Raw genomic sequence first — 96,258 nt, forward strand, 5'->3', positions numbered from 1 at the left:
TATATTTTCTTGATAAGGATATTGGGCGTTGATCTCCGTTTAGGAGCAGGAAGTTTAACCGAATCATTGATTCTTTCCTGCACCTTTTGAAAATCTTCCTCTGATACGATTGGTGGAACTTCCATCTTCTTCTCAGCACCGGACAGCTTCAATGTGAGCTTTCCGATATAGAGTGGATTCACCAGAATAGAGCGAATTGTCGTGACAGGCCATTTTGTTTTCCTCGTCACCTTTTTATTTCGAGTCATCTGAATTTGCGGCGATGGGACATTTTGTGCGTCCAATGCCGCTCCGATTTCTTGAAGCGTCATTCCTTCCAGATACATCTGAAAAATCAGTTTCACAATGTATGCGCTTTCCGAATCAAGCACAAAGCTCCTACGATCTTCTGATATGTCATATCCATACTTTGCCTGCCGATGTGTCAGCACTCCTTTTTCAAAGCTGTCCTGTCTGTTCGCTATAAATTCAAATCGGATTTTCTCAATGGCCTTTTCCTTAAAATACTGTTCCACTTCGTCCGCTGTTCGGTCTGTACTGCAAAAATCATCCTCAACAACAGCAAACTGAATACCAACCGGATAAAAAGTTTTCTGTAATACCTCAATGGCAAATGGCAATGTCTTGCCAAAACGGAAGATGGAATCAACGGCAACCGCATCGAATTTTTGTGTCATGCCGTCTTGCACCATTCGATCAAAACCATCGGCTGCTTCTGCCGATCTCTTGCGGTCACTGTACTTTTCTGATATTCTGTACCCTTTATTTTTCAAGTATTGTTCAATATTTGCATTCTGTTCTGCAATCGTATTGGCAGGATTTTCTTCTCCGATCCTGCTGGAGATTGAACGTGTGTAACTTACCCACCTCATTCTTCTGCCACCTCTTTCCCGTTATGCGCCTGATATTCCATGAATTTTTCTGTAATGTTGTGTAGTTCGTCCTCAAAGCAGAAGTGAATTTCAATTTCTTCCTTACTATGAATGTCGATGTGGTCGATTAGTTCTACCACCACCCGCCGTTCCAGCGTTTTAATGTGCTGGTACTGTTTCAGTTCTTCCAACCAACCGGGAAGCATTGTGTCATGCTTGACCGCCTCCTGCTTTTTATCCTGAATCGCCTGAATTTTGTCTTGCGCCTCTTTTATCTTCTGCGCAAACCGGGCATTCATCTCACTGTACTCTTCCTTGCTGACAACATCATCGCAGAAATCCTGATACAGCCGAACTTTCAAATTACGGTATCGTTCCAATTCCGCTTCCAGTGCATTGATTTGTCCATCCAAAATTTTTACGCCAATCTGTTCACCGCTTGCCAGGTCTGCATGAGATAACACCTGTTCTGCTTCAACAAGAAGTGCAACCTGATGCCGGATTGCCGCCAAAACACTTCCTTCCAGCTTCTCGCCGTTTATCATGTGCGGAGTGCAATCTCCGCCATTCTTATAGGTGGAACAGTGATAGTATTGATATTTCTTTCCTTTCTTTGTCACCGTGCGCCGAATCATATTCTGTCCGCAGTCAGCGCAGCGCAGAAAGCCTGATAATGGATATACTGTTTTCTGACTAGGTGAAGTGCGTGTATCCAATTCCATCAACTGCTGCACCTGTTGGAACTCACCTCTACTGATAATCGCGTCATGTGTTCCCTCGACACGAATCCAGTTATCAGTCCCAACATCCTGACTCTTTTTTATTTTGTAGTTAATTTTCCGACGTTTGCCTTGAATCAAGGTTCCCGTATAGGATTCATTTTTCAGAATCCGATTGACCGATACCACCGTCCATTTCTGGTTCAGTCCCGCTCGAAATCCGCAAGTATAATTGAATCCGCTGGCTCGTTTGTACTCATTTGGCGGCAAAACTCCCAATTCATTCAGATGGTTTGCAATGTGCTGTGCGCTCATCCCGTTGAGCTTCAGCTTGAAGATTTCCTGCACGATGCCCGCCGCGTATTCATCTATAATCAGATGATTTTTGTCTTTCGGGTCTTTCTGATACCCGTATCCTGCAAAGCTGCCGATGAATTGTCCTTCTTTCCGTTTTACATCCAAGTGGCTTCGGACACGCATGGAAATGTCCCGGCAATAGGTGTCGTTGATAAGATTGTTGAACGGAATCAGGATACGTCCCTTATCATCGTTTTCTTCCGCACTGTCATAATGATCGTTGATGGCGATGAAGCGAATTCCCATAAATGGAAAGATTCTTTCCAGATAACGACCCGTTTCAATGTAGTTTCTGCCGAAGCGAGATAAATCCTTGACGATGATACAGTTGACGTTCCTTTTCTCAATGTCCTGCATCATCCGCTTAAAATCCGGGCGTTCAAAATTTGTGCCGCTGTAACCATCGTCCACATACTCATCGACCTTATACAGTTCCGGGTGCTTTCCCAGATAATCGTTCAGTAAAGCTCTTTGATTTTTGATGCTGTTGCTTTCCTGCTGATCGCCGTCTGAACGTGACAATCGAAGATACACAGCGCAGCGATATTGTCCATTTTCCTTAAAAAACATAAAAAGCCGATAACCTCCTTAATCTATTTGTCGTTCTGACAATAAACCAAGAAAATTATCGGCTTTAGTTAACATATTCTGTTTTGACCCAAAGCCATTATCTCATATTTCGCGGTCTATGTCAATGCTTTAATGCGCTAAAGTGCAAATTTGCTTCTGCTTTCTTCTTTTTTATCTCCTATGCGTCCGTGCGCATTTTTTCAGTGTGTCCTCTAATCGGTTCTCTCCTGCAAAGCTAATCTTCACAACCATGCCCTTGTCAAGATAGCAATAAGGGTTCTTGATCTGCGAAATGAAATCGACCATCCGCTCCCGCTGCGACAAGTCTTTTCTAATTTCCACTTCGTTGATGTCTACCAGTTCCTCGCGGTTCACATTACGGAGATCGGTCTGTGCCATCTGGCGCAGGCTTTCCATGGTGTGATAGGTTCGTGCAGTTGTTTCGGTCATTCACTCATTCCTTTCTGTTTTTGGGTGGTGTGTCAGCTTCTTTCACTTATAGAATTGGAGAAAGGCCATTTCGCAAGGTATTTCAAAAAATTTTTTAATTTTTTTCAAAAACACCTTGCGAAACACACTCTGCCCGATTCTAAAGATAGAAGAACCTGAAAATGCGTAAGGCTACGGCTTCCACCGTAAGTAGCGCAAGATTCGCCTGCGTAGACCAAAAACTCCCTTTCGGGATTTTTGTTCTCTGGCAATCTTGATGGGGATTCCGTTCCCCATTCCCACGGCACGCGCAAAATCACAGATTTTGGCTATCTGGCTTCCACTAAAGTGGTCGCAGCCGACCGCCTACGGCTTGTCGGGATAAATCTTTTCTCAAAAAATCAGGAGGATACCACTATGGCAAGACCAAAGAACAAGCAGCCCATTCAGAGAACCCACGATATTCATATCCGTTGCAGCGAGATGGAATATGAAATCGTATCCGGCTACGCTGAAAGTGCAGGACTACCCACCAGCACATATATCCGAAAGTGTTTTCTCAAGGAAGCACCATCAAGCACTCATTACATCGTTGCGGACACGTCAGAAATCCATCAGCTAGTTACAATCGCTGCTGGCATCGGAAACAATCTGAATCAGATTACCTGCTATTTGCACAGCGGTGGAAAAATCACCGTCAGTATCGTAGACGAAATTAAAAAGTGCATCACAGAGGTTCGGGAACTTCGTCGAGAAATTGTTCACTTGGGAGGAATCTATGGCAATCCTAAAACACTTCGCAGTAAAAAACGCTGACTATGGTGCTGTTATTGATTACTTGAAATACCAGCATGATGAATTTCACCTCGTTCCCATCCTTGATGGAAACGGCAATTCCATGCTCCGGGATGAGTTTTATTTTGATGGATTGAACTGCAATCCTGAAGCATTCGATCTTGAGTGTGAATTGCTCAACCAGCAATACCATAAAAATCAAAGATACGATGAAATCAAATGCCACCATTACATTATCAGCCACGATCCCATGGATGTTGCCGATCATGGTTTGACCGGGGAGCAAGCACAAGCTATTGGCATGGAATACGCAGAAGCAAATTTTCCGGGGCATCAGGCACTTGTCTGCACTCATACAGACGGCAGCAACAACTCCGGTAATATCCATACCCATATCATTATCAACAGTTTACGAAAAGAAGATATAGCCCCTCAGCCTTATACTGAACGTGCCATCGACCGCAAGGCAGGATATAAGCACCATCTAACAAAAGAGTATCTCCGTCATTTACAAGGTTCTCTTATGGACATCTGCCAACGCGAGGGATTGTATCAGGTCGATCTGCTCTCTCCTGCCGCAGAAAAAATCACACAGCAGGAATATCATGCCCAGCGCAGAGGACAGCTCAATCTTGATATGGCCAACATGGAGATAATGGCAGAAGGCATCGCACCCATGAAAACCAAATTTGAAACCAACAAAGAAAAAATCCGCAATGCCATCAACGACATTGCGGAACGTGCGAAATCTTTTGAAGAATTTCAGCGGCTGCTCAAAGCAGAATACGGAATACAGGTCAAAGACCATCGGGAGCGATTCAGCTATCTTACATCGGATCGGCAGAAGTACATATCTGCCCGGAAACTGGGAAGCCACTATGACCGAGAATACCTTTTGCAGCTCTTTGAAGAAAATGCACTCGCCGCTGAACAGAATCAGGCACAATGGGTGCCGGACGATCCTATCACCATTCTGTTCATAAAATCCGACCTGCGTCTTGTGGTTGATTTGCAGAACTGCATTAAGGCCCAGCAAAGCCGAGCCTATGCCCAGAAAGTAAAAATCAGCAACTTGCAGCAAATGGCTAAAACTGTTGCCTACATTCAGGAGCATGGGTATGATACTCAGGAAAAATTGCAAGATACCACAGATACGATTCAGTCCAAAATGGCAAAAGCCCGCAGCGATGCCAAACTCACTGAAGCCAAACTGAAAAAAGTGAACGAACAGATTCATTATCTGGGACAGTATCTTTCTACAAAATCGGTCTACGCTGATTTTCTGAAATCCACCAATAAAAAGGATTTCCGGCAGAACCATGCAGATGAGATTGCCAAATATGAAGAAGCGTTGCAATTTCTAAAGCAAAATTCACCAGACGGGAAACTTCCAACTATGAAAGACCTGCGTTCTGAAAAAGAACTTCTGGTACAGCAGAAGGACACACAATATGAAACCTATCAGTATTTCAAAGACTACCATCGTGAATTGCAAACCGTCTGCTCTAATGTTGCGAGCATCTTAAATCAGCCTTCTACACAGAAACGAACCAAAGACGAACACACACTTTAATAGAAATGCCGCAGACAAGAATGTATAACTTGTTCTGCGGCATTTTTCTCCGCAAAGAAAAAAGAGGTGGTTCAAATTGAACCACCCCCTTATAGTGTTACGGATATATCAGAAGAGTCTCAGCAACTGGATGTACTTCATCTGGTCTTTGTCCGAATAGCGTTCACCAAATACTCGGAATCTGTTTTTCTCATTTTCATAAAATGATAATAGCTGCGGTCTTTCTTCACACTCCAGATAAACAACACCGCCACCAATTTCTCTCTGAACTGCCACCAGAATATTCATGGTCATGTCCATCAGTTCATTGCCAGTGACTTTTTCTTTATACCGATCATTCTTTCCGAATTGCGCAATCAAGAATGCTGACAGCATATATGTATTAGATTGTTCATCCAATTTTGCGTGTCGCTCTATCTTCTTCCGCATTGAGCCGGATAAGCCCTCATTTGTAAGTTGCACCGCTTTATGTGTCAAAGCGAAAAATGCCACCAAGTTACCTTCTTCGTCAACCACCAAATAGGTAATTGACATTTTCCGTTTTGCAAATTCTAAAGCATTCTTTTTTACATAATTTTCAATTTCAAAATTCTTATGGCACGAAAAATCGGAAAGGATGTTTTTGACGGCATCCTCTCCGATTGCATCTACCATATCCAAAATGTTTACTGCGTTATACTGACTCACTTTGCTGAAACCCTCTTTGCCATCAGTTTACGGATTGCCTCTATATCAGTCAACGGCGGTTTAACTGGCGAAGTCGGCTTCCATGCAGGATCATGGCTGGATGTTTCAAGTGCATCAATAAACTTTTCCGCTTTTTTCGGGTCATTGATTACAATGTTTGTAAAAATACTCGACGTAGCCATTCATAACACCTCCTATTCGTATTGTTTGGCTCTTTCTTCGTATTCTTCTACTTTCTCATTTATATTATATCCTCTATGCGTTAAAAAATCAACTCCGCTATTCCGTGTTTGAAAAATTTAACTCTTATGACACACTTTTGCAATTTCAAGTTTTTCGTGTTCGTTCCTGCTGCTGAACCTGCGCATTGTCCTTTCGCGCTCTTTCCGCCTGTTTGATATGCAGGCGATCCAGAACAGATACCCTGCCGCCGATCACTCTGGGCTTCTTAGGCACATTGTTCACACAGCCGTCTATCATGTTGTAGTTCTGCTCTGTGCCAGACTCCCTTGCTCTTTCTGCTGTGCCATTCTCCAAAAATTTTTCATGGTGGAGCAGCTCCCGGATTTTTCGGACAGTCGCATTGTCAAATCCACTGGCAGTCGATGTTATGAATTTTCCATCCGACTGTACTACAATGCTGGGCAGCAAATCCGGTTTCTGATCACTCACCATCAGCACAAAGCGTTGCTCGTCTATGGTTTTCTCATCCGTTACCGTCCACGTTCCTTTCTGCCCCTCCACCTGATAGCCTTCCTCGTTCAGAAGCAGGTACTCGCCATTCGGCAACTTCGTGAAAAATCCATTGAACTTGATAAGCTCCTTTGGATTCACATAGTAGGACTGCGTTTTGCCGCCAATGGACGTTACAATCACATCACTGACACCGAATTTTCGGACTCTGAATCTATCAGGATTCAGCTTTTCCATTCGTTCCCGAATCTGCCCCGGTGTAACGCCTTGAATCAGAGATGCCTTATAACCCAGAACATAGTTCTCACTTGTCACCATGAAGCTGTTTTCAATCTGGTACTCATACGGGCGACAGCGATAGTCCCGGCTCTTTTCCAAATCATTGATCTGGTAAATCATAAAAAGATTAGCACTCATCACGCTTTCTCCTCTTCCGGGGCATCTGGTCTGTACAAATCCAGTTCCAGATTCTTGAACTGCTTATCCGGCAGATTTTCCATTTTAGAAATCACCTGCTCCACCAGCAGCCTTACTGCCATATCATCAGCAACATAGGGAAGAACTTCTTCCAGTTCCTTCTTCGTATTTTCAGCCATGTCCTGCTCGAACATTGCCATAATCATCAGTTCGTTCTCATCAAAATGCACCTTGCTCACAGTTCCATTTCTCCTTTCTTCTTTGCCTTCTTCGGTTTTGCCTGTTCCTGATTGGACTGCTGCTCCTGCGCCTTTTTGCGATTCTTCAACGCTTCACGAACAGACTGCCGGGTGTTGGGGCGTTCCTCCAACTCCTTGCTTGCCTGCCGCTTTTCCAAAAGCGTTTTCATATCCGAAATTGCTTTCTGCACCAGCGGGCTTTCCCGGTAATGTTGGATATGGTTGACGACCTCTGCCTGCACTTCTCCACCTACCATCAGATCAAACATTCCCGAATAGATGCTTCCATCCTCAAGAGAAAAGCCAATGCTCTTGATTCCGTTCATCCGCTCTGCCGGAATCTTATCGTAGACTTCCAATGCCTGCTCCAAGGTCAGATTGTCATGGAACTCACCCATCACTGGGAACTCTGCACACTCTGCCACATAAAAGCTGATGCTTGCTTCTGGCGCAGGCTTCTCTGCCGCCAGCTTTTCTTTCATCGCTTCTGCCCGCTGTGTTTCTGCACGGTAGGACTGTTCCTGAAGATATTCAGTGCTAATCACACCGCACTCAGAAACGCTGTGTCCGTGTTCTGCCAGAACTTCTTCCATCACTTCCTGCACGGGTCTATATCCATCCACTTCGATGATACCGCCGTCCATTACCGTGAAGTCCTTATTATATAAGGCATAGTCGTAGCCATCCTCACTGGTCTGGATGTAAAAATAGCCATCGTTGATTTCATAGGCTACCGCCACATCCTGCACTTTCAACGCTCCTGCCACCAGTGCGACCACATGGTTCTGGATGTATGGATTATCCCAGCCCGGAACTTTCTTGTAGTCCTCTACGATCGTGTCAATACCGTTCTTACACTGCACAATGTCCAGAATGCCCGGAAGTGGGTCAGGCGTTTTCTCTACGCCAAGGGCTTTCAGATGAAAATTCGGAACCTGCTGATAGCAGGACATTGCATCATCGAGATTCCCGAACTTCTCAATTTTCATCGGTTTGGTCTGCAAATCTGTCACAACATAGAACTGCTGGACAAACGGTTTTTCTGGCTCCCGCTGCTGTTCAGCCGCAAGTTCTTTACGGTACATATCCACAAACCCGTTCAGCACAGCCGGGTGACTGCGCACGATCCAGTCGGTGCGGATATTGCTGCCCCGTTCTCCCTTGCAGGTGGTGTCTGCCCATTCCTTATTACTGTGTGAATAGCGTCCGTCATGGTTGTTATAATTCAGCGTGTACGCCAGAATATAGCCCATGCGCTCCATGCCAAACTGTTCAACGACGGACTTCGTAGCATCATCTGCAAGGTTCATTCCGTCGAAGTTGTCTGCAATCGCTTCTTCAATGGCATTTCTGCACTCTTCATTGAGCTGTCTGGAAATGCGGTACAAATCCACTTCGCCATTCTCTGCTGCATAGCCGAAAGATTCGTAATAGACCGGAACATCTGAATTATCCATGCGACTTTCCTCCGCCACAGGAACAGCCTGTTCTTCTTTTTGGGATGCCGGATTCTTTTCTGCAAAATACTCCTTTACGGCATCCTGAAATTCCTCATCAAAGCCGTTCCACAAATCTTCCGCCACCAGTTTTCCCTGCTCATTGACCGCAACGCAGGCAGCTTCATCCCCGTATTCCTCATGCTCCAGCAGGAAGAACTTCTCGCCGTTGACCTCCGTTTCGTCAATCGCATACCATGTACCAACATGACCCTCAACTGCAATCTGGTCGGAGTCACCGTGTATTAAGCCATCCTTTTTATGCTCTTGTTCTTCCATAAACTCCCGCACAGTCAGCAATCCACCCGTGAAATTCAGCCCTTCCTCGCCCAGTTCCAGCCGACCGCCTGCGCCAAGGTCAAGTTCTTCTGCCATCAGAACAGATGCCGCATGGTTTACGATCACTGTTTTCTCCACCAGAATCGGCTGCCCCGGATCATAGTCCGACCCGCGCAGGTCATAGCGGTACAATCCATCCGGCACATCCTCATCCCGCAGTCTGCTGTTGCTGAAAAGACCGGGCTTATCAAAGATTTCAATTTCCTGCAACTGTTCATCCAGAATCGTTTCTTTCTTCAAATCCATCTTTCTTTCCTTGAAAAAATCCGGCAACTCTGCAAAGCCGATGCTGTCCACATAGCAGGCTTTGATCGACTTGCCATCGTTCAGCACCACAACATCACTGACGGAAAGCGAATGCCCGGTAAAATCCGTTGGACGCTGGATATTGAAACGTTCGTAAATAGCTTCAAGTGTATCTTTTTCCGTAAGAGGCTCGGTATAGACCAGCTCATAGTCTGCATGGTTCACTTCCATCCCATGCCGTTTTACAAAGTCCAGATTCATAAAGCGATAGTCGTGTTCCGGGTCACGGGCAGTGATCTGGTAGATGCCAAACTGCTTTTCACTGCCGGAAAGCAGCTTCTGCTCCTTAACCAACGCATCCAGCCGGGTTATCAGCTCCGCCGCCTTTTCTGCGGACTCTCCCTCTGATTCCTCCACTGCGGCTTGCAGCCATTCCCGGATCGGCTGAACATCCCCAGCCTGAATCTGTTCTTTCAGTGCTTCAACTGCCTGTTCCCGATCCTCCACGCTATCTTTATAGTGGTAGAAATCGAAGTCAAAGGCGAAATTATCAAGGTCTGCCGCCAGCTTTTCAACGGGTGTTTTTTCTCTGTTTTCCATTACTTTCTGCTTGTCCTTTTCCAAATCCTCCTTGGCAATCTGGAAATAGTCACTTCCACGCTCGATTTCTTCACGCCCTGTAACAAGAACCGGCCACGGGCTGATACGGATAAGATAAATCTGCTTGCCCTCATCAAACAGCCGCAGAGCCTGCTCCCGACTTATCACCGTCAGCGCGGCATCCGGGCGGGAATACTCATCTTCCAGATACTCTTCGTTCTTTTCCAGCAAAATTGCACTCCATGCGTCAGCCTTGATTCCGAAAATGCCATCATGCTGTTCGATCTCTTCCTGACTGGCGAAATCTCCTGCCGTGCCATCCTGAAACAGCGGGTAAATCCGTTCGCCCAGCCGATGCCACTCCCGTGCGCCTTCCTTTGTCAGCGGCAGAACATCATCTTTCAAATACCCGTATTCGTGCATTTCCGAAAGCCCGATCATGCCATCCGGCAGATTTTCGATCTTCTCCTCTGCTTCCCACATCAGGCGATTGACTTCTTCCGTGTTTTCAGCCGCAACCGCAGCCGCCAGATTGCTCGCCAGTTCTTCCGTTGCCGCCCGATCATCCAGCTTGTAAGCAAAGTTCACAATGAGATTTCGCTGGCTGTTGTCAAAAATGGTTTTATCCTGTTCCTTGTCCGCAATCAGCTTTTCTGCGTATTCCATCGCCGTCATGCGCTCCACACTCCTTTCTGCCACCGCCGTTTCCAGCTTTTCAAGAAAATCAGCAGCAGTCAATCGAATCGTATCCATCGAATCCTTCAATTCTTTCAGTTCCTTGCCGCTTGCCCAGCTTGCCACATACGGAAATGAGTAGTCCGAAGTATCAATGCCAAGTGCCGAGCAAACTGTAAATGCAATGCTTTCCGCTTCTGTTTCTTTGGTAAGCTGGTCTTTTTCCTCGCCGCGCTGTTTCATCTGGTCGCTGTCATGCAGCATGGCATGAGCAACCTCATGGATCATCGTCTTGATGGTCTGGCTTTCGCCCATATCAGCACGAACACAGATTTCTTTGTCCATGTGGCTGTAATAGCCTTTCGCGCTGCCCTCGATCTCTCCAAAACGAATTGGCACAGGAGATACCTGTTCGATTGCCTCTTTCAGCAGGGTATAATCCTTGACACGGGCGGTAAGTTCATTTACTTCCAGCGTAGGGAGAGGTTCTCCGTCTGTCTGGGCATAATCGAAAACCGTTGTTACCCGGAACCGGGGAATCACCCTCTCCACCACTTCGATTTCCGGCTCTCCGTTCTCATTCAGCACCGCAAGCCCGGTGTCCTTGTCGATTTTCTCCCGTTCTTCTCGTTCCTTTACTGGAGCAGGCGCGATGATCTGGATGCCCTTTTCGCCCTTTTTTACATAGCGGTTAAACTTATTTTTCCAGGCATTGTACCCAGCCACCAACGTAGCATCTGGACGCTGCATTGCGATCAACAGCGTATTATTGAAGCTGTAATTGTGGAATTTCGACATTGTAAGCAGGTACTTCGTATACATTTCCGAAGTAAAAATGTCCTTTACGCCCTGCTCCAACCGTTCCGTGATTTCTTTGAGCTGGTCTGCCCGCTTATCTGCCATTCATGCCCTCCTTTACAAAATCTGCCCCATCAGATTCCCTTTCGGAGATCTGACGGGGCATTCTCAGTTACAGTTCCATATCGTGACTTTTCTTTTTCTGCGGTTTCGGCTCTGCCATGCGTTCCGCCTGTTTTTCGTGAAGCTGTGCAAGAATCGACGGACGTCTTACGCTGTCTGCACTCCGCTCAATCTCACGCTTCGGCGCAGGGATTTCACTCTCCGTCACTTCCTCATCCATGCCAAGAGCCGCATCATCCCCCTTTTCATCCATGTCCAGCAGGGCGTTCAGTTCTGCAAGCCGTGCAGATTTTTCGTTTAATTCCGCCTCCTGCGGGAACGGACGCTGCACTTCTTCCTTTGCCTCTGCCAACTGCTGCTGTAAAGTTTCCAACCGGCGCTCCACCTGCGGCAGCGTCTTTTCGATGGATACCAGCGCATTGAGAATACGCTGGATATTGCCAGCTGGGTCACTGCCAAGTTCAATCGTATAACTGCTCTGCCGCTTGATGGTCAGCTTGAATGTCTGAGCGAACGCATCAAACCGGGAACTGATTGCAAACCCTCCCAAATCTGCGATTTGCCCCTCTGTCTTAGCGATCTTCATTGCGGCGCAGGCTGCAAGAATCGCCGATCCTGCTTCCTTGCGGTCGGTATAAACCCTGTCCTCCACCGTGATGGAGAACTTTTCCTTATCCTGTTCCAGCAACGGCTTTGCCACTGCAAGGTCAGCTTTCAGACCTGCTATGCGCTCTTTCGCTGCCGTGATCTCTGCCGGATACCGCCGTGCAATATCCGATTCCAGACTATAAATCTGGCTGATGTGGTTGGCCCGCATCAGCTTCAGCTTGCTGACCTGAATATCCAAATCCATCTTTTCCTTGATGTAGGGATTTCCCGTTGCCAATGCTTTGATTTCTGCATAGGTCAGCGCGGTATCGTCCACATCATCACAGGCACGGACAGGAGATTTCGAGGTCATGATCTGCGAGATAAACTTTTGCTTATTTTCCAGAATCTGCCACATATACGAATCGAACGTATTTTCTGTGACGTAACGGAAAATCTTCACTTTCTGGTTGCGGTTTCCCTGACGAAGAATCCGTCCTTCCTGCTGTTCCAGGTCAGAGGGCTTCCACGGGCAATCCAGATGATGCAGGGCAATCAGCCTGTCCTGAATGTTCGTACCAGCACCAAGTTTCGGGGTCGAACCGAGCAGGATACGCACCTGACCAGAACGTACCTTTGCAAACAGTTCTGCCTTTTTGGTTTCGGTATTTGCCTCATGGATAAAAGCAATCTCCTCACGGGGGATTCCCTTTGCCACCAGTTTTTCCCGGACATCATCGTACACATTGAATGTTCCGTCTGTTTTCGGGGTCGATAAATCACAGAAAATTAACTGGGTGGATTTATCGGGCGTGGATTCTTCCCATACCTGATAGGCATTCTCCACGCAGAGGTTGACCTTGCTTTCTGGCTCATCCGGGAGCAGATCATTGATAAGCCGCTGATCCAGTGCAAGCTTTCTACCGTCATTCGTGATCTTGAGCATATTATCAATTTTGGGATTGACATTGCCGTTTCGCACCTGCTCTGCACGGTCAGCAAAGCTGCTCACCATTTCCTGCTGCGTTTCGCTGGGTTTCAGCACCTCATTGATGTACTCTGCTTCTGGCACAGGCAGATTCAGCATATCCGCCGTCTGTACGTCTGCGGACTCCTTGAACAGTGAGATCAATTCAGGGAGATTGAAAAAACGGGCGAACCGCGTCTTTGCACGGTAGCCCGTTCCTTCTGGGGACAATTCGATTGCCGTTACGGTTTCGCCAAACGAAGCCGCCCAGCTATCAAAATGTCCAAGATGAAGTTTCTGCAAGGTGTCATACTGCAAGTAACGCATGATGGTATACAGCTCTACCATGCTGTTCGATACGGGCGTACCTGTTGCAAAAGTCACACCCTTGCCGCCAGTGATTTCATCGAGATACTGGCATTTTGCAAACATATCCGAGGATTTCTGCGCATCGGTCTGAGCAATACCAGCGATGTTCCGCATTTTTGTATAGAGGAACATATTTTTATAGAAGTGGCTCTCATCCACAAACAGGCGGTCAACACCAAGCTGCTCAAATGTAACCACATCGTCCTTGCGGCTCTGGTCGTTCAGTTTCTGGAGCTTTGCCTGTAAGGTTTTCTTTGTTTTCTCCATCTGCTTGACCGTGAAACTCTTACCATCGTCCTCTGCCTTTGCTTCTGCAATCGCAAAGGTAATGTCCTGAATCTGCCGTTCGATCATGGATTTCTGCCGTTCCGGGGAAAGCGGAATCCGCTCAAACTGCGAATGTCCGATAATGATTGCATCATAATCGCCCGTAGCAATCCGGGAACAGAACTTTTTCCGGTTGGATGGCTCAAAATCCTTTTTCGTTGCCACCAGCACATTGGCATTCGGATACAGCCGCAGGAAATCCGCGCCCCACTGCTCTGTCAGATGGTTCGGCACAACGTAGAGATTCTTCTGTGCCAGACCCAGACGGCGGCTTTCCATGCCGGCAGCGATCATCTGGAAGGTCTTGCCCGCACCAACACAATGCGCCAACAGCGTATTATTGCCATACAGGATATGCGCCACTGCATTTTTCTGGTGCGGCATCAGGCTGATCTCCGGGGTCATGCCCACAAACTTGATATGACTGCCATCGTATTCACGGGGACGAATCGCATTGAACCGCTCATTGTAGACCTTGCAAAGTTCCTCTCTGCGGTCTAAATCCTTGAAAATCCACTGCTTGAACGCATCCCGAATTGCTTCCTGTGCCTGCTGCGCCAGCATGGTTTCTTTTTTATTCAGCACTCTCCTTTCTTTTCCATCCTCATAGACGGTATCGTAAATTTTGGTATCCCGGAGATTCAGCGCATCTTCCAGCAGTCGATAGCCGTTGACACGCATTGTGCCGTAGGTGTTCGTCACGCGGGGATTACTCCGGTCAAGTGACTTGCCGCTGATGTTCCATGCGCCGCTGATTTCCGAATAGGTAGCCTTGATGGAACTTCCGATGTAGTAACTCGGCGTTTTGAATACCTGCTCCATGAAGTCCGTAATGTACTCCGCCTTAATCCAGTTTGCACCCAGCCGCACTTCAATCTCCGAAGCATTCAAATCTTTCGGCTGTACCCGCTTGAGATACTCGACATTGACATGATACTCCGGGTGGTTTGCAGCAAAGTTTTCTGCCGTTGCCAGCTTTTCCCGGACATTGCCGGACAGATATTCGTCTGCCGTCACCCATGCCTGTGTGATAGGATTGCGGAAGATAACACCTGCCAGTTCTTCGGTCACTTCCTGCTCTGTCTTTCCGCAAAGTTCTGCCATAAACGGCACATCGACCTTTGCTTTTTCTCCGATGGAGAGTGCCAGGGCTTCACTGGGAGTATCCACAGAGGTGACAGGTTCCGGCTTGCGAATAGTACGCTTGGTGAAAATATCTGCCAGCCGCTTGAGGTTTTTATCCTCGTCCAGAATCTCAAGGGATGCCAGCAGGCAATAGCTGCTGTCCTGCCGGAATGCCCGTTTGTTGGCGGTGCTGTTGATAAGACCGTACTGCGCTGTGAACCGCTTATACTGGTCTTTCAGCTTTCCTTGCAGCAGTTCCACTTCGGCATCTGTACCATCGTGCAACTGGCAGTCCAGCAATTTCTGTGTAGTTTCCCGCAGGGCAATCATTCCCAGCACACGCTCTGCCGTGACCGCAGGCAGGTCAACCTTGTTCATGTAGGAGTTTTCACGGTAATAAACCTGTCCGTCCACATTGGTGTAACTGAAATTCTTCACGTTCAGGTCTGCCGGGAGCGGTTCTGTGTTCTGGTCAAGTTCATCGTCCGTGATTTCTGGCTCTGTGATTTCCGCATGGATGTTCTCAACGGCTGCTTTCAACTGCTGTGCAAGGTCTGCGCCCTCGATGGGTTTGACCGTAGTTTCCTGCTTACCGTACTGTGTACTTTCGGTCGTGATCTCGCCCAGCACCATTTCAGGATGCTGCGCAAAATACTGGTTGATGGGGTATCCCTCCGGCGTTGTGCCAAGGTCTACCCACTCTGCCCGCTCCACTGCCGCCCGGTCACGCTTCTGCAAAAACAGAATGTCGGCTACTACGCTTGTATTCGCATTGCGCTGGAACGCATTGTTTGGCAAGCGAATTGCACCGACCAGATCGGCACGGTTGGCAAGATACTCTCGGACAGAGGAATCCTTTTTATCCATCGTACCGCTGGAAGTGACTACCGCCACCACGCCGCCCGGACGAACAAGGTCAAGACTTTTTGCAATAAAGTAATCATGGATGAGAAAGTTGTGGCGGTCATACCGCTTATCCGGCACTTTGTAATTGCCGAACGGCACATTACCCACCACACAATCAAAGAAACTGTCCGGGAACTGCATTGTTTCAAAGCCCTGCACTGCAATTTTGTTCTTCTGATAAAGCTGCTGTGCAATGCGTCCTGATACGTTGTCCAGCTCCACACCATACATCTTGATGTTCTCCATGCTTTCAGGCACAAGACCCATGAAGTTACCGACACCGCAGGACGGTTCCAGTACATTGCCTTTGCTCAGACCCATGTTGGAAAGGGTTTCATACATTGCCTTGATAACCGTAGGCGAAGTGTAGAAAGCATTCAGCGTGGATGCCCGCGCTTCGCTGTACTCATCTGCCGGGAGCTGAGATTTCAGTTCCGCATACTCCTTTGCCCAGTCCGCATTCTTCTCGTCGAACGCCTGCGGAATGCCGCCCCAGCCGACATACCGGGAGAGAACTTCCTGTTCTTCTGCGGTTGCCTGCCGTTGTTCTGCATCCAGCGTTTGCAGCAGCCGGATGACTTCGATGTTTGCTTTGAATTTTGTCTTGGCTCCTCCTGCGCCGAGATCATCGTCCGTAATACGGAAGTTCATAGGCTCCTGTTTGGGCTGTACAGGCTGTTCCGTTTCGGCTCCACTGTCCAGCGGAAGGTTGTGCTGCCGCCGTGCATGGTTGACCTCTTCCGGGGTCATAGGCTTACTGGTAAGAGGATTCAAAACATCGTCCACTGCCGAACGATGGATGGCATCTGTCCGGGTCTGCACATCCGCGATCAGCTGCATCTGTTCCGGCGAGAAGTCGGGATTCAGCAGTTCTTCTAACTCGCCGCCCGATTCTGCCACCGAATAGATCACATCCATCTGCTCCGGGGAAAAATCCTCGTAAGCCACACCAGCATTGTGTAGAGCAGTAAAGACTGTGGTTTCTATCGCTTCTTTCATCGGCACGTCGGCCTGTTCGTACAGATGCCGAATGTACTCCAGCGGTTCCGTTCGGAAGATCGGATACCGGGCTTCTTTCGCAAGGGTCATGTCCTGCAAGCTGACCGTCCCCTGCTCAAAGTTGACCGAATCCACACGGAACTCTCTATCGTCCAGTTCAATGATGGTATTGACTGGCAGATATTCCTCTCTGCGGAAATACTTTGTCTGCGCATGGGTTCCATCTTCCTGCTGGCCGGACAGATAGACGCTCTCCCCCTGCTTCCAGAGCTTCATTGCCTGAGAAGCCCACTGTTCACGTGGAAAACCAGACACCTCAACCTTGCCGAGTGCGGTTTCCTTTTCCAACAGCTTGCTGCCAAGAAGTTCTGAAACGCGCTTTGCATCCTCGCCGTAGAACTCAAAGTTGCCGTACTGCTCATAACCGACCAGAGCATCCGGGTAACGCTCTTTCAGCGCGTTATATTCGTTTACGGCATCCAGCGGCAGGGGCTGCAAGGTCGGCTCAACGGCCTTTTCTTCCGCTGCATACAGAACCATAATGCCGCGCACCCACTGCGGTGCGTCCTTGCTATCCTGATACAGTGCAACGGCATCCCGTCTGTCCGTAATAACGTCCTGATAGGTGCGCTGGAAAATATCTTCTACCAACCAGTCTTTGAAGTTTTCCCAGTTCTGGCTTGCTTCCAGATACAGCGGAGCAGTTTTCGCATTCTGCTCTAACAGCTCGTCGATCTTGTTCCGAAGTTCCTTTTCCGCTTCGTCTGCATCCACATCGCGGTCGCGGAGATACGGATAGATTTCACTCTGCTGCACCGCATCCAGCATGGAATACAGACATTCTTTGTAAACACAGCGACTATCTTTCAATGCAGATTTCTGCCCTGCCAGAAGATAATCATTCAGCGGATTCTTTGCCAGTTCTGCATCATACTGGTTCGGTCGAAGCACCCGCGCCGCCCATGCAGGACGCTCCATATCTTTCAGATAGATCAGAGAATCCGTAACACGTTCGATTTTATAAAGGCGGTCATCTTCCAGATAGAGATAATCCCCGACATTTCTGCTGTACTTTGCCGCCTGCTTCTGGGGTTCTTCAACCACTGCGGTGGTTGAATGCTCTTTCGATTCCTGTTCCTGCGCCCAAATATCGAAAAGCGATATTTGTCCTGTCTCAGAAACAGAAATCTCAACAGCCTTTTTCTTTTCCGGGAAGATCGTGTACGTTCCCTCAACATACTGGTGCAATTCAGCAAGCGTCTTTGATTTTTCCGCATATTCCGGGGAATCCAGCGGCACGGAAAGAAGTGCTACATCCATCTTTTCCAGAAGCTCTACCGTCTGTTCCGGGTCAGCCAGCATGGTGGGCAGTTTCTTTCTGGCATCCTCATTCAGCAATTCCCGCTTAAATGGACGCTCTACTTCATCGGGCAGACGATGGTAGAAACCGATTACCCGATTTGCCATCTGCTCACGCTCGTAACTCGGCATCCGGCTGTAATCCGCAGGCTTCAGATACAAACTCTGGTCAATGAGCCTTGCAATTCGTTCAGCCGCCTGATTCCAGTTCAGCTTTACCAGCGCATCCGGCTTTCCATAGATGCCCCGTGCCAGTTCAAGACCTCTGCCGTCATAGCTGGCATGGGAATTATCTGCACGGGAAAGTGCATGACTGCTGCCGCCCACACCGTATCGGTCTTTCAGAAATGCCGCGCGTTCTGCTTTCTCTGTATGGGTAAGGAAGAAACTGTACGTTGCCAGCCTGCCATCCGAATACGGCCCGCCGCCTGCAAGGAAAGCATTGATCTCATCTTCCGTGATAAAGACTTCCTGCTCATTCCACTGAAAGCCCTCTCTTGCCTGATACGGCTGGAACGGGAGGGCAAACTTCTGAAACTGTTCGGATACTTTATCCGGGCGATAAAACTGCATCCGCATCACGCTTTTATCTTCGGCGTAAGCTTCTGCCAGTCCCAAAAGACGTTCGTTCAGGTCAGCCAGAAATTCCGGCTGGTCAAGCAGCTTTGCAAGGCGTTCTGTAAGTTCCGGGTATCCACCGGAGAAGATAGACGTATCGGAAAAGACCATCTCTGCCACGCCCTCTGCCATATCGCGTTCCATATAGCTCAGGACTTCTGCGTGTTCATGCAGAGCATTGCCACGGGCTGCATCCAGGACAGACTTTGGTGCGTACTCTCCCTGCTGTAAAAGCTGATGGATTCTGCCGCTGACATCTTCCCATGACAGAAATGCTTTGTTTTTGGGGTCGTTCCGAACCGTATCGCCAACGGCGATCTGCATACCCAGTTCATCGAACCAGACCGCATATTTTGTGCCGCCGATTTCAAAGCCCTTGCCGCCCTCGCCATATTCCTTTTTGACAAAAGCGGTATACTCTTCCGGGGTTTGTTCGGTCATAAAGTTATAGATAAGGCGAAGCTGGCTTTTGTTTCGATTGCTGCCTGTCCGCAGGATTTCATCCACAACTTCTACCGGAATGGTGATCTCATCGGCATACCGTGCCTGCATCGGTGCTTCGATTGCCCGAATCTGCTGTTCCACGGTCGGCAGACTGGGCAGAGAAAAAGCAGAGGCAATTTCTTCCTCTGCTTCGCTCAAATCCTGTTCGGTTGTATCAGCGGTTAGTTGTACACCAATTCCTTCAGCACGATCTCTTCCGCCATCGCGGTCAGATTGTTCTGGTGTGCCACCCATGCCATCTGTTCGGTTTCCTTGTTCGGAGCCGGATACTTCTCGTTCAGGCTCTCGATCAGTTCCTCCATCCGGTTCTCTGCCTGCTCGTCGATCTGCGCCAGATGCTGATTCAGCCTGCCGCTCATCAGCATACTCTGATACCAGTTCTTCTTGTTCTCCCTCAGATAAGTCCTGCGCAGCATCCCGTACTTCCCAATGCTCATCGGCTTGTCCTGTACGGTCAGGTTCGGAAACAGGTAGTCCCCCTTGCGGTGATAAGTCAGTTCCATACGGTTTTCCTCCTTCGGTGATGTTTGTTTCGATTTCGTGCTTTAATGTGCTAAAGTCCGTACTGGTATTATACAAGCTGTCGGCAGTTTTTGCAAGATGTTCTGTAACTTCTTTTCGGTAAATTTTCTGCATTTCCCGTCCGATGTCACGGAGAGCCGCTTCACACTGTTCCGAAACAGCATTGCCCAAGAAAGTCAAGACCGGAAGTTGGTTAAAATCCACGATACGGATAAAATCCTCATCGTCCAGCACTTCCAGCGGTTCCTGTCCGCAGCGTCTGGAAAGGGTATAGAAAATACTGTTGGTCATTAACTCCCGGAAACGGACACGGAGATTATCTTCGTCCAGTCCTTCCAGAAATGTGTCTGTCACCTCATATTCCAGACCATCCATCGCTTCTTCCAGATTCTCAGCGGTCAACTGCTGTGCCAGTTCCATCAGCGCAGCATTCATGCTGTCCGTCTGCGTCAGTGCATAGGTATCTGCCAGATGGTCGAGGATCATCCGCTGGTGTTCCGAATAATCAATGCGCCAGAGGATCGGCGTTTTGCCTCCCTGCACCAGATGCGTGTCCGCAATGTCGAACACATAGCGCAGCTTTGCCCGTGGGCTGGCATCGTCCAGAAGTGCAATGCCTTTTGCGCCACGGTTTACCCAGCGGTTCATTTTCTTGTTCCAGACTTCCAGCTCTGCACAGGCAGTCGCGTCAGGACGCTGGGCATGGATCAGCAGAGTGTCCTTGAACGAATAACGGTACAGCCGTGCCGCCACATCCAGATAGTTCATCCAGTCTTTCGGAGAATTGCTTACCCACCGCGCGTTCTGCTGGGCAAGTTCCCGAATATCGTTAAATTTTGCCAACCGTTCCCTCCTTACTTCTTAGCTGGTGTTTTCGGAAATTCAAGACTGTACTGCGCCCTGCCGTTTTCTATTGCCATAACAAGGTCTGCGGCAAAGGTCTTATCCTTTTTGGCAGAGTAGAAGTCTTTTACATGGGTGCGTCCTTTCTTCAAAAGGTCAGTTGCCATTTTCTTCGTGAGCGTCTTTTTCATGCCGGAAAGGTATTTACTTTCTTTCCAGAGGGCAAATTTGCAGTCGCGGTCAGAACAGTAAAAGTTCTGTCTGCCCTCACAGACGGTTTTGCCGCATACCGGGCAGTCCCCGATAGATACCTTATTATAAGTAGTCGATTCCTGTACGGTCGGAATCTGCCGGAGGTCTGCCAACATCTTATCCAAAAGTCCGTTGATTCCCTGCATGAAGTTGGCGGGCTTTGTTTCGCCCTGTTCCATCCGCAGCAGTTCATTTTCCCACTCAGCGGTCATGCTTGCCGATTTCAGGTAATCCGGGATATTTGCGATTGCCGTGACCCCCTCTGCACTGGGAAGAATCTGCTTGCCTTTGCGTTCCACATAGCCGGAAGACACCAGCTTTTCCAGAATCGCTGCACGGGTCGCAGGCGTTCCCAGTCCTTTCTTTTCCGTGTCTTTTTCAAACTCCTTGTTGCCTGCGGTTTCCATTGCAGAAAGCAGGGTATCTTCGGTAAATGCCTTCGGCGGAGATGTAAAGCCCTGCTTTTTCTCCGCACTCACCACAGGAATCACCGCGCCCTGTTCCAGTTTCTTAGGGAATGCCACATCCTTGCTTTTTTCCTGTTCTGCAAACGGAACAGGCATTGCGGTATGTCCCGCCTGCAAAATATTTTTGTATTTTGCAGTGAACTTCCTGTCCTGACAGCATACTGTTACCAGAACATCCTCATAGATGTATGGCGGCTGTACTGCCTGCTGCATCTTCCAGACGATGAGGGCAAAGATTTTTTCTTTGTCCCCGGACAGGCTGTTTAGCTCACGCTTGCAGCTTTCCAGCGTCGGCAGAATCGCATGGTGGTCAGTGACTTTCTTGTTATTGACTACCTGTTCCACTTTGCCAACCTCGCCGCTATAATGGTTGAGCAAATCTGTCATGGTCTGCTGCATATCTTCCGTGATGTACTGGCTGTCCGTTCGCGGGTATGTCACCAGCTTTTCTTCGTACAATTCCTGTACGATCTTCAATGTCTGGCTGGCGGTAAAACCATAATAGCGGTTGGCCTCTCGCTGCAAAGTCGTTAAGTCGTACAGCTTCGGGGCTGACTGTTCTTTCCGCTTGCGCTCGATGCTGCCGACCACGGCACACTGTCCATCACAAGCTGCCTGCACGGTATCCGCATTCTGCTCCTGCACCATCCGTTCCGATTCTGCCACGATGCCATTTCCCGTGATTTCCACCTTGTAGTACGGTTCTTTCACAAAGTTCTGGATTTTGTTCTGCCGTTCCGTCAGCATTGCCAGTGTTGGAGTCTGCACCCGTCCAATGGTCTGCCGCCTGCCGTATTTCTTGGTAAAGGCCCGTGTGCCGTTCATGCCGATCAGCCAGTCTGCCTTTGCCCTGCACTCCGAAGCGGCAAACAGGTTGTCATATTCTGTGCCATCCTTTAAGGAATCAAAGCCCTGCTGGATAGCGGTATCTTCCATGCTGCTAATCCACAACCGTTTGACCGGGAGTTTGCTTCCTGCCAGACCATACACACGGCGAAAGATCGCTTCGCCCTCACGCCCTGCGTCACAGGCATTTACCACATAATCGAAATCTTTGCTTCGGAGGAGCTTCCGCAGAATATTGAAATGTGCTTTCTTATCTTCCGAAACCAGCAGCTTCCACTCTTCCGGGAGAATCGGAAGATCATCGAACCGCCAGCTTTTATAGCGTTCATCATAATACTCCGGGGCTGCATACTCTGCCAGATGCCCCAGACACCAGCTCACCACGCAATCCCCACCCTCCAGATACCCGTCCTCATGTTTGTATGCACCGATCACTTTCGAGATGGAACGTGCTACACTCGGCTTTTCTGCTATCACAAGATATTTCATGTATCCTCCTGCTTGTTTGAAAAAAGCAGGGACAGTCCGAATCAGACCATCCCTGCACCACTAGATTATACGGGTTTTCTATTATTCTTCGGTTTCTGCGTCCTGCTCATCCTCGTTCTTTGTCGGCAGAGCTTCATATTCCAGATTTTCTTTCGATACTTCCGGCTCACTCTGCTTCGGCTTATAGATGTAGAAATAGAAGAATGCGCCTGCACCGCCCACACCCAGAACAAATACGATTGCCAGAATCTTGGTCAGCTTTCCATCGTCCTGTTCCGGCTCTTCGATCTCGACATCCGGTTCCGGCTCAGGTTTGGTTTCCGGCAACACGACTGCCGGCTCCTCTTCTTCCTTGCCGTTGCGTTCCTCATCGGTCAGAAACTCCTGCAAATCGTACTCGTCGATCATGGAGAGCATATACACATTCTCGCTGTTCCTTGCCCGGTCGATCACCAGAAAAAAGGTGTTGCCGCCCTTGGTCTTGACCGTGAAGAACTCTTTACTGGAATCGTCCGTGATGTTATCTTCCACCTCGCCGTTGCCCGCAATGGTGAACGGAATCTTCTCTTCCTCGGTGGGTTCCTCTTCCTCAATGACCTGCACAGGCTCTTCCTTGACTTCCGGCTCTACATAGGCAAATGCCGGAGTGGAAAAGCCGACTGCCATCAGCAGGGTCAGCACTACACTGGGAATCACAACACCCAGCTTTTTAAGCATCTTTCGCAATCACATCCTCCATTTCTGCTTCTTCCGAAGTCTTGTTCTCGTGGTTTACGGTTGTCTGGAACGTCACATTCCCCGCCTGGATATTTTCCAGCAGTGCCAGCAGGTCACGCCCACCCAGCTTTGTGCTGCGGATAGCCCGAACGATCTCATTGTCCTCTTCTTTTTTCTGTGCCGCCCGGACATTTCTCAGATACTCTTCCAGTTCCGCGATCTTGCTTTCGGTTTTCTCTGCATCATTCAAAAACTTCTTCAGCTTTTTGCTCATCTAGCTTCTCTCCTTTCCTTTACTTGATTCTGCCAAAACCAAAGAAGTGGTTCTGCCAGTAGGTCGAATTGATGCTGGTATAAGAAATCGGATCACCGCAGTGGATCATCATTCCGTTGCCGACATAGATGCCAACGTGCGACGCACCGACAGTATTATAGGTTTTTTCAAAGAAGATCAAATCACCCGGCTGTGCATTTGCAGGAGAAACGTAGCTGCACTTGCCACGCAGTCCGTTTGCCGTCGTGCGTCCGACATTCCAGCCATTGCCACAGTTATTGATGACCCAGCAGACAAAGCCGGAGCAGTCAAAACTGGTGCTTGGAGAACTGCCGCCCCACACATACGGCATACCCAGATACTTTTCGGCTTCTGCAATCATCCTTGCAAACTTTTCATCCGACAGGGCTTCTTCTGGAATATCATATCGGAAACCACCGCCGGAACTGCCGCCTGTTCCACCCGAACCGCCAGAGCCAATGCTTCCTGTTGTGCCGCCACTGTATGTAGGTGAGCCTGCGCCAAACAGTTCCGGGCGATTGCCATAGGTCAGATTGTAGGCATCATACCGCCCAGTCTGCTTCCGATCCATGTTCTTTCTGGCAATGGTATCAAAGCCTTTATTTTTCAGCAGGACATTGAGGATTTTGTACTCATACTCCACTTCTTCCTGATAGGTATAGGTTTCCATGCTGACGTTTCCAAAAGCGTCAATCGTTGGCCGAATCCCTACTCTGGTTTCCATGCGTGTGCGAATCTCTATCGTTTCCCAGACTTTCAGGAGATACTGTTGCTCAAACAGCGACTTGATGACGGGTTTCACCTGTCCTCTGGTGAACTGCTCATATACGGCAGTCAGATGAGAGATCAGCTGATAGGGGTCATGCCCAATTTCATCCAACTGGTAACGGTATTCGTCATAGCCGGGATGTGTGGACTCCATCTGCCGTATCTGCTCATCCAGCTTCTTTTCCAGTTCCAGATAATCTTTTTCTGCACCTTTCATGTCAGCGTCCTTACTGGGATACGTCGTTCCGATAAAGGTACTGCCCGTTCCATGGATCGCTGCTGAACAGCTTGAGAATGCGCCCATAATCAGCATGAGCATCAGTGCTGCAATGCCAAGTCCCGCCCAGAGGGTCTTGTTCTGCACAACGACCTCCTGCACCGCTGCCTTTGCTTTTTCTGCAAGCGTGTTTGCTGCCGTTGCCGCCTGCTTGCTGGCAGCGTTTCCGGCTTTCTGGCCCCGCTTGGCTGCTGCATAGGCATCCTTATACTGCTTTTTCTGGTAAAACTTTGAACCGACTGTCTTTGTTGCTTCACCTCCTGCGGCAATCGGTGGCGGCTGGGGCGGTTTCTTTTTCAATGGCATTTCTGCCGCTTCTTCGGTTATGCCGCCCTCATTCTCCGAAAATTTCAGACGGCTGGATTTTTTCTCAGCCTCGACTTTTTTCTCAGCTCTGGCGGATTTTTCTCTGGTCTTTTTCCGGCCTTTGGAGAAGCGGTACAGTCCTTCCAGCGTTTCTTCGCTCTTATGCGCCGACTCCACGCCGGAGTTTTCCTTTTCGACCTGATGTACCTTGTTGTGGGCAAAACCAGTGGCGGTATCCACTCCTTTCTTCGCCACTTTCTTAATGCCCAGCCCCGCGCCCCGGACGATGCCGCCCTGCTGCTCATCATCAAAGGATAAGCGGCCATTTTTCTTAGGTGCAGGCTCTGCATCTTCGTCCACAGGCGGAGCATCTTTTTCTTTCGGTTTGCCATCCTCCTGATGGGCTTTATAATACTCTGTACTCTGCTTGGCGATGCTGCGCCGGGGCTTTTCCTCCTCTCCATCCTCGGCATCCATGCACACATCTTCTTCTACAACAGGGGTTTCTTCTGCACTTTCCGCAGCGTCTTTTTCCGAATCTTCCTGCTTCGGTGGTTCTTCTGCAACTGCGGACTTGGTTTCCCCGGTGCGGAGATTCTCTTCCACCAGACCGTCTTTGGTCATTTTCTGGACGATTTTATCTCTGCCCCGGAATCGCTTGTCTGCCATCGGATTCACCTCCCGTCCGGCAGGAAACTTATGCAATCAGCGTTGCATGGGTTTCCCACTTATCGAGAATCCGCTCCAGCTCCCTGGCAAAAGCGATCAGCCGGGAATTGACCTCCGTGCGGTCGATGTAGCCCCGCTCTTCCATGTGGAATCCGTGGGTCAGTTCATCTGCCAGTGCGCCGACTGCGTAAAAGTCCTCCAGCACCGTATGCACCACCGATTCCTCATCGTGAAAGTTCAGCATTTCCACTTCTTGATAAGGCGGGCTGAAATCGCCATCGTATTTTGCCGCCTCAGCACGGTCATGCAGCTTCAGGATCATCTGGCTCAGTTTTTTCTCTTTCATCATGCGTCTTTCTTCTCCCTGTATTTTGCAATTTCATTCGGTTTCGTGGTCATAAGACCATAGAGTTTCAGCGAAGTATCAAACTTGTCCTTGAACGGGATAATGGTGTTGCCGTAGAACAGCAGTCCCTCGCCCTCGTTGCTGTTCGTCACATAGGAAAGCTGGAACGGCGAAATGTTGAGCTGCTTTGCAAGAATCTGCCTATCGCCGGATGCCTGATTCAGCATATAAATGAAATCGCTATTCTCAAAGATATTCTCGATTTCCCGGCTTGCCAGCAGGTCTTTGATGTTCTGCGTGATACCCGTGGGGATGCCGCCCCATTTTCGGAAACGCTTCCAGATTTCAACACTGTATGCGGCAGTCTGCTCTTCCTTTAAGAGCAAGTGGAACTCATCAATGTAGTATCGTGTGTTTTTCTTTGCATTGCGGTTGATGGTAACGCGATTCCACACCTGATCCTGCACGATGAGCATACCCAGCTTTTTGAGCTGCTTTCCCAACTCTTTAATGTCAAAGCAGATAAGGCGGTTATCCAGTTCCACATTCGTCTGATGGTTGAACACCCGCAGCGAACCATTGACATAGATTTCCAGTGCCGTGGCGATGCGCTGCGCCTGCCGTTCTTTCTGCTCCCGCAGGCAGTCGTACAGATCACCGAGAATCGGCATATTTTCCGGTTTCGGGTCATTCAGATATTTCTGATAGACCAGCGGCAGGCATCGGTCAATGACGGATTTTTCTTCCGGCTCCATGCCGTCCCGTGCACCCATGATAAGTTCACACAGGGAAAGGATGAAGTCCGACTTCATGCCCAGCGGGTTATCATCGTCCGCATAGTTCAGGTTAATGTCCATCGGGTTGATGTAGTCCCGGCTGGTGGATGAGATATGAATGACCTGCCCGCCCAGTGCTTCGACCAGCGGATAATACTCGCCTTCCGGGTCTGCGATGATAATATCGTCCGTTGTCGTGAAGAACACGTTTGTCATTTCACGCTTTGCGCTGAACGATTTACCAGAACCAGGCGTACCCAAAATTAGACCGTTCGGATTTTTGAGCTGTTTGCGGTCTGCCATAATCATGTTGTTAGACACTGCATTCAGACCGTAATAGAGGGAATCGCCCTCCATGAAAAGTTCCTGCGTGGTGAACGGCACGAAAATGGCGGTGGAAGTTGTAGTCAATGCCCGCTTGATGGGGACAAGGTTATTGGCCAGCGGCAGGCTGCTCATAAGTCCCTGCTCCTGCATATAGTCCAGTCGATTCAGGGTACAGTTGAACTTCTGAGCGATACCAGCCGTCTGAAATACCGCACTGTCCAAATCCTGTTTGGTTTTCGCAGCATTGAGGAACAACACCGTAATAAGGAACATACGCTCATTGCGGCTCTGCAGATCATCCAGAATCTTCTTGGCTTCGCCGCCATAAGTTGCAAGGTCACTCGGAATAATTTCCATATCATAACCAGAACGCACCGCCTTTTTCTGTTCCTCGATCTTCATGCGATCGAGGTCAGTGATCTTGCCCTTGATGAGTTTGATTGCCTTGAGCTGGTCTACCGACTGCACATGGATGCTGACTACCAGATTCTTGTCCATGTCCAGAAACTCTGCCAGCACCTTATCCGTCAGTTCCGGGGCAAGGATGTTCAGATAGGATACTGCGCCAATGGTATCTCCCATCTGGAAGTCCTTTCCGCTCTTGAACAGGAAACTGGTCGGAGCAATGAAATCCTTTGTGGTCATGCCGCTTTGCAGGATGCGGTCATAGCTGAACTCAAACTTCCGTTCTTCCTCCTGATGGAACATCTCATACATGATCTGTAAGCGTTCCACACCATTCAGCGGATATGCTTTCACGCCCAGCACCTTGAAATTGTTGAGAATATCGGTTTCGATGCGTTCCAGCCGGGGCTTTGCTTCTTTCACGCTTTGGGCTTCAATGCTGAACGTGATGTACTTTGTCCGAACCAGACCGTTGTTGCCTTTGGCAAGCTGCTGTTTCAGCATCTGCGCATATTCCATGCGCACATCATCGAACTGGTCATGCTGTGGCTCGATCTGAATGACCTTGTTGTATTCGCTCATATCGCTTTTGTGGTTGATGAACGAAAGCTGAAAACGGATGCTGGAATCGAAGTAGTTGAGGAAATCACACCAGCTTTCAAAAATGGTGTTCTTATCTTCGTTTTGTGCGAGCTGATAATTGATGTCATAGAAGCGGACGGTTTTGGAATACAGATGTTCCTCCACCCGGCAGATGCCGTCCCGCCCCATTTCCAGATACGGAATCGACCGTTGCACCGTCAGGTGATGCTCTTTCTTCTTTTTCGCTTCTGCCTTTGCAGACGGCTTGAAGAATTTCTGGAAGATGCTGCCGAATAGCGGCTTCTTATCCTTTTCTTTTCCCAATAATGCCTCCTTTCTTCACTTTTGGTGTTACAGGTTTTTCCGGCTCATATTCGTACAGATTTTCAATCTCGTAGCGGCGAACTGCCGGACGCTTGAAACGGACGTTGATGAAATTCGTCAGGATGGTTTCAAGGTGCATCCCGTTTTTCTCGAACAGTGCAAAGAAAAACTCCGGCAGCATCAGCAGCACCATGCCAGCCGCCGCGTTGCTTGTACCAAGCGTTCCCCGCGTAAGAAAGTAGAACGGAACACCGATGGATGCCGCAAAGCCCATACAGATGAGCTGCCGCTTTGTCAGGTTGAGAAAGACCTTGTTTTTGACTTTGGACAGGTCTTTCGGGATCGTCACATAAGCCATTCTTCACCATGACAGCCAGACACGCCGCCGGGATACGGCTTTCGTCTGCTGTCTTTCCTTTCCTCGGATTTTCCCGGTTTTAGTGACTGCCGAAGATCTGTTTGGACAGACTTCCCGTTTTCATCAGGCTGAAACACAGAATCACGGTATACGCTGCAACGCCGATCAACGCGGAGTGCATATTACTGGAAATCCGCACCGAAGAAATCAGTGCTGCGTAAATCGCCACACAGACCATCATCAGGAATGCCTGAAATGCAAGGGCGAACAGTCCTCTGAAATAATTGGTTCCTACATGACCCCATTCGCGGTTGCTCATCGTTGCGAACGGGATCGGGGCAAGCGATGTATAGAGATAAATCTCTATCATACGCCCATAAACAATGACAGTTATCACCACCGACATAATTTTCATGCAGAAGCTGACAAGGAAGGTTTCAAGAGCCAGCACCACCAGTTCACCGATCTCCATGGTTGCCATCGCCGCCTGCATCTGCATGGACAGCGAACTAACATCAATGGCAGTCTCGCCGTTGATGATACCGGAAGCCGAATTGACTACCGATTGTCCAACGTCAAAGACTGCCATTGTAATTGTGAACGTATTGCTGACCAGATAGATTGCGACCCATGCCTTGACAAAATACTTGAAGAACATCCATGTATCTACATCATGCAGGTTGTTTCGCTCGGTCAGCATCGAGATCAGCTCATAGCAGAGTACCAGAGTGATGATGATTCCGGCAATCGGAACCACCACCGACTCTGATAAGTTCTGAATCATACTGAAAACGCTGCTGTTCCAGTTTTGTGGAGTGCGTCCAACCTGAGCCGCGATCTCACTTGTCTTTTCATTGACATCCGTGAACATCGTACTCATGTTGGACTCCACCATTCCTGTCAGAAGTTCCCGCATCCATTTTTCGATGGCTGCAAAGATATTATCGAACAATGGCGGGAGTACCTCCTATCGCGGGTGCTTAGCCGAACAGACCAGAGAGCAGAGGAATTAGCTGCGTACCGATGAGGATCACGCCGCCACCGCTCATGAGCTGCTTCATGCCCTGGGACTTCGCACCCGGATTGTCGTTGCCATATCCTTCCATCAGATTGACAACGCCCCAAACGCCAAGACCTGCGCCAATAGCCACAACGAGAGTCTGCAGAACGGTAATAGACTGATTAAAGAATTCCATATGTTATTTTCGCCAGACCGCAGATTTGATGAATGTTTGCGATTCCAAAAGGAAAGCGGGCTGGCACATCTCCGGTGCTGCCCGCTTCCTGCGATTCTGGCTTCTCCTTTCATTTTCAATAAAGTCAGCCTTTTGGAATCACATGATAGATGGTGGTTATTTCGTGTCGGTCATACGGATCACCTGTCCGGGGTCTGCCCGAACGAGTGGACGAGTGTATCGCTTACTGCTGATGAAAGCCTCCTTCCTTATCCTTGTGCCTGTTCGGTCACATCCACTTCATAAAGGTCAAATTCTTCCGTGGTGAGCAGTCGCAGTTCGTGTTTCAGATAGCATTCTACGTCAAACTCGTTTTTCTTGTCGAAATCCGAAAGTTCCTTGTACCGCTTATGTTTGGTAATATCAAACTTATCGCTCAGGAACGGTCTGACACCTCTTAACTGTAAGATGCACTTGCTACCGTCCATGACTGCAAGCTCATCCCGGCTCATCAGCTCTTTTCCAGTCTTTTGGTAGTTCGTTCCAAAAGAGGGACTGTTGCCACGGGTATCCGATGTGTTGTAAAGGTCGATGGTTTCCTTGCCCAGCGTTTCGGAAATCTCCTTGAGGGTGGAGCTTTCCTTGCCGCCCAGGAACAGCATCGTGTCGCAGTTGCCAATGATGGTTTCTGCGGCATCCTTGTAAATGGTCTTTAGCTGGCTTTGCGATTGGAGAATAATCGAAGCAGAAATCTCACGGCTGCGGATGGTAGCGATCAGTTTATCGAACTTTGGAATCTGGCCGATGTTTGCAAACTCGTCCAGGAGCAGCCGCACATGGTACGGAAGTCTGCCACCGTGTTCATCGTCCGCCTTATCACAAAGCAAATTGAATAGCTGTGTGTACAGGATCGACACCACAAAATTGAAGGTATCATCTGTATCGGAGATAATAACGAACATTGCCGTGCGCTGATCTCCCAGCATATCCAGCTCCATCTCGTCGTATGCCATCAGGTCACGCAGTTCCTTAATGTCAAATGGAGCCAGTCTCGCACCGCAGGAAATCAGAATGGACTTCGCCGTTTTACCTGCCGCCAGCTTGTACTTTTTGTACTGCCGCACGGCAAAGTGTTCTGGTTTAGCCTTTTCCAAATCCTCAAATAGTTCATCGACCGGATTCTTGAACTCTTCATCATCCTCGCGGGCTTCGCTGGCATTGATAAATTCCAGCAGCGTGGAGAAGTTCTGTTCTTCTTCCGGGGCTTCATAGTAGATATAGCCGATGAGTGCGCAGTAGAGCAGGCGTTCTGCCTTGACCCAGAAATCTTCGCCGGACTTCTCGCCGTCTCCTTTCGTGTTGGCGATGATCGTATTGACCAGTTTCAGAATATCTTTCTCACTGCGGATATAGTGGAACGGGTTATAGTGCATCGACTTCTTGAAATTGATCGTGTTCAGGACTTTGATTTTGTACCCGGCATCCGAGAGCATCTTTCCGCATTCAATGATGATCGTACCTTTCGGGTCAGTACAGACATAGCTGACCTTTTCGGGCATCTGCATCAGATTGGGCTTTACGAAAAACCGTGTCTTGCCGCTGCCAGAGCCGCCGATCACAATGACATTCTTGTTTCTGGCATACTTCGGATGCTTTGGTCTGCCGCTCATCATCAACCGTTCCGTCTGGGTGAGCAGCACATTATTCTCGAATACCGGGTCAATAAAAGGTTCCATGTCCTTGGCATTGCCCCACCGGGCAGAACCGTATTCCTCTCCCTGCCGATATTTCTTCGCGTTCTTGCCCTTGAAGTAGATCACGGCTTTCAGTGCTGCTGCACCGATCAGACCCACCAGCAAGTCGAACGGATGGAAACTTGGCAGATAACTTTTGTAGGCCAGACCGAAGTTCATAAAAAGAACCATCAGCCTGTCCACGATGGTATCGCCATTACAGTAGCGGTACAGCCATGCGGCTTTCTCCACCATGTAAAAGGCGATGATGTACGGAAAATTCAGCAAAATCAGCTTTTTTACATCTGCTGACTGCATCTTTCCGCTGATTGCCGCCGCTGCTTTCTTGCCCCATGCCGTTCCACCTGTCTGGTTGGAGGGGGCTTTGCGCGGACGCTTGCTTTGTGCGGTCGTTTTCTTTTTCTGGCTCATCGCACCTGCCCTCTGTCTTTCGTCTTTTCCTTGGTGATCTCACGATGCTTGGCAACACGCTCCTTTGCCTGCTCCAGCTTCTTGCGGATGGACTGCCGCTGCTCCTTTTTCAGCGAAACTCCGGTATATTCCTTGAATGCCGCCGTCATAACATCCACATCTTTTGCCTTGAAAAAGACCAGATATTCGGTCTTTCCTTCCTTTTCTGCCTTTTTCAGACTATAATCAATGCCATACTTCCGGGCTACCCGGTCAAACGACTTGATGTTATTGTCCGTGACAACGATATTGGTAAGCTGTGCGCCGCTCTGTTGCAGGCTCTTGATACTCTGCTTTCCTCTCTTACATCGGTTCTGCCCTCCCATCTTCTTTGACTGCTGTTTTTTCTTCTCGATTTCTGCCAACAGCTTTGTCAATGCTGCTTTCAGAATCTGTGCCGAGATTTTTCCGCCTTTGATGCACAATGCCATCGTTTTTTCGTTTACTTCATCCTGCACCTGCTCCCTCCTTTCCGGTTTGTGGTTTTATCCAAACGGTATTAGACACTGACCGTGCCTGATACCGGAGGAGCCGTATCGCCAAAGACCGAACGGAATTTCTTTCTGCACTGGTGCATCATATAGCCGCACTCCCTGCGGTGCCGGCAGGAAATGCAGGGATGGTCGCTGTCCGTCCCCGGACGCTGGCGCATCATACGTTCAAACGGGCTATTTGTAAAGTTCATAAGCTCAACCCTCCTGTTCTGCCATCGGAAGAATACCACGCCGTTTCAGTTCATGGTACAGGAACTTCCTGCCTTTGTGCGTCCATGCCGTATGCAGCTTTTCCACTGCACTGCCATCACTCCGATAGAGCCGGAAAACAAGGTTTGCGGTATATCCTTTATCCTGATGCTTTGCATACAGCACCCACTGATTATTGGCCCGGTACTGGATACCGTGCAGATGGAGCAGACGATTGAACACCTTTGCACCACAGCCGTATTCTTTTGCGATCTGTGTCGTTGTCACAAACGAATCGGGCGGCTGTGATTCGTAAAAACGCTTCGGCGGCGCGTGGCTTTTGCACTTGTGCTGATGCAGCAGTTCAATGACTGCCTGCATCCAGTGATCCGCTCCCATGCAGTGCTGTCCTTCGCAGCTGCGGAAACAGTCATTTTTGTGGAAGTGATGGAGCTTATACAACTGCTTTGCCATCTCCAGCGTGATCCGGTAGTCTTTCACATACCGCTGCACCGTGCGCCCGCCCTCATCCTGCGGGCGGACACGGGGAACGAACTCATAGTCCCGGCCCTCCACAAATCCGTACTGGCACATCCGGGGGAACCACTTGCGGAAGTCACTCTGAATCTGCATCTGGTCGTACAGGTCTCTCGCCCAGATTACCGAGGGAGCCATATCGAAATCCATAAAAAACACGCTCATTGCATTGTCCTCCTTAATTGCTTCTGCCGCCCCATCCGAAATCATGCCTGACCTGTGCAGCGTAATAGCTGTCAATCGTGGTCGGCGCATTATACAGTGTGGCGAGCAGATATTGTTTGATGTTTCGTATCTGTGTGGTATTGCTTTTCAGGCATTCCATCACATACTGAATGTGCATGGAATCCAGCTTCATCAGGCGGCTTTTGACCACCTCTTTCGGCTTTTCTTCCCCGCAAATGCGCAGGAATTTCTTTCTGCTGGTCACGGTTTCTACAAGCAGTTCCAGAATCTCCATCAGGATTTCCCGGTCATGCGGGAAGTTCTTCTCTAAGATCGGGATTTCCAGCTTGTCTTGAAAATAGAAGCGATACCTTTCATCTTCCCGCATCTCTTTCGCTGTGTTTTCCACATACGGTGCGGAATAGATTAGATCAGTCTCACTACTATCAGTATTATTTATATCAGTCTTACTTCCGTTTGATTTCCATACTCCCGGAAGTTCGCTTTTCAAACCACCAAAAGTTTGATTTTCATACTTCCAGTAGTTCGATTGTGAAAGTCCCGCATAGAGGTCTTTCACATACAGCAGGTTTGGCTTTCCCAAGCCCTGCCTGCGCCGCTCAACAAGCTGATATTCGTGTTCCAGCTCATCCAGCAGTTTGACCGCCTTTTGTCTGGCACATCGAATCGAATCCATGATCTCATCTATCGTACAGATGATGTAGGCATTTCCATTCTCGTCCTGCCAGCCATTTTTAAGCGAAAGATTCATCCGATCCAGCAAGACAGCATACAGTAGCTTTGCATCGCCGGACATCTTTTCAAACAGGTCTACCTTGATGAGTGCTTTCGGCACACGGTAGAAACTGTATCGGTCTGCTTCCAGACCTCTGAAATACGGGTACTTCATGTAGATTCATCACCTCCCCTCTTGCTGGATTTGCACTATTATAAATAACAGTACATTCCTACGACGGAGCATCTTTCGACACTCCGCCGCATTGTATCTGCTGTTATTTGAGCTTTGCCATTCTGCCCCAGCCCGTTCCTGCCCCATATTTCAGCGGCGTTTTCTCTGACAAGACACGCAGGATGCACATTCAGTATCAGAAGTATCTCTCTGAGATGGCTTATTCAATTTTCAAGGTTCATGTGAGAGGTTTTGTATTGTCCTCTCATCCTTAGAATCGGAGAAAGGTCATTTCGCAAGGTGTTTTTAAAAAAGTTTTTGAACTTTTTATGAACTTTCCGATTTGGATGGAGATTTTTTGTGTCCTCTCACTCCTAGAATCGGAGAAGGTCTATTTCGCAAGGTGTTTTAAAAAAATTCAAAAAAATTTTTGAGCCGCCCAATTCAGAGTGTTTTCTGTGATTGGACGGCTCATCTTTTGATTATGTATAGGTTATCAGCTGCACAATGCCCGGAAGTGCTTTTTCTGTATCTTGTAAATTGCTGCGTTATAAATTCCGGTAAGATTCTGGCGGGTCATGCCAAGGTGTTTCGCTGCCTCTGTGAAAGACAGACCATGAAACAGATGAGTGTGGACGACCTTTCTCTGCAAATCAGTCAAAGTAGAGAGCAGCTCTTCCACTCTTTCCTCACTTATCATTCTTTCCAGTGTACTCACTGCTTCATCGACTCCCTCTAGGATTTCTTCCCTATACTCCCTGTCCTCACGGGATGGCATCCATTTTCCCTGAATGATTTCGTAATTCATGAAAATACGATCCTCTCCTTCCAGAACCAGCCGGATGTGCCACTCGTATTCATCAAATTCCTCTTCCTCAATGTGATGCCCCGCACCTTCCAATGCATCATATTTATAATGTACGCAGTTACGAAGCGAGAAAACGGTCACTCTTTTATGCGCCCTGTAAATCACATAACCATTTTGGTAGACACTGATGCTTCCATGATTTTCCAGAATCTTCTCGGCTACCACCGACACGCCAGATTCCTCAAGAGCCTTCACGGTGGGAACACGCTGTTCCTTGTACAAAGGAAGTTTAACAAGCTTTTTCAGTTCCTTGAATGTCATCATAATGTCCACCTTTCTGCCTTTTGGCTGCGGGCGGTCTGAAACAAAAAATGCAGCAAAAGTTGTCCCAGACTTACCCGTTTTTTTTTGAACGGGAAGTCTAAGACTTCTCCTACTGCATCGCTATTTCATGATTCACTTTTAAGGTGTGATGTTTAGTCTCTCATATATAGAATTGCTGGAAGGGCATTTCGCAAGGTGTTTTTGAAAAAAAATTAAAAAAAACCGGAACAGGATGAGTTACTCACAGGCGCACTACTGCGCTGCATTCGCTCATTCTGTTCCGGCCTATATCACATATTGCTACGGTATCGCTCTAACAAACAGATATTATATTGTAGACCCAAAAGAACGTCTGGTGGAGCTGGTCGGCTAACCAGGTGCCGCCTAAGATTCCGCCTCTGCGCTTTCAGTGTCGATGAAGCACTCTGCTTCAGGCTTCTTTCCGTTGGTTCTCTGCTGTGAAAAATTCGATACTCTTCACGGGAAGGCCGTGAATGCACTCCACCAGAGATTCAGCAGAAATATAATCTTCACAGCCACCACGCTTGATCTGAAGCATATTCTTTCCATCAACGACACTGCGATTCCCGATCCGCAGCCCCTTTGGGGTGCGGATTTCATGTTCTCCGTTGCTCATCTTCTCACGGCCTCCTTTGTATTGGTTTAGGTTTCTTTTTTCTTCTATTCAATTTCACCTTTTGAACTTCCGCTCTTTTTTCACCTTTTTCGGCTTGCATATTTACGATTTTTACGGTATAATAATCCAAAAGATGATAGAATATAGCATATATTATAAGCAAGTCGTGCCGCCGTGTCAAGAGGAAAATGTGAAAATTCGTTGCATCTTTCAGATTGAATATTTACAAATCCCGTTACACATTGTTACAGCACGATAACTACGCCATAGAAAGGTTGCAAACATGAAATTTGGAGAGAAAGTTCGCGATCTACGAAAGAAACATTCTTTAACACAGGACGAATTGGCACAATGTCTGGGTATCAACAAACGAACGATCATCGGATGGGAGCGTGATGGCCGCTATCCTCGCAGCATTGAAATGCTTGAAAAAATGGCCGATATATTCCATGTACCTCTGACCTATTTACAGCCGGATCAGTCTTTATTTATCGAACGTGCCGCCGAAGCCTACGGAAAAAAGGGCAAAATAGAAGCCCAGCATCTCGCATTTGAGCTTACTGAGCTATTTGCCAGCGGAGAGTTGACCCCGCAGGATATGGACGGCATCATGTATGAAATGCACAAAGCCTATTTTAAGTACCGAGAACAAAAACGAGAAAAGGAACGAATAATGAACCTGTGAACCACTGTTCTATTCACTATGCTATCCCCGGAAGGAGATCACATTATGGATTCTGCATTTATTCACCAAGCCGCCAACGAACTTGTCCAAAATGCCGGAACTCGCAACATCAAACAGATTGCGCGCAGTTGCAGTCTGGACATCAGTGAAACATCCCGCATTAAAGATATGTTGGGTTTACTTTCGCTCTATTTTGATAAGCCATTGATCCTTATCAATCGCCAACTGGACAAACAGACGAAGCAGATGGTGTGCGGCTATGCGCTGGGGCATTATCTGGAGCATCAGCTGCTTATGGACTTGCATACCCTGGACAAGTTTCTGACCATTAAGGACAAGCACATCCTTCTTTACGAGCATAACGCTTTCACATCCCACCTGATGCTGGACAGTGATGAAGTCTATCAAATGACGAAGCGCGGGTTAGACGCTGCGCAAATCTCTGTAGCCAAACGGATTCACCTCAATCTGGTGATGGTAAAACTTCTTGAGCTGCATCATCTGGGGTACGATCTGCGTCACTATCACGCCCAGCACCATGCGTTTATTAAACAGTTCAACCTTCCGACACATTTTCAGTTTTGATGTGGCCGCGCCGGATGAGCTTATGTTCTTATAACCCTAAAACCCTAAAACCCGTAATGGACGGTGCGTTATGCCTGTCCATCACGGGTTTTTCGTGTTATTTCAGTTTTTCGAGAATTTCATCAGCACTCATGCCTTCGGCAAGCAGCTTCTTCAGGACGGATTCCGCTTCTGCCTTTTTCGCTTCCTCTGCAGCCTTAGCATCTGCCTTTGCCTTCTTCGCTTCCAGCGTTACCACTTCTTTTTCGGCCTTCTTCAGAGCAGTCTTCTTCTCTTTCAAGTCAGCCTTTAAAGTGTCAATGTTGGCGGTGATGGATGCGATTTCCGCTGTGAGTGCTTCCTTCGCGGACTGCTTTTCCGCAATCTGCGTTGCAAAATCAGCAGTCACAGTTTTGGGCTTATTCTTGCTACCTTTTGTTCTGGGCATAGGACACAAACCTCTTTCCTGTTATAATAGTTCAAGTATATCACAGATCTGAAAATAAATCAGCCTTGTATACACCATTCTCCAGCATCTTCTTGAAGCTATCCTTTACTGCTGCGACATCCTCATGATAGGTCATGCCGTACCAGGTATCATTGGTTTTCAAAACCTTTACAGACATCTTGCCCTGCTCCAGCAGTTCCCCGATAAAGATAGGAATTAGATACTCTGCCTTTAGCGGATTACCAGGCACTTCTTTCTCGAAGAACTCCTTGAAACCATTTTCCAGCACATCCAAAAAATCAGGAGTCAAGCCCCACATATTCATGGATACCAGAGAATTCACATCAACAACCACACCGTCTGCCTCTGCTCCATCTGCAGTCTTTACGATGTTCTTGGTTTCCACAACCTCAGTCAAGTTTCCGTTCTCATCCATCTTGCAGATACCACGAGTCACACCGCCGTTATCAGACAGCGTGTTCTTCAGCACAAAGCCAGCCATGCAGGACTTGCCGCCATTCACCAGATACTCATGGACGGCCTTGAAGCCTTCCTTGCCATAGTAATCGTCTGCGTTAATGACGATGAACGGAGTTTTAATTACGTCCTTCGCTGCAAGCACAGCCTGACCGGTTCCCCACGGCTTTGTACGGCCTGCCGGAAGTTCTCCCGGAATATCGTTGATATCCTGGAAAGCATAGTCCACAGTTACATTGTGAGCAGAACAAATAGAGGCAATGCGATCACCGATGACCTCTTTGAACTCCTTCTCAATATCCTTACGGATGATAAATACCACATGATTGAAACCAGCTCCAATCGCATCATGTATCGAGTAGTCCATAATGATATGACCAGCATCATCCACCGGCTCCAACTGTTTTATTCCTGTTCCAAATCGGCTGCCGATACCGGCTGCCATGATAAGTAATGTTGTGTTCATATCTCTCCTTATTGTGTTCATATTGCTTTAACTGAGCATCCTTAACACATACAGATTCGTAATTTCTTTATGTTATACTTTCTTTAGAAAACTTTTAGAACATATTCACTCATTATTAGTATTTCATAGAATTTGACCCCGATATGTAATATTTGTGGGCGACATAATTATACAGCAAAAGGTGTGCTTTTTGATTGTTTACGCATAAAAACCGCAACTTTTTATTCCGTATTAATATCCCCTGTTTTATTTTATAAGCGCTGGTAAAAGGAATATTTTTTAAGCTAAATCTCTGCAAATACGTAAGGTTACCGATGAGTAATATTTACGTTATGGCGTTTTTCTCTGATCTTTAGCATGAACGGTATAATAGCCGGACATACCCTCATTAAAATAGCTCTAATCTTATTCGATTTTGTTGTTGGGACTTTTAATGCCACCAAAGCTCTCTGTTTTGTGACATTCAAACATTTTCGATAGAATTCCGGATACTCATTCTTAACTTTCGCTAATACCATTGCATCATAGAAATCTGAGTGGGTGCGCCAATCTGCAAATTCCCATGCAGTCTGAACTCTATCTGTATGTATTTGTAAATTCTCTTTTATAATGTCTAACGCTTTCAGTCCACACTCACATTTTTTTATTGAAAACTTAGTCATTGCACTTGTAGGATTATCTCGACGATAAAAATACGTTTTCAACTTTCCTGCAAGGATTCGATTTGATTTTTGAAAAGCTGCAACATTAAAATTGAATCCTTCTCCAATAAACACTTCGGGTATGAATCTTGTTGTTTTCAATACTTCCCGTTTGAACATTTTACAGTAGCATCCTATCGGCACCTTATAACATAAAATCGCTTCTACTGCATCTTCACCAGTCCATATTCTTACATCATCTGCATCCATCTGCTTATTGTCAAAGCTTCCAAACATATGTGTTGTCAATGCAATATCTGCATCGTAAGCAACCCCTAATGCCAGCATATAGCTTACATATTCTGGCATTATGTAATCGTCCCCATCCACAAAACATATCCACCGCCCCGTTGCTACATCAAGTCCTGTATTTCTTGCTGAACTCACTCCTTGATTTTGTTTGTGGATAACTTTAATCCGCGCATCTTTCTCCGCATAAGAATCACATATTTTTCCAGATTCATCCGTTGACCCATCATCGACAAGAATGATTTCCAAAAATGGATATTCCTGTTCACATATTGACTCAATACACTTACTCAAAAAAGACGATACATTATATACAGGCACAATAACAGTTACTTTGTCTGTAACATTTATCAACTTCTGTTCTATAAATTCACTTGTTTCTTTTGGCAACATAGTCTCATTCCCCTTTACATTTCTGGATATTATCCTCTGAATTCTCAAGTCTTCAATTTTATGAGATCAAAAGATTATATCTAGGAATTCGCCCTATGTTGCGATCTACATCTTTAACCCAAAATAGCATTGGGCTATCGAGGTTTATAACACTTACGTTTACTTCATAACATAACTTATTCCATAATTTGTCATACCCCCCCCATTATTTTTGCTTTAATCAAAAGCATCTTTACTAATTGCTTTGCGCTTTGCTTTGGATACAGCTTTCTTACAATAGCATTAAAATTCTTTCCGTTTTTTATTTCACCAAAAAAGATTTCTCTTGTGTTTGGTTTAATAGATGGATGCCTGAGCTGATGATTATGTTCTATTGCTCGATTCAATTCAACATCCATAAGTTCTAACTCAGACTGTTCTAATAGTTCTTTCCCCTTTTGGGTCTGATTTAGAATCAGAGAAATTCCTTTCCTTTGTTCTTGGATATCAAGATTACTCCCCCAAGAATCGCCAAGCGTAATATCAGAGACACGCATGATATTAGCATACTGGCAATGATAACAATTCTCTGTGTAAGATATTGAATTCAAAAAAGATATAGAGTATTTATCTAATACACCTTTCTGCACAATATAACTTGTACCTTCTCTTACAGCAAAGTTGTTTTTGTTACGGAATTGAATATCCGACAATTTTGGGGTATCAATATCATACTGTGCCAAAAACATATCCAAGACTTTAGGTGATGGCGAACCATGACAAATCAAATCAACCGTATATAAACTATTGTCAAGTTTTTCTCCAACATAGCATTTAACTGCTTCTACTTGGCAAGGCAAACCTACAAATAGAACCTTTCTTCCAGCAATCAAGTATTCCTTTATCTTCTTATAAATTCCACTCGGATTACTCTTAACATACTTTGAGCCTTTGAATTTTTCAACTTCTTTTTCTGATTCGGCAAACATAAAGCCAAATGTTCCCTTTTCAAAAGCACAACTACACACAATACCGCCTGTTCTGACAAAGGCACGTTCTATCGCTTGCGCTACTCCTCCAGAAGATGAACTCGACCGAACTAAAGTATCTCTTGCCCATCCCTGTTTCCACATGATCGGTTGAGTAAACTTTACATTTCTATTGTTCTGACACACTTTTCTGCATAGGTCACAATTCACACATTGTTCCTCATTTATTATCGCATTGTATGAATCCAATTCATCAACAATCTTAATTGCATTTTTGGGGCAACTTTCCACACAGGCCATGCAACCAGTACAATTATCTTTGGTGCATACTGTTTTCACTTTGTATTCACCCCTTTCTTGCTTTGTTTCAAGACATCCTCTATTACGGTATCAATAAAGTTATTCGCCTTATTTCTTTCTCCATTCAATATTTCATCGACTTGCTTAAAATCCACTGCTCGATTCACAACATCAAAATCCTCATAATTATCAATATGTCTTTGTGTTGTGTTTGTCTGCCTCAAAATGCTCTCAAGCCGTCCGCCGAATTCTTTGGGATAAACACAAATAGGTTCCGTATGCAAATTCAAAGAAAAAGCCGTTGCATGAAAAGAATCAGTTAATACAAATTTTGCATTATCAATCAAACTGATAAAATCAAATACTTCTGGCACGAGCATACTTTTTCCAGGACGATAGAACTGATCATACCGTGTGCAAAAACGTACCAATTTTAATCCTGTCCGTTTGGAAAGTTCAACTGCATATCGGTCAAACTCTTTGCTCCGATTCAAATTATAGATAAGTATATAATCATCTTTTATTTTTCTAGGTGTCTCATATTTACGCCAAAAATCTCCAGAGACACACAATGTCGGATCAACAAGATGTATACTGTTTTTAATGTTGTATTGTTCATCTAAAATGACTTTCGCTTCGCTTTCTCGAACCGAAATCCTATTATATTGTTCAAGATAAGGCTTGGTTTTATTGATTTCCTCTGTTGATAATTTACTTTGCCCAAAGCTTGCTGAAAAGGCAAACTTATACTTATCATTCGGCACAAAGCTTAAATATAGACATGGCAAAATCCCATTATTCCATTTTGAATTCCATACTTGGTCGCTTCCAGTACAATACGCATCTGCATCCAAGGGATAACTTTCAAAGTCATCCTCCGTTGTATATGTGTTTTCACTTAAATCAAGATACTTTTTCGCAAAAGACTGAAATACGTTTTTCCATCTGAGAATCGTCGGGATAATCGCAAGTGCTTTAATTGGATTCCCACCACTCCATTTTTTTACTAGATTTTCATACCGAACATCTTCTCTTACATAGTCTATGATCGTAACGTCACAGCCATGCTGCTTTAATATTTCCTGAGTTGCCAAAGCTTGTAATACTGAACCATAGTTCTGCACCGCATGAAGCGTTATGACATCAATTTTTATTTTCTTTTCCATATACCAAATACCAATCTCCCAAATACTGTTTTACTCTATCATAACAATTTATATATTTAAGTAACTTCACTCCATCACATGGATTCTTGCTCAAATAAAACGCTTTCCTGCACTCAATCCATTTTTTTGACATATCAAGTACATCAATCTTTTCCTGTGAGCAATCATTATCTTCTACAAAGTCATGCAAATCGTCTACTACTCGCCTTGCATAATCCATAGATTCCAGCTTTTTCTTATATGTGCGGTTTCGATTACTTTCTTTAGTAAAGGTACTGTCTGTATGCTTCCGCCACTGGATCAGGCTCATATTATATGAATATAACGAATCCGAGAACATTCCCATCCGCCAAAACAGTGCGTCATGCGGAAAATCTACCTGCCAATGTTTTTTACTTATTTCGGCAAACTCTCTTCTTATACAATATGTGCAGCCAGGATAACGAATATTAAACACCTTATTCGACAACGGCTGTTTTATAAGTTTTCCATCATCCTTTTCTGGCCCACATACCCGTTTTCCAGAATCATAAAAGGATTCATAATTCGATGTAAGCACCATGATCTGAGGATTTTCAGCCATGATTTTTTCCATCTGTTCAAGCTTTTGCGGCATCCAAATATCGTCCTGATCGCATGGAAATACAAGGTCTCCCGATGTACTCCAGATTCCTTCCATAAAGTTCCGTTTCCAGCCTTTATTTTCATGATTTACAGCGAACTTCCATGTGGTCAGATTATGTCCTGAAATAAATTGTTTTATTATCTGTGGTGTATTATCGGTAGAGCAATCATCAAAAATCAAAACCTCATCTGCTTTTCTGGTTTGGTTAAGAATTGAATCAAGCTGCTCTGTAATATACGCTTCCCCATTATATGTAGAAAGCACAATCGAAAGCTTCATTTTATTTCCTCCGCTTATTTATCATTTTAATTCCAATCCCCATTAAATCACGCAATGTCTCATTCATTAGTATTCCTAACGATGCAATCGTTGCAACCATATAAGCTATGCAGCCGATAACCGATGGCAATGTGAATCCGAAAGTCAGCAACAGGATAAGCTGTACAAACAAGTACAATTCCGTCTTTTTAGAACATCTCAGATACTTAAAATCTGTTTTGGAGATAAAGAACCATACGATTGCCGACAACAATGTTCCAACCGCAAATGCTTCTTTTGCATGAACAACCGCATAACACACACAGTTAAGTGCAAAGCCAATAGCCAGAATAATTACCAGTTTGACAAAGTAGACTTTTTGTTTTCGCTGCACTTTATACAGGTTCACATAAATGCTTCTTATCACGGTATAGAATATCTGAGCGGAAAAGAGCAAAAATACAACCGCAGCCGAATCAATGTATTTGGTCAAAAAGACTTCCAGAATGAATTTTACTGGAAATGCCGCTGCCGGAATAATGGTTGCAAACACCGCCACATAATTGAACACTTTTCTATGTTCTTCTTCATCACTGACGCGGCAGAAATAATTATATAATGTCGTTGTAACCGGGGTTATCGCAAGATTCAAAAAGTTCTCAACACTAACTGCAAAGGAATATTGTGCAAATGCCAGCGTATCCATCAATGCTTTTACAAACCAGCGATCCATGCTGGTGAGAAAAATTGATGATAGATTTCCTAACGTCAGCAAAAATCCTGCTTTGATATTTGAAAGAAAGCTTTTGAATGAAAACAAAGCTCCTTTTTGAAGCGTATGATTCTTTCTGAAATAGACATCCAGTACAATCCAAATCAAGAAATAAAGAACCACATATCCTGCAATGTACCAGAAAACGCTATCTGTCCGAAAAACAAAAAGCAGCACCATATTCAACGCAAATGTTGAAATGGTGGTCAGATTCATTGCCTTACCATAGAGATTAAATTCTCCTGTTGCCTGATACAAGAACTTGAAATAATTGCTCATATTCTGTGGCAGAATAGAAATTGCAAAAAAGGCCAGAATACGATCTCTGAGTATTATCGCAACTATCAAGACTGCGATGGTAGTAACTGTTTGAAAAATGCACATCGTTGACAAATCCGTAGAAAACTCTTTGTCAACATCTTTTCCCAAAGTCTTACCGCCATATTTCAAATATATACCATCAACAAACCCCAAATGAAAAAGTCCAACATACGACACATACAGTTGAAACTCTTTTATTCCGGCATAGCTTTCGATTGACAAATATTTAGGTAATAAAAAGTTTGTTGCCAAGCTAAAGGCAACATTTACCAAATTGGCAATTAAAACTGCCACGATTCCTTTTTGCAACTTTTTGTCCATTTATTTCACCACTGAATATCTTTTCTCCTGTTTCCCTTTCAATTTTTTCCACATCACGCTTAAAAGCACCGGAACAATAATCCCCGCAAACATATACGCAATCCACCAAGCTCCCTGCTCGTACAATACAGGAAATGCTGCAATCCCTTCTCTGGGCTGATTATAGACTACTACACCAACAAGGCTGATAATCTTAAAACACAGGAAATGCAATACAACTATCGCCATCGAATTTTGTCCACAGCAAACGATTGCATACGCCAGCAGCTTTTTCTTCTTCAGTTCCTGTGCAACTTCGTACAACAGTACCCATCCACAGATGGACACTACTAACAGAAAACCCGGATTTTCGTATCTATTCTCATCCAATGCAATACTTCCGATTTGATTGCAAAGAACCAAAATCAGAAATGCAACTACCATTTTCCAATAATGATATTTTTCGGTGCATACGGTCTTTTGAAGTTCTCTCACTACCGCCCCCAAATAAAACAAGCAGTAATAAGATAACACCCTGTTTACCCCCCCCCCAGATAGAATCTGTCAGAGCGCATCTATATCCGACCGCCAGAAATACTATTGAAACAGCTCCTTGCAGTAAGAAGTTTGCCTTTTTACTGACCGTCACTTTCTTTATTACATAATCTATGCAACAATATAATACCGCTATCTGCATCAATGTTGAAATAAACCAGAGTGCAGAGCCAAGCTGTGTATGTCCATGCAGAAAAAAGCTTTTTATAATGTTTTTCCCAATCTCACTAATCGACCAAGGATCTGGAGAATAAATTCCCGTTTTAATAAATACATTATGCAGCAACGAAAACACTGCCGTCCACAATACATATGGAAACCACAATCCCTTAAATTTCCGCTTAACAAAGCTTAAAACATCCTGCATGGTCTCGGAATTGGATGCATTGAAGCAGTACCCAGATGCCATAAAGAAAATAGCCATGTGAAACAGATAAATAAAATGCGTGAAAGGCATCCCGCAATGCCCTCCAACCATAAGGATTATTCCGATTCCCTTTATAATATCAATGCTTATATTTCTATTTTTCATTTAGTATTCCTATCTCAGTCTTATTTTTTTGAAAATAAACAACACACACACATAGAGAATAGCCAACTCCATTACATAGCCAATGGTCACCTTGTTAATATAGAACGAATCTTCCATTGCTTGAAAAGGAACCACATACAAAAGACTTGCATAAACAACAGTATTGTACACATGTTTTATTGTATTATCTTTGTACAAACGTACTTTTCTATAAAACGCATTCATAATTAGAGACAGTATTGCCGGAAATGCCACAACGCCTATCCATCCTGCATCATTGTAGTATCTCCGTAATGCAGTATAAACATTTCCAAGATAAATGCCTGTTGGAGTATATCTGAATTCCAACTGCTTTCTTAATGAAGCTGTTGTCAATCCCAGTTTTCTCAATCCTGTTATTAGACCCGTTAATGTTTCGCCAAACGGAACATCTGTAACATGACTAGATTCCCGAACATATTGATCAAGTAATTGAATGGAGCCTCCAATATACTGAGTTATATACTCAAGAAAATTAAGCGAACTCACTCTTCCTACTAACTCTTTCATATAATAGAAAAGTACCATTCCTATCGCAAAAACCATAATAGCTTTTTTCAGCATTTTTCCACTTATATGTTTGTTCCATCCCACTTTGCGATGCAAAAACATATAGTACAGAAAAACAGCCATCACAACAAGCTGCATAATGTCAACGCGATTTCCTTTAATAATTGACATTGCCACAAAAAGAAATGCTGGAATCAAATACTCCACGTTTCTTCTAATCCGATGATTTTCTTTTGATGCAAAGACATTATTCATAAATATAAACATATAGACATATCCAAATGAATACACCATCTTTGTCATCTGATTGACAACCGGATTCAACGACATATCACCATACGAAATAACACGTTTATACGCTACCATTACGCCAAACGACTTCCAGTATGAATCCGCATATGCTGACAACCGAACAGCTTCTTTGTAATATAAAACCATCGTAAGAATTCCAAATGCTATCACAAGTACATTTTTCCATCTTGCGACTTGAATACGCTCTATTTCTGTACATCCTTGGAATGCATATTTTTTATGAGAAAGTCTATAAAGCATTCCAACACTTACAAAGCTTAAAGCACCTATCAGAATAATCATTATAGTTTTTGCGGACAAATCAATTCCCCACGCAGATACATTCATCGACGCGGCAATCACCGCCAATACAAAACCAGCAATATATAAAACATCTGGGGCCATCATATCTCTATCACAAAGGACATAACTGACCATCAGCAAAAAAATCAATATAATAAGTAAAAAAGCAAGACTTTCCATCTATACTATCCTCATAATCCTTTCAGTTATCCTCTCCATTGGGTCTTTTTATAAGCAAATGCCAACGTCTTATATCCCATATAAGAGATCGCTGCTGCTATTCTCGCCTTTTTTCTTGCTTCGGCATTAAACAAAACATCTTTCCTATATTTGAGCACTTCATTCCATAGTGCCTGTCTCATGGATTCATGCTTGTCGTCTTTGATTTGGAAGAGAATATTGCAGACCGTGCTGAAGTATCGACACTCCGCAGCATTTTTCAACACAGGAAAATCTGTTTCAACAGCTTTCATCATATTGTAGCAGTGCTCAATTCCATCCATCTTTCTCACATTAAATGCAATGTTCTGAATGCTGTCTGTTCTTTGAAAATAATAGTAATCTACATTTCCTATTACAGCTATTTTTTTGCTCCGTTTTACAGCTTCGTATGTAACAGGAATATCTTCATACAGTTTTCCAACAGGATACCTTAAATGCTTGATAAGTGATGTCTTATACAGTTTTCCCCATGCGCAAACTTCAACACCATTTTGGTATAGCAGTTTTTTCAGACATTCTTCTGCCGTTAAACATTCATAGTTCGATAGCGGTTCTTCAGGTTTTGATTGCAGAGCTTTTTCCTCAAATACATTTTCAAACCAGCTTATCCCAATATCCGCATCACATTTGGCAACTGCCTCGTATAAATGCTCCACATAATAGGATGAAATCCAATCATCACTATCAATAAAGCTAATGTACTCACCCTTGGCCAACGGAATTGCCGCATTTCTGGCATCGGATAAGCCGCCATTTTTCTTATGAATAACCACAACACGATTGTCAGTCTCTTTATACCTGTCGCAGATAGCACCACAGTTATCCGGCGATCCATCATCCACCAATATAACTTCCATATTCTGATATGTTTGTGTCAGGATGCTATCCACACATCTTTTCAAATACTTTTCAACCTTGTAAACCGGCACAATTATGCTGATTAACGGCTGTTCGAGTTCTTTCATCTACCTCACCAATTCCTCAAATAATTTTTCATGTTCCTTTGCAACTCTCTGTGCGTCAAATTTGCTATGAACATCTTTTATTCCCTGGATTACAAGGTTCTGTTTGAACTTTGCATTCCTATATAATCGAATCACAGCTTCACTTGCTTCTGCCGCATTATCTACTTCAACCAGCAGTCCGTTTTCCTCGTTCCGAACAATATTGGGAATTGCATCCACGCTGGTGGCTACAATCGGTTTTTCTGCCATCATATATTCCGGCAACACAAGACCAAATCCCTCCCAACGACTTAGCAGACACGCAACATCAAAAAGTTCTACATAACTCATCGGATCATTGACCCAGCCTGTAATATGCAAACTGTCCTCAAATCCGTTATCTTCTGCGTATTTTCTGACCTCTGCTTCTTGATTTCCACTGCCGACAATAACGAAATGTGCATTCGGGACTTCATCCTCGACAAGCTTTGCCATTCTTACAAATACATCAGGTGCCTTTTGAGGGCTAATACGACCAACCATACCAACCACAAAAGCATCTTCTGGTATGTTTAAGTCTGCTCTCTTTACTTTTCCATGTGTGCCATTTTCATACGCTTTGATATCCACACCATTAAAAATGACCTGCAACTTCTCTTCTTTGCAAATCTTCTTATCTAAAGCAGATTGTTTTTCTGCATCTGAAATACAAATAATTTTATCGCAGAATGGTGCAGCCATTTTTTCAATCCCTGCGTACATCATTTTTTTCTTTTCAGAACAGCGCATATTAAATGCCCATCCATGTGGGTTATACACACAGCGATTTTTCAATCCAATATCCGCCATACGAGCAATCGCGCCAGCCTTACTGGAATGCGCATAAATAATATCGGGATTATATTTTTTTATCTGCTTCCGAACTTCTCTGATGGACTTCAGATCACTCATCCCGATTGCTCTGTTCATTTCGATTTGCTCAAAGCCATCGGCCAATCTCTCATAGTCTCCTTTATGAAAGTCCTGTGAGCAGACCATGATATTTTCAAATTCTTCTTTATCCAAATACTTGAGAAGCATTCGGATGTAACGATCTACGCCACCAGCAGCCTGGACTACATGCAATATTCTGATTTTCCGCATTATGCCACCGCCTTTGCAGTGGCATAATCATTCGTTAGGACGTACAGTATTAGCTCATGCTGTACCCCCCCCCGGAGTATTTATTGCCTTATCATATTTCTCGCTATATTGTTTTGCCATAGCTTTGGTATTGTACATATTCAAGACATCTTGATATGCCCGTTCCGTAAATCCGTCTGCTCCGTTCTGGGCTTCTTTAATAGCCTTTACAAATTCCTCCGTATTGGAACACACAAAACCATTTTCGCCATTATGAATCACATCTCTATTGCCAATTACGTTGCTGACAACACAAACTTTTCTCATATACATAGACTCCAACAACGAAATTGGAAGTCCCTCCCATCTGCTTGGGAGAAGAAATACGTCTGCATTGACTGCATACTTAATCGCAGTTGTCCTATCCACCCATCCTGAAATTTCGATATTTTTACTTTTCAGTTTCTCCCGCAGCTCACCATCTCCAATCCAGACGAACCTAACATCTGGTAGCGATTCTGCAATCGTATTGAATAATGTTGGATTTTTCTGGTAGCAAATTCTTCCGAGGGTAAACACAGTGAACGGATGCGTTACTTTTTCTGTCTGGTCAACAATCTCTTGAAGTTCTTCCATATTGATGCCATTATTTACATAAGCAGCATTCTTGGTAAGCTTTAAGGTTTCCTGATGTTCTCCCACACTGCAGCTAATTGTAGTACAGTTTCTTTTTGCACAAACTAACTCAATCAACTTAAAAACTCTGCGTTTGGTAGGATTACAATTTTCCATTAAAAAGCTATATCCATGCGGCGTATAGAACATCGGAATTTTTCCATCAAATGCAACTCGACCAATCGCCCCTGCTTTGCTGCTGTGTAGATGAATCACATCTGGTTTTACCTCTGCCGCAATTTTCTTTACCTCAAAGAACGCAGCAATATCCTTTGTTGGATTGATTGCTCTTCCAAAATTCTTTACTTCAATCAGATGAATTCTTTTGTCAAAATAGTCCTTATAATTTTTCGGTGTCTGCTTTCTTACTGCATACGCAATGTACATATCATATTTATTTACCAGTTCATTTGCTAAATCTACAATGTAAGTAAATACGCCTCCGCCCATAGCTTCGACTATGTACAGTATTTTCTTTTTCTCCGCCATAGGTTTGCTTCCTCCCAGTACCCCTTTATCTACTCATCTAACTTTAGAACGTTTTTTCCAATTTTCTTTTAACAGCAAACAAGCCCACGGCGGATCACTCAATGGCAATCCACCGTAGGCTCGATTCGTTCTCCTTGATTTTTTACTTGCTGCTCATTTTGTGGGTCAAAACAGAGCTGCGCCAAAACCTCCCACCTATAACTTCTGGATTTTAGCATCTCCGCAGCCTGTCAGCAAATAAATACTTTTGTTGAACGAGTCGAGCCGTCAAAACCCTTTAGTTATCGTGGTATTTCTTGGTTGACCCTATTATATCTCTAGCCCCACCGTGGGTAATCACAATACGAGCATCGGCCACATTCTTTACCATCTGCTGATATGGAATCAGCTTGCTCCACTGGCAGTATTTCGGCTCATATGTACTAAAGCCCGTTTGGATAATCACATCATCTTTGATAATGCCATCGCATTTCAGCTCATCTACTTTTTGAATTAGTCGATTAAATGGCTGTTCGTGTGTTCCTACCGTCACAAAAATCATTACTTCCTACCCCTACTTAGAAAATGCTGCCAAGGTTAACCGCTTTCGGATAGACCTTTTTCTGCTCTTCCCACTGCACAACAAACTTGTCTACAATGGGATAAACCATCTTTCCCGTCATTGTCGGCTTATCAATCCGATCAAAGACCTCAATATAAACCAGCTTTGCGCCCACCATCTTTCCAATGTAAAAGAACGGAACCGCAACTGCTGCACCGCAAGAAATGATTAAATCCGGCTTTTCCTTATGCAGCACGTCCCACGCGATTTTAGTATTCTTAATGAGCGCCTTGATGCTACGGTTTGTCGGAAAGTAGCACGAGTAGACTTTTTCTCCCTCCAAAAGACTTCTCGCATCTTCTTTGTCAAAGGTCACCCAAAAACGATTTTTGTCCTTCCAAAAAGGCTTTAACATATAAAGGTGGGTCAAATGACCGCCAGATGAACCCACCAAGCACACTTTTATTTCACCATTTTTCTTCATCTGACTCTCTCCTCTAAAAAATTTCATTCGTATCGTAATAATGGTTTAGGAACTGCTTTATATCTTTCGGGAAACAGTCCTCCCCTTTAGCTGTAACAACATTCAATTCTCATACATTTGATTTTGGGGTTATTCCAACTAATACAAATAGCGGATAGGCTCGTGCACCTGTCCGCTGGCTGTCACCCCACCCTCATGGTCGAGATTTCTTTCTGGATGGCATTGCTGCCACCCAAAAAGATCAGTCGTTCATTCTCCGGGTAAGAAAATATGAACTTCGGGTCGCGGAGCCTTTCATTCTCTGCCGTACCCTTGTCCCTATTATGACAGCCGCGTATTATTACCGCAGCACCAAATACCGCAATTCTAAGATTTCTCTCCATCTCGTCTCTCCAACCGCTTCTCTCCGTATACTGTTATTTTTACTCCCCATGTCCCAGCAGGCACACCTTAAACGTCTTAAAAATAATTTTCCAATCCACCCAGAAGCTGCGCTCCTTGACATATTTCACGTCCAAATCCATCCACTCCTCAAAGGAGAGGTCGTTGCGGTGCGGAGCAATCTGCCAATAGCAGCTCAGGCCGGGGGTCACATACAGACGCTGCTTTTCGTAGTCGCCGTACTGTTCCACCTCGCGGGGAAGTGCAGGGCGGGGGCCAACAATGCTCATATCGCCTTTCAGGATGTTCCACAGCTGCGGCAGTTCATCAATGCTGGTCTTGCGGATAAATTTACCCACACGAGTAATGCGCGGATCATCCTTGATTTTGAAAACCGGGCCATCCATCTCGTTCTGATCCAGCAGATCATCCAACTTTGCCTCTGCGTTGGGGCACATAGATCGGAACTTATAGAACTTGAAGGGTTTTCCGTTGCGGCCAATACGCTCCTGCGAGAAGATCGGACCCGCGGATGGGTCATCCACCACAATAGCAATTGCTGTAATCAACATAACAGGTGACAGCACTACCAGCGCCACCGACGACAGAACAATATCCTGCGCACGGCGGACAAACCAGTACAGCCGATGGGCGTGCAGATTCTCTTTTCGGTCAATTTCAACTTTCTTCTCAATTCCAGTCGTATTCGTAGCCATTTTTCCTCACATAAATCCTTGTCTACACGTTTCTTATCGTTATTCGTTTTAAAGTAATCCCTTTAGCTCACACCGTTCCCGCAAGCACCTTCCTTTTAGATAGCAGTTCCTCTTTTCCCAAGACGTACAGACCGTTTACCTCCTGATTTCCAGGTAAACAAAAGCCCTCGGACGACGGTTTCGCCAAAGGTCATTTCAAATGCAATGTGACCGCAACAAGAACCAGAATATCACACTGCAGCTCAAGCTCCACACGCACAGTACTATCGGAGTGCAAATTTTTACACTTTTGCAAAACCCTAACAAGCCCACTTCATTTTCACCTTTGCGCATCACGCCAGCAAGGTAAACAGCAGTGAGCTTTTCATTGTGGTCTATCATTTGGTTTTCCGCATGATTTATCATATTATTGTTCGCAAACAGACACAAGACCACATGATTCACCTCCTTACCCGCAATCAAGGCGTATCTCCCATCCCAAAACGGAGGATAGCAGTTCTTCCACGTGGCCGTCTGAATTCTCTTATTATTCTATCATGGTTATATCTGGGAATCAATAGAAATCCGAGGAATTGCATCCATCTATGTTTTAGAAAAAATTTCGACTCAACCTAATCTTTTCCACACATTGCCCAGTTTCGCCTGAAAATCCCAGATGAAATCACTGGCAGAAAAATGTGTGGTCATATAGTTGTCTATAGCGCTGGATAGCACGGTCAGGTGAGATAGCAGTTTCAATGCAATGACAACCGCTAAATAGAGCATCACTTCGCACTAAAAAACTGGTTTATACCGTTGCATTGGTCATGTGTTCAGACTAGACGTATCGCATTACACTATATAATTTTTACTCTCTCCCCCGATTCCCCAATTATATATATGTATAATTAACCATCAATGCAGCGCACCACCTGGTTTGTGCTCTTTTGCATAGGTCAGGCTATTTTTTCGCGCTAAAAAGCCCCTGCCGATCACATTTCTGTGAAAGACAGAGGCCTTCTGCTGCTAGATTCAATTCAGTCTGGGGAGATGGAACAACTATCTCATTCTACCGGATCAGTGTCCCCTTCCAGATTTTTAACCTCCCCCGGTGTGTCTGACGCGCTGAGCGTCTGTTCTTGCTCCATGCGACGGCGCACAGCTTCCACCACATAGGCGGTCGCACTTTCTCCAGCTTGTTCTGCTGCCGCTTCAATCGCTTTTTTGCTCTGTGGACTATCGATTCTCAAATTCAACACGAGCCGTTCATAGGTTTTTGCGTTGTACTTTGACCGGCTGGCTGTACTTGTTTTTCCGCCCATTCCAACACCAACTTTCTTTTGACTTCTAAAGGTATTATATCACATTCTCTTGTATTTGCATACTATCCCCAGTATGCATTTTGCACAGATATTTGTGCTATTCTTTGGTGATCATTCCATCTTGCATACTGTGCACAGTATGTGTATACTCATACCATCGGGAACACCGGTTCTCACATCCGACCATTCACCAACGATTTGAAGAGAGGTACACACATGAGCATCAACGTTTTACTGACCCTTGTCGAGCAGTACAAGGAGGCCGCCCAACTGATCGAGGCCGCACAGGCTGAGCAGGAACAGCTGAAGATCCAGATCCGCGAGGCACTGGCTGAGCGCTCCACCAACTATCTGGAAGTAGGCTGCCACAAAGTCCGCCTGTCTGATTTCTCCAGCACCCGACTGGACAGCAAAGCCATCAAGGCTGTGGCTCCTGACCTGTATGACCAGTACAGCAAAACGGTCACCGGCACCCGCCTGAGCATCACCTGAAAAGAAAAGCCCCATACAGCGCCCACTGTCCAAAGTTCGCACTGTACAGAGCCCAACACACCCGCCGGGGCGGGCTACACCAATATTATACCTGTCCCGGCCTTTTTTATCAAGAGAAAGGTTCGAAAAATCATGAAACAGACTGTCAAAACCTCCCGTGCTGCTGGTCAGCTGGAAAAGATGTTCCGCGAGCTCAACAAGCACTACTTCGCAGGCAAGCTGCCCGAACCCATCATCAGCCTGAAAAAGACCCCGTCCGCCTATGGTCACATCACCTGTTCCAAAGTCTGGCAGGCAGGCGGCGAGAACAAGTACGAGATCAATATTTCGTCGGCTACCCTTGACCGTCCTATTGAAGAGACCGCTTCCACCCTGCTGCATGAGATGGTGCACGAATACTGCATGGAGACCGGCATCAAGGACACCAGCAACAACGGAGTCTACCACAACAGGCGCTTTAAGGAGCAGGCAGAGACACACGGCTTGACCGTCGACCACCACGAAAAGTATGGCTGGACCATCACGAGTCCGTCCGAAGAGCTACTGGACTTCATCATCTTCCAGGGCTGGCAGGACATCCAGATGGGCGAGCGGCTGGCATGGTCGGATATGGCAGGCACCGGAGCAGGCAGCAAGGCACCCGGCAGCAGTCAGACTGGAGCACCGAGACCTCCCAAAGCCAAGAGCAGTACCCGGCGGTGGGTATGTCCCAAGTGCGGTACCATCATCCGGAGCACCAAGGAAGTGCGGGTCATCTGCGTGGACTGCATGCTCCATTAGGCGGGAGACACTGTACAGGTCCAGACCGTTCTTCAGCTGCATCTGTGCGAAGGTGTGGCGGCAGGTATGAGGACTGACACGCACCGAGGGACGAGACCCCCACCTCTTTTGCGGCATGCTTCAATATCCGCGCTACGGCCTCATCGGTCATTGGCTTACCGTTTTTGCTGGGGAAGAGATTCTTGTAGCGAGTAGGGTGCTCCTTCAGGTAACCATCTCGGAGTGTGCAATACTTGACGAGCTGCTTGGAGAGTGCTGGCGATTTGGGCACGACCCGTTCCTTGCTGCCCTTGCCGTGCTTTACCAGAATATAGTCCTGCTTGATGTCCTCCGGCTCCATCAGGATCATTTCGTTGCAGCGCATCCCGGTATCAAACAGCAGCATGATAATGGTCTTGTTCCGCACGTCCAGAAAATCCTTGCCGTCGTAGAACTGGATCATCCGCTTCATCTCAGCCGCTGTAAAGGTATCGATGATCGTCCGGGGCTGACGGAGGCACTTTACCTTTTTGGCCGGATTGTCCCGCTCCTCCAGATAGCCCTCATTGACCAGATAGTTGAACCATGTGCGCCACACCTTGAGCAGGTCGTTGATATAGCGGGACGTGCTACCCGCGTCCTGTTTCTCCTTCATCAGGTCCCGGATGTGGCGGGGACGGACGTCTTCCAGCTCAGTGATCTGCTTCAGCTCCAGATATTCCAGCAAAAACCGGGTCGCAGCCTTATAATTGCGCACAGAGCCTTTAGCCAGATGGCGGCATTCACAGTCGTAGATAAATTCATCGCGGAGATCTTTCAAACACATAAAAAAACACCCTTTCCTTCATGGCGGACCACAAAAGAAAGGGTGAAAAATCGCTAGATATGGTTGTCGTACCAAATCAGGCTTGTTCGTAGTTGAGCAAGACAAACTTCGGCCAACAAATCATCCAATTTTTAACGCAGCTGCGTGATTAGCAGTTCTCAGCGAAGTACTTAATGGTACGGACCATCTGAGAGGTGTAGGAGTTCTCGTTGTCGTACCAGGACACGACCTGAACCTGATAGGTGTCGTCGTCGATCTTAGCGACCATGGTCTGGGTAGCGTCGAACAGAGAGCCGTAACGCATGCCGATGACGTCAGAAGAGACGATCTGATCCTCGTTGTAGCCGAAGGACTCAGAAGAAGCAGCCTTCATTGCAGCGTTGATGGACTCCTTGGTGACGTCCTTGCCCTTGACGACAGCAACCAGGATGGTGGTAGAGCCGGTGGGAACAGGCACACGCTGAGCAGAGCCGATCAGCTTGCCGTTCAGCTCAGGGATGACCAGGCCGATGGCCTTGGCAGCACCGGTGCTGTTGGGGACGATGTTCTGTGCGCCAGCACGTGCACGGCGCAGGTCGCCCTTGCGCTGAGGACCATCCAGGATCATCTGGTCGCCGGTGTAAGCATGAACAGTGGTCATGATGCCGGAAACGATGGGATAGGTCTTGTTCAGGGTGTCGGCCATGGGAGCCAGGCAGTTGGTGGTGCAGGAAGCAGCGGAGATGACCTGATCCTCAGCGGACAGGGTCTTCTCGTTGACGGAGAAGACGATGGTCTTCAGGTCGTTGCCTGCGGGAGCAGAGATGACGACCTTCTTTGCGCCAGCCTGGATGTGAGCCATGCTCTTCTCCTTGCTGGTGTAGAAGCCGGTGCACTCCAGAACGACATCAACGTTCAGCTCGCCCCAGGGAGCATCCTTTGCGTCCTTAACGGCATAGATCTTGATCTCCTTGCCGTCGACGATGATGGAATCCTCGGTAGCCTCGACAGTGTGCTTGCCTTCGCCGATCTTGCCGCAGAAGGAACCCTGAGCAGTGTCGTACTTCAGCAGGTGAGCCAGCATCTTGGGGCTGGTCAGGTCGTTGATTGCGACGACCTCGTAACCCTCAGCATCAAACATCTGACGGAAAGCCAGACGGCCAATACGACCAAAACCATTGATAGCAACTCTAACAGCCATGTTAATAATACCTCCTAAATGTTCTTACCCTTTTCATCGGATAATCTCACGGTATCTTTATTGTAGTCCAAAACGCGAAAAGTTTCAAGTGTCTGCTAAAAAATTAACAACTCGTTTGTTCACTTTTTGGCTTTTGTATGATTTTTGTCCCTTATCTGGGCCGGTTTTCAGCAATTCAGCCAACAGAGTGCTGGCCTTTACTTCTTTCTGGCCGCAGGCCCTGCGGTGCGCACGGTGCAGAACACGCCCAGCGTCCCAAGGCAGGCCATGCCCAGACCAAAAAGGATGGAGGGCAGCGCCGTGAGGACGAACTGTGAGGGCATCGCCAGCGTCAGGGTCTGGGGCAGCTCCCAGCAGAAGCCGAGGACAAAGGCTGCCAGACCGGAGGCGCACAGGGCTTTTCCATCCGACGTTTCGGGCAGCCAGAGCGCCCGCACCAGACTGGACAGAAAGACGAGCATCCCCAGCAGCACCCAGACCTGCGCCGTGGGTGAAACGCGGTGCCAGCTGGAGCTGTTCTCCATAAAGCGGCTCAGAACGCACCCGTAGAACACCAGTGTGCCCCAGATGCCGGAGGCCATGCTCTTTGTGGGCGGCTGCCAGTCCTTCCGCAGCCAGCTCTTCGCCAGCCGGGCCAGCCACTGGCCACACAGAATTTCCAGTATCGCGCGAACAAACGAGCCTGCGCCAGTCATTCCAACGGCGAAGCGCAAAAATCCTGCGGCAGTAAAGAATGCCCCTGCCATCGCCGTGACGATGCCAGACGGTTTGCAATGGTTTTGCAAGTTTTTCGGCTCACGGGCCAGCTTCCGGCCCGCAAACAGGCTCACCAGCACCGCGATGCCCAGCGCAGCATACCGCAGCCAGACCGAACCGGCGATGCACAGGCCGCTTTCCAGGTCGGTCCAGAAGCCCAGATCCAGGCCCCGGCCAAGGGCCAGTGCCGTTCCTACAACAAAAACAAGTGTGAGTAATGGATTCATCAGCGTTCCTCGATCGGTTTATATTTCTGGCGCACGCCCAGATACTTGTAGGCGGGCCGGATGATACGGTTGGCGAAGATGACCTCCTCCACGCGGTGGGCGCACCAGCCCGGCACACGGGCAATGGCGAACAGCGGGGTGTAGATGTCCTCGGAGATGCCCAGCATGTTGTAGATCAGCCCGCTGAACAGGTCCACGTTGGCGCAGACGGGCTTCGTGCTGCCCTTTTCCTCGGCGAAGATGCCGGGGGCCAGCCGCTCGATGCTGCACAGCATGTTGTACTCTTCCTCAAAGCCTTTCTCGTAGGCCAGGTGTCTGGCGCGGTTCTTCAGGATGACCTCGCGGGGGTCGCTCATGGTATAGACCGCGTGGCCCATGCCGTAGATGAGGCCGGAGCCGTCGCCCGCCTGCTTACGGAGGATGCGGCGGAGATACTCGCGGACCTCATCGTCATCGTCGGGATGCTCGACATGCTTCAGGATATCCTGCAGCTGGCGGTTGACCATCAGGTTCGCACCGCCATGCTTGGGGCCTTTCAGTGCGCCGATGGCCGCCGCGATGGCCGAATAGGTGTCGGTGCCCGAAGAGGACAGCACACGGGTGGTGAAGGTGGAGCAGTTGCCGCCGCCGTGGTCCGCGTGGACCAGCAGGCACATATCCAGCAGCTTGGCCTCCTCGTGGGTGAACTTCTGGTCCGGGCGGTAGGTGCTGAGGATGTGCTCCGCCGTGCTCTGGCCGGGCTTGGGCAGATGAAAGAACATGCTCTGCTTATCGTAATAGCGGCGCTTCATCTGGTAGGCGTTGACCATCATGGTGGGCATGCTTGCAATGAGGTTGATGCTCTGGTTCAGGATGTTCTCCAGGCTCAGGTCCTCGGCGTGCTCATCGTAGGAATACAGGCCCAGCACACAGCGCTGCATCTTGTTCATCACGTTGGGCGAAGGCGCGTTCATGGTGTCCATGAAGCCATCGGGCAGTGCGCGGTGCTCGGCCAGCAGCGCACAGAAATCGTCCAGCTGGGTCTGGGTGGGCAGGCTGCCGAACAGCAGCAGCCAGATGACCTCCTCAAAGACGAAGCGGTCGTTGCGGTAGGCTTCTTCCACGATCTCCTCGATGTTGACACCGCGGTAGATCAGCTTGCCGGGGATGGGGATGACATGCCCCTCCTGGTCCTTTTTGTAGCCGACGACGTCGCAGACGTTGGTCAGGCCTGCCAGCACACCGGTGCCATCCGGATTGCGCAGGCCGCGCTTGACCCCCAGCCGCTCGCTGGTCTCCGGATCGATGTAGTTGTTGGCAATGTACTCTTCGCAGAGTGTCCGCATCGTCTGCGGGTCCAGCGTTGCCACTTCTGCATGTTGATAGTTCATGCGCAGATTCCCCTTTCTGTTTCGAATTTCTTATACCTTTCCCTGCCATCCGCTCTGATGGCACATGTCTATCATAGCGCTTTTGTGAAATAAATTCAAGAAGAAGATGAAATCTGCGCTTTTTCTCCGCGTGTTCCTGCTACACTGGCCCAAACGAAACTGCCTGTCCGGGAGGGGCTGCTATGAAACGTTCCTTTTTTCTGCTCTGTGCCGTGCTGTTCGTGCTGGGCAGTCTGCTGCCGCTGGCCGGATACCGGCTGGCCAAAACCGTGCTGGGGCCTTCGGCACCGGCGTCGTCCGCCGCGGCCCCGGAACCGGAAACGCCCGATGCCGCCTCTCTGCCGCCCTCCGACCGGGACAGCGAGACCTTCCTCATTGCCGACCAGAGCGATGGCGCGGTCGTGTCGGTGCCCCGCCGGGACTACCTCATCGGGGCCGTGGCGGCGGAAATGCCCATCACCTGGCCGGACGAGGCTCTGAAAGCCCAGGCCATCGCGGCCCACAGCTACGCCCTCTACTGCCGGGACCACGCACAGGACCCCGCCGCAGGCTGGCTCACCGCCGACCCGGCCCGGCGGCAGGGCTATCTGACCGATGCCGTTCTCCGCAGCTATTGGGGCACGGCCTATGAGGCCAACTACGCCCGGCTCTCGGCTCTGGTGGATTCGGTCCTGACGCAGGTGCTCTACTATGAAAATGCCCCCGCCGGGACCAGCTATTTCGCCATCTCCAACGGGCAGACCGAAGCCAGCGAGAACGTCTGGGGCACCGCCGTCCCCTATCTCATCCCGGTGGACAGCAGCACCGACCAGAACGCCGACAACTACATCTACACCGTCTCGTTTTCTGCCGCACAGCTGCAGCAGCTCCTGACCGGGCTGGGCCTCACGCCCGACCTCTCCGCACCGGAGGGCTGGTTCGGGGAGGCCGCCCTCACCCCCTCCGGCTATGTGGCCTCCCTGCCCGTCTGCGGCCAGACCGTGACCGGCCCGGCGCTGCGGAAGGCGCTGGGCCTGCGGAGCGCCTGCTTCACGGTGCAGTATCAGAACGGCAGCTTTTTCTTCACCACCAGAGGCTACGGCCACGGAGTCGGAATGAGCCAGTGGGGAGCCAGAGCGCTGGCCGAGCAGGGGCAGACGGCTTCGCAGATCCTCGCCCACTACTTCCCAGGCACCCAGCTGCGGCAGTGAGCCGCGCGGTGCCGACAAAAAAAACGCCGTGTGCATCTGATCTGCACCCGGCGGTTTTTCGGTATTTTTTACTGGAACAGACTGTCCAGCCAGCTCAACATGCCGCTCTGGGTCGTCGTCTCCGTCGTGGGGGTCTGTTCCACCACGGTGGTCTCGGTGGCCGTCTCTGCAGCCGTCTCCTCGGCCACGACTGCGGCCTCCAGCTCTTCCAGACCGATGCCGTCGTCGTTGGCATCGGATGTGATGTACCAGTAGCAGGACGCCCCAGCGATCGAGATGCTGGCGCTGGACAGCGGCACACGGCCCGCAGAAACGCCGTTCGCCGGGTCTGAGCAGTAGAAGACGCCGTTCGTGTAGTCGGTCAGCAGCACCGCGTGGGGCTGGCTGCGGTCATACAGGACGATGCCCTCCGGGTGCTCCTGCAAGATCCGGATGAGGGCTTCGGTCTTGGCCGCCTTGCCGGAAGGAAGGGTGGCGTAGCCAACGTGCATCGCATTGTATGTAAAACTGTGGGACAGACCACCGGCCCACGCCGTGCTCTTGATGCTGTTCTCGGTCACATCGACCCAGCCGTCCAGACCATCGAAGTAAGCGCGGCGGCGCAGCATCATCGCGGCCGAAGCCAGTGTGCAGGTGCCGCCCCGGCTCTGTTTGAAGTAGAACCCGGCGTCAACGTTTAAGTCCACGGCCAAAGCCGCAGGCAGAAGCGTCATCATCAGCGCCAGCGTCATGAGCAGCGCCGACAGTTTTTTCCATGCGTGATGCGGTGCAGTTTCCACGTTGTTCCATCTCCCTTGAATCGCGTCGTTATTCACTGCCGTAAAGTATACCAGTTTGTTACTCTTTTGTAAACAGTCGTTCAGCTTTTTTCTCATATTTTACACGATTTGGTCACAATTCAGGAGCAGATTGCACAAAAGACTCTTTTGTCTGTTGTGGCTTTCGTACAAAAGTCTGTTGGTTCTTTCCGTTTTCTTTTTGTGCAGATTATGGTATACTTTCAAGCAGGACCAACGAAACCGAAACTTTGCAGGAGCAGGTAGATATGAAAGCAACCATCGTCATCCCCAACATCAACGGCAAGGGCTGGCTCAGGGACTCCATCGAGTCCATCTATGCCCAGACCGAACAGGATTTTGAACTCATCGTCGTGGACAACGGCTCCACCGACGAAAGTCTGGAGCAGGCCCGCAGCTATTGCACCCGCCCGAACTTCACCCTCATCGAGAACGGCCGCAACACCGGCTTCTCCCATGCGGTCAATCAGGGCATCGCCCACGCCAGAAGCGAATTCGTAGTGCTCTTCAACAACGACGCCTTCGCCGAACCGCAGTGGCTGGCGGAGCTTATCCGCACCGCCGAGACCGACCCCCGGATCTTCGCCGTGCAGAGCCTGATGATCCGCCACTTCGACCGCGAACTGGCCGACGACGCCGGGGATTACGTCACCTGGATGGGCTTTGCCTGTAAGACCGGCGACGGCCGCCGGGCCAGCCGCTACACCAAAACGAAGCGCATCTTCTCGGCCTGCGGCGGCGCATCGCTCTACCGCAAGAGCATCCTGGACGAGATCGGCGGCTTCGACGAAAACTTTTTCGCCTATTTTGAGGACGTGGACCTCAGCTGGCGCGCCAACAATGCAGGCTATCAAAATGTGCTCTGCCCTGCGGCCAGATGCTACCACATCTGCGGCGCCAGCACCGGTGCCGTCAAGTACAACGCCTTCAAGAGCCAGCAGAGCGGCCGCAACAGCATCCTGCTCCCGCTCAAGAACGAGCCGCTGCTCATGCTCCTGCTCAACTTCATCCCGCTGGCGCTGGGCTATCTGCTCAAGTGCTACAAATTCCACAAGCAGGGCTTTGGTGAGGCCTGGGACAAAGGGATGCACGAGGCCTTTGCCCTGCTCCGCTCCGGCCAGCTCGGTAAGCGCCCCTTCCGCCTGAAAGACCTGCCCAACTACATCCTGATGGAACTGTGGATGATCTGGAACATGGTGCCGTATCTGTGGTATCGGCTGGTCATCGTCCGGTTCGACCTGAAATAATTTTGATACAAAAAAGCACCGGAACCTTCCGTATCCTTTGGATCCGTGGAAAGTTCCGATGCCCTTTTTCAGTTCTGCGTTTATAACACCCTCAAGCACATCGTCAGCAGTTTCCCGGTGGAGACAACCGTGTGAAGACGGGCCGGATGTGAGGGGATAAAAAGAAAAGCAGCCCAAAACCTTTCGATTTCGAGCTGCTTGCAATGCCGGTGGTGGGGGTCTCCCGCGCACTGAGCAACAGCCCGCAGGGCTGATTGCTCCCCTGCTGTGCAGGGTCGTGCTGTTCGACCCGCTCACACGCCACAGATAAAAAGAAAGCCCCCAGACAAGCTGGAGGGCTTCCTTTTTATGCCGGTGGTGGGGGTCGAACCCACACGTGTTATTAGCACAAGGGATTTTGAGTTTTTATCCGCATCTTCCATCTGGTGTTATCCAGTGATATCTAGTGATATCTGGTTTCCACTGCGCAAAGGCAAAATTCACGCTTCAACGAACAATAATTTGAAATATCCACGATTTTTCGATGCGTTTTTCCTCTACTCTGTTTTTTCGGTTTGGACCGCCCAAATGGAAATTGGAGGGATGTTCAGGAGGGATGCAGGGCAAAACGCTCCCCTACTTAGGCACAAAACGAAAGGAAAGTCAAGGATAATGAATCAAAATCAAGCAAAAGAGTATTATGAAAAATTATTTGTGAACTATCCTGATGTGCTGTCTGTCGAAGAAGCAACAACTTTACCAAAAATTCAACTGCGCCCGCCCTCTGGATTATCATGGGCACAGCCTGTCGGTCAGCGATGTAATCATGCTGAATCAGGATGGGAAGATTTCGGCGCATTATGTGGACAGCATCGGCTTCAAGGAGCTGCCGGGGTTTCTGGATAAAAAGCCGGAACGCACCTCGGTTTTGCAAACGCTCAAAGAGAAGTGCGATGCCCCGGAGTGCAATCCTACCGGGTGTCGGAAAGCGAGGAATGCCCATGAACTCTAATGGTGAGGAATTGATGCTGATGATGCTCTACAACACCGGCACCCGGCTGGGGCTCATCCACGAACTGCGGCTCATGCAGTGCTATCTGATGCCGGATGAAACTGCGCTGCGGGAGCTGTCCGAGGGCGTTATCGAAAAGCTGAAACTGCTGACCGATGCGCAGTTTGCGGAGGTTGAGTTTCCTATGGACTGATTTTTGCCGCCTGCGGGCGGCGTACATAGAATTTTTCATTAAAGAAAAACAGCCGTTTCCGCTTAAATAAAGAGAAACAGCTGCCTTTTTCAAAAATTTGTTGTCACATGGAAATCCAGCCAAGAGTATTGGCCACTGAACTGATCAGAATGATTGCTGCGAAGACAGGGCAAAGATAGCGAATCATAAAGTTGAAAATCTTTTTGCGGCGGAACGGCTTCCCACCTGCGGTGACTTCTTCTTCAATTTTTTCAACGCCGATCACACGGGATACCAGCACGCAGGTGGAAATGGCGGCGATGGGCATCATAACAGAGTTTGTCAGAAAATCGAAGAAGTCCAGAAACTGCATCCCGAACACCGTCACACCGGCCAGCGGGCCGTAGCCAAGCGCGGACAGACTGCCTAAGACAACCATGATAATACCAATGCAGGCGGTAGCCATCTGTCGGTTCCAGCCGAGTTCATCCTCAAAGGTGGAAACGGCACTCTCTGTCAAGGCAATGGAACTTGTAACAGCGGCAAAGAGAACCAACAGGAAGAACAGTACGCCTACAACGTGGCCGAACCCCATACTCTCAAATACTTTGGGGATGGTGATGAACATCAAAGAAGGGCCTGCCTGCAGGGTGTTCGGGTCACCACCAGAGAAGGAAAACACAGCAGGTATGATCATCAGACCGGCCATGATTGCAATGGCAGTGTCAAAAATTTCAACGTTTTCTGTGGATTCCTCAATGGAAACATCCTTTTTCATATAGGAACCGAAGGTCACCAGAATGCCCATAGCAATGGACAGCGAGTAGAACATCTGCCCCATAGCAGTAACAACGGTCATCCATGAAAAGTTTGCAACATTGGGAATCAGAAAATACTTTACTCCGGCCAGTGCTCCCGGACGGGTGACCGAGTAAATCGCAATGACAACAGACAAAACCACCAAAACGGGCATCATCAGCTTAGACACTCGTTCCACGCCATTACGGACACCGGCAAAAATGATGGAAAGCGTGAAAACCGTAAAGATGAGAAAGCATACCTCAGCAGACAGGCCGCTGGAAATAAAGCCGGAGAAATAGCCATCCTGTGCTAACTCACTGCCGTGTCCACTGACATAGGCGGAAAGATAACGGATGACCCAGCCACCGATGACCGAATAGTACGGTACAATCAGAATGGGAATGATGGCATTGATCCATCCACCAAACTTCAGCTTGCCGCTCTTGCCAAATGCTCCGAAAGCGCCGACCGGGCTCTTTTTGGTCATGCGGCCCAGCGCGGTTTCTGCCACGATCATGGTGTAACCAAAAGTAACGGCCAGCACAATGTACACCAGCAGAAAAATACCGCCGCCATATTTTGCGGCCAGATACGGGAAACGCCAGATGTTGCCAAGGCCCACGGATGCGCCGGCAGCAGAAAGAACAAAGCCGATCTTACCGGAAAAGGCGCTACGCTTGGGATGTTGTGAATCCATAGTAACACACTCCTATCCTTTTTTCCTATCCACAAACAGGATTAGTGTATCATAAATTTTACAGAGATACAATATTTCGCATCACAATACATTCCCCTGCGGGCAACTATAAAACGGTTGCCCGCTGTTTTTATGCTCAAAAACGGAAGGAGGCAACAATGTCAAGCAAAACCGAAGAATATCTCGCCCTTGCCCAGCGCACAGCCAACAGTCTGACCCGGTACTGGGAAAGCTGGACGGACTATGGTGTATCACTCCCCTCTGTTTGCTGTTTCAAAACATTTTTCGACTTTTTTTCAAAAACGTCTTGGCAAGGATTTATTTCTATGGTAAATTTTTTATAAAAGTTCATAGGCAAATCCGGCGCAAGTCGGCGACGCAAAGCTATAGGGACCCACCGGGTCAGCCAGTTGCCAGTAAGAAATTGCTGTTTTCTGCTGTCCGCAAATATCGCTTTATGAAGTCAGATGACGCTTTCAGTCATGGGTTCGCCATGCCTTGAAAGCGTTTATTTATTTTCCAGCGGCAGAGTTATAAAAATGAAGGGGTCATGTTATGAATGTTACAAAACGAGCCAGAACTTGCAGGGGTCTGGCAATTCTAATGACGATGCTTCTGCTGACGGCATTGCTGTCTCTTTCGGCAAGCGCAGCAGAAACAGTAAGCCAGCATGAGCATGTGAGGGTTGGCTTTTTTGCAATGGACGGCTATCACATGATGGACGAGAACGGAAACCGCAGCGGTTATGGCTACGATTTTCTCCGCTTGATGGCGCGCTACTGGGATGTAGACTATGAATACGTCGGCTATGACAAAAGCTGGGATGAAATGCAGCGGATGCTGATCGACGGTGAGATCGACATGGTAACTTCTGCCCGCAGAACGCCTGAGCGCGAAGAATTATTTGATTTTTCCCGTCCGATCGGAACCAACAATGGTATCCTGACTGTCCGCAGCGATAATAGCACCATCGTTGAGGGAAAGTATAGTACCTACGATGGGATGCGTGTTGCACTCCTGCGCGGAAACTCCCGGAACGATGAATTTGCGGAGTATGCACGAACCAAAGGCTTCACTTACAAATCGGTCTATTTCGATTCGGCTGAGGAGATAGCAGAGGCACTTCAGAATGGAACGGTTGATGCCATTGTCACCAGTTCCCTGCGCAAAATGAACAATGAGCACATCCTTGAAAAATTCGGCAGCAGTGATTTTTATGTGATCGTCAAAAAAGGAAACACTGAACTTCTGAATAAGATAAATTATGCGATCGACCAGATGAACGCTGCCGAAGGCAGCTGGAAAACGACCCTCTATAACAAAAACTACGAAACTACCGATACCAAAAATCTGGAGTACACGGAAGAAGAAAAGCGTATCATTGCCCAATATTCCAAGGAAAATCCCCTTCATGTTCTGTGCGACCCGACCCGGTATCCCTATTCCTATACAGAAAATGGCGAAGTAAAGGGCATTCTCCCGGACTATTTTCGGAAGATAGCAGACTATGCAGGACTCTCGTATGAGTTTCTTGTTCCTGCGACCAGAGATGAGTATATCGCATATCAAAGCAATAAGGATGCGGTAAACATCAGTATTGATGCACGATTGGATACGGATAATTACGCAGAGACCAAAGAATGGGGATTGACCGCTCCCTATATCACGATGCGAATGGCAAAAGTGACGCGGAGAGACTTTGATGGGAAGATCCATGTTGTCACCACAGTCAATCAGACCGCATCTACATCGATCGAAGATGTGCTGGCACCCGGTGCGGAAAAACTGATGTGCAGTACCCGTCAGGAGATGATGGAAGCTGTCCGCAATGGCAAAGCGGATGCAGCCTTTGTCTACTATTACATGGCACAGGCATTCGTCAACAGCGACACAACAGGTACAATGACCTACACGCTGCTGGAACAACCCACATTCAGTTACCGCATGGTGGTTTCCTCTACGGAAAACCATGCGCTGGCAGGTATCCTGACAAAAGCAATGTACGCAATGCCGGATAATCTTGTTGAAGACCTTGCAACACAGTACACCACTTATAAAGCAACGAATCTGACACTTGCAGATATGATCCGTCTGCATCCGGTCACGGTTGTCGCCATCATCGTATTTATCTCGTGGATGGCGGTCACGCTGATCGTTATTTTGAACCGCTTGCAAACACGCAGAAAATTACAGCTTGCAGCCCAACAGAAAGCGAAAGAAATGGCTGTCCTTGCAGAGCAGGCGCAAGCAGCCAGCAAAGCCAAAAGCACATTCCTTTCCAATATGTCCCACGACATCCGCACCCCTATGAACGCCATCATCGGCTTTACAAATATTGCATTGCATCAGGATTCTGTGCCGGAAATGCACAACTGTCTGAAGAAGATCGAGGAAAGCTCGGATCATCTGCTGTCCCTGCTGAATGATGTGCTGGATCTGAGCCGCATCGAGAGCGGAAAGGTGGAGTTTTCCCCTGTTCCGGCGAATATCACCGCAGTTACAGACAGTGTGATCGAGATCGTGAAGGGGATGCTTCTGAACCGGGAACTGAACTTTGAAGTGCATCGTGAACCGCTGCAAAATCCCTATGTCATGACGGAACCCGTCCGTATCCGGGAAATTCTGGTCAATATCCTGAACAATGCCGTGAAATTTACCAAGGATGGCGGCACCATCCGTTTTGATGCAGGCAGCCGTCCGGGAGCCGATGCACAGCACATCGTAATTTGCTATCGGATCAAAGATACCGGCATCGGTATGAGCGAAGATTTCCAGAAAAAAATCTTTGACGAATTTGCGCAGGAAGAAAATGGCGTACGGACACAGTATAAGGGCACGGGTCTGGGAATGCCCATCTCAAAGAAGTATATTGAACTGATGGGCGGCACGATCACAGTAGACAGCCGGAAGGGCGTCGGTACGACCTTTACCGTAGAGATCCCCATGGAACTGACAAATGCTGAGAAAGTCGAAAAAACAAAGCCGCTTGTACAGCACAATGACCTGAAGGGGATCAAGGTGCTTCTGGCAGAAGATAATGATCTGAACGCCGAACTTGCCACGATACTGTTGGAAGATTTGGGAATGACAGTATCGCGTGCAGCAGATGGGCAGGAAGTTGTTGATCTGTTCGCAGAGCATCCGGCGGGCACTTATGATATTATCCTGATGGACATTATGATGCCTAAAATGGATGGACATCAGGCGGCAAAGGCGATCCGTGCAATGTATGCTGACCGCCCGGATGCAGAAGAGATTCCCATCATCGCATTGTCGGCAAATGCTTTTTCGGAGGACGTTCAGGCATCTCTGGACGCAGGCATGAACGGTCATGTTTCCAAGCCTCTTAACATGGAAGAAGTAACCAAAGTTATTGAGCGTAACTTGAACAGGCCGTAACTCCAGCGGATTATAGCAGTTTGCGTTTTTAATGCACAAGCAACATCCGCAAACTGCATATCGCAAAGATGCCGTTTTGATTGGCACTCTTTTTGAAAATTGCGATAATACCTACATATTTCCCCCAAGCGGGCGACCACAAAAAGGTTGCCCGCTATTTTTATACCCTAAAAACGAAAGAAGGAGGCCAAAATGTAGTACAAATCTTATGCGCAATTTTCGTATATGGGGTTAATTCTTTGCTTCCAAATGTAATGGGAGTGATGAAGTACATCGGAGCAGCTTATATCCTGTGGCTTGCGATAGGGTAAAAGCGTTCCATAGAAAACAAGTGCTCTTTACGAGAAAAATGCCTTGAAACGCTTTTGTTATAATGTTACAATATACCATATAATAGTATATGTATATTCAAAAAAGCTACTGACAGCAGAACGAGAATGATATTGCAAGCACCTTCCTGAAATCGGTGAAGTGAAAATAAAGCTAGAATGAGCCGTCTGGGGCGGAGAAAGATTGGATAAAATGAAAAACTTTGGAACGAGCGAAACCATGCAGACGCTGATGCGGAAAAGCGTCTGTGCAATGCTGTGCCTGCTGCTGTTGCTGTCAGCTGTGCTCCCTGTGAAGGCTGCCGCAGAAACCGCCCCTGTAAAAGTCGTCCGCGTTGGTTCGTTTGAGGACACCTTCAACTATTGCAACGAGAGGGGCGCAAGAAAGGGCTACGGCTACGAGTTGCTGGAAACACTATCCGGCTATACAGGCTGGCAGTTCGAGTATGTGACCTGCGACTGGTCAGACTGCTTTGAAAAACTTGAAAACGGCGAGATCGACATCATGGGCGGTATTTCTTATACGGAGGATCGCGCTGAGGAGATGCTGTTTTCGGACGAACCGATGGGGGAGGAAAAATATTACCTCTATGCCGACCTTTCGCGCGCAGATATCTCCGCCTCTGACTTCAAAATACTGGACGGCAAAAAGATCGGCGTTGTGATGGGAACGGAGCCGGAAGTGATGCTGACCGAATGGGAGGAAAAACACGGCATAAAAACGCAGCACGTCAACATCTCCAACAACGAGGATGTGAAGCAAAAGCTGGCCAATCACGAGATCGACTGCTTTGTTTCACTGGAAGAATCCTACTGGGCAGATCTTGGCATCTCGACCATAACCCGCGTGGGAAAATCCAGCATCTACTATGTGCTCAACAAAGACCGTCCGGATCTCAAGGAAGAACTGGACAATGCGATGCACGCGTTGGACGAAGAGGCTCCTTTTTATACGGCGGATCTGTGTAAAAAGTATTTCTCGCTGGATTATAAGCCCATCCTTACGGGAGAGGAAAAGGCGTGGCTCAGAAAGCACGGTGCGATCCGAATGGGCTTTCTGACGAGTGATCGCGGCGTCAGCACCTATGACCCTGCCACCGGGGAGATTACCGGAACAATAACGGACTATATTCAGTTTGCCGCAGATTGTCTGGGAAATCAGGAGCTGGAATTTCAGTTGGTCGGTTATGACGACAAAGAGGCGGAACTCAATGCGCTGAAATCAGGCGAGATCGACATGATCTTCCATTTCGACCAGAGTCCCAATCTGGCTGAAGAATATCGCGTTGCCAGAACCAACACCACTTGGACCGCCAATATGATGGTGGTCACGAACCAACAGCTCTTTACCGAAAACAAAGTGAACCGCGTTGCTGTTCCCCAAAACAAGATCTCCCTAACAAGGTACATTGCGTTTTATTATCCGCAGTGGGAAATCGTGGACTGCGATACACAGGAGGATGCGGTAAAACTGGTCAAGGACGGACAGGCAGACTGTTTTATCATAGGGGTCGGCAGTGAGGCGAAATACAGCAAAAATTATGGTTTTTACAGCGTTCCGCTGCCCAACCCTGCCAATTCCTGCTTTGCGGTCAAGAGCGGAAACCGCAGCCTGCTGTCCATCCTGAACAAAACGATCAAGGCAATGCCATCCAATATGCTTACCAGCTCTCTGGCGATGCATAAGAGCTCCGCGCGGAAGGTTACCCTGAGCGATTTTATAAAGGATAACTTCTTCATGGTTCTGCTGGTCAGCAGCATTGTGGTTGCAGCCATTCTGCTCACGATCCTGAAGCTGCTGCGGAAGGCGCGCAAAGCCGAAGCTGCTGCAAAGAAAGCCGCAAACGATACGCAGGAGCTGAATGCAAAATTGCAGGTTGCCGTGGAAAACGCGGAGAGCGCAAACCGTGCCAAATCCACCTTCCTGTTCAATATGTCGCATGATATCCGCACCCCCATGAACGCCATTATCGGTTACGCAGACCTTGCCTCCCGGCATCTGGATGACCCGGCAAAGCTGGAAAAATACATGGAGAACATTCAGGTGTGCGGACAGAACCTGCTGATGCTGCTGAACAATGTTCTGGATCTTGCCCGCATCGAGAACGATAAGACGGAGATGGAGTATTCTGTTTCGGATGTCGATAAAGATTTCCGTAATTGCATTGCCATGTTCCGGAATCAGGCAGACAGCAAGGGGCAGACGCTTACGGTGACAACACATCTGCTGCATCCGTATGTCTATGTGGATATTCCGCACCTGACCGAGGTGTGTACGAACCTTGTCAGCAACGCGGTCAAATACACGGGAGCCGGCGGCACGATTTGCTGCGATATTACGCAGAAGCCCGGCGAAAAAGAGGGCTGGTGCGATACGGTGGTCACGGTTGCCGATAACGGCATCGGAATGTCGCAGGAGTTTCAGAAGCATATCTTTGAACCCTTTGAACGGGAACGTACGTCCACCGTCAGCAAGGTGGAAGGCAGCGGCATCGGGATGGGCATCGTGAAAAAGCTGGTCGGGCTGATGGGCGGCACCGTGGCAGTGGAGAGCAAGATTGGTGTTGGCTCCACGTTTACCGTGACCATTCCCTGCCGCATTGCGTCCGAGGATGAAACACAGGCGAAACGAGAAACAAACCCTTCGGACCAAAAGTGCCTGTGCGGTACAAGGATCCTGCTGACCGAGGACAACGACCTCAATGCGGAGATTGCCACTGAGCTGCTGCAGGAAGAAGGCTGTACGGTAGACCGCGCAAAAGACGGAGTGGAATGTGTGGATATGCTGGAAAAAGCTGCGAACGGAACGTATCAGTTGATCCTTATGGACATCCAGATGCCGGTGATGAATGGCTACGATGCGGCCAAAAAGATACGGCGGATGGACGACCCCCAAAAAGCAAATATCCCCATCATCGCGATGACGGCAAATGCCTTTACTGAAGATAGACAGGCGGCACTGGATGCCGGAATGAACGACCATATCGCAAAGCCGATCAATATGAATGTTCTTGTGCCGACTTTGCGGAAATACCTTTGATGCGGACAGAAAGCTGTCGCACATAAAAACGACCAATAGGCTGCAATGCAACCTATAAACGAATACCGCCGGGGAGCCTTCCCGTTTTGGGGAGGCATCCTCAGCGGATTTTTTAGTTTATGTAGCAGCGGTCCTGTTTTATAAGCCAATCTTCACACAGCCGCTGGGCTTCGTCCTTTGTGCAGCAGGTGCAGTTGAAAAGTTTGCCACGGATGGAACAGTAAATGTAGTGTACCTTCGGGACTCCATTGGCATCTCGAAAATCAACGCAGCGTTCCTCACCGGGTAGCAGATAGATCGTATCCACGTTCAGCAGCTCCTTTTACCTTCGTTCATGTGCCAAGGGCACAACGTTTGCCATTGTACCATGTGCCGTCCCAAAAGACCATTGCTTTTTTGACCAAAGATACGCGCAAAAATTCTCCACTTTGAAATTACCCAACTGGCGTTGAACAAACACAGATAGATTGTGTATAACAAAAAATTGCGACAGGTATGCTATTGGTGTGTAACAAACACAATTAGAATGTGAGGTCGCTATGAATACGCTTTTGGGTCAACGAATACGAGAGCAGCGCAAAGAAAAAGGATGGACAATCGAGCAGTTTGCAGAACGGGTCGAGTTGTCAGCAAATTATGTTGGAGACTTAGAGCGCGGAGTAAAAATCCCTAAACTGGAAACCTTTATCCGAATCGTCGAGGTGCTGGACGTATCTGCCGATGTGCTGATCCGGGATTCGGTTGCATCTGCTTCCCATGTGGCAGATGATGAACTGTGCAAAAAGTTGAGCCCGTATTGGCAGAATACGCTTCGATACATCACGTTTCCTCCTTTCAGGGGAATCAGGACTCACTCCGACCCTTCGAGCGCCATGGGCAATGCAGCGGCGCACAGCAGGCGCTTTTTTTAATCTCGGGTCAGCCCATATCGGCGGCAAGAGCCTGGTCGATGAGCTTTTGCAGCGTCTCCGCCTGCTTCTTTTCCGTGATGGCACCTACGATGGGGTCACCCACGATATTGCCGTTGCGGTCAACCACATAGGTGGTGGGGTAGGCAAAAATGTTTGTAGTGAACTTTCCCGCCTCGCCGTCGGAAGCGAAATACACATTCTGGTAGGTGGCGCCCTTCTTGGCCAGTACATCTTTTGCTTCGGAAATTGCCGCTTCATCGCCATCCAATGTGAAGGTGTTGACACCGATGAGTGCGCCGCCCTTCTTCGCAAGCTCCTTGTTCAGTGCGTCCAGCTCGGAAAGCTCGCCCACGCAGGGATTGCAGGTGGTGAACCAGAAATTCACAACGGTGACGGCGTTGGCGGAGAACAGCTCGTCGCTCTTCACCGGATTCCCATCCAAGTCTTTGCCCTCAAATGCGGGGAACTTCTGCATACTGCCGTCGTCGGGCGGATTGGTCATGTCGCTGCCTGCGGGCACGCTCATATCGCCGTCGATGGATTCCTGCATGATATCGGGGTACTTGTTTTCCAGCTCGGTCAGCTTATTCTCGATATTGCTGATCTTCGTGGCCGACTCCTTCAGCATCTCATACTCTTCGTCGGTGAACTGATCTTTGGCACCCTCGATGGTATCCAGCAGGAAGTCGCCATAGTTTTTGCCGTCCTCCTGCATGGTCATGCCCTTATCGGCCGCCATGAACACCTTTTCCCAGAGCGCAGTGTTCTGCGAGAGAATCGTGTTCTCCTGTTCCATCAGCTTTTTGTGTAGGGCAAGCGCCTCCTCGGCGGTTTTCGGCTCGCCGGTCATGGCGGAGCTGTCTCCGCTCATATCCGCCTGCTTGTCGTTGCCCTTTGCGCCGCAGGCTGCAAGGGAGAGCAGCATCATCGCGCACAGCATCAGAGCCAGTATCTTCTTTGCGTTCATATTCGTTTCTCCTTAAGCTTTGTTGTTGTTTTCTCGCAGTGTCGCTGCGTTTTCCTTCTCTTTTCCATCGCCGAAGCCGTAGCGGAAGCACACGGCGTTCGTCGGACAGGCGCGGATGCACATCCCGCAGCGGATACACTCAGTATGGTTGGGCGTTTTCGTCACATCCACATCCATCTTGCAGGCTCTGGCGCATTTCCCGCAGGAAACGCACTTATTCTTATCCACCTTCATCTGGAAGAGGGACACCCGGTTGAACAGTGCGTAGAACGCGCCCAGCGGGCACAGCCACTTGCAGAAGGGACGGTAGAATACCACGCTCAGCACGATCACCGCCAACAAGATACCGAATTTCCATGTAAACAGGCTGCCCAGCGCCGCCCGGATGCCGGAATTGGCAAGGGACAGCGGGATGGCCCCCTCCAGCACGCCCTGGGGGCAGAGGTATTTGCAGAAGAAGGGGTCGCCCATGCCAACGTCGTTCACAAGGAACGCCGGCAGCAGGAAAACCATCACCAGCAGGACAGCGTACTTGAGATAGGTCAGGGGCTTGAGTTTCTTTGTGGAGAGCTTCTTTGTCGGGATCTTATGCAGCAGCTCCTGAAACCAGCCGAAGGGACAGAGGAAGCCACAGATAAAGCGTCCCAGCAGGACTCCCAGCAGAATGAGAAAGCCTGTGATATAATAGGAGAAGCTGAACTTGGACGAGCCCACCACCGCCTGAAACGCTCCGATGGGGCAGGCCCCGGAGGCCGCCGGACAGGAGTAGCAGTTCAGCCCCGGCACGCAGACGGTTTTCCCAGCGCCCTGATACAGTCCTCCCTTGAGGAAGTTCGGCAGGTGCAGGTTGGTCAGCAGCGTCGCACCCGCCTGAATCCAGCCCCGGAAGCGGGACATGGTCTGCGAAACGCCTGAAAACTTTTTACCCAATACCCACACACTCCAGACATAATTTGATTGCTTTGCTCAGCACTGTCGCCGCCTCGCCCCGCCAGACGCCGAAGAACAGCATGGCGGCTCCGGCCATCAGCAGCGCGATCTGCGCCGCAGCCTTTTTCCCGCAGCTCATTTTTCATCACCCTTTCCGATTTTGTGCCCCCATCATAGCACGGGAGAGTTAAAGTCTCTGTTAAGAACGAAAACTTAACGCAAACCTTATCTATTTCTGCTATAATGAAAGCAACACAAAAAACAAAGAAATATAAAGGAGGGCTCTCATGCACCTTTTAGTAATTGAAGATGAACGCGCCCTGTGCGAGACCATCGTCCGCAGCCTGCGGCGGCTGGCCTACAGCGTGGACTACTGCTATGACGGAGAAGAGGCGCTGGCGCTTCTGGGCGTGGAGCGCTACGACCTGGTGCTTCTTGATCTGAATCTGCCGAAAAAGGACGGCATGACGGTGCTGCGCACCCTGCGGCAGACCGACCGGGAGACGCGGGTGCTGATCCTCTCCGCCCGCAGCGAAGTGGAGGACAAGGTGCAGGGGCTGGACGCCGGGGCGAACGACTATCTGGCGAAGCCCTTCCACTTGGCGGAGCTGGAGGCCCGCATCCGCAGCCTGACATTGCGGCAGTTCACCCAGCAGGATGTGTTGCTAAGCTGCGGAGGCCTGACCTTTGACACCCGCTCCCGTACCGCCGCCGTCAACGGGCAGACGCTGACGCTGACCCGCAAGGAAACGGGGATACTCGAATACCTGATGGTGCATCAGGGGCGGCCCGTGAGTCAGGAGGAGTTGATGGAGCATGTTTGGGACAACAGCGTGGACAGCTTCAGCAATTCCATTCGCGTCCACATCTCCGCCCTGCGCAAAAAGCTCCGCGCCGTGCTGGGCTATGACCCCATCCGCAACCGCATCGGCGAGGGCTATCTGATGGGAGGCGAGGAGGAATGAAGCGTCTTTCTTTGCAGTGGCGCATCACGCTGATGACCGTCCTGCTCATCGGCATCACCTGCGTGGCCATGAATTTACTGCTGTGCTCCTCCGGTGTGTACTATATGGACACCATTGCGGACAGCTTGCAAGGCGGCGGCACGGTGATCCTGAATGATGGCGGAGCGGCGAGCTTTGACCCGCAGCTCATAGCGTCCAACGAGGAGTTGACCATCGTCGTCGATGGGGTGCAGGGGCGCTTCCGCACCACCAACTGGTACATCACGGCGGCGGTAACGCTGCTCAGCGGTATCCTCGCCTATTTCGTCAGCGGACGCGCTCTCAAGCCCCTGCGCAGCTTTGCCTCGCAGGTGGAGCAGGTGCAGCTGAACAATCTTGCCGATATGAGGATCGATGAAGATGCTATTTCGGAGTTCCGGCAGCTGAGCCGCTCGTTCAACCAGATGCTGGAGCGGCTGAACAACGCCTTTTCCGCCCAGCGGCAGTTCACCGGCAACGCCGCCCACGAGCTGCGCACGCCACTGGCACTAATGCAGGCGCAGTTGGAGCTGTTTTCCGCGGAGCATCCTGATGTGCGACCGGAGACGGCGGAGTTCCTCACGCTTTTGCGTGAGCAGACGGAACGGCTGATACAGATGACCAGGACACTGCTGGAGATGAGCAATTTGCGGCAGGTGGCGCGGAACGAGCGGATCCAGCTCGCTCCCATGATCGAGGAGATCTTCACAGATCTTGCGCCGCTCTCAGATAAGCTCGGCGTCACGCTGACGGCGGAGGGCGACGGCATTATGACCGGCAGCGATGCACTGATCTACCGGCTGATCTTCAACCTGACGGAGAATGCTGTCAAGTACAACCGGCCGGGCGGCTCGGTACGGGTTTCTGTCACTCAGGAGTTGGAAAAGCTTCTGCTCCGCGTCTCCGACACCGGCTGCGGCATCCCGGAGGAGTATCAGCGCAGTATCTTCCAGCCTTTCTTCCGGGTGGACAAGTCTCGCAGCCGGGAATACGGTGGCGCAGGACTGGGGCTCTCACTGGTATGGGAAATCGCCGACCTCCACGGCGGCTCCGTTTGGGTGGAGGAAAGCTCGGAGAAGGGCACTACCATTGCGGTGGAGCTGCCGGCAGGGGCGAAAAACGATTCCTCCGGCGCGGATATCCCATAATAGTCCTCGGCGGTTTCATGATGATCGTTTTTCAACCTCCACAATGTTATCGCAGCAGCTCTCGATCAGCTCCCTGTCCTGGGTGATCACGAGAATGGTTCTGTCGCTCCGCACCTCGCTTTTCAGCCTTTCTGCGATCAGGCGCATAATTCTGCCCGTCAAGACCGCTGGGTGACTCATCAAGAATCAGTATCCTTCCTTTGAAGCATTCTCCAAAGCTATTGCTGATTATATCGACTATTACAATAACAGCAGGATCCAAGCGAAAACAAAATGGATGCCTCCCTCTAAATTCAGGGAAGCATCCATGATGGAAGCTTAATTATTCATTTTTGAACTAGTGTCCAGAAAACCGGGCACATATCACCTGTATGTAGTCTGCCTTTTGCCTGATGCGAAAGCCCGCAGACACGCGGGGCTTACAGCACCAGCGAGGGCGCGGTGTAGACCCGTGCCTTCAGCTCGCTGTTTAGCATATACAGCCCCTTGCTGTCACCGCCGAACAGATCCATCTTGGTAATGAGGTCAGCGGCGTTCTTCTCCTCCTCGCCCTGTTCCTTGATGAACCAGTCCAGCATCTGCATGGTGCGGAAGTCCCTGACCTCGTATGCGGCGGCGTAGATGGCATTGATGCTGGCGGTGACCAGCTTCTCGTGCTCCAGTGCCTTTTTCAGCGGGGTCATGTGGTCGCCTCGTTCCCACTCCGGCTTTGCGATAGCCTCAAAGGTGACGCCCTCGCCGTTATTCTGCAAATACTGATAAAACAGCATGGCGTGATCCCGTTCCTCCTGCGCCTGTACCCGGTACCAGTTCTCAAAGCCGTCCAGTCCGGCGGCGGCGTAGTAGTTGGCAAAGTCCAGATACAGATAGGCGGAGTAGAACTCCTTATTGATCTGCTCGTTGATCAGCTTAGATACCTTAGCGTTCATGATACTTCTCCTCCATAAGATTGTCTTTTTCCTGCTCCCGGCAGGCAGGGCAGATATACCGTACCCAGAGCGATGCTGGAATGCTCCCTTTTCATCTCCAGGAACACCTGCTCCGCCGTGGGATGCTGCTGCAGCTCCGTTACGGCGGCCAATATCTCCTCTGCGTATTTTGGCATACCGCCAACTCTCCAAATGCAAAAATGAATCTTATTATTTTGTTTTTATTATACCTATATTTTCTTCTCTGTCAACAACCACAAAGGGCTTGTGCTCCAAAAGCTGCCTCGAAGCCGATTTTCTCAAATTATGTGACGCCGTCACAGTAAAACCGCTTGTCACGCGGTATACTACGCATAAAAGCACAGCCGCAGAGTACATCTGTGGCTGTGTTTTGTGTTCAGTTGCTTACTGTTACGTGGACTGGATATGGAGAGACAACATATCTCCCGATCTTACATGGGTTTCTTATCTGCCATCACTCTGGCAGTTTGCCTTGCAGATATGTCGGCATCCCCACTGCGGTCGTATCCGGCCTGACCTTAAACATGGCTTTTTCAATCTACCTCCCTTATCGGTTTTCCGCGATATATTTTTCCGCCATGTGGACTGCCACCGCGCCGTCCGCCACGGCGGTGACCACCTGACGGAGGGGCTTCGTCCGCACGTCGCCCACGGCGTAAACGCCGGGAATACTGGTTTCCGTGGTCTCTCCGGCCACGATATAGCCGCCGCCGTCCAGCTCCAGTTGACCCACCGCCAGCGCCGTGGCGGGCTGTCGGCCCACGCTGACAAATACGCCGTCGCAGTCCACCACGCTTTCCTCACCGGTGACGGTGTCCCGCAGGCGGACGCCGGTCAGCCTGTCCCCGGAAATCAGCGCGGAAACGACGCTGTTCCAACGGAATTCCACATTTTCGGCCTGTGCCAGCGGCTCGTGATAGATCTTGGTGGCCCGCAGGGTGTCTCTGCGGTGGACGAGGATCACTTTTTTCGCCACGCGGCTGAGAAGGAGGGCATCTGCCGCGGCGGAATTGCCGCCGCCCACCACGACCACCGTTTTGCCCTTGTAAAACATCCCGTCGCAGGCGGCGCAGTAGGCCACGCCCCGGCCCAACAGCTCCGTCTCTCCGGCAACGCCCAGCGTTCTGGGGTCTGCGCCGGTGGCCAGCACCACGGTTTTCCCCCGGAAGATCCCCTCGCTGGTCTCCACGAGCTTGGGAACCGACGTCAGATCCATGCGGAGGACTTCTGCGTATTCGCTGCGTACCCCAAAACGCTCCGCCTGCTTTTGCATCTTCTCCGCCAGAGAGAAGCCGTTGATCCCGTCCTCAAAGCCGGGATAGTTGTCGATCTGCTCGGTCAGGGCCATCTGCCCACCGGCGGACAGTTTTTCCAGCACGATGGTGTCCAGCCCCGCCCGTGCCGCGTACAGGGCGGCGGTGTAGCCGCCCGGGCCGCCGCCCACCACGAGCATATCATAAACATGATTGTTGTTCATATCTGAACCCTCCGTTATTTCGCCAAGGCTTCCTGAATGAAACGGTCGATTTCTGCCTTTGAGCCGGGCGCGGTGATGGAATCCACGGCCTTTCCGTTCCGGTACAGCACCAGAGTTGGGATGTCCTCAATCCCCTCGGCCCCCGCCAGCCGCGGCTCCTCGTCAATGTTGATTTTGCCGACGGCAAGGCTGTCCGCGTATTCCTCTCCAATCTTCTCATACGCAGGGCCGATCCTCCGGCAATAGCTGCACCAGGGCGCCCAGAAATCCACCAAAACAGGCTTTTCCTCCCGGATCAACTGCTTAAACTGCTCCTGATTCATATTGATAGCTGCCATATCTGTCAGCTCCTTTCCTTTGTTTGGGTATTCTCAAGACTCCGGTCTCTCCCCACACCACATCGTGACCTCAACCTGAGATGACGGTACTCTGCCCTTGGGACATAAAGCAGATGAGTAAGACCACCATCTGTACGAGAATAGCTGCGGTTTGTTGCAGCTTATTCCGCGCAGAGCTCAGCCACCAGAGCGTCCATCTGCGCTTCGCTGGTTTGGTTCAATGCACCACGCAGAGACACTACCGTTTCGTAAAGGTGGATATCCTTCATCTCCTCCAGTTTGGTGCGCATCAGCCGCGCGGCAGCAGGTGCCCAAGAGCCGTTTTCAATAAGACCAACCCGGCGGTTCCGGAATCCCTTTGTCTGTAAATGCTCCAAAAACTCCTTCATGGGCGGAAACAGTCCTCCGTCATAGGTGGAGCAGGCCAACACCAGTTTCCCACAGTAGAATGCGCTGGTCACGGCATAGGAAAGGTCTGTTGCCGTCAGATCGCACATGGTGACTTGCGCACCTTTTCCCTCCAGCTTGCTCTTGAGGGCCTCCGATGCGTATGCGGTATTTCCATGGATGGATGCGTGGGCAATCAGTATGCTCTCCGATTCTTCTGGTTCCCATTGTGACCAGAGATCATAGAGCCGCAGACACTCCTCCAGCCCTTCTGTAAGCACGGGACCGTGGAGCGGGCAGATTGTTTTGATCTCCAGCGCGGAGATTTTTTTCAGCAGAGCCTGCACCTGTGCGCCATATTTCCCGATAATATTGTAATAATACCGTCGGGCCTGCGGCACCCAGGGGGCACGGGCAGTCCGTTCCAGTGAGCCAAAGCGTCCGAAGGCATCCGCCGAGAACAGGATTTTTTCCGTTTCCTCATACGCCGTCATCACCTCCGGCCAGTGTACCATCGGCGCCAGCAGAAAGCGCAGCCGGTGCAAACCCAAGGAAAGCGTATCTCTTTCGCCAACCTCCAGCATACGGTCTTCCGACAATGCACCTGTGCCGAAGAACTGCTTGATCAGGGTAAATGTTTTCGCGTTTCCCACGATCTTCATCTCCGGGTACTTTTGTGCCAGCCGCATGAGACTGCCGGAATGATCCGGCTCCATGTGTGTGACCACAAGATAGTCGGGCCTGCGCCCCTCCAACACCCGCGCCACATTGGAAAGCCATTCTTCCGTTGCCCGTGCGTCCACGCTGTCCATCACGGCAATCTTCTCATCCAGAATGACATAGGAGTTGTAGCTCACTCCCATAGGCTGGACGGGGTACTGGTTTTCAAAGAGTGCCAATGTGTTATCATCCACCCCTACATAGCGGATGGCATCTGTTACCGTTTGGATAGCCATATAAAAAACACCTCCTATTTTCCTTACTCAGACTCTGACTGATAGGTTCTTCTTTTCTAATGAAACATACGCTCAACCGCGGATCGACGGTCGCGCATTTTACCGTTGCCTTGCTTCCCCCAGAGTCGTTACATGTGGTACACCGCAGCGGAGCGAAGTCCTTCCGGCAGGCCGTCGGGCGCAGCAGGTGAAAGTTCCCAGCGTACCTGCCCCGCCCACTGGGAGGCGACGGCGGAAAAGTGGAGCATGACAATACCGAGATCCAATGCGGCATCCAAATTATCGGTGTAGGCATCCTCCTGCTGCACCAAATAGATGCTGTGGTCCTGCACAAGGAAGCCATAGGGCTGACGGTTGAGATAGCTGGGGGAGAGCGAAGCGGCGTAGATGGACTGCCAGAGCATATCGTCGTAGAAGTCCATCATCTCGTCAAGCCCAGACTTGTTGCTCCAGCTCCCCATGTGAACCAAATCGTGCACACCCTTTTTGGGCGCGTAGTACTGCTGCTCGGCCCGCACATCGATCTGAGACATACTTAGGATATTCAGCCGCAGCTTTTTTGCGGTCTTTTCCCCGTAGCCAAAGGCAACGATTGCCGCCACCTCTAACGGGGTGGCGAGAGACAGTGCCTGTTTGATTTTGTCGCTGTCGGTGAAGGTCATCCAGCAGGTGTCAATGTCCAACTCAGTCAGCTTAAGGACGAGATCTTCCATCATGTAGCCGGCGTTGATGGCCGCATAGGAATGCGGGGCAGACATAAGGAGCAGGTAGTGCGGTGCTCCGATGAGAAATTGATTATAGCCCGCTGAGCTCTCCAGCGCCGGCTGTGCATCCTTGTCCAAGACGATCAACTCCGTTGCAATCTCCGGGACAAGACGGGGGCAGGTCTTTTCATAGTAGGATCGGAGCTGGCCGATAGCCTCGCTCGGAACTTCCTTTTCGCGGAATGCGTGAACGGATCTGCGATTTTGAATCATAGCGCTGTAATTCATAGTAATATCTCCTATTCTGATGTCTTTGGTTTTCTTATAAATCGTCTATCAGTGCGGTGCTCTTGGCGTAGGCGGTACTGCGTGCCTCAAAGAAATCGGTCTTGACCATGTTGGCGTCGGCGTACTGGCTGACCCATTCCATGCTCTCCGGTTCGCTCTCAAAGCCTGGATACAATGCGGGATAGCCAAGGCTCGTCCAGCGGAGGTTGCCGAGATAGCGGATGTAATCGCTGATCATCTGCCGGTTCAGCCCCGGGATGTCGTCGCCGATCACATAATGCCCCCATGCAATCTCCTGTTCCACGCCCTCACGCATCATCTCGCGCAGCGCTTGTACGCTCTCGGCGGTGAACAACTCCGGCTGCTCCTTTTGCAGCTCCGTGATGATATTGCGGAACAGCCACAAGTGCGTGTTCTCATCACGGTTTATGTAGCGAATCTCCTGCGCCGAGCCGGGCATCTTCCCGTTTCGGGAGAGATTGTAGAAGAACATAAAGCCGCTGTAAAAATAGATGCCCTCCAAAATATAGTTTGCCATCATCACGCGCAGCAGCGTGGGAGCGTCCTTCCGCTCCTGAAACTCGTTGTAGCAGTCCCCAATGAAGGTGTTGCGGCGCAGCAGATGCTCGTCCGTTTTCCATTGGTAGAGGATGTCATTGCGCTCCACGGGGGAACAGATGGTGTCGAGCATATAGCTGTAGCTCTGTGAGTGGACACACTCCTGAAACGCCTGAATGGACAGGCAGAGATTGACCTCGTTGGCGGTAATGTAGGCGCCGATATTAGGCAGGTTCGCTGTCTGAATGGAATCCAAAAAGACAAGAAAACTCAGAATTTTATCGTAGGCGCTGCGCTCGGCTGACAGCAGGCGGGGATAGTCCTTCACATCCTGCGAGAGATTGATCTCCTCAGGGATCCAAAAGTTGTTCATGGCCTGCCGGTACCAGTCGCTGACCCAAGCGTACTTCATATTGTTGAAGTCGTTGAGGTTGGTGGTATTGCCGCTGATCATGCGCCGCAGGCGCACATCAGGGTCGCCCTCCGGGTTAAAGAGGGGCTTTTTCTTCAGTTCCGTCATGCTATCCTCCTTATGACGAGCAGCTTTCGCAGGTCTCGACCTCAAGGGCCTTGCTGCGGACATAGTAAATGGTCTTGACGCCGGCCCTCCACGCCTCCAAATACAGTCTGAGCACCTGACGCATGGAATAGTCGTTGGTGATATAGAGATTCATGCTCTGCGCCTGGTCAATATGTCTCTGGCGAAGGCCCGCGGCGCGTACCGACCAGCTTTGGTCGATCAGATGCGCTGCCTTATAGTACCACCATGTGTCCATAGAAAGCTCCGGAGCAACGCGGGGCAGCATGCTGCCCTTTTTTTCCTCTAAAAAGAATTTCTTCATAATTGGATCTATGCCAGCCGACGTGCCGGAGAGGATAGATGTGCTGGAGGTCGGTGCGACCGCCAGCAGATAGGCGTTGCGCATTCCCTGCACCGCCACCGTTTTCGCAAGCGCCCGCCACTTTTCGGAGGTATAACCCCGCTTTTCAAAATACGCGCCCGTCTGCCAGTCGCTGCCCTCAAAGAGCGCGTAACGACCCTTTTCCCGTGCCAGTGCTGTGTCCGCCTTGACGGCGGCGTAGTTGATGAGCTCGAATACTGCATCGGTGAAGGCAAGGTGCTCATCGCTCTCCCAGTGGATGCCGCGCTTTGCCAGCATGTGGTGGTAGCCGCTGACGCCCAGGCCGATGCTGCGGTACTTCTGATTGGTAAGCCGCGCGTATTCCAACGGGTAGAAGTTGAGGTCGATCACATTATCCAGTGCGCGGATGGCCGTTTCCACCGTGCGTTCCATATAGGCCTCGTCCTCCACCGGCAGATTACCGAGAGACAGACTCGCCAGATTGCAGACCACAAACTCACCTGGGCGTGTGGCCGTCACCACTATTGTGTCGCCGTTCTCCGTGTGCACCTCAGTGCTGATGTGCTCGATGGGTGCCATGTTCTGCGCGATCTCCGTACAGAGATTGGAGCAATAGATCATTCCCGTGTGGCCGTTTGGGTTCATATGATTTACACTGTCTCGATTGAAAGCGAAGGGCGTGCCGGTCTCCACTGCCGAGCGAAGCACCAGCCGCACGATGTCCTTGACGGTGACGCTGCGCTTTTCGATGCGCGGGTCATTGACGCAGTCCAGATACCGCTTCTCCCATTCTGTACCCCAGTAATCCTCCAGTGCGTAGCCCTTGACCGTGAGGATCTCATGCGGACACATGAGATGCCACGGCGCGTCTATGTTCTCCTCCGCTAGTCGCCAGAAGAGATCCGGATAGCACACGGCGGGAAACACATCATGTGCCTTCATGCGGTCGTCGCCGTTGTTGGTGCGCAGTTGAAGGAATTCCGGCAGATCCCGGTGCCATGCGTCTAAGTAAACCGCCACAGCGCCCTGCCGCATCCCCAACTGATCCACCGCCACGGCGGTGTCGTTGACCAGCCGGATCCAGCGGATAACACCGCCCGCCGCCCCTTGAAAGCCGCGGATGGTGCTGCCTGCAGCGCGCACCTTACCGAAGTACATCCCCATTCCACCGCCGAATTTAGAGACCTTTGCGAAGTTGTCCAGCGAGCGGTAGATGCCGTCCAGACTGTCCGGCACAGTGTCCACAAAGCAGCTTGAAAGCTGATGGTAGGGCTTTCGTGCGTTGGACATGGTAGGTGTCGCCATCGTGACCTCCATACGGCTGAGCATATCGTAAAAGCGTTTTACCCACCCCATGCGATCAGAGCCTTCGTTCATAGCAAGATGCAGCGCGATACCCAAAAACATCTCCTGCGGTGTTTCCAGCGGCACGCGGCTGCGTGACTGGATCACATAGCGTTTGAGCAGCAGGTCAAGGCCGGAGTAGGTGAACAGCTCGTCCCGTTCCGGGCAGAGAAAGTCCTCCGCCATGGCAATCTCCTCGTGGGTATAGTGGGCAAGGATATAGTCACCGTAGAGTCCCTTATCCGTCAGATAGCGAAGCTTGCCATAGAGGTCGCCGACGCCGCGCCCCTCCCATTCCTGTGCGTTGCGACAGCGAAAGGAGTGGTTCAGAAGCCGCGCCGCGATGAACTCCCACTTGGGTGCCTCTGCCGTAGTCAGCTCTACCGCCGCCTTGGTCAGTGCCTCAGCCCGCTCATCCTCCGTCATGCCCAGGCGACAGAAACTCTCAAACTTCATTTGAAGCGCCGCGAGGGAGTAGACTTCCTCGGTAAAATCCATCTGGATGCGGCGCAGCACCTCGTCAAGCGAGTCATCCCCCACCGTCCGCGCGATGGTATGCCGGACACGGCGCAGCGCAGACCGCTTTTCGCGGTAGAGGATGTACGCCTTGGCCACCTCATAGTGTCCGCGCTCCATGAGCGTTCGCTCCACCTCGTCCTGCACACGTTCTACGGTGAGCGGCACTGTGACGGAGAGATTGTTGAGAACGGTGGCGAGGATCTCATCCATCTCTCTGCTCCCGATCTCCTTGCCCTGTCCGTCAAACGCCTTTTTCATGGCGTTGAAAATTTTCTCCTGTTGAAAGGGAACAGACTCCCCGTTTCGTTTTCTGATCTCCATTTCGATCCTCTCATCTTCTCCGGTCATTTCTCATGTACTTTTGGGCAAAGAGCGGGCAAGCGCAGTATCACGCTTGCCCGCTCTGTTTTTGAAAGCCGGTTTTTCTGCCGCCGACGCGGTGGGGCTGTTTGTTGTCTGTTGTCTTGGTTTTGGCTTTCCTGCCAGTTACTTCATAGATTCCAGAATGGCGTCCGCCAGTGCTTCCAGCTCAGTGCGCTTGTCCGTGCCCATGGACGAGGCGAGGCTGAGCCGCTCGTTGAGCACCGTCATGTTCTTAAGCTCATTGTTGACGAATTTCTGCATGAGGTCACCGGACTTCACCGCCCATGAGCCGTTTTCAATGATGGCAAAGGTGCGGTTTTGCAGATTCAGTGCCTTCATATCCATGAGGAAGTCATGCATGGCAGGGTAGATGCCGAGGTTGTAGGTCACAGAGGCCAGGACAATGTGACTGTACTTAAACGCCTCGGAGATCAGCTGGGAGACATGAGTGGAGGACACATCGTACATCGCCACCTTGCTCATGCCCTTATCGCAGAGCGACGTCGCCAGCGCCTGCGCCGCGTTCTCCGTGTTGCCGTACATAGAGGCGTAGACGATGAGCACGCCCTGGGTCTCAGGGGCATAGCGGCTCCATGTGTCGTACTTTTCAATAAACCAGCCCAGATCCTTGCGCCACACGGGGCCGTGGAGCGGGCAGATGTACTTGATCTGATCCAAAACGCCGCCGGCCTTTTTCAGCAGGAGCTGGATGTGGGGGCCGTACTTGCCCACGATGTTGGTAAGGTAGCGACGGGCGTCGTCCAGCCAGTCCCGCTCGAAGTCCACCTCGTCGGCGAACAGCTTGCCGTCCAGCGCGCCGAAGGTGCCGAAGGCGTCGGCGGAAAAGAGGACGCCGTCGGTGAGGTCGAGGGTCACCATGGCCTCCGGCCAGTGAACCATAGGCGCGCCCACAAAGGTGACGGTGTGCTTGCCGAAGGAGAAGGTGTCGCCCTCCTTCACCTCGATGCACTCATGTCCGTCCACATGGAAGCCGAACTGCCGCATGAGCATGAATGCCTTCTCGTTGGAGATCAGTTTCACCTTGGGATGGCGCAGCAGAATCTCCTCGATGCAGGCGGCGTGATCCGGCTCCAGATGGTTGACCAGCAGGTAGTCCAGCTCGCGGCCATCCAGCACATACGCCAGATTTTCCAAAAGCTGGCGGCAGGCAGACCAGTCCACCGTGTCAAAGAGCACCGTCTTTTCGTCCAGCAGGCAGTAGGCGTTGTAGCTTACGCCCCGTGGAATGGGAAAGCAGTTTTCAAACAGGGCCAGACGATGGTCGTTGGCACCCACCCAGTAGAGGTCGTTCGTTACTTTACGCACGCAATACATCTTATCTTGCCTCCTTCACGGCCTCAAGCCTTTACAAATTGATCCTTCGTCTCCGCGCACTCGGGACACACCCACTCGGCGGGAAGCTGCTCAAAGAGCGTACCGGGCGCGATCTCGCCGTCCTCGTCGCCCAACTCCGGCACATACTCGTAGCCGCAGCCGCTGCAGACGTAGCGGTCGCCGATGGGGGCGGGCTTCGGCGGCGTGGGCCGCTTCATCTTTACCATGGGCGGCGCGGGCATCTTTTCGCCGCTATCCAGCGCGGCAGTGAGCAGGGGCAGGATCTCCTCCACATCGCCCACGATGCCGTAGTCGCAGTTCTTGAAGATAGGCGCGTTACCGTTCTTATTGATGGCCACGATGGTGGAGGCGTCCTTGATGCCCTTAAGGTGCTGGGATGCGCCGGAGATGCCGCAGGCGATGTACAGATTGCCGGTGAACTTCTGACCGGACATACCCACATAGCGGTTCAGCGGCAGATATTTGAGAGTCTCCGCCACAGGGCGGGAAGAACCGATGGCCGCGCCGGCGGCCTTGGCCAGCGACTCTACCAGTTTCATGTTCTTTTTCTCCCCGATGCCCTTGCCCGCGGAGACCACCCGCTCCGCCTGCGGGATGGGCGTATCCATAGGGATGCCCACGGAGAAGTCGTGACCATCCTTCTTCAGCGCCGCCACAAGGTCGGCCACCTGCTGGGCAGCATCCCCCTCCCGGAAGATGGTCTTTTTGCGAATGCCGGTGATGGGCGCGGGTTTCTTGGCCGCCGAACGGCTCTCGCCGCCGGAGCTCTTGCCCAGCCTGCCCAACAGATGAGAGGCGATGACCACCCGCTGGATCTCGTTAGTGCCCTCGTAGAGGGTGGTAATCTTGGCGTCGCGGTAGGCCCGTTCCACCTCCATGCCCTTGAGGTAGCCGCTGCCGCCGTGGATCTGCAAGGCATCGTTGGTGACCTCCAGCGCGATGTCCGAGGCGTACATCTTCGCCATGGCGGACTCCATGCCGTAAGGCGCGTGCTGCTCCTTCAGTTCCGCCGCGGAGTAGATGAGGAACCGGGCGCAGCGCAGCTTGGTTGCCATATCCGCCAGCTTGAAGGCGATGCTCTGCTGGGCCGCGATGGGCTTGCCGAACTGGACGCGCTCCTTGGAATAGCTCAACGCGTGCTCAAACGCGCCCTGGGCGATGCCCAGCGCCTGCGCGGCGATGCCGATGCGCCCGCCGTCCAGCGTGGACATGGCAATCTTGAAGCCCTCGCCCTCCTTGCCCAATAGGTTTTCCTTGGGAACCTTCACGTCGTTGAAGATCAGCTCCGCCGTGGAGGAGGAGCGAATACCCATCTTGTCATAGTGGTCGCCGAACTCAAAGCCCTTCCAGCCCTTCTCCACGATGAAAGCGGAGATGCCCCGGGTGCCGATGTCCGGCGTGGTGACAGCGAAAACCACATAGGTGTCCGCCTTAGGGGCGTTGGTAATGAAGATCTTGCCGCCGTTGAGGAGGTAGTAGTCCCCCTTATCCAGCGCCGTGGTCTCCGTGCCGCCGGCGTCAGATCCGGCGTTGGTCTCCGTAAGGCCGAAGGCGCCGATCTTCTCGCCCTTGGCCAGCGGAACCAGATATTTCTTCTTCTGCTCCTCGGTGCCATAGGCGAAAATGGGCCATGAGCCGAGGGAGACGTGGGCGGAGAGGATTACGCCCGTGCCGCCGTCCACACGGGCCAGCTCCTCCACCGCGATGGCGTAGCTCAGGGCATCAAGACCGGCACCGCCGTACTCCTTGGGGTAGGGAATGCCCATCCAGCCCAGCTTACCCAGCTTCTTGACAGCCTCCTCGGGAAACTCGTTGTTCTGATCCATTAAAAATGCGAGGGGCTTGATTTCCTCCTCCGCAAAACTCCGGATCTTCGCGCGCAGCTCTTCGTGCGCCGCCGTGGTTTGAAACAGCATACGGGTACCTCCTTTTAAAATTTTACAGCTTGCTTGTATCTTGGGGATCGGATCCGCCGGTCAGCAGCCTGCGCAGGCTCACGGCACGGAACGCCTCGTCCTGCTTTTGCTGCAAGGCCGCCAGCTGACAGTGGATGGCGCACCGCCCATGCTTGTCCTGCCAGCGGCATTCATATCCCGACTCCATGCAGGCGCACAGGATGCCCCGCTCCCCCACGACCCCCATGAGATCGTAGAGGGAGGTCGCGTCCAGATCGCAGGACAGCGCGCAGCCGCCGAGAGCGCCGCGGCTCACCCGCACCAAATTGCCGGCGGAGAGCTTGCGCAGAATCTGGTAGGCAAACTGATTGGGGATCAATTCCGTTTCCGACATCTCGGCCACCGAATGCTTCTCCCCGTCCAGCAGCACCCGCAAAATGCGCAGCGCGTAGTCCGTCTCTTTGGTGATGATCATGCTCCACATCCTCTTTTCGCTTGCTTGTTAATACCATTATAACAATCTTGATAAAATTTGTCAAGATTGTTATAAAAAAATACCGCTTTCATACAGACCGCCCCAGCCAGGGTCAGCTTCGCTTTCCATTCAGCGAAAAGCCATATTCCTTTTCATATTGACAATCTCCTGATCGGGATTGAGCTTGATTTTCATGTTCGCCACCTCTTTCTTGTTTATTGATTATGGCTTTATCATACCGCAGGACAAAGTCTTTTTCTGTGACGAGGTTACATTGATAAAAAAATCCGGTGCTTTTTGAGCACCGGATTTTAAGAAGGTGAATTACGCTTTCCACAGACTGTGGAGGTTGCAGTAGGCGTAGACCGCCTCGACCTCATCGCCCTCGCAGAGAGCGAAGCAGACCTCCGGCTTTTCGCCGGGATGCAGTTCCTTACGCTGATTGCCCTGCTTGGTCTGGAGAGATACCCATTCGATGTAGTGCTCCGGCAGCATGGGGTGCTCCACAGAGCCGACCTTGACATGGACGATGCCGTTTTCCACCGTCCAGACAGGGACGTGCTTCTCCACGGCAGCGTCGGTGGTGCCGGGAACGATCTCGCTCATCGGCTCGCCGCAGCAGACAACAGGGACGCCTGCGTCCTTAACTTTGGCAATGATGTTACCGCAATGCTTGCAAATGTAAAACTTCTGCTCCATGATAATTCTCCTTTTCTTTCTTTAATAGTTTTCTGCGTGAATTTCAAAATAGCTCTGGGGATGGTTGCAGGTGGGGCAAACCTCCGGAGCCTTCTCGCCCACGACGATGTGACCGCAGTTGCGGCACTCCCACACCTTGACCTCGCTCTTGGCGAAGACCTCCGCCATCTCCACATTGTGCAGCAGGGCACGGTAGCGCTCCTCGTGATGCTTTTCAATGGCGGCGACCAGGCGGAAACGCTGGGCTAGCTCATGGAAACCTTCCTCATCGGCAGTTTTGGCAAAGCCATCGTACATACCGTCCACTCGTAGTTCTCACCCTCAGCGGCGGAGAGAAGGTTTTCTGCGGTGTCGCCAATGCCGTTCAGTTCTTTGAACCACAGCTTGGCGTGTTCCTTCTCATTATCAGCGGTTTTGAGGAACAGTGCCGAGCTGATGTGCTGGGCGATCTGCTCATGGGTCGTACGTATCGTGTCGGAGCCGGTACGTTCCGCTTCGGCAAAGAGAAATTCTGCCAGCCGCTGATCCAGCCCCTTGAACATGATCTGCTGCATCGCCCACATCACATCAGAAAACCGTTTCGTTGCCAGTTCATAGAGAAAACAGCGGACATGGAGATTTTTCTCCTTGAGTGCAGCAATGACATTTGCAGGGATAACCAGAACGTCCGTATCCATTCCGGCAGTCATTTGCGTATCAAAGGTGATCTGACTGATCACGCAGGAGGCGGAAAGCACGCATAGTTCGCCCGGATACAGGCGGAACAGCGTTACCTCCCGCCCCTCATCAGAGAGAAGATAGGTGCGAATCTCGCCGGAAAGAATAAACAGCATTCCGAGACATTCATTGTCGCTGCTGTGAACGAACGCACCCTTTTTATAATGACGGACAAAGGCACTTCGGCGTAGTGTGTCCATTTCGCGTTCGGTCAAGGATGACCAGAACGGAAGTTGTGTCAGTGTGCGTTCCATATCAATGGCAGCTATGCTTGCCGCAGCCGTGGTCACCGCAGGAGTGACCAGCCTCGCCGTGCTCATGATCATGGCGGTCACAGTGAACATTGGGATCGTGGCCCAGATTTCCGTTGAGCAATGCGCTCACCGCAGCATCAGCGTCCCCGCTGACACCGCCGTAGAGCTTGATACCCGCTTCGGCCAGAGCTGCCTGCGCACCGCCGCCGATGCCTCCGCAAATCAAAGTGTCCACGCCGTTCTGCATCAGGAAGCCTGCCAGTGCGCCGTGACCGCTGCCGTTGGTGTCAACGACTTTCGCATGAGTGATTTTGCCGTCCACAGCTTCATAAAGCTTGAACTGCTCGGTGTGACCGAAATGCTGAAAGATTTGACCGTTTTCATAGGTAACTGCAATTTTCATAATGGAATCTCCTTTGCAAGTTTTGCCTAATTTTTCCATGTTGGTTCTCTGCATCCGGCAGCAACGGCCGCAGTGAGCTGCCTCCTGTCCTCCGCAGATGCGGTAGTTTCCCCCGGTGATGTGCAGCGGTTTCCCGTGAACAAGACACGCTGCGGTCTTGCGCCGTGCATTTTCGCAAATCTCCTGCACGGTAGAGCGGGAAATATCCATTTGCGCGGCACATTGCTCGTGGGTTTGCTACTCCAAGTCAACCAGCCGAATGACCTCGTATTCGTCTAGCGTCAGCAGGATCGGCTCGGTATTCTCGCACCCGTTGGGACAGAATGTATCGACCTGTGGTACGCCACAAATTTGACGGCACCGTGGCGGTCTTGGCATGGGAGCTTTCCTACCTTTGTATTCGGTATATTTCGATTGTAGCACTTTGGGCAGAAAAAAGCAATTTTTTCAAAAGCTACTACATTTTCCGTCCTTATATGTGTGCCGGCTGATATTCGGAGTCGAATGCTACATGTGGGCCTTGTTCGTAATGCCCACCGATCATGACCGTAGCGGCAGTCACAGCATCCACATGAAAGCGTTCCCGGTAATGCTTGCATTTTCGTAAAAAAACGTTATAATTGAATCAGTTAAATCAAAGGAGGTATCAAATCATGAAATCACATAAATACTGGTCCTTAGGCGCACTTTTCTGTATGTTGGGATGCATTTATTCTGGAATCAAAAAATCTATGACTGCGCATAAATACTTTGCCTATTCTTCATTGCTTTGTATGGGTATGTCCATTTATTCCGGTCACAAACTGGTTTCTCCAAAGAAGAAAAAAAACACTAAATCAAATAATAGTGAGAATAGTTAAACAAAAAATTTCCTTTATTCATCAAAGACAAAGTTGCTGGAGAATTTTTTCTCCAGCAACTTTCTTCATATAGAAAACCACAAGCTATGCTTGTGGAAGAATAGAGCCGTAGCGTTGAAACGGTAGAAAAAGAACCTCCTTTTGCTATAATTAGAAGCGGGTAACGCCAACCGCATAGGGCCTTTGGTTCGGCCTACTTTTTGGAGCTGGGCCTCTCATGCCAGCAGCTCGAACAGAATATCCCGGCCCTCTTCACCGACCCCGCGTGCGGCCATGTGCTGCGGGCGAAAGGCTTCGTACAGGACGAGAACGGCGGGGTGAAGCTGAACGCCACCGCCGACGGCCTGACGGCAAACGCTATCCCCAAGGGGCAGGAAGTGCTCATCGTGATCGGGGAGGGGCTGGAGAAAGAACGGATTGAGGCGAGATTAAAGGGGTAAGTCAATCCCCGTATATCGTTGTATCTTTCCATAAATAGTTTGTCTCCCGCCCAAAGCAGGCGTATAATAGGGGAAAAGAAACGCTAAAGGAGAATTCCCTATGAACGGCACCGCATTGCGCAAACCGACTGCCCGGCGGGTGGTGGGCATGGTGGCGGGCATCGTCATCATCGCTCTTGGCATTGCGCTTTTCAAGCAGTCCCACCTCGGCAACGACTCCATCAGCGCCCTGAACATGCGGCTGGCGGAGCTGCTCGGCATCTCGCTGGGCACCCAGAACCTGTGCACGAACATCCTGTTTTTCCTGCTGGAATTCTGGTTCGGGCGCAAGTACATCGGCCTTGGTACCTTCGTCAACGGCATCTGCATCGGGTACATCGTCACGGCGTTCTATGACCCCATTCACGCCCACTTCGGCGACGCGCCGTCGCTGGCGGTGCAGTTGGCGTGGGTCATCGCGGCGGTGCTGGTCACGGCGCTGGGCGCTTCGCTCTACCAGACCGCTGACCTCGGCATCGCGCCCTACGATTACCTTTCCCTCGGTCTGCGGGACTACACACCCTGCCCGTACTTCGGGTGCCGCATCTTCACCGATGCGCTCAGCGCCCTGCTGTGCTGGCTGCTGGGTGGCCTTGTGGGCCTTGGCACCTTGATCTGTGCGTTCTGCCTTGGGCCCTTCATCCAGTTCTTCGACCGGACGTTCTCCCAGAAGGTGCTGCAATACAAACCGAACAATTGAGAAACCCCGCAGCGTCAAATCATACGCTGCGGGGGTCTTTTTTATTGCTGCCGTTAAGCAGAAAATGAAAATGAAGGAGATCTACCTTTCAAAACCGCCTGTGGACTGCTGCGGCGATGGGGAGCCATAACAAACCCAGACAGATTCTTTCAATCGTCTCTACGCTCAACTGGCCTCCCCGACGAGCAGTGGTTTGGATTGTGGAGTACGATATTCCGCATTTCTTTGCCAACACACACAGATTCATATCACGCGCTTGCATCAAATCCTGAACACGCTTGATCGTATCCACGAAAACTCCTCCCATCTTTTTAGTTCAAAACTTTTCCAACAACCTCGAATCTTTGCTCTGGAGATATAAGGATCGGCGAATATTTGGTGTTAAGAGAAACCTAAACCGGTTGGTTATGCACCACGCCATAGCTGTCGGTAAAGAACTCTGCTTGGGACTTATCTGGGGTATCGTCCCATATTTTGAACCGCTCCACTATACATTGCAGGATATGGAACAGCATCCCAAATACATCCAAGACTTCTACCAGCATGAGTCGGATTGTGGCCTTACGGCAAACACCGTCATTCACTATCACGCCAACATCCGCAAATGCTTACAGTATGCTTTTCAAATCGGCATGATCCGTTCCAACCCGGCAGATCGCGTTGAACGTCCTCGTAAAGAAAAGTTCAAGTCGGAGATTTACAGCGGTGAAGAACTGGAGCAGCTTTTCAAAGTGATTCAAGGTGACCCTTCGGAGTTTGGCGTCATCATGGCTGCATTCTACGGGCTGCGGCGCAGTGAAATTGTTGGTTTGAAATGGGATGCCATTGACTTTGAGAACAAGAAAATCAGCATTCAGCATACGGTTGTGACCGCAAAGGTCAACGGAACGGTAACGGAAATCGCACGAGATAAGGTCTCCTCTGCCAATGCCATCGTCAATATCTTCCCAGAAAACACCAAAGTATAAGAAACTGAGTAGAAAAAGAAAAGCAGCCCAAAACCTTTCGATTTCGAGCTACTTGCAATGCCGGTGGTGGGGGTCTCCCGCGCACTGAGCAACAGCCCGCAGGGCTGATTGCTCCCCTGCTGTGCAGGGTCGTGCTGTTCGACCCGCTCACACGCCGCAGATAAAAAGAAAGCCCCCCAGACAAGCTGGAGGGCTTCCTTTTTATGCCGGTGGTGGGGGTCGAACCCACACGTGTTATTCGCACAAGGGATTTTGAGTTTTTATCCTCATCTTCCATCTGGTGTCATCCAGTGATATCTAGTGATATCTGGTTCCCACTGTGCAAAGGCAAAATTCACGCCTCAACGAACAATAATTTGAAATATCCACGATTTTTCGATGCGTTTTTCCTCTACTCTGTTTTTTCGGTTTGGACCGCCCAAATGGAAATTGGAGGGATGTTCAGGAGGGATGCAGGGCAAAACGCTCCCCTACTTAGGCACAAAACGAAAGGAAAGTCAAGGATAATGAATCAAAATCAAGCAAAAGAGTATTATAAAAAATTATTTGTGAACTATCCTGATGTGCTGTCTGTCGAAGAAGCAACAACTTTACTCGGTTTCAAAAGCCAGACTGCCATCATCAGAAGAATCCATCAACATAGAATTCGCTGCCTGAAAGTCGGACGATCTTTCATGATTCCGAAAGAATATCTCATCGACTATCTTTTGGATAGCTAAATTATATAGCCATTATATTACATAGCGCACCACTTTTCAATAAGAAAAGAGTGCGCTTTTTATTTTCAAACGAAAGGCGGTTGATTTTTTGAACACAAGCTGGAGCAAAACGTTGAAAAAGCCACATGACCCTTGACTACTTTTACGGACAAGCCGGAGAACTGTTTTCATTCTACCGCATTCCCAAGGCTCTTTTTCAGGAGCCACGGTTCCAGAGTCTGTCCACCGATGCAAAAACCCTGTACGGCATCCTGCTGGACCGCATGAGCCTGTCTGTGAAAAACGGCTGGCTGGACGAGCAGAACCGGGTGTTCATCATCTTCACGATAGAGGATGTCAAGAGGGCGTTGTGTTGCGCAGACAACAAAGCGACCAAGCTGCTCCGGGAACTCGAAAAGTTTGGTCTGATTGAACGAAAACGCAGAGGTCTGGGAAAGCCAAGTTTGGTGTATGTGAAGAACTTTTCGGCAGAATCGTCAAAATCAATATTCCAAAATCGTGATTTTCACGATTCTGGAGGCTTCAAAAACGCAAGTCAAGACCCTTCAAAATCACGATGTAATAAGACTAAAGA

The 96,258-nt window shown here is 49.5% G+C and carries 89 protein-coding genes, 3 pseudogenes and 1 riboswitch (1 of these 93 running past the window's edge); of the genes and pseudogenes, 22 read left to right on the forward strand and 70 right to left on the reverse strand.

What is annotated here, in order from left to right; all coding sequences use genetic code 11:
- From DWY95_RS05550 to DWY95_RS05560, 3 genes are all read right to left on the reverse strand, one after another.
- On the reverse strand, positions 1 to 872 hold the 5' portion of the coding sequence (locus tag DWY95_RS05550; RefSeq protein ID WP_118552713.1) for a recombinase family protein. The gene continues 640 nt to the left of window position 1, outside the view; only the first 872 of its 1,512 coding nucleotides appear in the window; its start codon is at positions 870 to 872; the stop codon falls past the left edge of the window.
- On the reverse strand, positions 869 to 2,518 hold the full coding sequence (locus tag DWY95_RS05555) for a recombinase family protein (RefSeq protein ID WP_118552714.1): 1,650 nt from the start codon (positions 2,516 to 2,518) through the stop codon (positions 869 to 871). Before DWY95_RS05555 ends, DWY95_RS05550 begins: the two co-directional genes overlap by 4 nt.
- 171 nt (positions 2,519 to 2,689) lie before the next feature.
- A complete protein-coding gene (locus DWY95_RS05560; protein ID WP_223386353.1) occupies positions 2,690 to 2,968 on the reverse strand; it encodes a DUF6870 family protein in 279 nt (92 codons plus the stop codon).
- A 396-nt stretch (positions 2,969 to 3,364) separates the two neighbouring features.
- Between DWY95_RS05560 and mobC the strand changes: the two genes are divergently transcribed.
- Positions 3,365 to 3,763 carry a plasmid mobilization relaxosome protein MobC gene (mobC, locus tag DWY95_RS05565; RefSeq protein ID WP_118552715.1) on the forward strand — a complete coding sequence of 133 codons (399 nt, stop codon included), beginning with the start codon at positions 3,365 to 3,367 and terminating at the stop codon, positions 3,761 to 3,763.
- Positions 3,726 to 5,315, forward strand: a complete 1,590-nt coding sequence (locus DWY95_RS05570; RefSeq protein ID WP_118552716.1) for a relaxase/mobilization nuclease domain-containing protein — start codon at positions 3,726 to 3,728, stop codon at positions 5,313 to 5,315. Before mobC ends, DWY95_RS05570 begins: the two co-directional genes overlap by 38 nt.
- A gap of 108 nt (positions 5,316 to 5,423) precedes the next feature.
- Here the strand turns inward: DWY95_RS05570 and DWY95_RS05575 are convergent, their stop codons facing one another.
- The 22 genes from DWY95_RS05575 to DWY95_RS05680 form a co-directional block, all read right to left on the reverse strand.
- Complete coding sequence (locus DWY95_RS05575; protein ID WP_118552717.1) at positions 5,424 to 6,002, reverse strand: GNAT family acetyltransferase; 579 nt, start codon at positions 6,000 to 6,002, stop codon at positions 5,424 to 5,426.
- On the reverse strand, positions 5,999 to 6,184 hold the full coding sequence (locus DWY95_RS05580; protein ID WP_118552718.1) for a hypothetical protein: 186 nt from the start codon (positions 6,182 to 6,184) through the stop codon (positions 5,999 to 6,001). Before DWY95_RS05580 ends, DWY95_RS05575 begins: the two co-directional genes overlap by 4 nt.
- A 145-nt stretch (positions 6,185 to 6,329) precedes the next feature.
- Positions 6,330 to 7,112, reverse strand: coding sequence for a YodL domain-containing protein (locus tag DWY95_RS05585; RefSeq protein WP_118552719.1), 783 nt, complete (start codon positions 7,110 to 7,112; stop codon positions 6,330 to 6,332).
- A complete protein-coding gene (locus DWY95_RS05590; protein ID WP_118552720.1) occupies positions 7,112 to 7,351 on the reverse strand; it encodes a transposon-transfer assisting family protein in 240 nt (79 codons plus the stop codon). The genes DWY95_RS05585 and DWY95_RS05590 overlap by 1 nt, the downstream gene beginning before the upstream one ends.
- Complete coding sequence (locus tag DWY95_RS05595) at positions 7,348 to 11,610, reverse strand: DUF3849 domain-containing protein (protein WP_118552721.1); 4,263 nt, start codon at positions 11,608 to 11,610, stop codon at positions 7,348 to 7,350. The genes DWY95_RS05590 and DWY95_RS05595 overlap by 4 nt, the downstream gene beginning before the upstream one ends.
- 67 nt (positions 11,611 to 11,677) lie before the next feature.
- Complete coding sequence (locus tag DWY95_RS05600) at positions 11,678 to 20,755, reverse strand: DEAD/DEAH box helicase family protein (RefSeq protein WP_243082592.1); 9,078 nt, start codon at positions 20,753 to 20,755, stop codon at positions 11,678 to 11,680.
- Between the two features lie 11 nt (positions 20,756 to 20,766).
- Positions 20,767 to 22,809 carry a type IA DNA topoisomerase gene (locus DWY95_RS05605; protein ID WP_118552722.1) on the reverse strand — a complete coding sequence of 681 codons (2,043 nt, stop codon included), beginning with the start codon at positions 22,807 to 22,809 and terminating at the stop codon, positions 20,767 to 20,769.
- Between the two features lie 81 nt (positions 22,810 to 22,890).
- A complete protein-coding gene (locus tag DWY95_RS05610) occupies positions 22,891 to 23,526 on the reverse strand; it encodes a CD1107 family mobile element protein (RefSeq protein WP_118538987.1) in 636 nt (211 codons plus the stop codon).
- Positions 23,519 to 23,800: a DUF4315 family protein gene (locus DWY95_RS05615; protein WP_118538985.1), complete on the reverse strand. Its 282-nt coding sequence runs from the start codon at positions 23,798 to 23,800 to the stop codon at positions 23,519 to 23,521. Before DWY95_RS05615 ends, DWY95_RS05610 begins: the two co-directional genes overlap by 8 nt.
- A 19-nt stretch (positions 23,801 to 23,819) precedes the next feature.
- Positions 23,820 to 25,841 carry a C40 family peptidase gene (locus DWY95_RS05620; protein ID WP_118552723.1) on the reverse strand — a complete coding sequence of 674 codons (2,022 nt, stop codon included), beginning with the start codon at positions 25,839 to 25,841 and terminating at the stop codon, positions 23,820 to 23,822.
- A 28-nt stretch (positions 25,842 to 25,869) separates the two neighbouring features.
- Positions 25,870 to 26,190 carry a hypothetical protein gene (locus DWY95_RS05625; protein ID WP_118552724.1) on the reverse strand — a complete coding sequence of 107 codons (321 nt, stop codon included), beginning with the start codon at positions 26,188 to 26,190 and terminating at the stop codon, positions 25,870 to 25,872.
- Complete coding sequence (locus DWY95_RS05630) at positions 26,187 to 28,562, reverse strand: VirB4-like conjugal transfer ATPase, CD1110 family (protein ID WP_243082614.1); 2,376 nt, start codon at positions 28,560 to 28,562, stop codon at positions 26,187 to 26,189. The genes DWY95_RS05625 and DWY95_RS05630 overlap by 4 nt, the downstream gene beginning before the upstream one ends.
- A 19-nt stretch (positions 28,563 to 28,581) precedes the next feature.
- Positions 28,582 to 28,959 (reverse strand): PrgI family protein, encoded by a 378-nt coding sequence (locus DWY95_RS05635; protein ID WP_097776609.1) that lies wholly within the window; start codon positions 28,957 to 28,959, stop codon positions 28,582 to 28,584.
- A 79-nt stretch (positions 28,960 to 29,038) separates the two neighbouring features.
- Positions 29,039 to 29,875: a VirB6/TrbL-like conjugal transfer protein, CD1112 family gene (locus DWY95_RS05640; RefSeq protein WP_336308449.1), complete on the reverse strand. Its 837-nt coding sequence runs from the start codon at positions 29,873 to 29,875 to the stop codon at positions 29,039 to 29,041.
- 64 nt (positions 29,876 to 29,939) lie between these two features.
- Positions 29,940 to 30,155 carry a Maff2 family protein gene (locus DWY95_RS05645; protein WP_097776607.1) on the reverse strand — a complete coding sequence of 72 codons (216 nt, stop codon included), beginning with the start codon at positions 30,153 to 30,155 and terminating at the stop codon, positions 29,940 to 29,942.
- A gap of 248 nt (positions 30,156 to 30,403) precedes the next feature.
- Positions 30,404 to 32,185: a VirD4-like conjugal transfer protein, CD1115 family gene (locus tag DWY95_RS05650; protein WP_118552789.1), complete on the reverse strand. Its 1,782-nt coding sequence runs from the start codon at positions 32,183 to 32,185 to the stop codon at positions 30,404 to 30,406.
- A 110-nt stretch (positions 32,186 to 32,295) separates the two neighbouring features.
- A complete protein-coding gene (locus tag DWY95_RS05655) occupies positions 32,296 to 32,796 on the reverse strand; it encodes a PcfB family protein (protein ID WP_118552725.1) in 501 nt (166 codons plus the stop codon).
- A gap of 41 nt (positions 32,797 to 32,837) precedes the next feature.
- Positions 32,838 to 33,023, reverse strand: coding sequence for a hypothetical protein (locus DWY95_RS05660; RefSeq protein ID WP_118539045.1), 186 nt, complete (start codon positions 33,021 to 33,023; stop codon positions 32,838 to 32,840).
- 4 nt (positions 33,024 to 33,027) lie between these two features.
- Positions 33,028 to 33,723 carry a phage antirepressor KilAC domain-containing protein gene (locus DWY95_RS05665; RefSeq protein ID WP_158577527.1) on the reverse strand — a complete coding sequence of 232 codons (696 nt, stop codon included), beginning with the start codon at positions 33,721 to 33,723 and terminating at the stop codon, positions 33,028 to 33,030.
- A gap of 13 nt (positions 33,724 to 33,736) precedes the next feature.
- The gene (locus tag DWY95_RS05670; protein ID WP_243082593.1) at positions 33,737 to 34,579 is read right to left on the reverse strand and encodes a DUF6017 domain-containing protein; all 843 of its coding nucleotides are present in this window, start codon (positions 34,577 to 34,579) and stop codon (positions 33,737 to 33,739) included.
- A 550-nt stretch (positions 34,580 to 35,129) separates the two neighbouring features.
- Positions 35,130 to 35,765, reverse strand: coding sequence for a sigma-70 family RNA polymerase sigma factor (locus DWY95_RS05675; RefSeq protein ID WP_118552728.1), 636 nt, complete (start codon positions 35,763 to 35,765; stop codon positions 35,130 to 35,132).
- A 430-nt stretch (positions 35,766 to 36,195) separates the two neighbouring features.
- Entirely contained in the window at positions 36,196 to 36,402 is a 207-nt protein-coding gene (locus DWY95_RS05680) for a hypothetical protein (protein ID WP_097776605.1), read from the reverse strand.
- Between the two features lie 283 nt (positions 36,403 to 36,685).
- Between DWY95_RS05680 and DWY95_RS05685 the strand changes: the two genes are divergently transcribed.
- Together DWY95_RS05685 and DWY95_RS05690 are read left to right on the forward strand one after the other, a co-directional pair.
- A complete protein-coding gene (locus DWY95_RS05685) occupies positions 36,686 to 37,087 on the forward strand; it encodes a helix-turn-helix transcriptional regulator (RefSeq protein WP_055185268.1) in 402 nt (133 codons plus the stop codon).
- A 45-nt stretch (positions 37,088 to 37,132) separates the two neighbouring features.
- Positions 37,133 to 37,672: an ImmA/IrrE family metallo-endopeptidase gene (locus DWY95_RS05690; RefSeq protein ID WP_118552729.1), complete on the forward strand. Its 540-nt coding sequence runs from the start codon at positions 37,133 to 37,135 to the stop codon at positions 37,670 to 37,672.
- Positions 37,673 to 37,769: 97 nt separating this feature from the next.
- On the opposite strand, the gene DWY95_RS05695 is transcribed toward DWY95_RS05690, so the two are convergent.
- The 18 genes from DWY95_RS05695 to DWY95_RS05785 all read right to left on the reverse strand — a co-directional run bounded on the left by DWY95_RS05695 (position 37,770) and on the right by DWY95_RS05785 (position 54,200).
- Positions 37,770 to 38,099, reverse strand: coding sequence for a hypothetical protein (locus DWY95_RS05695; protein WP_118552730.1), 330 nt, complete (start codon positions 38,097 to 38,099; stop codon positions 37,770 to 37,772).
- 40 nt (positions 38,100 to 38,139) lie between these two features.
- Complete coding sequence (locus tag DWY95_RS05700; protein WP_118552731.1) at positions 38,140 to 39,042, reverse strand: sugar phosphate nucleotidyltransferase; 903 nt, start codon at positions 39,040 to 39,042, stop codon at positions 38,140 to 38,142.
- Positions 39,043 to 39,350: 308 nt separating this feature from the next.
- Positions 39,351 to 40,385 carry a glycosyltransferase family 2 protein gene (locus DWY95_RS05705; RefSeq protein ID WP_243082594.1) on the reverse strand — a complete coding sequence of 345 codons (1,035 nt, stop codon included), beginning with the start codon at positions 40,383 to 40,385 and terminating at the stop codon, positions 39,351 to 39,353.
- Positions 40,386 to 40,576: 191 nt separating this feature from the next.
- The gene (locus DWY95_RS05710; RefSeq protein WP_118552732.1) at positions 40,577 to 41,692 is read right to left on the reverse strand and encodes a Coenzyme F420 hydrogenase/dehydrogenase, beta subunit C-terminal domain; all 1,116 of its coding nucleotides are present in this window, start codon (positions 41,690 to 41,692) and stop codon (positions 40,577 to 40,579) included.
- A complete protein-coding gene (locus tag DWY95_RS05715) occupies positions 41,689 to 42,819 on the reverse strand; it encodes a polysaccharide pyruvyl transferase family protein (RefSeq protein ID WP_118552733.1) in 1,131 nt (376 codons plus the stop codon). The genes DWY95_RS05710 and DWY95_RS05715 overlap by 4 nt, the downstream gene beginning before the upstream one ends.
- A complete protein-coding gene (locus DWY95_RS05720; RefSeq protein ID WP_118552734.1) occupies positions 42,797 to 43,723 on the reverse strand; it encodes a glycosyltransferase in 927 nt (308 codons plus the stop codon). Before DWY95_RS05720 ends, DWY95_RS05715 begins: the two co-directional genes overlap by 23 nt.
- A gap of 1 nt (position 43,724) precedes the next feature.
- Positions 43,725 to 45,116 (reverse strand): hypothetical protein, encoded by a 1,392-nt coding sequence (locus DWY95_RS05725; protein WP_118552735.1) that lies wholly within the window; start codon positions 45,114 to 45,116, stop codon positions 43,725 to 43,727.
- Positions 45,117 to 45,419: a hypothetical protein gene (locus DWY95_RS05730; RefSeq protein ID WP_147365922.1), complete on the reverse strand. Its 303-nt coding sequence runs from the start codon at positions 45,417 to 45,419 to the stop codon at positions 45,117 to 45,119.
- A gap of 58 nt (positions 45,420 to 45,477) precedes the next feature.
- Entirely contained in the window at positions 45,478 to 46,182 is a 705-nt protein-coding gene (locus DWY95_RS05735; RefSeq protein ID WP_118552737.1) for an acyltransferase, read from the reverse strand.
- 9 nt (positions 46,183 to 46,191) lie between these two features.
- A complete protein-coding gene (locus DWY95_RS05740; protein ID WP_118552738.1) occupies positions 46,192 to 47,505 on the reverse strand; it encodes an O-antigen polymerase in 1,314 nt (437 codons plus the stop codon).
- Positions 47,506 to 47,531: 26 nt separating this feature from the next.
- Positions 47,532 to 48,512 carry a glycosyltransferase gene (locus tag DWY95_RS05745; RefSeq protein ID WP_118552739.1) on the reverse strand — a complete coding sequence of 327 codons (981 nt, stop codon included), beginning with the start codon at positions 48,510 to 48,512 and terminating at the stop codon, positions 47,532 to 47,534.
- Positions 48,513 to 49,634, reverse strand: a complete 1,122-nt coding sequence (locus tag DWY95_RS05750) for a glycosyltransferase family 4 protein (RefSeq protein ID WP_243082595.1) — start codon at positions 49,632 to 49,634, stop codon at positions 48,513 to 48,515.
- 54 nt (positions 49,635 to 49,688) lie between these two features.
- Complete coding sequence (locus tag DWY95_RS05755; protein ID WP_118552741.1) at positions 49,689 to 50,777, reverse strand: glycosyltransferase; 1,089 nt, start codon at positions 50,775 to 50,777, stop codon at positions 49,689 to 49,691.
- Positions 50,778 to 51,054: 277 nt separating this feature from the next.
- On the reverse strand, positions 51,055 to 51,318 hold the full coding sequence (locus tag DWY95_RS05760; protein WP_243082596.1) for a glycosyltransferase: 264 nt from the start codon (positions 51,316 to 51,318) through the stop codon (positions 51,055 to 51,057).
- A gap of 16 nt (positions 51,319 to 51,334) precedes the next feature.
- Positions 51,335 to 51,802 carry a PssD/Cps14F family polysaccharide biosynthesis glycosyltransferase gene (gene pssD, locus DWY95_RS05765; protein WP_118552742.1) on the reverse strand — a complete coding sequence of 156 codons (468 nt, stop codon included), beginning with the start codon at positions 51,800 to 51,802 and terminating at the stop codon, positions 51,335 to 51,337.
- A gap of 182 nt (positions 51,803 to 51,984) precedes the next feature.
- A complete protein-coding gene (locus DWY95_RS05770) occupies positions 51,985 to 52,185 on the reverse strand; it encodes a hypothetical protein (RefSeq protein ID WP_118552743.1) in 201 nt (66 codons plus the stop codon).
- A gap of 39 nt (positions 52,186 to 52,224) precedes the next feature.
- Positions 52,225 to 52,899, reverse strand: coding sequence for a sugar transferase (locus tag DWY95_RS05775; RefSeq protein ID WP_097793159.1), 675 nt, complete (start codon positions 52,897 to 52,899; stop codon positions 52,225 to 52,227).
- A gap of 1,043 nt (positions 52,900 to 53,942) precedes the next feature.
- Positions 53,943 to 54,200, reverse strand: a complete 258-nt coding sequence (locus DWY95_RS05785) for a DUF1778 domain-containing protein (protein ID WP_118552745.1) — start codon at positions 54,198 to 54,200, stop codon at positions 53,943 to 53,945.
- 216 nt (positions 54,201 to 54,416) lie between these two features.
- Between DWY95_RS05785 and DWY95_RS05790 the strand changes: the two genes are divergently transcribed.
- Together DWY95_RS05790 and DWY95_RS05795 are read left to right on the forward strand one after the other, a co-directional pair.
- Positions 54,417 to 54,692: a hypothetical protein gene (locus DWY95_RS05790; protein WP_005926617.1), complete on the forward strand. Its 276-nt coding sequence runs from the start codon at positions 54,417 to 54,419 to the stop codon at positions 54,690 to 54,692.
- Positions 54,693 to 54,824: 132 nt separating this feature from the next.
- Complete coding sequence (locus tag DWY95_RS05795; protein WP_118552746.1) at positions 54,825 to 55,472, forward strand: SprT-like domain-containing protein; 648 nt, start codon at positions 54,825 to 54,827, stop codon at positions 55,470 to 55,472.
- Here the strand turns inward: DWY95_RS05795 and DWY95_RS05800 are convergent.
- The 4 genes from DWY95_RS05800 to DWY95_RS05815 all read right to left on the reverse strand — a co-directional run bounded on the left by DWY95_RS05800 (position 55,444) and on the right by DWY95_RS05815 (position 59,810).
- On the reverse strand, positions 55,444 to 56,277 hold the full coding sequence (locus tag DWY95_RS05800) for a tyrosine-type recombinase/integrase (protein WP_118552747.1): 834 nt from the start codon (positions 56,275 to 56,277) through the stop codon (positions 55,444 to 55,446). The two genes, DWY95_RS05795 and DWY95_RS05800, sit on opposite strands and share 29 nt — an antisense overlap.
- 148 nt (positions 56,278 to 56,425) lie before the next feature.
- Positions 56,426 to 57,457, reverse strand: a complete 1,032-nt coding sequence (gap, locus tag DWY95_RS05805) for a type I glyceraldehyde-3-phosphate dehydrogenase (protein ID WP_097791882.1) — start codon at positions 57,455 to 57,457, stop codon at positions 56,426 to 56,428.
- 197 nt (positions 57,458 to 57,654) lie between these two features.
- Positions 57,655 to 58,440, reverse strand: a complete 786-nt coding sequence (locus DWY95_RS05810; protein ID WP_118552748.1) for a hypothetical protein — start codon at positions 58,438 to 58,440, stop codon at positions 57,655 to 57,657.
- Positions 58,440 to 59,810 (reverse strand): citrate synthase, encoded by a 1,371-nt coding sequence (locus tag DWY95_RS05815; protein WP_118552749.1) that lies wholly within the window; start codon positions 59,808 to 59,810, stop codon positions 58,440 to 58,442. Before DWY95_RS05815 ends, DWY95_RS05810 begins: the two co-directional genes overlap by 1 nt.
- Positions 59,811 to 59,992: 182 nt before the next feature.
- Here DWY95_RS05815 and DWY95_RS05820 point away from each other — a divergent pair, with 182 nt between their 5' ends.
- Positions 59,993 to 61,000, forward strand: coding sequence for a SpoIID/LytB domain-containing protein (locus DWY95_RS05820; protein WP_118552750.1), 1,008 nt, complete (start codon positions 59,993 to 59,995; stop codon positions 60,998 to 61,000).
- Between the two features lie 68 nt (positions 61,001 to 61,068).
- Here the strand turns inward: DWY95_RS05820 and DWY95_RS05825 are convergent, their stop codons facing one another.
- Complete coding sequence (locus tag DWY95_RS05825) at positions 61,069 to 61,779, reverse strand: hypothetical protein (protein ID WP_243082597.1); 711 nt, start codon at positions 61,777 to 61,779, stop codon at positions 61,069 to 61,071.
- A gap of 266 nt (positions 61,780 to 62,045) precedes the next feature.
- Here DWY95_RS05825 and DWY95_RS05830 point away from each other — a divergent pair, with 266 nt between their 5' ends.
- The 3 genes from DWY95_RS05830 (at position 62,046) to DWY95_RS05840 (ending at position 64,228) form a co-directional block, all read left to right on the forward strand.
- Positions 62,046 to 63,044: a glycosyltransferase family 2 protein gene (locus tag DWY95_RS05830; protein WP_118552751.1), complete on the forward strand. Its 999-nt coding sequence runs from the start codon at positions 62,046 to 62,048 to the stop codon at positions 63,042 to 63,044.
- Between the two features lie 706 nt (positions 63,045 to 63,750).
- Positions 63,751 to 64,035: a YodL domain-containing protein gene (locus DWY95_RS05835; protein ID WP_243082599.1), complete on the forward strand. Its 285-nt coding sequence runs from the start codon at positions 63,751 to 63,753 to the stop codon at positions 64,033 to 64,035.
- The gene (locus DWY95_RS05840) at positions 64,025 to 64,228 is read left to right on the forward strand and encodes a transposon-transfer assisting family protein (RefSeq protein WP_118552791.1); all 204 of its coding nucleotides are present in this window, start codon (positions 64,025 to 64,027) and stop codon (positions 64,226 to 64,228) included. The genes DWY95_RS05835 and DWY95_RS05840 overlap by 11 nt, the downstream gene beginning before the upstream one ends.
- A 103-nt stretch (positions 64,229 to 64,331) precedes the next feature.
- On the opposite strand, the gene DWY95_RS05845 is transcribed toward DWY95_RS05840, so the two are convergent.
- Positions 64,332 to 65,705 carry a sodium-dependent transporter gene (locus tag DWY95_RS05845; protein ID WP_118552752.1) on the reverse strand — a complete coding sequence of 458 codons (1,374 nt, stop codon included), beginning with the start codon at positions 65,703 to 65,705 and terminating at the stop codon, positions 64,332 to 64,334.
- A gap of 158 nt (positions 65,706 to 65,863) precedes the next feature.
- On the opposite strand from DWY95_RS05845, the gene DWY95_RS16775 reads away from it, so the two are divergent.
- The 3 genes from DWY95_RS16775 to DWY95_RS05860 all read left to right on the forward strand — a co-directional run bounded on the left by DWY95_RS16775 (position 65,864) and on the right by DWY95_RS05860 (position 72,473).
- Complete coding sequence (locus tag DWY95_RS16775; protein ID WP_147365923.1) at positions 65,864 to 66,049, forward strand: hypothetical protein; 186 nt, start codon at positions 65,864 to 65,866, stop codon at positions 66,047 to 66,049.
- Positions 66,049 to 66,123: riboswitch (cyclic di-GMP riboswitch) on the forward strand. It overlaps the preceding gene by 1 nt.
- A 185-nt stretch (positions 66,124 to 66,308) precedes the next feature.
- Positions 66,309 to 69,104 (forward strand): transporter substrate-binding domain-containing protein, encoded by a 2,796-nt coding sequence (locus DWY95_RS05850; RefSeq protein WP_243082601.1) that lies wholly within the window; start codon positions 66,309 to 66,311, stop codon positions 69,102 to 69,104.
- Positions 69,105 to 69,626: 522 nt separating this feature from the next.
- Entirely contained in the window at positions 69,627 to 72,473 is a 2,847-nt protein-coding gene (locus tag DWY95_RS05860) for a transporter substrate-binding domain-containing protein (RefSeq protein ID WP_118552754.1), read from the forward strand.
- Positions 72,474 to 72,585: 112 nt separating this feature from the next.
- Here DWY95_RS05860 and DWY95_RS05865 read toward each other — a convergent pair whose 3' ends face one another.
- A complete protein-coding gene (locus DWY95_RS05865) occupies positions 72,586 to 72,780 on the reverse strand; it encodes a DUF3873 domain-containing protein (protein WP_118552755.1) in 195 nt (64 codons plus the stop codon).
- A 232-nt stretch (positions 72,781 to 73,012) separates the two neighbouring features.
- On the opposite strand from DWY95_RS05865, the gene DWY95_RS05870 reads away from it, so the two are divergent.
- Positions 73,013 to 73,384: a helix-turn-helix transcriptional regulator gene (locus tag DWY95_RS05870; RefSeq protein ID WP_118552756.1), complete on the forward strand. Its 372-nt coding sequence runs from the start codon at positions 73,013 to 73,015 to the stop codon at positions 73,382 to 73,384.
- Between the two features lie 7 nt (positions 73,385 to 73,391).
- On the opposite strand, the gene DWY95_RS05875 is transcribed toward DWY95_RS05870, so the two are convergent.
- From DWY95_RS05875 to DWY95_RS17180, 3 genes are read right to left on the reverse strand one after another with little or no spacing between them, the layout of a single operon-like run.
- Positions 73,392 to 74,351: a TlpA disulfide reductase family protein gene (locus tag DWY95_RS05875; RefSeq protein ID WP_118552757.1), complete on the reverse strand. Its 960-nt coding sequence runs from the start codon at positions 74,349 to 74,351 to the stop codon at positions 73,392 to 73,394.
- 12 nt (positions 74,352 to 74,363) lie between these two features.
- Positions 74,364 to 75,248, reverse strand: coding sequence for a 4Fe-4S binding protein (locus DWY95_RS05880; RefSeq protein WP_187116964.1), 885 nt, complete (start codon positions 75,246 to 75,248; stop codon positions 74,364 to 74,366).
- A gap of 25 nt (positions 75,249 to 75,273) precedes the next feature.
- The gene (locus DWY95_RS17180; RefSeq protein ID WP_187116960.1) at positions 75,274 to 75,420 is read right to left on the reverse strand and encodes a CD1871A family CXXC motif-containing protein; all 147 of its coding nucleotides are present in this window, start codon (positions 75,418 to 75,420) and stop codon (positions 75,274 to 75,276) included.
- A 148-nt stretch (positions 75,421 to 75,568) separates the two neighbouring features.
- On the opposite strand from DWY95_RS17180, the gene DWY95_RS05885 reads away from it, so the two are divergent.
- Together DWY95_RS05885 and DWY95_RS05890 are read left to right on the forward strand one after the other, a co-directional pair.
- Complete coding sequence (locus tag DWY95_RS05885) at positions 75,569 to 76,246, forward strand: response regulator transcription factor (RefSeq protein ID WP_118552759.1); 678 nt, start codon at positions 75,569 to 75,571, stop codon at positions 76,244 to 76,246.
- On the forward strand, positions 76,243 to 77,412 hold the full coding sequence (locus tag DWY95_RS05890; protein WP_118552760.1) for a HAMP domain-containing sensor histidine kinase: 1,170 nt from the start codon (positions 76,243 to 76,245) through the stop codon (positions 77,410 to 77,412). Before DWY95_RS05885 ends, DWY95_RS05890 begins: the two co-directional genes overlap by 4 nt.
- Positions 77,413 to 77,831: 419 nt before the next feature.
- Here the strand turns inward: DWY95_RS05890 and DWY95_RS05900 are convergent, their stop codons facing one another.
- The 16 genes and pseudogenes from DWY95_RS05900 to DWY95_RS17600 form a co-directional block, all read right to left on the reverse strand.
- Positions 77,832 to 78,344, reverse strand: a complete 513-nt coding sequence (locus tag DWY95_RS05900) for a ferritin (protein ID WP_118552792.1) — start codon at positions 78,342 to 78,344, stop codon at positions 77,832 to 77,834.
- Positions 78,338 to 78,517: a transcriptional repressor gene (locus DWY95_RS05905; protein ID WP_187116965.1), complete on the reverse strand. Its 180-nt coding sequence runs from the start codon at positions 78,515 to 78,517 to the stop codon at positions 78,338 to 78,340. The genes DWY95_RS05900 and DWY95_RS05905 overlap by 7 nt, the downstream gene beginning before the upstream one ends.
- A gap of 392 nt (positions 78,518 to 78,909) precedes the next feature.
- A complete protein-coding gene (gene trxB / locus DWY95_RS05910) occupies positions 78,910 to 79,839 on the reverse strand; it encodes a thioredoxin-disulfide reductase (RefSeq protein WP_118552761.1) in 930 nt (309 codons plus the stop codon).
- A gap of 14 nt (positions 79,840 to 79,853) precedes the next feature.
- Positions 79,854 to 80,177, reverse strand: a complete 324-nt coding sequence (locus DWY95_RS05915) for a thioredoxin family protein (RefSeq protein ID WP_118552762.1) — start codon at positions 80,175 to 80,177, stop codon at positions 79,854 to 79,856.
- A gap of 161 nt (positions 80,178 to 80,338) precedes the next feature.
- Positions 80,339 to 81,520, reverse strand: coding sequence for an MBL fold metallo-hydrolase (locus tag DWY95_RS05920; protein ID WP_118552763.1), 1,182 nt, complete (start codon positions 81,518 to 81,520; stop codon positions 80,339 to 80,341).
- Positions 81,521 to 81,648: 128 nt separating this feature from the next.
- Positions 81,649 to 82,512 (reverse strand): nitroreductase family protein, encoded by an 864-nt coding sequence (locus DWY95_RS05925; RefSeq protein ID WP_118552764.1) that lies wholly within the window; start codon positions 82,510 to 82,512, stop codon positions 81,649 to 81,651.
- A gap of 34 nt (positions 82,513 to 82,546) precedes the next feature.
- Positions 82,547 to 83,590, reverse strand: coding sequence for a ribonucleotide-diphosphate reductase subunit beta (locus tag DWY95_RS05930; RefSeq protein ID WP_118552765.1), 1,044 nt, complete (start codon positions 83,588 to 83,590; stop codon positions 82,547 to 82,549).
- Between the two features lie 10 nt (positions 83,591 to 83,600).
- Positions 83,601 to 86,144, reverse strand: a complete 2,544-nt coding sequence (locus DWY95_RS05935) for a ribonucleoside-diphosphate reductase subunit alpha (protein ID WP_112090700.1) — start codon at positions 86,142 to 86,144, stop codon at positions 83,601 to 83,603.
- Between the two features lie 138 nt (positions 86,145 to 86,282).
- Positions 86,283 to 87,494, reverse strand: a complete 1,212-nt coding sequence (locus DWY95_RS05940; protein ID WP_097771460.1) for an FprA family A-type flavoprotein — start codon at positions 87,492 to 87,494, stop codon at positions 86,283 to 86,285.
- Between the two features lie 23 nt (positions 87,495 to 87,517).
- Positions 87,518 to 89,431, reverse strand: a complete 1,914-nt coding sequence (locus tag DWY95_RS05945; protein ID WP_118552766.1) for an acyl-CoA dehydrogenase family protein — start codon at positions 89,429 to 89,431, stop codon at positions 87,518 to 87,520.
- A gap of 22 nt (positions 89,432 to 89,453) precedes the next feature.
- Positions 89,454 to 89,885 carry an Rrf2 family transcriptional regulator gene (locus DWY95_RS05950; protein ID WP_118552767.1) on the reverse strand — a complete coding sequence of 144 codons (432 nt, stop codon included), beginning with the start codon at positions 89,883 to 89,885 and terminating at the stop codon, positions 89,454 to 89,456.
- A gap of 324 nt (positions 89,886 to 90,209) precedes the next feature.
- Positions 90,210 to 90,584 (reverse strand): desulfoferrodoxin family protein, encoded by a 375-nt coding sequence (locus tag DWY95_RS05955; RefSeq protein ID WP_005946408.1) that lies wholly within the window; start codon positions 90,582 to 90,584, stop codon positions 90,210 to 90,212.
- Between the two features lie 21 nt (positions 90,585 to 90,605).
- Positions 90,606 to 91,012 (reverse strand): annotated as a pseudogene (locus DWY95_RS17185) (rubrerythrin family protein); the annotation flags it as partial.
- A gap of 204 nt (positions 91,013 to 91,216) precedes the next feature.
- Positions 91,217 to 91,645: pseudogene (locus DWY95_RS17520) on the reverse strand (cyclic nucleotide-binding domain-containing protein); the annotation flags it as partial.
- Positions 91,557 to 91,958: a NifB/NifX family molybdenum-iron cluster-binding protein gene (locus DWY95_RS17595; protein WP_337995360.1), complete on the reverse strand. Its 402-nt coding sequence runs from the start codon at positions 91,956 to 91,958 to the stop codon at positions 91,557 to 91,559. The pseudogene DWY95_RS17520 and the gene DWY95_RS17595, both read right to left, overlap by 89 nt.
- A 156-nt stretch (positions 91,959 to 92,114) precedes the next feature.
- Positions 92,115 to 92,336: pseudogene (locus DWY95_RS17600) on the reverse strand (DUF134 domain-containing protein); the annotation flags it as partial.
- Between the two features lie 275 nt (positions 92,337 to 92,611).
- On the opposite strand from DWY95_RS17600, the gene DWY95_RS05975 reads away from it, so the two are divergent.
- From DWY95_RS05975 to DWY95_RS05985, 3 genes are all read left to right on the forward strand, one after another.
- Positions 92,612 to 92,818: a DUF6219 family protein gene (locus DWY95_RS05975; protein WP_118552768.1), complete on the forward strand. Its 207-nt coding sequence runs from the start codon at positions 92,612 to 92,614 to the stop codon at positions 92,816 to 92,818.
- A 200-nt stretch (positions 92,819 to 93,018) separates the two neighbouring features.
- On the forward strand, positions 93,019 to 93,258 hold the full coding sequence (locus DWY95_RS05980; RefSeq protein ID WP_118552769.1) for a GTP-binding protein: 240 nt from the start codon (positions 93,019 to 93,021) through the stop codon (positions 93,256 to 93,258).
- Between the two features lie 100 nt (positions 93,259 to 93,358).
- Entirely contained in the window at positions 93,359 to 93,997 is a 639-nt protein-coding gene (locus tag DWY95_RS05985) for a DUF6198 family protein (RefSeq protein ID WP_097771470.1), read from the forward strand.
- Between the two features lie 88 nt (positions 93,998 to 94,085).
- On the opposite strand, the gene DWY95_RS05990 is transcribed toward DWY95_RS05985, so the two are convergent.
- Positions 94,086 to 94,304, reverse strand: a complete 219-nt coding sequence (locus DWY95_RS05990) for a helix-turn-helix domain-containing protein (protein ID WP_118552770.1) — start codon at positions 94,302 to 94,304, stop codon at positions 94,086 to 94,088.
- A 196-nt stretch (positions 94,305 to 94,500) separates the two neighbouring features.
- Here DWY95_RS05990 and DWY95_RS06000 point away from each other — a divergent pair, with 196 nt between their 5' ends.
- The 3 genes from DWY95_RS06000 to DWY95_RS06010 all read left to right on the forward strand — a co-directional run.
- Positions 94,501 to 94,965 carry a phage integrase SAM-like domain-containing protein gene (locus DWY95_RS06000; RefSeq protein ID WP_243082605.1) on the forward strand — a complete coding sequence of 155 codons (465 nt, stop codon included), beginning with the start codon at positions 94,501 to 94,503 and terminating at the stop codon, positions 94,963 to 94,965.
- 203 nt (positions 94,966 to 95,168) lie between these two features.
- Positions 95,169 to 95,684 (forward strand): helix-turn-helix domain-containing protein, encoded by a 516-nt coding sequence (locus tag DWY95_RS06005; protein WP_118552771.1) that lies wholly within the window; start codon positions 95,169 to 95,171, stop codon positions 95,682 to 95,684.
- A gap of 125 nt (positions 95,685 to 95,809) precedes the next feature.
- The coding region (locus tag DWY95_RS06010; protein WP_147365924.1) for a replication initiator protein A at positions 95,810 to 96,258 on the forward strand (449 nt) is incomplete at its 3' end.

Source organism: Faecalibacterium sp. AF28-13AC, from assembly GCF_003478405.1.
Taxonomy (GTDB): Bacteria; Bacillota; Clostridia; order Oscillospirales; family Ruminococcaceae; genus Faecalibacterium; species Faecalibacterium prausnitzii_E.

Coding starts and splice junctions, on each gene's coding strand:
- DWY95_RS05555 (WP_118552714.1), bottom strand. CDS start 2,518: ATGTTTTTTAAGGAAAATGGACAATATCGCTGCGCTGTGTATCTTCGA.
- DWY95_RS05560 (WP_223386353.1), bottom strand. CDS start 2,968: ATGACCGAAACAACTGCACGAACCTATCACACCATGGAAAGCCTGCGC.
- mobC (WP_118552715.1), top strand. CDS start 3,365: ATGGCAAGACCAAAGAACAAGCAGCCCATTCAGAGAACCCACGATATT.
- DWY95_RS05570 (WP_118552716.1), top strand. CDS start 3,726: ATGGCAATCCTAAAACACTTCGCAGTAAAAAACGCTGACTATGGTGCT.
- DWY95_RS05580 (WP_118552718.1), bottom strand. CDS start 6,184: ATGGCTACGTCGAGTATTTTTACAAACATTGTAATCAATGACCCGAAA.
- DWY95_RS05585 (WP_118552719.1), bottom strand. CDS start 7,112: ATGAGTGCTAATCTTTTTATGATTTACCAGATCAATGATTTGGAAAAG.
- DWY95_RS05595 (WP_118552721.1), bottom strand. CDS start 11,610: ATGGCAGATAAGCGGGCAGACCAGCTCAAAGAAATCACGGAACGGTTG.
- DWY95_RS05605 (WP_118552722.1), bottom strand. CDS start 22,809: ATGAAATATCTTGTGATAGCAGAAAAGCCGAGTGTAGCACGTTCCATC.
- DWY95_RS05610 (WP_118538987.1), bottom strand. CDS start 23,526: ATGCTTAAAAAGCTGGGTGTTGTGATTCCCAGTGTAGTGCTGACCCTG.
- DWY95_RS05615 (WP_118538985.1), bottom strand. CDS start 23,800: ATGAGCAAAAAGCTGAAGAAGTTTTTGAATGATGCAGAGAAAACCGAA.
- DWY95_RS05620 (WP_118552723.1), bottom strand. CDS start 25,841: ATGGCAGACAAGCGATTCCGGGGCAGAGATAAAATCGTCCAGAAAATG.
- DWY95_RS05625 (WP_118552724.1), bottom strand. CDS start 26,190: ATGATGAAAGAGAAAAAACTGAGCCAGATGATCCTGAAGCTGCATGAC.
- DWY95_RS05635 (WP_097776609.1), bottom strand. CDS start 28,959: ATGGCTTATGTGACGATCCCGAAAGACCTGTCCAAAGTCAAAAACAAG.
- DWY95_RS05640 (WP_336308449.1), bottom strand. CDS start 29,875: ATGCGGGAACTTCTGACAGGAATGGTGGAGTCCAACATGAGTACGATG.
- DWY95_RS05645 (WP_097776607.1), bottom strand. CDS start 30,155: ATGGAATTCTTTAATCAGTCTATTACCGTTCTGCAGACTCTCGTTGTG.
- DWY95_RS05650 (WP_118552789.1), bottom strand. CDS start 32,185: ATGCAGTCAGCAGATGTAAAAAAGCTGATTTTGCTGAATTTTCCGTAC.
- DWY95_RS05660 (WP_118539045.1), bottom strand. CDS start 33,023: ATGAACTTTACAAATAGCCCGTTTGAACGTATGATGCGCCAGCGTCCG.
- DWY95_RS05665 (WP_158577527.1), bottom strand. CDS start 33,723: ATGAGCGTGTTTTTTATGGATTTCGATATGGCTCCCTCGGTAATCTGG.
- DWY95_RS05675 (WP_118552728.1), bottom strand. CDS start 35,765: ATGATGACATTCAAGGAACTGAAAAAGCTTGTTAAACTTCCTTTGTAC.
- DWY95_RS05680 (WP_097776605.1), bottom strand. CDS start 36,402: ATGAGCAACGGAGAACATGAAATCCGCACCCCAAAGGGGCTGCGGATC.
- DWY95_RS05685 (WP_055185268.1), top strand. CDS start 36,686: ATGAAATTTGGAGAGAAAGTTCGCGATCTACGAAAGAAACATTCTTTA.
- DWY95_RS05690 (WP_118552729.1), top strand. CDS start 37,133: ATGGATTCTGCATTTATTCACCAAGCCGCCAACGAACTTGTCCAAAAT.
- DWY95_RS05695 (WP_118552730.1), bottom strand. CDS start 38,099: ATGCCCAGAACAAAAGGTAGCAAGAATAAGCCCAAAACTGTGACTGCT.
- DWY95_RS05700 (WP_118552731.1), bottom strand. CDS start 39,042: ATGAACACAACATTACTTATCATGGCAGCCGGTATCGGCAGCCGATTT.
- DWY95_RS05705 (WP_243082594.1), bottom strand. CDS start 40,385: ATGTTGCCAAAAGAAACAAGTGAATTTATAGAACAGAAGTTGATAAAT.
- DWY95_RS05715 (WP_118552733.1), bottom strand. CDS start 42,819: ATGGAAAAGAAAATAAAAATTGATGTCATAACGCTTCATGCGGTGCAG.
- DWY95_RS05720 (WP_118552734.1), bottom strand. CDS start 43,723: ATGAAGCTTTCGATTGTGCTTTCTACATATAATGGGGAAGCGTATATT.
- DWY95_RS05725 (WP_118552735.1), bottom strand. CDS start 45,116: ATGGACAAAAAGTTGCAAAAAGGAATCGTGGCAGTTTTAATTGCCAAT.
- DWY95_RS05735 (WP_118552737.1), bottom strand. CDS start 46,182: ATGAAAAATAGAAATATAAGCATTGATATTATAAAGGGAATCGGAATA.
- DWY95_RS05740 (WP_118552738.1), bottom strand. CDS start 47,505: ATGGAAAGTCTTGCTTTTTTACTTATTATATTGATTTTTTTGCTGATG.
- DWY95_RS05745 (WP_118552739.1), bottom strand. CDS start 48,512: ATGAAAGAACTCGAACAGCCGTTAATCAGCATAATTGTGCCGGTTTAC.
- DWY95_RS05750 (WP_243082595.1), bottom strand. CDS start 49,634: ATGCGGAAAATCAGAATATTGCATGTAGTCCAGGCTGCTGGTGGCGTA.
- DWY95_RS05755 (WP_118552741.1), bottom strand. CDS start 50,777: ATGGCGGAGAAAAAGAAAATACTGTACATAGTCGAAGCTATGGGCGGA.
- DWY95_RS05760 (WP_243082596.1), bottom strand. CDS start 51,318: ATGATTTTTGTGACGGTAGGAACACACGAACAGCCATTTAATCGACTA.
- pssD (WP_118552742.1), bottom strand. CDS start 51,802: ATGAAGAAAAATGGTGAAATAAAAGTGTGCTTGGTGGGTTCATCTGGC.
- DWY95_RS05770 (WP_118552743.1), bottom strand. CDS start 52,185: ATGGAGAGAAATCTTAGAATTGCGGTATTTGGTGCTGCGGTAATAATA.
- DWY95_RS05775 (WP_097793159.1), bottom strand. CDS start 52,899: ATGGCTACGAATACGACTGGAATTGAGAAGAAAGTTGAAATTGACCGA.
- DWY95_RS05785 (WP_118552745.1), bottom strand. CDS start 54,200: ATGGGCGGAAAAACAAGTACAGCCAGCCGGTCAAAGTACAACGCAAAA.
- DWY95_RS05790 (WP_005926617.1), top strand. CDS start 54,417: ATGAGCATCAACGTTTTACTGACCCTTGTCGAGCAGTACAAGGAGGCC.
- DWY95_RS05795 (WP_118552746.1), top strand. CDS start 54,825: ATGAAACAGACTGTCAAAACCTCCCGTGCTGCTGGTCAGCTGGAAAAG.
- DWY95_RS05800 (WP_118552747.1), bottom strand. CDS start 56,277: ATGTGTTTGAAAGATCTCCGCGATGAATTTATCTACGACTGTGAATGC.
- gap (WP_097791882.1), bottom strand. CDS start 57,457: ATGGCTGTTAGAGTTGCTATCAATGGTTTTGGTCGTATTGGCCGTCTG.
- DWY95_RS05810 (WP_118552748.1), bottom strand. CDS start 58,440: ATGAATCCATTACTCACACTTGTTTTTGTTGTAGGAACGGCACTGGCC.
- DWY95_RS05815 (WP_118552749.1), bottom strand. CDS start 59,810: ATGAACTATCAACATGCAGAAGTGGCAACGCTGGACCCGCAGACGATG.
- DWY95_RS05820 (WP_118552750.1), top strand. CDS start 59,993: ATGAAACGTTCCTTTTTTCTGCTCTGTGCCGTGCTGTTCGTGCTGGGC.
- DWY95_RS05830 (WP_118552751.1), top strand. CDS start 62,046: ATGAAAGCAACCATCGTCATCCCCAACATCAACGGCAAGGGCTGGCTC.
- DWY95_RS05835 (WP_243082599.1), top strand. CDS start 63,751: ATGTGCTGTCTGTCGAAGAAGCAACAACTTTACCAAAAATTCAACTGC.
- DWY95_RS05840 (WP_118552791.1), top strand. CDS start 64,025: ATGAACTCTAATGGTGAGGAATTGATGCTGATGATGCTCTACAACACC.
- DWY95_RS05845 (WP_118552752.1), bottom strand. CDS start 65,705: ATGGATTCACAACATCCCAAGCGTAGCGCCTTTTCCGGTAAGATCGGC.
- DWY95_RS16775 (WP_147365923.1), top strand. CDS start 65,864: ATGTCAAGCAAAACCGAAGAATATCTCGCCCTTGCCCAGCGCACAGCC.
- DWY95_RS05850 (WP_243082601.1), top strand. CDS start 66,309: ATGACGATGCTTCTGCTGACGGCATTGCTGTCTCTTTCGGCAAGCGCA.
- DWY95_RS05860 (WP_118552754.1), top strand. CDS start 69,627: ATGAAAAACTTTGGAACGAGCGAAACCATGCAGACGCTGATGCGGAAA.
- DWY95_RS05870 (WP_118552756.1), top strand. CDS start 73,013: ATGAATACGCTTTTGGGTCAACGAATACGAGAGCAGCGCAAAGAAAAA.
- DWY95_RS05875 (WP_118552757.1), bottom strand. CDS start 74,351: ATGAACGCAAAGAAGATACTGGCTCTGATGCTGTGCGCGATGATGCTG.
- DWY95_RS05880 (WP_187116964.1), bottom strand. CDS start 75,248: ATGTCCCGCTTCCGGGGCTGGATTCAGGCGGGTGCGACGCTGCTGACC.
- DWY95_RS17180 (WP_187116960.1), bottom strand. CDS start 75,420: ATGAGCTGCGGGAAAAAGGCTGCGGCGCAGATCGCGCTGCTGATGGCC.
- DWY95_RS05885 (WP_118552759.1), top strand. CDS start 75,569: ATGCACCTTTTAGTAATTGAAGATGAACGCGCCCTGTGCGAGACCATC.
- DWY95_RS05890 (WP_118552760.1), top strand. CDS start 76,243: ATGAAGCGTCTTTCTTTGCAGTGGCGCATCACGCTGATGACCGTCCTG.
- DWY95_RS05905 (WP_187116965.1), bottom strand. CDS start 78,517: ATGCCAAAATACGCAGAGGAGATATTGGCCGCCGTAACGGAGCTGCAG.
- trxB (WP_118552761.1), bottom strand. CDS start 79,839: ATGAACAACAATCATGTTTATGATATGCTCGTGGTGGGCGGCGGCCCG.
- DWY95_RS05915 (WP_118552762.1), bottom strand. CDS start 80,177: ATGGCAGCTATCAATATGAATCAGGAGCAGTTTAAGCAGTTGATCCGG.
- DWY95_RS05920 (WP_118552763.1), bottom strand. CDS start 81,520: ATGGCTATCCAAACGGTAACAGATGCCATCCGCTATGTAGGGGTGGAT.
- DWY95_RS05925 (WP_118552764.1), bottom strand. CDS start 82,512: ATGAATTACAGCGCTATGATTCAAAATCGCAGATCCGTTCACGCATTC.
- DWY95_RS05930 (WP_118552765.1), bottom strand. CDS start 83,590: ATGACGGAACTGAAGAAAAAGCCCCTCTTTAACCCGGAGGGCGACCCT.
- DWY95_RS05935 (WP_112090700.1), bottom strand. CDS start 86,144: ATGACCGGAGAAGATGAGAGGATCGAAATGGAGATCAGAAAACGAAAC.
- DWY95_RS05940 (WP_097771460.1), bottom strand. CDS start 87,494: ATGTATTGCGTGCGTAAAGTAACGAACGACCTCTACTGGGTGGGTGCC.
- DWY95_RS05945 (WP_118552766.1), bottom strand. CDS start 89,431: ATGCTGTTTCAAACCACGGCGGCGCACGAAGAGCTGCGCGCGAAGATC.
- DWY95_RS05950 (WP_118552767.1), bottom strand. CDS start 89,885: ATGATCATCACCAAAGAGACGGACTACGCGCTGCGCATTTTGCGGGTG.
- DWY95_RS05955 (WP_005946408.1), bottom strand. CDS start 90,584: ATGGAGCAGAAGTTTTACATTTGCAAGCATTGCGGTAACATCATTGCC.
- DWY95_RS17595 (WP_337995360.1), bottom strand. CDS start 91,958: ATGAAAATTGCAGTTACCTATGAAAACGGTCAAATCTTTCAGCATTTC.
- DWY95_RS05975 (WP_118552768.1), top strand. CDS start 92,612: ATGAAATCACATAAATACTGGTCCTTAGGCGCACTTTTCTGTATGTTG.
- DWY95_RS05985 (WP_097771470.1), top strand. CDS start 93,359: ATGAACGGCACCGCATTGCGCAAACCGACTGCCCGGCGGGTGGTGGGC.
- DWY95_RS05990 (WP_118552770.1), bottom strand. CDS start 94,304: ATGGGAGGAGTTTTCGTGGATACGATCAAGCGTGTTCAGGATTTGATG.
- DWY95_RS06000 (WP_243082605.1), top strand. CDS start 94,501: ATGGAACAGCATCCCAAATACATCCAAGACTTCTACCAGCATGAGTCG.
- DWY95_RS06005 (WP_118552771.1), top strand. CDS start 95,169: ATGCCGGTGGTGGGGGTCGAACCCACACGTGTTATTCGCACAAGGGAT.